General features: G+C 44.7%; 95 protein-coding genes, 5 pseudogenes, 1 riboswitch and 1 other annotated feature (1 of these 102 running past the window's edge). Of the genes and pseudogenes, 73 read left to right on the top strand and 27 right to left on the bottom strand.

The features are described from left to right. The 13 genes from PBN151_RS08015 to PBN151_RS31150 form a co-directional block, all read left to right on the top strand. Nucleotides 1-2,792 carry the 3' portion of a non-ribosomal peptide synthetase gene (locus PBN151_RS08015; protein WP_072728597.1) on the top strand. 4,558 nt of this gene lie to the left of the window's left edge, so the window shows 2,792 of its 7,350 coding nt (coding positions 4,559-7,350); its start codon lies beyond the left edge, outside the window; the stop codon is at nucleotides 2,790-2,792. Between the two features lie 26 nt (nucleotides 2,793-2,818). Next, a complete protein-coding gene (locus PBN151_RS08010; protein WP_072728596.1) occupies nucleotides 2,819-10,222 on the top strand; it encodes a non-ribosomal peptide synthetase in 7,404 nt (2,467 codons plus the stop codon). After that, nucleotides 10,203-11,063, top strand: coding sequence for a class I SAM-dependent methyltransferase (locus tag PBN151_RS08005; RefSeq protein WP_083545052.1), 861 nt, complete (start codon nucleotides 10,203-10,205; stop codon nucleotides 11,061-11,063). Before PBN151_RS08010 ends, PBN151_RS08005 begins: the two co-directional genes overlap by 20 nt. Nucleotides 11,064-11,080: 17 nt before the next feature. Beyond that, entirely contained in the window at nucleotides 11,081-14,227 is a 3,147-nt protein-coding gene (locus PBN151_RS08000; protein WP_227774514.1) for a cyclic peptide export ABC transporter, read from the top strand. Further along, entirely contained in the window at nucleotides 14,227-14,973 is a 747-nt protein-coding gene (locus tag PBN151_RS07995; protein WP_072728594.1) for a thioesterase II family protein, read from the top strand. The genes PBN151_RS08000 and PBN151_RS07995 overlap by 1 nt, the downstream gene beginning before the upstream one ends. Further along, nucleotides 14,961-19,439 carry a non-ribosomal peptide synthetase gene (locus PBN151_RS07990; protein ID WP_072728593.1) on the top strand — a complete coding sequence of 1,493 codons (4,479 nt, stop codon included), beginning with the start codon at nucleotides 14,961-14,963 and terminating at the stop codon, nucleotides 19,437-19,439. The genes PBN151_RS07995 and PBN151_RS07990 overlap by 13 nt, the downstream gene beginning before the upstream one ends. Before the next feature lie 23 nt (nucleotides 19,440-19,462). After that, nucleotides 19,463-21,949 (top strand): non-ribosomal peptide synthetase, encoded by a 2,487-nt coding sequence (locus PBN151_RS07985; RefSeq protein WP_072728592.1) that lies wholly within the window; start codon nucleotides 19,463-19,465, stop codon nucleotides 21,947-21,949. A 623-nt stretch (nucleotides 21,950-22,572) separates the two neighbouring features. Further along, nucleotides 22,573-23,082, top strand: a complete 510-nt coding sequence (locus PBN151_RS07980) for an HAD domain-containing protein (protein ID WP_072728591.1) — start codon at nucleotides 22,573-22,575, stop codon at nucleotides 23,080-23,082. Between the two features lie 163 nt (nucleotides 23,083-23,245). Further along, nucleotides 23,246-23,893: a DUF3885 domain-containing protein gene (locus PBN151_RS07975; protein WP_072728590.1), complete on the top strand. Its 648-nt coding sequence runs from the start codon at nucleotides 23,246-23,248 to the stop codon at nucleotides 23,891-23,893. 95 nt (nucleotides 23,894-23,988) lie between these two features. Next, on the top strand, nucleotides 23,989-24,501 hold the full coding sequence (locus tag PBN151_RS07970) for a hypothetical protein (RefSeq protein WP_072728589.1): 513 nt from the start codon (nucleotides 23,989-23,991) through the stop codon (nucleotides 24,499-24,501). Nucleotides 24,502-24,723: 222 nt separating this feature from the next. Beyond that, entirely contained in the window at nucleotides 24,724-25,596 is an 873-nt protein-coding gene (locus tag PBN151_RS07965) for a phosphotransferase family protein (RefSeq protein ID WP_072728588.1), read from the top strand. A 29-nt stretch (nucleotides 25,597-25,625) separates the two neighbouring features. Further along, nucleotides 25,626-26,132, top strand: a complete 507-nt coding sequence (locus PBN151_RS32500) for a DUF2569 domain-containing protein (RefSeq protein ID WP_072728587.1) — start codon at nucleotides 25,626-25,628, stop codon at nucleotides 26,130-26,132. 392 nt (nucleotides 26,133-26,524) lie between these two features. Next, nucleotides 26,525-26,734 carry a hypothetical protein gene (locus PBN151_RS31150; protein WP_175560659.1) on the top strand — a complete coding sequence of 70 codons (210 nt, stop codon included), beginning with the start codon at nucleotides 26,525-26,527 and terminating at the stop codon, nucleotides 26,732-26,734. Nucleotides 26,735-26,994: 260 nt separating this feature from the next. Here the strand turns inward: PBN151_RS31150 and PBN151_RS07955 are convergent, their stop codons facing one another. Beyond that, a complete protein-coding gene (locus tag PBN151_RS07955; RefSeq protein WP_028532087.1) occupies nucleotides 26,995-27,246 on the bottom strand; it encodes a hypothetical protein in 252 nt (83 codons plus the stop codon). 321 nt (nucleotides 27,247-27,567) lie between these two features. On the opposite strand from PBN151_RS07955, the gene poxB reads away from it, so the two are divergent. From poxB to PBN151_RS07925, 7 genes are all read left to right on the top strand, one after another. Then, complete coding sequence (poxB, locus tag PBN151_RS07950) at nucleotides 27,568-29,289, top strand: ubiquinone-dependent pyruvate dehydrogenase (protein WP_072728586.1); 1,722 nt, start codon at nucleotides 27,568-27,570, stop codon at nucleotides 29,287-29,289. A 590-nt stretch (nucleotides 29,290-29,879) separates the two neighbouring features. After that, on the top strand, nucleotides 29,880-31,070 hold the full coding sequence (locus PBN151_RS07945) for an amino acid deaminase/aldolase (RefSeq protein ID WP_072728585.1): 1,191 nt from the start codon (nucleotides 29,880-29,882) through the stop codon (nucleotides 31,068-31,070). Continuing rightward, the gene (locus PBN151_RS07940) at nucleotides 31,058-32,395 is read left to right on the top strand and encodes a D-arabinono-1,4-lactone oxidase (protein ID WP_072728584.1); all 1,338 of its coding nucleotides are present in this window, start codon (nucleotides 31,058-31,060) and stop codon (nucleotides 32,393-32,395) included. Before PBN151_RS07945 ends, PBN151_RS07940 begins: the two co-directional genes overlap by 13 nt. Nucleotides 32,396-32,465: 70 nt before the next feature. Next, a complete protein-coding gene (locus tag PBN151_RS31145; protein ID WP_175560658.1) occupies nucleotides 32,466-32,678 on the top strand; it encodes a hypothetical protein in 213 nt (70 codons plus the stop codon). A gap of 36 nt (nucleotides 32,679-32,714) precedes the next feature. Further along, nucleotides 32,715-33,230: a hypothetical protein gene (locus PBN151_RS07930; protein WP_072728582.1), complete on the top strand. Its 516-nt coding sequence runs from the start codon at nucleotides 32,715-32,717 to the stop codon at nucleotides 33,228-33,230. A 165-nt stretch (nucleotides 33,231-33,395) separates the two neighbouring features. Next, entirely contained in the window at nucleotides 33,396-33,533 is a 138-nt protein-coding gene (locus tag PBN151_RS31140) for a hypothetical protein (RefSeq protein ID WP_175560657.1), read from the top strand. Nucleotides 33,534-33,699: 166 nt separating this feature from the next. Further along, nucleotides 33,700-35,985 carry an ATP-dependent DNA helicase gene (locus tag PBN151_RS07925; protein ID WP_072728581.1) on the top strand — a complete coding sequence of 762 codons (2,286 nt, stop codon included), beginning with the start codon at nucleotides 33,700-33,702 and terminating at the stop codon, nucleotides 35,983-35,985. A gap of 123 nt (nucleotides 35,986-36,108) precedes the next feature. Here the strand turns inward: PBN151_RS07925 and PBN151_RS07920 are convergent, their stop codons facing one another. From PBN151_RS07920 to PBN151_RS07900, 5 genes are all read right to left on the bottom strand, one after another. Beyond that, the gene (locus tag PBN151_RS07920) at nucleotides 36,109-36,969 is read right to left on the bottom strand and encodes a MurR/RpiR family transcriptional regulator (RefSeq protein WP_065294031.1); all 861 of its coding nucleotides are present in this window, start codon (nucleotides 36,967-36,969) and stop codon (nucleotides 36,109-36,111) included. 67 nt (nucleotides 36,970-37,036) lie between these two features. Further along, nucleotides 37,037-37,747 (bottom strand): hypothetical protein, encoded by a 711-nt coding sequence (locus PBN151_RS07915; RefSeq protein WP_072728580.1) that lies wholly within the window; start codon nucleotides 37,745-37,747, stop codon nucleotides 37,037-37,039. A gap of 119 nt (nucleotides 37,748-37,866) precedes the next feature. After that, nucleotides 37,867-40,011, bottom strand: a complete 2,145-nt coding sequence (locus PBN151_RS07910) for a hydantoinase/oxoprolinase family protein (RefSeq protein WP_072728579.1) — start codon at nucleotides 40,009-40,011, stop codon at nucleotides 37,867-37,869. A gap of 107 nt (nucleotides 40,012-40,118) precedes the next feature. Continuing rightward, nucleotides 40,119-41,414 (bottom strand): citrate transporter, encoded by a 1,296-nt coding sequence (locus tag PBN151_RS07905; RefSeq protein WP_083545051.1) that lies wholly within the window; start codon nucleotides 41,412-41,414, stop codon nucleotides 40,119-40,121. 38 nt (nucleotides 41,415-41,452) lie between these two features. Beyond that, a complete protein-coding gene (locus PBN151_RS07900) occupies nucleotides 41,453-42,802 on the bottom strand; it encodes an FAD-dependent oxidoreductase (RefSeq protein WP_072728578.1) in 1,350 nt (449 codons plus the stop codon). A 475-nt stretch (nucleotides 42,803-43,277) separates the two neighbouring features. Between PBN151_RS07900 and PBN151_RS07895 the strand changes: the two genes are divergently transcribed. From PBN151_RS07895 to PBN151_RS07820, 16 genes are all read left to right on the top strand, one after another. Then, nucleotides 43,278-43,739, top strand: a complete 462-nt coding sequence (locus PBN151_RS07895) for an NUDIX hydrolase (protein WP_227774512.1) — start codon at nucleotides 43,278-43,280, stop codon at nucleotides 43,737-43,739. A gap of 139 nt (nucleotides 43,740-43,878) precedes the next feature. Then, on the top strand, nucleotides 43,879-44,547 hold the full coding sequence (locus PBN151_RS07890; protein WP_072728577.1) for an HAD family hydrolase: 669 nt from the start codon (nucleotides 43,879-43,881) through the stop codon (nucleotides 44,545-44,547). Between the two features lie 210 nt (nucleotides 44,548-44,757). Continuing rightward, complete coding sequence (locus PBN151_RS07885; RefSeq protein WP_227774510.1) at nucleotides 44,758-45,357, top strand: hypothetical protein; 600 nt, start codon at nucleotides 44,758-44,760, stop codon at nucleotides 45,355-45,357. 13 nt (nucleotides 45,358-45,370) lie between these two features. Beyond that, on the top strand, nucleotides 45,371-45,895 hold the full coding sequence (locus tag PBN151_RS07880) for a hypothetical protein (protein WP_072728575.1): 525 nt from the start codon (nucleotides 45,371-45,373) through the stop codon (nucleotides 45,893-45,895). Nucleotides 45,896-45,920: 25 nt separating this feature from the next. After that, a complete protein-coding gene (locus PBN151_RS07875; protein ID WP_072728945.1) occupies nucleotides 45,921-46,418 on the top strand; it encodes a hypothetical protein in 498 nt (165 codons plus the stop codon). A 342-nt stretch (nucleotides 46,419-46,760) separates the two neighbouring features. Beyond that, nucleotides 46,761-47,615, top strand: coding sequence for an ABC transporter ATP-binding protein (locus tag PBN151_RS07870; protein ID WP_028532073.1), 855 nt, complete (start codon nucleotides 46,761-46,763; stop codon nucleotides 47,613-47,615). Next, entirely contained in the window at nucleotides 47,608-48,264 is a 657-nt protein-coding gene (locus PBN151_RS07865) for an ABC-2 transporter permease (RefSeq protein WP_072728574.1), read from the top strand. The genes PBN151_RS07870 and PBN151_RS07865 overlap by 8 nt, the downstream gene beginning before the upstream one ends. Then, entirely contained in the window at nucleotides 48,261-48,626 is a 366-nt protein-coding gene (locus PBN151_RS07860) for a GntR family transcriptional regulator (RefSeq protein WP_072728573.1), read from the top strand. Before PBN151_RS07865 ends, PBN151_RS07860 begins: the two co-directional genes overlap by 4 nt. A 425-nt stretch (nucleotides 48,627-49,051) precedes the next feature. Beyond that, nucleotides 49,052-49,255, top strand: a complete 204-nt coding sequence (locus tag PBN151_RS07855; protein WP_021255818.1) for a zinc ribbon domain-containing protein — start codon at nucleotides 49,052-49,054, stop codon at nucleotides 49,253-49,255. Between the two features lie 229 nt (nucleotides 49,256-49,484). Beyond that, nucleotides 49,485-50,348, top strand: a complete 864-nt coding sequence (locus PBN151_RS07850; RefSeq protein WP_072728572.1) for an MBL fold metallo-hydrolase — start codon at nucleotides 49,485-49,487, stop codon at nucleotides 50,346-50,348. Between the two features lie 202 nt (nucleotides 50,349-50,550). Beyond that, a complete protein-coding gene (locus PBN151_RS07845) occupies nucleotides 50,551-51,057 on the top strand; it encodes a nucleoside deaminase (protein ID WP_072728571.1) in 507 nt (168 codons plus the stop codon). A 431-nt stretch (nucleotides 51,058-51,488) separates the two neighbouring features. Continuing rightward, nucleotides 51,489-53,384 carry a TerB N-terminal domain-containing protein gene (locus PBN151_RS07840; RefSeq protein ID WP_072728570.1) on the top strand — a complete coding sequence of 632 codons (1,896 nt, stop codon included), beginning with the start codon at nucleotides 51,489-51,491 and terminating at the stop codon, nucleotides 53,382-53,384. After that, nucleotides 53,381-54,697 carry an ATP-binding protein gene (locus PBN151_RS07835; protein WP_072728569.1) on the top strand — a complete coding sequence of 439 codons (1,317 nt, stop codon included), beginning with the start codon at nucleotides 53,381-53,383 and terminating at the stop codon, nucleotides 54,695-54,697. The genes PBN151_RS07840 and PBN151_RS07835 overlap by 4 nt, the downstream gene beginning before the upstream one ends. Before the next feature lie 12 nt (nucleotides 54,698-54,709). After that, a complete protein-coding gene (locus PBN151_RS07830; protein WP_072728568.1) occupies nucleotides 54,710-56,854 on the top strand; it encodes a DEAD/DEAH box helicase in 2,145 nt (714 codons plus the stop codon). Nucleotides 56,855-57,037: 183 nt separating this feature from the next. After that, nucleotides 57,038-57,670 (top strand): hypothetical protein, encoded by a 633-nt coding sequence (locus PBN151_RS07825; RefSeq protein WP_072728567.1) that lies wholly within the window; start codon nucleotides 57,038-57,040, stop codon nucleotides 57,668-57,670. Between the two features lie 258 nt (nucleotides 57,671-57,928). Continuing rightward, a complete protein-coding gene (locus PBN151_RS07820; RefSeq protein ID WP_072728566.1) occupies nucleotides 57,929-58,297 on the top strand; it encodes a hypothetical protein in 369 nt (122 codons plus the stop codon). Nucleotides 58,298-58,392: 95 nt separating this feature from the next. On the opposite strand, the gene PBN151_RS07815 is transcribed toward PBN151_RS07820, so the two are convergent. Continuing rightward, a complete protein-coding gene (locus tag PBN151_RS07815; protein ID WP_021260529.1) occupies nucleotides 58,393-58,680 on the bottom strand; it encodes a hypothetical protein in 288 nt (95 codons plus the stop codon). A gap of 170 nt (nucleotides 58,681-58,850) precedes the next feature. Here PBN151_RS07815 and PBN151_RS07810 point away from each other — a divergent pair, with 170 nt between their 5' ends. The 7 genes and pseudogenes from PBN151_RS07810 (at nucleotide 58,851) to PBN151_RS07780 (ending at nucleotide 63,615) form a co-directional block, all read left to right on the top strand. After that, nucleotides 58,851-59,072: a helix-turn-helix domain-containing protein gene (locus PBN151_RS07810; protein WP_021260528.1), complete on the top strand. Its 222-nt coding sequence runs from the start codon at nucleotides 58,851-58,853 to the stop codon at nucleotides 59,070-59,072. Between the two features lie 203 nt (nucleotides 59,073-59,275). Next, nucleotides 59,276-59,437, top strand: a complete 162-nt coding sequence (locus PBN151_RS31135) for a hypothetical protein (protein WP_175560656.1) — start codon at nucleotides 59,276-59,278, stop codon at nucleotides 59,435-59,437. Then, entirely contained in the window at nucleotides 59,434-59,955 is a 522-nt protein-coding gene (locus PBN151_RS07805) for a hypothetical protein (RefSeq protein WP_072728565.1), read from the top strand. The genes PBN151_RS31135 and PBN151_RS07805 overlap by 4 nt, the downstream gene beginning before the upstream one ends. Nucleotides 59,956-60,162: 207 nt before the next feature. Then, the gene (locus PBN151_RS07800) at nucleotides 60,163-60,579 is read left to right on the top strand and encodes a YrvL family regulatory protein (protein WP_072728564.1); all 417 of its coding nucleotides are present in this window, start codon (nucleotides 60,163-60,165) and stop codon (nucleotides 60,577-60,579) included. A 947-nt stretch (nucleotides 60,580-61,526) separates the two neighbouring features. Then, nucleotides 61,527-62,249 (top strand): ATP-binding cassette domain-containing protein, encoded by a 723-nt coding sequence (locus tag PBN151_RS07790; RefSeq protein WP_175560655.1) that lies wholly within the window; start codon nucleotides 61,527-61,529, stop codon nucleotides 62,247-62,249. Between the two features lie 159 nt (nucleotides 62,250-62,408). Further along, a pseudogene (locus tag PBN151_RS07785) lies at nucleotides 62,409-62,642 on the top strand (ATP-binding protein); the annotation flags it as partial. Nucleotides 62,643-62,802: 160 nt separating this feature from the next. Then, complete coding sequence (locus PBN151_RS07780; protein WP_072728562.1) at nucleotides 62,803-63,615, top strand: DUF4097 family beta strand repeat-containing protein; 813 nt, start codon at nucleotides 62,803-62,805, stop codon at nucleotides 63,613-63,615. A gap of 643 nt (nucleotides 63,616-64,258) precedes the next feature. On the opposite strand, the gene PBN151_RS07775 is transcribed toward PBN151_RS07780, so the two are convergent. Both PBN151_RS07775 and PBN151_RS07770 read right to left on the bottom strand, forming a co-directional pair. Next, nucleotides 64,259-64,603, bottom strand: a complete 345-nt coding sequence (locus tag PBN151_RS07775) for a transposase (RefSeq protein WP_227774507.1) — start codon at nucleotides 64,601-64,603, stop codon at nucleotides 64,259-64,261. Between the two features lie 297 nt (nucleotides 64,604-64,900). Beyond that, nucleotides 64,901-65,671: a nucleotidyltransferase domain-containing protein gene (locus tag PBN151_RS07770; protein ID WP_072728561.1), complete on the bottom strand. Its 771-nt coding sequence runs from the start codon at nucleotides 65,669-65,671 to the stop codon at nucleotides 64,901-64,903. Between the two features lie 41 nt (nucleotides 65,672-65,712). Beyond that, nucleotides 65,713-65,917: a binding site (T-box leader), on the bottom strand. Between the two features lie 731 nt (nucleotides 65,918-66,648). On the opposite strand from PBN151_RS07770, the gene PBN151_RS07765 reads away from it, so the two are divergent. After that, nucleotides 66,649-67,767 carry an RICIN domain-containing protein gene (locus tag PBN151_RS07765; RefSeq protein ID WP_072728560.1) on the top strand — a complete coding sequence of 373 codons (1,119 nt, stop codon included), beginning with the start codon at nucleotides 66,649-66,651 and terminating at the stop codon, nucleotides 67,765-67,767. A gap of 175 nt (nucleotides 67,768-67,942) precedes the next feature. Here PBN151_RS07765 and PBN151_RS31830 read toward each other — a convergent pair whose 3' ends face one another. Both PBN151_RS31830 and PBN151_RS32425 read right to left on the bottom strand, forming a co-directional pair. Then, a complete protein-coding gene (locus PBN151_RS31830; RefSeq protein WP_227774505.1) occupies nucleotides 67,943-68,854 on the bottom strand; it encodes an immunoglobulin-like domain-containing protein in 912 nt (303 codons plus the stop codon). A 12-nt stretch (nucleotides 68,855-68,866) separates the two neighbouring features. Next, the gene (locus tag PBN151_RS32425; protein WP_275936810.1) at nucleotides 68,867-71,815 is read right to left on the bottom strand and encodes a glycosyl hydrolase family 18 protein; all 2,949 of its coding nucleotides are present in this window, start codon (nucleotides 71,813-71,815) and stop codon (nucleotides 68,867-68,869) included. Nucleotides 71,816-71,927: 112 nt separating this feature from the next. Continuing rightward, nucleotides 71,928-72,012, bottom strand: a riboswitch (cyclic di-GMP riboswitch). Between the two features lie 577 nt (nucleotides 72,013-72,589). Here PBN151_RS32425 and PBN151_RS07755 point away from each other — a divergent pair. The 4 genes and pseudogenes from PBN151_RS07755 to PBN151_RS07740 form a co-directional block, all read left to right on the top strand. Further along, nucleotides 72,590-73,399: a TrmB family transcriptional regulator gene (locus PBN151_RS07755; protein ID WP_072728559.1), complete on the top strand. Its 810-nt coding sequence runs from the start codon at nucleotides 72,590-72,592 to the stop codon at nucleotides 73,397-73,399. A 79-nt stretch (nucleotides 73,400-73,478) separates the two neighbouring features. Then, nucleotides 73,479-74,207 (top strand): AzlC family ABC transporter permease, encoded by a 729-nt coding sequence (locus PBN151_RS07750; RefSeq protein ID WP_072728558.1) that lies wholly within the window; start codon nucleotides 73,479-73,481, stop codon nucleotides 74,205-74,207. Further along, nucleotides 74,198-74,524: an AzlD domain-containing protein gene (locus PBN151_RS07745; protein WP_021255845.1), complete on the top strand. Its 327-nt coding sequence runs from the start codon at nucleotides 74,198-74,200 to the stop codon at nucleotides 74,522-74,524. Before PBN151_RS07750 ends, PBN151_RS07745 begins: the two co-directional genes overlap by 10 nt. 104 nt (nucleotides 74,525-74,628) lie before the next feature. Further along, a pseudogene (locus PBN151_RS07740) lies at nucleotides 74,629-74,836 on the top strand (IS5/IS1182 family transposase); the annotation flags it as partial. A 197-nt stretch (nucleotides 74,837-75,033) separates the two neighbouring features. Here PBN151_RS07740 and PBN151_RS07735 read toward each other — a convergent pair. Further along, entirely contained in the window at nucleotides 75,034-75,699 is a 666-nt protein-coding gene (locus tag PBN151_RS07735) for a helix-turn-helix transcriptional regulator (RefSeq protein ID WP_072728557.1), read from the bottom strand. 594 nt (nucleotides 75,700-76,293) lie between these two features. On the opposite strand from PBN151_RS07735, the gene sdaAB reads away from it, so the two are divergent. The 10 genes and pseudogenes from sdaAB to PBN151_RS07690 all read left to right on the top strand — a co-directional run bounded on the left by sdaAB (nucleotide 76,294) and on the right by PBN151_RS07690 (nucleotide 85,718). After that, nucleotides 76,294-76,992 (top strand): L-serine ammonia-lyase, iron-sulfur-dependent subunit beta, encoded by a 699-nt coding sequence (sdaAB, locus tag PBN151_RS07730; RefSeq protein ID WP_021255847.1) that lies wholly within the window; start codon nucleotides 76,294-76,296, stop codon nucleotides 76,990-76,992. Between the two features lie 22 nt (nucleotides 76,993-77,014). Then, nucleotides 77,015-77,905 (top strand): L-serine ammonia-lyase, iron-sulfur-dependent, subunit alpha, encoded by an 891-nt coding sequence (gene sdaAA, locus PBN151_RS07725; RefSeq protein WP_072728556.1) that lies wholly within the window; start codon nucleotides 77,015-77,017, stop codon nucleotides 77,903-77,905. A 293-nt stretch (nucleotides 77,906-78,198) separates the two neighbouring features. After that, entirely contained in the window at nucleotides 78,199-79,521 is a 1,323-nt protein-coding gene (locus tag PBN151_RS07720) for an aromatic amino acid transport family protein (protein WP_072728555.1), read from the top strand. A 215-nt stretch (nucleotides 79,522-79,736) separates the two neighbouring features. Then, nucleotides 79,737-80,441: a helix-turn-helix transcriptional regulator gene (locus PBN151_RS07715; RefSeq protein ID WP_072728554.1), complete on the top strand. Its 705-nt coding sequence runs from the start codon at nucleotides 79,737-79,739 to the stop codon at nucleotides 80,439-80,441. Between the two features lie 264 nt (nucleotides 80,442-80,705). Beyond that, nucleotides 80,706-81,935 (top strand): aminopeptidase, encoded by a 1,230-nt coding sequence (locus PBN151_RS07710; RefSeq protein WP_072728553.1) that lies wholly within the window; start codon nucleotides 80,706-80,708, stop codon nucleotides 81,933-81,935. 423 nt (nucleotides 81,936-82,358) lie between these two features. Further along, nucleotides 82,359-82,934: a TetR/AcrR family transcriptional regulator gene (locus tag PBN151_RS07705; RefSeq protein ID WP_072728552.1), complete on the top strand. Its 576-nt coding sequence runs from the start codon at nucleotides 82,359-82,361 to the stop codon at nucleotides 82,932-82,934. A 38-nt stretch (nucleotides 82,935-82,972) separates the two neighbouring features. Beyond that, nucleotides 82,973-83,623 (top strand): GNAT family N-acetyltransferase, encoded by a 651-nt coding sequence (locus tag PBN151_RS07700; protein ID WP_072728551.1) that lies wholly within the window; start codon nucleotides 82,973-82,975, stop codon nucleotides 83,621-83,623. Then, complete coding sequence (locus tag PBN151_RS32495; RefSeq protein ID WP_072728550.1) at nucleotides 83,620-83,799, top strand: IS3 family transposase; 180 nt, start codon at nucleotides 83,620-83,622, stop codon at nucleotides 83,797-83,799. The genes PBN151_RS07700 and PBN151_RS32495 overlap by 4 nt, the downstream gene beginning before the upstream one ends. A 110-nt stretch (nucleotides 83,800-83,909) precedes the next feature. Then, nucleotides 83,910-84,076 (top strand): annotated as a pseudogene (locus PBN151_RS32635) (IS3 family transposase); the annotation flags it as partial. Between the two features lie 109 nt (nucleotides 84,077-84,185). Beyond that, the gene (locus tag PBN151_RS07690; RefSeq protein WP_083545047.1) at nucleotides 84,186-85,718 is read left to right on the top strand and encodes a vanadium-dependent haloperoxidase; all 1,533 of its coding nucleotides are present in this window, start codon (nucleotides 84,186-84,188) and stop codon (nucleotides 85,716-85,718) included. 264 nt (nucleotides 85,719-85,982) lie between these two features. Here PBN151_RS07690 and PBN151_RS30360 read toward each other — a convergent pair whose 3' ends face one another. The 4 genes from PBN151_RS30360 to PBN151_RS32490 form a co-directional block, all read right to left on the bottom strand. Next, on the bottom strand, nucleotides 85,983-86,126 hold the full coding sequence (locus PBN151_RS30360; protein WP_227774503.1) for an ATP-binding cassette domain-containing protein: 144 nt from the start codon (nucleotides 86,124-86,126) through the stop codon (nucleotides 85,983-85,985). A gap of 171 nt (nucleotides 86,127-86,297) precedes the next feature. Then, on the bottom strand, nucleotides 86,298-87,794 hold the full coding sequence (gene putP, locus PBN151_RS07685) for a sodium/proline symporter PutP (RefSeq protein ID WP_072728548.1): 1,497 nt from the start codon (nucleotides 87,792-87,794) through the stop codon (nucleotides 86,298-86,300). A 233-nt stretch (nucleotides 87,795-88,027) separates the two neighbouring features. After that, complete coding sequence (locus PBN151_RS07680) at nucleotides 88,028-88,744, bottom strand: CAP domain-containing protein (protein ID WP_072728547.1); 717 nt, start codon at nucleotides 88,742-88,744, stop codon at nucleotides 88,028-88,030. Nucleotides 88,745-88,818: 74 nt separating this feature from the next. After that, nucleotides 88,819-88,920 (bottom strand): MerR family DNA-binding transcriptional regulator, encoded by a 102-nt coding sequence (locus PBN151_RS32490; RefSeq protein WP_370510407.1) that lies wholly within the window; start codon nucleotides 88,918-88,920, stop codon nucleotides 88,819-88,821. A gap of 238 nt (nucleotides 88,921-89,158) precedes the next feature. Between PBN151_RS32490 and PBN151_RS07670 the strand changes: the two genes are divergently transcribed. Next, nucleotides 89,159-89,548, top strand: coding sequence for a spore coat protein (locus PBN151_RS07670; protein WP_072728546.1), 390 nt, complete (start codon nucleotides 89,159-89,161; stop codon nucleotides 89,546-89,548). 304 nt (nucleotides 89,549-89,852) lie between these two features. On the opposite strand, the gene trxA is transcribed toward PBN151_RS07670, so the two are convergent. Together trxA and PBN151_RS07660 are read right to left on the bottom strand one after the other, a co-directional pair. Further along, the gene (trxA, locus tag PBN151_RS07665; RefSeq protein WP_072728545.1) at nucleotides 89,853-90,170 is read right to left on the bottom strand and encodes a thioredoxin; all 318 of its coding nucleotides are present in this window, start codon (nucleotides 90,168-90,170) and stop codon (nucleotides 89,853-89,855) included. Between the two features lie 2 nt (nucleotides 90,171-90,172). Beyond that, complete coding sequence (locus PBN151_RS07660) at nucleotides 90,173-90,544, bottom strand: MerR family transcriptional regulator (protein WP_028532044.1); 372 nt, start codon at nucleotides 90,542-90,544, stop codon at nucleotides 90,173-90,175. Nucleotides 90,545-90,741: 197 nt separating this feature from the next. Between PBN151_RS07660 and PBN151_RS07655 the strand changes: the two genes are divergently transcribed. After that, on the top strand, nucleotides 90,742-91,824 hold the full coding sequence (locus tag PBN151_RS07655) for an ankyrin repeat domain-containing protein (protein WP_139295305.1): 1,083 nt from the start codon (nucleotides 90,742-90,744) through the stop codon (nucleotides 91,822-91,824). Between the two features lie 102 nt (nucleotides 91,825-91,926). After that, on the top strand, nucleotides 91,927-92,064 hold the full coding sequence (locus tag PBN151_RS31125; protein WP_175560654.1) for a hypothetical protein: 138 nt from the start codon (nucleotides 91,927-91,929) through the stop codon (nucleotides 92,062-92,064). Nucleotides 92,065-92,273: 209 nt separating this feature from the next. On the opposite strand, the gene gltS is transcribed toward PBN151_RS31125, so the two are convergent. Both gltS and hutG read right to left on the bottom strand, forming a co-directional pair. Continuing rightward, nucleotides 92,274-93,464 carry a sodium/glutamate symporter gene (gene gltS / locus PBN151_RS07650; RefSeq protein WP_072728543.1) on the bottom strand — a complete coding sequence of 397 codons (1,191 nt, stop codon included), beginning with the start codon at nucleotides 93,462-93,464 and terminating at the stop codon, nucleotides 92,274-92,276. Continuing rightward, nucleotides 93,448-94,437 (bottom strand): formimidoylglutamase, encoded by a 990-nt coding sequence (hutG, locus tag PBN151_RS07645; RefSeq protein WP_072728542.1) that lies wholly within the window; start codon nucleotides 94,435-94,437, stop codon nucleotides 93,448-93,450. Before hutG ends, gltS begins: the two co-directional genes overlap by 17 nt. Before the next feature lie 110 nt (nucleotides 94,438-94,547). Here hutG and PBN151_RS07640 point away from each other — a divergent pair, with 110 nt between their 5' ends. After that, on the top strand, nucleotides 94,548-95,504 hold the full coding sequence (locus PBN151_RS07640; protein WP_072728541.1) for a LysR family transcriptional regulator: 957 nt from the start codon (nucleotides 94,548-94,550) through the stop codon (nucleotides 95,502-95,504). A 130-nt stretch (nucleotides 95,505-95,634) separates the two neighbouring features. Further along, nucleotides 95,635-95,775, top strand: coding sequence for a hypothetical protein (locus PBN151_RS31810; protein ID WP_227774501.1), 141 nt, complete (start codon nucleotides 95,635-95,637; stop codon nucleotides 95,773-95,775). Nucleotides 95,776-96,446: 671 nt separating this feature from the next. Here PBN151_RS31810 and PBN151_RS31120 read toward each other — a convergent pair. The 3 genes from PBN151_RS31120 to PBN151_RS31115 all read right to left on the bottom strand — a co-directional run bounded on the left by PBN151_RS31120 (nucleotide 96,447) and on the right by PBN151_RS31115 (nucleotide 97,775). Further along, nucleotides 96,447-96,599 (bottom strand): hypothetical protein, encoded by a 153-nt coding sequence (locus PBN151_RS31120; RefSeq protein WP_227774499.1) that lies wholly within the window; start codon nucleotides 96,597-96,599, stop codon nucleotides 96,447-96,449. Nucleotides 96,600-96,684: 85 nt separating this feature from the next. Next, the gene (locus PBN151_RS07630; RefSeq protein WP_072728540.1) at nucleotides 96,685-97,626 is read right to left on the bottom strand and encodes a hypothetical protein; all 942 of its coding nucleotides are present in this window, start codon (nucleotides 97,624-97,626) and stop codon (nucleotides 96,685-96,687) included. Next, complete coding sequence (locus tag PBN151_RS31115; protein WP_175560651.1) at nucleotides 97,623-97,775, bottom strand: hypothetical protein; 153 nt, start codon at nucleotides 97,773-97,775, stop codon at nucleotides 97,623-97,625. Before PBN151_RS31115 ends, PBN151_RS07630 begins: the two co-directional genes overlap by 4 nt. Before the next feature lie 391 nt (nucleotides 97,776-98,166). On the opposite strand from PBN151_RS31115, the gene PBN151_RS07625 reads away from it, so the two are divergent. The 9 genes from PBN151_RS07625 to PBN151_RS31110 all read left to right on the top strand — a co-directional run bounded on the left by PBN151_RS07625 (nucleotide 98,167) and on the right by PBN151_RS31110 (nucleotide 112,301). Next, nucleotides 98,167-99,948 carry a vWA domain-containing protein gene (locus PBN151_RS07625; protein ID WP_072728539.1) on the top strand — a complete coding sequence of 594 codons (1,782 nt, stop codon included), beginning with the start codon at nucleotides 98,167-98,169 and terminating at the stop codon, nucleotides 99,946-99,948. Nucleotides 99,949-100,003: 55 nt separating this feature from the next. Beyond that, nucleotides 100,004-103,393 carry a tubulin-like doman-containing protein gene (locus tag PBN151_RS07620; protein WP_072728538.1) on the top strand — a complete coding sequence of 1,130 codons (3,390 nt, stop codon included), beginning with the start codon at nucleotides 100,004-100,006 and terminating at the stop codon, nucleotides 103,391-103,393. Nucleotide 103,394: 1 nt separating this feature from the next. Further along, complete coding sequence (locus PBN151_RS07615) at nucleotides 103,395-105,827, top strand: transcription initiation factor TFIID (protein WP_072728537.1); 2,433 nt, start codon at nucleotides 103,395-103,397, stop codon at nucleotides 105,825-105,827. An 18-nt stretch (nucleotides 105,828-105,845) separates the two neighbouring features. Then, the gene (locus tag PBN151_RS32265) at nucleotides 105,846-105,977 is read left to right on the top strand and encodes a hypothetical protein (protein WP_265332080.1); all 132 of its coding nucleotides are present in this window, start codon (nucleotides 105,846-105,848) and stop codon (nucleotides 105,975-105,977) included. Nucleotides 105,978-106,047: 70 nt separating this feature from the next. Beyond that, complete coding sequence (locus PBN151_RS07610; protein WP_072728536.1) at nucleotides 106,048-107,328, top strand: vWA domain-containing protein; 1,281 nt, start codon at nucleotides 106,048-106,050, stop codon at nucleotides 107,326-107,328. Between the two features lie 20 nt (nucleotides 107,329-107,348). Then, on the top strand, nucleotides 107,349-107,984 hold the full coding sequence (locus PBN151_RS07605) for a beta-mannanase (RefSeq protein WP_072728535.1): 636 nt from the start codon (nucleotides 107,349-107,351) through the stop codon (nucleotides 107,982-107,984). 13 nt (nucleotides 107,985-107,997) lie between these two features. Next, entirely contained in the window at nucleotides 107,998-109,260 is a 1,263-nt protein-coding gene (locus PBN151_RS07600; RefSeq protein WP_072728534.1) for a hypothetical protein, read from the top strand. Then, nucleotides 109,257-112,100 carry a GAP1-N2 domain-containing protein gene (locus PBN151_RS07595; protein WP_227774497.1) on the top strand — a complete coding sequence of 948 codons (2,844 nt, stop codon included), beginning with the start codon at nucleotides 109,257-109,259 and terminating at the stop codon, nucleotides 112,098-112,100. The genes PBN151_RS07600 and PBN151_RS07595 overlap by 4 nt, the downstream gene beginning before the upstream one ends. 42 nt (nucleotides 112,101-112,142) lie before the next feature. Continuing rightward, nucleotides 112,143-112,301: a hypothetical protein gene (locus PBN151_RS31110; RefSeq protein WP_175560650.1), complete on the top strand. Its 159-nt coding sequence runs from the start codon at nucleotides 112,143-112,145 to the stop codon at nucleotides 112,299-112,301. 66 nt (nucleotides 112,302-112,367) lie between these two features. On the opposite strand, the gene PBN151_RS07590 is transcribed toward PBN151_RS31110, so the two are convergent. Further along, the gene (locus PBN151_RS07590; protein ID WP_072728533.1) at nucleotides 112,368-113,237 is read right to left on the bottom strand and encodes a class I SAM-dependent methyltransferase; all 870 of its coding nucleotides are present in this window, start codon (nucleotides 113,235-113,237) and stop codon (nucleotides 112,368-112,370) included. A 104-nt stretch (nucleotides 113,238-113,341) separates the two neighbouring features. Between PBN151_RS07590 and PBN151_RS31105 the strand changes: the two genes are divergently transcribed. Then, the gene (locus tag PBN151_RS31105; protein WP_175560649.1) at nucleotides 113,342-113,500 is read left to right on the top strand and encodes a hypothetical protein; all 159 of its coding nucleotides are present in this window, start codon (nucleotides 113,342-113,344) and stop codon (nucleotides 113,498-113,500) included. 24 nt (nucleotides 113,501-113,524) lie between these two features. Here the strand turns inward: PBN151_RS31105 and PBN151_RS07585 are convergent, their stop codons facing one another. From PBN151_RS07585 to PBN151_RS07575, 3 genes and pseudogenes are all read right to left on the bottom strand, one after another. Continuing rightward, nucleotides 113,525-113,821, bottom strand: coding sequence for a thioredoxin family protein (locus tag PBN151_RS07585; protein WP_072728532.1), 297 nt, complete (start codon nucleotides 113,819-113,821; stop codon nucleotides 113,525-113,527). A 255-nt stretch (nucleotides 113,822-114,076) separates the two neighbouring features. Next, nucleotides 114,077-114,427, bottom strand: a pseudogene (locus PBN151_RS07580) (sodium/glutamate symporter); the annotation flags it as partial. Then, nucleotides 114,411-115,162, bottom strand: a pseudogene (locus PBN151_RS07575) (formimidoylglutamase). The pseudogenes PBN151_RS07575 and PBN151_RS07580, both read right to left, overlap by 17 nt. Between the last annotated feature and the right edge of the window lie 181 nt (nucleotides 115,163-115,343).

Below are 115,343 nucleotides of genomic sequence, written 5' to 3'. Positions count from 1 at the left end.
ATCCGGATCAAGTGCAGCAGATCCCGTATCTGTTCACCGTATCAGGTTCAACTCCTGCAATTGTACAACGAAAGATAGACGGACTGCGGCAGCATCTTATGCATAATCATCAAGCTGCCCTTGCGGATATAAGCTATACGTTGAACTGCCGGCGCAGTCAGGATAATTATCGGTTCGCTGTGGTCGCTCATACTCGAAAGGAACTCATCGAACGGCTGGAACAGGCTGCTGAAATTCACGCCCGCCATGGACAAACAGAGGCAAGGGTCAGTCTGTGGCTGCAAGATTATATTCCGGGTGCGGAGCGGCTTTACGATCAATTAGTCCTGACAGGCTGGATAAACCGTGAGCAACGAGCGCAATACGATGAGTATATTGCTGCTTCAAGTGATGACCCGCAGCTTCGGGCCAGAGCGATCTATGCTTCGTTTCTGTACGCTATCGTCAGTCTATTGCAGGCAACAGGACTGAACTATGAGCTGAGTGGAATCGGCATTGGAGCAGCGGTCTCTAATGTTATGCAGAATAAAGGAACACTGGCAAATGTTACAGACGCCGCGTTGCATACGAGCTTAGCACAACACAATACGAATATGAATGAACAGCAATGGTTTGCACATAGAGGCATCCTGCTGACTGCAGGCGCAATACCCATTCATCAGCTTCTTGACACAGCATCCCAATCCACCGAGGGTTCGTCCATCCCTCCCCAGCAATGGGAAGCAGATGTGTTCGGTTTCACACAGGGGGATCACCAGTTGCTGACGGTACTGTCACATCTGTACAAAGCAGGCTGGAACCTTGATTTGACACCAATTCAGACGGGCAATGTTGTTTCCCTGCCTGTCTATCCATTCGAACGCAAATCATACTGGTTCGATATGAACTCGACAAAGCGCAAAGCGATTGAAGTTCGTCATCAAGAACAACAGGAAACAGGTGCCGTAACCAGTAAACTGCTGCATCGGCTGTATTGGAAACCGACTCAGCTTCAGCGTGAGCGCAAGCATCTATTACAGGGCGTCTTGCTGATAGTTGGCGAACACTCTGACTGGCAGGAACAACTGGCGAATAAATTCCGCGGTGAGGGCATGGATGTCGTACAAATGTATTACGGCTCTCAATATCGTCAGTTAGAGCGGCAGGTCTATGAAGTGAATATAAATGAAGAAGATCAAATCGCCGACGTATTGAAGCAATTAAGAGACAGCGACCAAATTGTCAATACATGCATTCATATCTCATCCAGTCAACCGTTGCAGGATCGGATGGTTACCGACAGGAAGCAGTTGTCTGCGGTGGTTGACGGGATACTCGCACCTGCCTGGTATTTGACGAGGCAGCTTGCGCTGCATACGGCTGCCACACCGGCGCGGTTGTTCCATATTACTAGAAATGCGGACAAGGTTGCATCTGAAGACGCCATTGTTGACCCGCTGCAAAGTTTTATCGTATCTCTAAATCGCAGCGCCAATCATGAATATCCGTTACTGGAGTCGCGTTGCATTGACCTGGAAGCGTCGGAGTGGGCGAAGGATGTCTCATTACAGCATATTTATAACGAAGTATGCTGGCATGATGAAACGAAAGAAGTGGCCTACCGGAATGGCACTCGTTATGTTCGGTATTTGAACGAATCTGTCCCTTCCAAGACAAAGCGGGAGTTGTTTCGCAATGATGGTGTCTACTTGGTTACAGGCGGAACCGGAGGCATAGCGACAGAAATATGCCGTGCGATCGCAAGCAAATATCGTGCCACTTTCGTGCTGCTGGGACGTACCCGCGAAGAGAATATGAGCCAGCGTCAGCTTGCCGATATTCGTTCCCTGGCGGAGCTAGGCGCTGATGTACAGTATTTTGCGGTTAATATTGCAGAACGCAATGAGTTGGAGTCAACCGTTGAGCGAATCTCCACTCAATACGGCAACGTCGACGGGGTTATTCATGCGGCAGGTATACTAGGGAAGCGGGTTTCGCTGCAAGAGGCAAGTATGGAAGATTATCAGGATGTATATGAAGCTAAAGTCTATGGGACGGTACTTCTGGATATGCTGCTGCGTGAACATATGGTTGATTTTTTTATGACCTTCTCCTCTGTAGACGCTATATTGTCAGAGAAAAATCTGGGACCCTATACTAGTGCTAATCATTTTATGGATCAATATGCGTTGCAACAAAGACAGCTTGGCCGGCAGTTTATATCTATTCAGTGGGGAGGATGGCAATTTACCGGGATGGGAAGCAAGAACGAAGAGCTGCAGTCCTCCCATATTCATGAAATTGCCCGATTATCTCCACTTATTCTGGGTTATGACCGCAAGCAGGGGGTTGAGGCATTTTGGACGATTACCGGTGCGCGATCCAGTCATTTAATGGTGACGGGATTGGATGAGCAGGATTTGCAGGCGCTGGACAAGCAGGCGTATTTCAAACTGGAGCCCGATCTTAGGAAAAGGATGAATGCCTCATCTGCCAAACCATCCATAGCGGATATCAGCCTAGAGAGTATTGAGTCTACGGTTGCGCGTGTCTGGACCGAAATGTTGGAGATGGAGCAAGCTCCAGATGTGAACGAGAACTATTTCTCCATCGGTGGCGATTCGATTCTTGGAATTGATATTACTGTGCAGTTGTCGCAAATCTATCAGTTGCAGCTAGATGCGAACACGCTATTCCGCTATGATACGATTCGTTCATTAAGTAGATTTATCCATGAACAACTCCAAGATGCTAAGCCGGTATCCAAAATTCGGTCTTCCATTCCGAAAGCTGTTCCGATGAATCAGGAATAAGAAACTGCATGAAAGGAAGTTTTGCGATGAATATTTCTACTCAATCGACAACTAATCAATATGAATTATCACATACGCAAAAACGATTTTGGTTCCTGGACAAGCTTGATTTTTCCGATGATCCATCAGCTCGCGCAATGTCCCATGTGTCTACTGTATTTACACTGGTCGGCCCACTGGACGTGGGGCTGTTTAAACAGACAGTACAGGATCTGGCGAAACGGCATGCTGCCCTTCGTACCAGTTATCGGGATCAGGACGGCTCGCCGCTGCAGCTCGTTTTTCACGATATTCATATTCCGGTTGCGATCTATGATATTTCGGCTGATGATTCGCGTGAGCGGCTGGAGCATAGAATACAGGAGGAATTGAATACACCGTTCGATTTGCAGCAGGCCCCGTTGATTCGGTTCACCTTGTATAAGTTATCCGCGGACAAACATATCTGCATGATCGTCGCTCATCACAGCATCGTCGATGGGCTATCGATCGACATTATACTGTCCGAACTGATGGTGATTTACAAGGCGCATGTTACCCAGGTTCCGCCTGTACTACCAGAGCTTGATATTCAGTACAGCGACTATGCTCATTGGCATAACGGTATGCTGACGGGCGGTGAATTGGCGGACCAGCGTCAATTCTGGGCTGACTATTTGGCTGGGGAACTGCTCGATCTGAACTTCCCGCTGGACTATCAACGTCCAGCGGAACGAACCTATACCGGGGCGGCCGTACCGCTGGTTATTGGCGAGGAAATGTTTGTATCGCTCAAAAAAACATGTGAGCAGTTGGATGTGAGTCTATACATGTTTTTATTAGGAATTATGAATGTGTTGCTCGCCAAATATACACGGAATCAGGACATCATTGTCGGGACTTCTTTATCAGGCCGATTTCATCCCGATTTGAACGGAATGATCGGCAGCTTCATCAATACACTACCGGTGCGTAATCAGATAAACGGAGAAGAGTCTTTCAGCGTATTTGTCAAACGAATCAAAGAAAATGTGCTAAATATTCAGGAAAATCAGGCATATCCGTTCGATATGATCGTCCATGATCTGGGGGCAGATCGCAATAATAGCCATCATCCCGTATATGATGTTGTGTTTGAAATGCATACACTGCATGCAGACAGCAAAGCTGTGCGCGAAATATCGCCAGGATTGTTTTTGTCATTTGAACATTCGCTTCAACCTATCCGTTATTCCGTATTTGATTTTATATTTGAGCTTTATCAAAAGGAAGGGCAGATCGAAGGCTATATTCAATATGCCACCCACCTGTTTGAATCGTCTTCAATGGAACGGTTAAGCTGTAATTTTTTACAACTGGTCCAGCAGGCCATCCAGAATCCAACGATACTTGTTAGCGAAATGGATATGCTGTCGGAGACTGAGCGCACACAGGTGATGGAAGATTTCAATCAGGTGTCTGTTGATTTCCCGGTACATACGCCATTTCCTATACTGTTTGAACAGCAGGTTGTACGTACGCCGAATCATATTGCGGCCTCTTACGACGGAGAGCAATTATCGTATAGAGAATTAAATGAGCGTGCGAACCGTTTGGCGCATTTTTTACGCAGCCGCGGTATAAAGTCAGGGCAATTTGTTGCTGTTATGTGTGAGCGCAATCTTGACTGGCTGACCTCGCTGCTGGCAATTCTCAAGAGTGGTGCAGCCTATGTGCCGATTGATCCGAATGTGCCGGATGAACGCGCAACTTATATCTTACAGGACTGCGCTGCACAGCTTCTGATTACTCAGAATCAACTGCTGGAACGCGTGAGCAGACTGGATACGGTTGCAAGCCTTTCTGTGCTGTGTGTGGATATGCCGATAGGGGAAGGGCCATTATGGCCGCAGCAACATGAGCTGATCACCAGCGAGTGTCTGGCTGATTTCCCGGTAACTGACGGGGAGGACGATCCTTCAGCCGAACGGCTTGCTTATATGATCTACACTTCCGGTTCAACCGGTACGCCCAAAGGTGCACTCGTACGCCATAATGGCATGATCAATCATCTGTACGCCAAAATTTATAGCCTGCAACTGAGTGAACGCGATATTGTAGCACAAAATGCTTCGATCAGTTTCGATGTCTCTATCTGGCAAGCGCTTGTTGCGCTGCTGGTCGGCGGACAGACATCCATTGTTTCCTTTGAGGCGGGTCGGGATCAAACGTTATTGTTGCAGCATATAAAGAATCATCAGATTACAGTTATCGAGACCGTTCCTTCATTGCTGTTTGCTTTCTTGGATACGATGGAAAGTATGCCTGCTTCCGAACGTTCCTTGCCCTCCTTGCGCTGGATGATTGCCAACGGGGAAGAGCTGCCTGGCAAACTGGTCAAAAGCTGGTTTACCATGCTCCCGGATATACCGTTGATTAATGCCTATGGACCTACGGAATGTTCGGATGATGTAACCCAGTATATGATGCGCAGTGATGTTCAGGATGAATCTAACTTGACACATAAGCGCATTCCTGTAGGCAAACCACTTCCTAACATGCGTCTGTATGTGGTGGACCAATTTCATAAGCCAGTCCCGGTAGGGGTAAAGGGTGAAATATGGATTTCCGGAATTGGCGTTGGAGCCGGTTACTGGCATAATGACGAGCTGACCCGCAGCAAGTTCATTGCCAATCCGTTTGCCAACCACGAACATGAGCGCATTGTTTATCGGACAGGTGATTTGGGATGTTGGTTGCCGAATGGCAATCTGGAATTTTCCAGCCGGATCGATCATCAGGTCAAGGTACGCGGTTTCCGTATTGAGCTTGGTGAGGTAGAGGCGGTAATCAACCGTCATCCAGGGATAGACGAAGCGGCGGTGATTGCGAGAAAGCAAGGAAATGGCGATTCGATGCTGGTTACCTTTTATACAAGCAAGGAGCGTTTGGAGCCGGAACAATTGCGGACTTATTTGCAGGAGAAGCTGCCCTATTATATGGTTCCAGCGCAGTTAATCAGCATTGAGCAAATGCCGCTACTGACCAGCGAGAAAATTGACCGCAAAACATTGCAGTCATGGGCGAACGAGTATATCGCATCCGCACCATCCAAACCGGCAACATGGTCTACCCCGACAGAGCGGGAACTTTCCTTCTTATGGGCAGAGATCCTGGAATTAAAGCAAGTGGATGCACAGGATCATTTCTTTCATCTGGGGGGGCATTCCATCAGTGCAGTCAAACTGGTAAACCGGATTCGGAAGCAGTTTGGTATCAGTATGGCACTCCAGCAAATTTTCACGACCCCGGTATTGCATGAACTGGCGGCAGTCATTGATCAGGAAAAAGCGGCCAAAACAACTGGCCATTCTCCAACGAGAGAGGCTGCGGACAATAATCCGTTGCGCCGTTTTCCGCCTAAAAGCGCATACGCGCTTGCTCCTGTTCAACTGCCGGAGTGGTATTTGCATGAACTGGAGCCGGACAACCCGTTTTATAATGTAAGCTTTGATTTGATGTTTTATGGTGATATGAATCTTCCAGCTTTTGAGTGGGCATGGCAGCGACTGATTGAACGGCATTCCGTGCTTCGTACTCATTTTGCCAATCATGAAGGCGCAACGGTTCAAGTTGTGAAATCGGAGCAGGACTTCCGACTGGACAGCGTATATGAGAATCGAACACATATAGAGCCGGATGAAATTATGCAAGATGTCTACCGGATGGCGGAACAGCATAACAATCAAAGTTTTGATTTTGCCCAAGGGCCGCTGTTTTCGGTCAAGTTGATCGAATATGCGGACAAAGAGTTTCTGATGATGTTCGTAGCGCATCATATTATCTGGGATGAGACATCGTCCATGAATCTGATTGACGAATTCAGTGAACTGTATAATTCGCAATTAGAACATCGTACTGCGCAGTTGCCTGAGCTGGAAATTGAATATACGGATTATGCCGAATGGATGAACACTTCAATTCAATCTGGATACCTGGAAGCCAAACGGCAGTATTGGCTGGATAAATTCGCTGTTGTGCCGCCAGCACTAGACCTGCCGACTGATTATCCGCGCCCTTCGATAGTGACGTTCAACGGTGGCACTGTGCTGAAGACGATTCAACCGGACTTGCAAAAGCGGATCGCCACTTACTGTCAGCAGCATGGGATTACATTATATATGTTCCTATTGTCGGTATTGAATTTACAAATGCACCGTTTGAGCAATCAGGATCATTTCGCAGTCGGTTCTCCTATTGTGAACCGTGACGATGTGAAGCTAGAACGAATGCTAGGGCTGTTTGCCACGGCGATTCTGTTGGAATGCCGAATAGAACCGAATATGACGTTTGCTGAATTGGTTTCCCAGAGCAGGCAGACGGCAATCGAGGCCTATGATAATCATCTATATCCGAGTAACTTCGTCATTGAGCAAATCCAGACGGAAAATGATCTTTCGCGTTCTAAGCTGTTTTCGGTTATGTATGGCTTGCAAAACAATAAACAAAATTTACTGAAAAACCTGAAATTTGCTGGGCTCGACTACAATCCGCGAGTGTATGATTTCATGGAAACCAGTTCTCGTTTTGATCTGACCTTTGCTTTTGATGAACTGGGTCACGGGATTGAACTTAATTTGAACTATAATACGGATCTGTTTAAAAGAACGACGGCAGAGCGGATTGCCGAGCAGTTTATCTTGCTAACGCAACAGGTGATTGATTCGCCTGACGGTTCGCTTTATACCTATGAGTGGCTGGATAAACAGTCCGAAACGATTATCGCCAACCTACGTAATCGCAAGCCACACAGCTATGAAGCCCAATCCTGTGTGCATCAAGTGATTGAACGTCAGGTGGAATTGACACCGAACGAGATCGCCATCTTCGATCATAATCAGACAATGACGTATAAACAAATGAATGAAAAAGCGAATCAGTTGGCGCATTTGCTGCTGACTGCCGGTGTGCGGCGGGAGCAAAAAATCGGAGTTAGGTTTGAACGTTCGGCTGATTTGATTGTTTCGCTGCTTGCCGTTTGGAAAGCAGGCGCCGCTTATGTGCCTATCCATCCGGAACTCCCGGAAGCACGGCAATTGGAGATCATACAGGCCGCAGATATTTCTGTACTGATCACGGGAGCCGGTTCATGGTTGGCGCAATCTGTACACCCTGAACCCCCGGTGACCTTGCTTGATCTCAACAAGTTGGAGGCGCAGTTGCATGCACAGTCGACCATTAATCCGGGTGTAGAGGCGGACCGTTCCACACTGGCCTATGTATTATTTACCTCGGGTACAACCGGGAAGCCCAAAGGAATTGAGATCGAGCATCAGGGCATCGTGCATTTGTTTGCCGGGCTGGCGCAGCATTATTCGTTGCAGGTTAATGATACGGCGCTGTTCCACACCTCGTATTCATTTGATGCTTCGTTGCTGGAGATATTTTGGCCGCTCACCTGCGGAGCGCGAATTTTCATACCACATCCTGATGAAGCCAAAGATCCGGCTGCGCTAGGGAAGCTTGCGGAGGAGCAGGGAGTTGCATTCTTGCAGTTTGTACCGCTGATGCTGGAGGAATTCATCAACGCCCGCAGAAACGGGGTATTTACACAATGGCCTGAACTCCGGTTTGTGATTAGTGGCGGAGCGCCGCTTACACGCAAGCTGCGCGATTTGTTCCGGGAGGAATTCGATTGCGGATTGTACAACCATTATGGACCGACAGAAGTCACGGTAGATGCAACAACATTTGATTGCAGGCTGGAATTTGAAGGAGAGATTGTTCCGATTGGCTCGCCGCTGGGCAATGTAATGGTATATGTGCTTGATCGAATGATGAATATTGTGCCAGCAGGTGTGCCTGGTGAACTATACATCAGCTCACCAGGACTGGCACGCGGTTATTTACATGATCCTGAACGCACGGCAGACAGTTTTGTGAACGATCCGTTCTCTGATAAGCCTGACTCGAAGCTATACAAGACAGGCGACCTTGTCAAGTATACAGAAGAAGGCATCATTCGCTACATCGGCCGGCTGGACCAGCAGGTGAAGGTGAGAGGAAACCGGGTGGAGCTGGAGGAAGTTGAAGCGGTACTTATGCAGCACCGTGATATCGCGAGCGCAGCCGTTGTCCACCGCTATGACAAAGGAATGGATGGTTTGGTCGCCTATGTGGAAATTACAAACAAGTATCAGCCATTTAGCCATACACGACGTTTAAAATGGTTTAATTTGGCGCAAATGCCGCAGTTGGCCGCGGGAATGAATGCACTGCATCGGCAGTCATGGCCAGATTATTTTATCGGGGATAGTGTAATGCTGGAACACTGGCCTAAGCTGTTTGCCAACTTCACCGATTATCAATTTGCCTTGCTACAAGAAGATGGAGAGATTGCCGCTGTCGGCAATACCGTTCCAATGTATTGGGACGGCTCACCGGAGCATCTTCCGCAAGGCTGGGATGAGGGTCTGCTGAAAAGTGTGGAAACCGCCGGTTCGCATCCCTCTCCCAATACGCTACTGATATTGGCCGGGGTGGTAAATGAACAGCAACGGGGCAATGGACTAGCCGGGCTGCTGCTGGAAGCTTTCAAATATGTGGCTGACGCTCACCAGTTGGAGCATATTATCGTACCTGTTCGACCAACAGGCAAAACGAACTATCCCGAACAGTCATTTACAGAGTACTGTGCGTTGACCAGATCAGATGGCCTGCCGTTAGATCCTTGGCTGCGAACCCATATCCGGGCAGGCGGACAAGTTCTAAGCATTGCAGAACAATCACAGACGATCACAGGCAGTATTAGAGATTGGCAGCTATGGACCGGCATCGAGTTTCCAAAAAGCGGCAGCTATATCACGCCAATCACGTTACAGCCTGTCATGATTGACTTGGAACAGAAAAATGGAATCTATTATGATCCGAGTGTATGGGTGCAGCATTTTCCACATCCGGAATCCGGTGAGGAGAAGTTCCAGACGGGAATTTCCTTGACGAACCGGCAGGAGTTGTCCGCTTGGCTTCGGAGCAGACTCCCTGGTTATATGGTTCCGCAGGAGATTATTTTTGTGGCCAACATGCCGTTGACCTCTACCGGTAAAATAGACAAGGTACGCTTATCTGAAATTCAAAATACAGATGAACGCATCCGGGAAATCATACCGCCTCAAAATGAAGAAGAAGCACTTGTTCTGGCCATCTGGCAAGATGTTCTGCAACTGGATGAAATCAGCGTCAATGATAATTTCTTTGAATTGGGCGGTCATTCTCTCAAGGCGACCGCAGTTGTCGCTAGAATAGGCGCTGCTTGCGGTTATGTTCCAACTCTGCGCGAGTTGTTTGAAATGGCTACTGTCCGCAGTCTGGCACAATGGATTCTGCAGAAAAAGCAGACCATGCCCACCCTTGAGAATCCTTCATCTGTAAGCTTCAAAAAGGTGGAGCGGCGTGAACGAACCAAACGCTAAAAATTCAAATAATAAGGAGTTAGACACTGTGGAAATCAAGGATTATACCGAAGCCAACCGGCGCTCATGGAATCAGGTGGCTGCCCGCCATCATAAAGGAAAGGAGGAGCGAAAGAAGCTATTCCGCCAGAAAGGATATTCGGTGCTGGATGAGACGATAACCGCCAAGTTGAAGGCGTACGGTCTTGAAGGCAAGTCTGTTGCTCATCTCTGCTGCAATGACGGTACGGAAACGTTATCCCTTAAAAATCTGGGGGCGGCCTCCTGTATAGGATTTGATATTAGTGATCTAGCGATCGATGAAGCTCGTAAGCTGGCAATAGATGCTGGGATTGAATGTGAATTTATGCAGACCGATGTGTACGAAATCCCGGAACAGTATAGCGGAACATTTGATCTTATATATATTTCAGCCGGCTCATTGATTTGGTTTCCTGATTTATCGCTGTTTTTCCAGATGGTGCAGCGGCTTTTAAAAGACGGTGGGAATGTACTGATCTACGATATTCATCCGGTGCTGTTCATGTTAGATGAGAATGATAAGGAACATCCTCTGGAAATGAAGTTCTCGTATTTCATTGATGAACCGCGCGTATATAACGAGGGCTTGGATTATATCAACAAAGAGACCTATGAAGGCGCGCCATATTATGTATTCGATCCTACCCTGTCGCACATTATGAGCTGTACACTGAGCAATGGACTGATGATTCAGTCTTTTGACGAGTACGAACACGATATTTCAGCGCTGTATGATCATTTGAAAGATCAGGAAGTGAAGCTTCCGAAGTGCTACGTACTGAGCGCTCGTAAACAGAGAAATGCTCTACTAATGGATTAGAGGGGGCGGGATTAAGCTTGAATTCCCCGTATAAATGCTGGAGAGTACTGTGGATATGTATATTGGCGTGCTGGCTGGCGCTGTCTGCACCGGTCATGTCCTATGCGAATACAGCAGAGGACATGACGCCCCGCTATCTGGAGCAAATTGAATCATGGGTACAGGAGCAAATGGAACATGCGGAAATTCCGGGCATGTCTGTCACGATAGTCAGTGGAGATCAGATCATATTGCAGCGGGGTTACGGGTTCAAGGACGTGTCTGCCGGCACTGCCATCAGTCCGTCCACCCTGTTTGAAATTGGTTCAAACAGCAAGGCGTTTACTGGTCTGGCAGTGTTAAAACTGGCGAAGGAAAATCGCTTGCATCTGGATGATCCGGTGAGCAAGTATCTGCCCTGGTTTCAACCTGTGTATCATAATCAACCGGCCGTAATCACGATAGAGCAACTGCTGCATCATACGAGCGGCATACCGTTTGATACGATTGGCCATCTGCCGGAGGGTTATGGAGCGGGTGAATTGGAGAGGACGGTTCGCATATTGCAGAACCAGCCCTTGAATCGTGCGCCTGGCAAAACGTATGAGTATGCGACCATTAATTACGATGTGCTTGGATTAATCATTGAACAGGTTAGTGAGCAAAGCTATGCCGAGTATATGAAAGATAATATCTTTGAGCCGCTGGGGATGAAGCATACTTTTGCGGTGCAGGAACCGATAGCCTCCGCGGAATTGGCTTCCGGTTATAAAATGGCCTATACAAGGCCGCAATTATACAGCCCGCCGCCATTCGTGGGCAATGCCCCTGCCGGATATATAGTCAGCAATGCCGAGGATATGGCTCTGTGGCTTAAAATTCAGATGGGAATCGATCATTCAGGATCTTTTGAATATTCACTGATTGATCAATCTCATCTGCCGAATCGCACGGTTCCGCCTGAGAGCAACGGTGCATCCTATGCGGTAGGCTGGGATATCTTCCAAAGCGGAGAAGGTGAGATTTCGCATTCGGGTAACAACCCTACATTTTCTTCCTATGTGGGCATGCGTCCGGCAGAAGGCATTGGCGTTGTCATTATGGCTAATATAAACAGCGATTATACGCAAGGGATCGGACAAGGCATCCTGAGCCAGTTGCATGGTGAAGAGCCTCCGTTAATTCATTCCGATACCTACAAAAAAGCGGATTCTGTGGCGGTCGGCCTAATTATCGCCTTGTCTATTATTGGAGCTGCGGTACTTGTGTATCTGGTGCTGGTCTTCCGTGACATTGGCAACGGCAAACGCAAACCATCCTTTCAACGGGCCAAGCCCTACAGGTTGCTAGGATATCATCTAATTGCTGCCTGCCTGTTCGCATGGATGATATACAAGGCTCCTGATATTCTGATGTACAAACTGACCTGGCGATTTATTGAAATATGGCTACCATCGACGGTAATGACCGCCGTGTGGCTGCTACTGATTACTGGAGCCTTGTATATGGCTTACTCGCTGCTGACTCTGTTTTTTCCAAAAAACACGGAGAAGTCATTTCTGACGCCAATTGTTCTGGGTTTGGTCAGTGGTTTAGGGAATGCGTTTGTCATTTTTATTATCAATGAATCGTTCAACCGAACGGATAATCTGATGAATGGGCTCCTGTTTTATTTTGCGATGGCGATTGCGATGTATGTGTTCGGACAGCGAATCATCCGAGCTATGCTGGTTAAGCTGACCAATCAAATTATTTATGCCAAGCGGATGGAGTTGGTGGATAAGTTTTTGCAAACGAGCTTCTCCAAAATGGACAGCTTTGAACGAGGACGTGTAGAAGCGACGCTTAATAATGATACCGAAGCCATCAGTCGCTCCATGGGAATCCTGATATCGGGCGCGACCAATCTGATTACCTTGTTATGCTGTTTTCTATATCTTGGAATTATGAACATGTATGCCTTGCTGCTATCCATAGTGATCATTGCTGTGCTAGCTGTATTGTATATGTATGTAGGAAGCCGGGCGAACCATTTAATGGAGGAAACGCGTGATCTCCAGAATGTTTTTTTTAAGTTTATCAATGATCTGCTGAAAGGCTTCAAGGAGCTTTCGCTTCATTCTGACAAACGCCGGGAATTCAGAGAAGAGATGCAGATCAGTTGCGAAACGTACAAAGAGAAGCGCAATGTGTATCAACTGCGTTATTCGGACATTTTTGTGTTGGGAGAACTGCTGTTCATACTGGTGATCGGGTGTGTGGTATTTGTATTTCCAGAGCTTTTTAAGCAGATGGATACGTCGATGCTACGAAATTATGTGTTTGTGTTCTTGTATATGACCGGACCCGTCAATCAACTGCTGGACAGCGTTCCCCAGTATGCGCAGAGCAAGGTCAGTTGGGATCGCATTAAACAAATGATCCGGGAGGTGGAACAGAGAATTCAACCTCCATCTGCTGACGTTGCCGTCCAGACGGTTCCGATTCGATTGCAACTGGAAGATGTGACCTATAGTTATTCGGGCAATAACACATCGGGACCAACCGGGTTTGCGGTCGGACCCATCAACTGCCCATTTGACAGTGGCAGCATCACCTTTATTACTGGAGGTAACGGCAGTGGGAAGTCAACCTTGGCTAAGTTACTTACTGGATTGTACACACCAGATACAGGCAAGGTGACACTGAATGATGGCGTGATTTCCTCATGTGGGCTAGGTGAGTACTACTCGGCGATCTTCGGCGATTTCCATCTATTCGACCGTTTGTATGGCATCGACTGGCAGGCTAAAGAAGCAGAAATTCAACACTATCTCCGCTTGCTGGATTTGCAGGACAAGATCGTTATTCATAACGGCACATTCAGTACAACCAAACTGTCAACCGGACAGAAAAAAAGACTGGCCTTGCTGATTGCGTATTTGGAGGATCGTCCAATCTGTCTATTTGATGAATGGGCTGCGGATCAAGATCCGGAATACCGCCGTTTCTTTTATTATACCCTGCTGCCGGACATGAAGGATCGGGGCAAATGTATTATAGCAATTACGCATGATGATCATTATTTCCATCTAGCGGATCGTATTATCAAAATGGATGGGGGGCGCATTGTGGCTATGCAGCAGACCACACAAACGGTAGTTCCCTTAATCAAGCCAAGCATTCCGTTATTCGAGAAGGGGTGATGACCGTTAAAACCATATTATTTTGCCTCCCATATGCAGGAGCCTCGGCTACAATATACTGGCAGTGGAAAGGTCAGCTAAGTCCACATATCGAGCTCCGACCGGTTGAACTTGCCGGCAGAGGCGCTCGTTATGACGAGCCTTATGCGGCCAGCATTGCCGATATGTTAAAGGATGCGGTGACACAGATAGGACCACAAGTACAGGAAGTACCCTATGCCATTTACGGGCACAGCATGGGGGCAGTGATAGCGTATGAATTATATTATTTGCTGCTCCGGGAAGGGTATCCGCCGCCTGTCCATTTGTTGCTATCCGGTCGGCCTGCACCTTTGTCTGATCGGAAGCGTACATTTTCTTGGTCCAGTCTCAAGCAAAGGCTCCTGGCCCCATTGTCTTTTCCGGATGGCCGTATCCCAGCGGAGATTAAACGCCGTCCGGAGTTGGCCGCAAAGTTCAAAAAAGTATTAAATGCCGATGTCCGTGTACTGGAGACATATCGTCTTGATCCGGCACGGCCCTTGATAAATTGCCCGGTAACCGTATTCGCCGGGTTGAACGATAAGATCAACAGGGAAGAAATCCAGTTATGGAACCGGCACACCGTTCACAACTGCGAAATCGTATGGATTAAAGGGGATCACTTTTTTCTACACAGTCATATGGAGGAAGTGGTAAGCGTTATCAATCAGACCATCCCTGCCGCAATTCAAGATCAGGAGGGTTTCATTCAATGGAAACGATAGGTTGTTATGAAACATCATCAGCTCAAAGGAGATTGTTTGTCGTTCAGCAGTTCAATCCGCACAGTGTAGCCTATAACCTATCTTCTGTTTTCAAAATACTGGGGACACTGGATCTCCAAAAATTTGAGCAGGCAGTACAGCAGCTTATCCAGCGGCATGAATCTATGCGGACGATATTTGAGACAGATCTAGACAATAACGATATTTCGCAAACCGTACTGGCTACGGTTCCGTTTTCGCTGGAAACGCTTGAGGTGGAGGAAGAGCAGCTCGAGGAAGTATTGAAATCGCTGGCACAGCCATTTGCCCTGGATCAGGCTCCATTATTCAGGCTTAAGTTGATCCGCACTTCTCCTACAGTCTATTATTTATTTTTTGATATTCACCATATCATTGCGGATGGCATATCCATTCAAATTATGATAAAAGAGATCGGCTGTCTTTATAACGGCATTCCGCTTTCTCCGGTAGATGTGCAGTATGTGGATTATGTAATGTGGCAAAACGATTTGTTTTCCGGTGAGAAAATGAGCGCACAAGAGCAGTACTGGATGCAGCAGTTTGCAGACGAATTGCCGGTACTGGATTTGCAGACTGACTATGCCAGACCGTCATACAGCAGTGGTCGCGGTAACTATGTGCATTTTCAGTTAAATGCGGATGTTGTCCAATCGGCGCGGCAGATAGCTCAACAGGAAGGAGCAACACTGTATATGGTGTTGTTCAGTATTTATTCGCTGCTGCTGCATCGTTATACTTCCCAGACAGATATTGTAATTGGCACACCGATTGCAGGTCGCCGAAGCGCCGAATTGGAGTCGGTTATCGGTATGTTTGTGAATACGCTGGCACTTCGTACACGTCCTCAAGGGAACATGACTTTCCTGGAATTGTTGGCCCAAATCAAGCAAACTACGTTATCTGCTTACGATCATCAGGACTATCCGCTTGATATGCTGGTGGAGCGGCTGAATATTGCGCGTTCATCAAGCAGACATCCCATTTTTGATACTATGCTTGTTGTGCAAAATATGGACAAGTACGAACTGGAGATGAACGACCTTGTCTTCCAACGCTATGAATGGGAGAGTGACAGCTCCAAATTCGACCTGACGCTGGAATTGACAGAAGATAATGATGTGATTACCGGCAAGCTGGAATACAGCACCGATTTGTTCACACCGGATACAATGAACAGAATGGCTGCTCATTTTGTCAGATTGTCCAGACTGGTAACAACGATGCCAGGTATGGAACTGCATCAGTTTGATCTGTTGGATGAAGTGGAGAAACAGCTTATATTACATCAGTTCAACGACAATATCATCAATTATCCTCGTTTAACAATTGATCGGATTTTTGAAGAACAGACAGAGTTGCACGCGGAACGAACCGCGTTATTTCATGATGGAAGGATGTATACATATCGGGAACTAAATGATAAAGCCAATAGGCTTGCACACAGCTTGCGGAGCCGTGGCTTGGTGCAAGGAACGAATGTTGGCATAATGGCAGAGCGTTCTCTCGAGATGATCGTGGGTATGCTTGCTGTGATCAAAGCAGGAGCCGCTTATGTGCCTATCGAGCCGGATTATCCGACACAGCGAATATTAAATATGCTGGAGGATAGCAGTATGGAATGGCTGCTTGTACAGGGAGAACCCGAGCAGCCGCTTTCGGGAAGCTTGAAGATACTGGATTTGTTGGATGAATCATTGTACAGTACAAACACCGCCAATTTAGGATTGGTTAGGGAACCTGACCAGACGGCGATCATTATTTTCACCTCAGGGACGACCGGCAGACCTAAGGGGATTATGATCAAGCATCTTGGCATTTCGCGTTTGGTCAAACAAACCGATTATGTGGAATTAAGCGAGAACACCCGGCTGTTGCAAACCTGTGCTTTGGGATTTGATGTGTTTACGTTTGAGACATGGGCACCCCTTCTTAATGGAGGAAGTTTGTATTTAACCGATAAAAACACGTTCCTGGATACAGCGCGATTGAAGCCTTTTCTATTACATCACTCCATCAACATAATGACTCCAACTACTGCCCTGTTCAATCATTTGTTAAACGAAGACCCTGAAATCTTTAATAACCTGGAGACCATTATTGTGGGTGGCGAAGTGATGTCCCCCTCACATGTGCAGATTCTGTTGCAACATCATCCGCATGTCCGACTCAAAAACGGGTATGGACCAGCGGAAAGTACGACTTATACTACGACCTATGATGTGACCAATCAAGAGAAAAAAAGTATTCCAATCGGTAAACCGATAACCGGCACAACCTGTTATGTACTGGATGCATTTAATCAGCCCGTACCCATCGGAGTTGCCGGAGAGCTGTTTATAGGCGGAGACGGATTAACGGCCGGTTATGTGAATCGGCAGGACCTGACTGATGAAAAATTTCTTACGGTACCATGGCTTAACCAGGAGCGACTGTATCGTAGCGGCGATTTGGTCAAATGGCGTGCCGACGGTAATCTTATATACCTGGGGCGCAGAGATCACCAGATCAAAATTAGAGGCTACCGGATTGAGTTGGAGGAGATCAAACGGCAAATTTTAAGCTTGCCTCAAATTCAGGAAGCGGTTGTTATTCCTATCAAGCAGGAGGGTAAGGAGACGCAGATTTGCGCCTATTATACTGCAACTACATTTTTAAATGAATCGGACTTGCGAACACAGTTACAACAGTTGTTGCCCGAATTTATGGTTCCTCAACTGTATGTGCAGCTCAAGCAAATGCCCATGTCTGCCAACCATAAAATTAATACTAAAGAGCTGCCACCACCTGATAGGGTCACAACTGCTTCAGATTTAGATTTCATTTCGCATGAATGGCCGCTGGATGAGCTAGAGCGGATCATTTCTGATATCTGGAGTGAAATACTAGAATTGAAGATGATCAGCGTGACAGACAATTTCTTCCTGCTTGGTGGACATTCGCTCAAAGCGGTTCTGATCGTAGCAAGGCTTCGCAAAGAGCTGGGTGTCGATGTCGGCATGGATGAGATCTTTGCTCAGCCAACGATCCGTGGATTGGCCAATCAACTGCGTTTCCGGCAAAAAGAGGACCTGCCGGTACCGCAAATTGTGGAGCAGCGCGAATTCTACCCTGCTTCATATCAGCAGACCCGTCTTTATGTCCTAGAGAAAATGAGGCGGTTCGCGGATACGAGCAACAATATAACCGATGTGAATTGGATTACTGGAGCGCTCAACAAGAAACGTTTGAAAAAGACAATCCAGCAACTAATGGAACGGCATGAGTCACTTAGACTTTCACATCAGCGAGCAGGTGAACAGATCGTATTCAAAGTTCATGACCAAGTGGAAGTCCCGCTAGAATGGATAAGCGGGACGGAAGAACAACTTCCAGAACGGATAAGACAATTTGTCCGTCCTTTTGATTTAACACAGGCGCCTCTATTCCGTGTAGGTGTTGTGACGATATCTTCCGAGCGGCATGTGCTGATATTCGATATTCATCATAGCATTTCGGACGGTTTTTCACTTGGATTGCTGACGGAAGAGGTTATGGCTTTATTTCGGGGAGAATCGTTGCCGCCGTTGGAATTCCAGTATAAGGATTATGCGGTCTGGCAGCAGTCGTTCCGGCAGTCTGATGCTTGGCACAAGCAGGAGCGGTATTGGCTGGACATAATGAAGGGATCGCTGCCGGTTCTTCATCTGCCAACGGATTATCCAAGACCCGATGAACAGAACTATGAAGGTGCATTGTTTCGATTCCAGGTGTCCATCGAAATGACCTTCCAACTCAAACGGCTGGCGGACGACACCCATACGACACTGTACATGTTGTTACTGACCGTGTATTTCACACTCCTGCATCATTATTCAGGAGATGAAGATATTATGGTCGGCACTCCTGTTGCTGGGCGCAATCAGGTTGAATTCCAGCAGTTGCTGGGTATGTTCGTTAATACGATTGTGCTCCGCAGCCAACCGTCTGACAGCAAAACTGTCCGCGAACTGTTGAAGGAAGTGCGAACTCATACCATTGAAGCATTCAGTAATCAGGATTATCCTTTGGAATTGCTAATCGAGAAGCTGGACGTTCGACCTTTGGCCAACCGCAATCCGTTGTTCCAGACGATGTTTGCCTTGCAAAATATGGATATCCATCCACTGCAAGTGGATGGGCTGGTTATCACGCCGTATGCGTATGAACGAAAATCCAGTATAGCTGATATTCTCCTAATCGCTCAGGAGGATGGGGATGCACTGGGCTTCACGTTTGAGTATTCCACCCGTCTGTTCAGACAGGATACAGTAGAGCAAATGGCAAAAAATTACGTTGCTTTGCTGGAATCATTGCTGTCGGATGGTCTTGATCAAACACTAGCAAGTATGAATCGGTACAGCGACCAATGTAAAAATGCCGAAAATGGAGATATGTATTCATTGTTGACCGACACATTTTCATTTTAACGCCGCTCAGAGAGGGGAAGATTATGTTTATATCCGAAAAGGAAAGAACAAGTCAGCATCAATTTTGGCATAGCTATTATTCAGATGAACTTCCAGTTGCTACGGTAATACCTGACTATACGAATATGGATTTGGCAGAGCATATGACCATGGAAACTGTAGATTATACCGCAGAGGACGCTATATTTAAGCAATTGGGTCAATATTGCAAAGAGTCGGATTTTTTATGGTATTGCTTTTTGCTGGCAACGCTGAACGTTTGTCTGTATAAATACACTGGCGAAAGGGATCGACTGGTCGGCTCGCCGATGCAAGGGAACTCCGCGCAATCTGGCAGACTTCTGCCGATCCATCTTGCTATCGACCCGGCCTGCAGCTTTAAAGAATATGTGCTGAAGCTCAGGGAACAACTGGCTGTAGTCTATTCCCACCAGCAGTTGGCACCGAATCGGATGAAGCGGCTCCATGTGGTGGCTGCAATGGAAGGGCTTCACAGCGAGATAGAGGATGTTTCAGATCCGGCCTATATTCGCATACTGTTCAATCGTCAGAATGATCGGCTGCACATTAAGTTTGATTATTCACCCAAACGGTATAAAGAATCTACGATTCGCAACTTGTCCGTGCATTATAATGAACTGTTGCAAACAACCATTTTTAACATGGATAGGGCGATTTGTGAATTGTCCATTTGTTCGCTAACTGAACTGGAAAAGATTATGCACGATTTCAATCCGGTTATCCCCGACAGCAGACCGGCAACAACGCTTGCCAGACAGTTTGAGCAGCAGGTGTTCTTGCAGCCTGATCGAATTGCATTGGTCCATAACGGCAGGAAGTTGACTTATAATGAGCTGAATAAACAAGCAAACCGGCTTGCAAATATGCTGCGAACAGAGTGGAATATTCAGCATAATGAATTAGTGGCAGTGCGCATGGGCCAGGGCATCGAATATATCATATCTATCCTAGCAATATTGAAAGCAGGAAGCGCCTATCTGCCGATCGATATGGAATATCCGGATGAACGTATTCAGTTTATTCTGGAAGATAGCCAGGCTCGGTTGATGCTTGTACAGCATGTGGATGAAATTCCGCAAGGACACATGGTTTCAACGCTTCTCGTAGCAGAAAGCCTGAGCCGGGAACTTCCGATGGTCAATCTCGATGTGCCGACAAAAGCGGAAGATCTGGCATATTTGCTGTATACATCTGGCACTACAGGCCAACCAAAAGGTGTATTGATCGAACAGCAAAACGTTCTTAATCTGGTACAAGATCCTCATTATCTATCCATGGATTGCCAGACGGTAATGTTGCAGGCAACATCAATAGTATTTGATATGTCGACATTAGAAATATGGGGCACCCTGTTAAACGGCGGCACACTGGTTATTGTTGATAAAGCTACCCTGCTGGAGCCAAAACGGTTGAAAGAAACGATTCGAGAACAACAGGTTAATTCAATGATGATTACAACAGCGCTTTTTCACCATCTCGCGAGTCATCACTCTGATATTTTTTCCGGTATTGACCAACTGTTGACGGGGGGAGAAGTGTTATCGTCCGTTTTAACCAATCGTATATTAGAATCATACCCGGATTTACGGTTGGTCAACGGCTACGGACCTACGGAATGCACGGTAATAACAACATATTATGATATTCGCTCGGCTGAAAGCACCAGTATTTCCATCGGAAAGCCGATCTCGGGAACCAATGTGTCGATTTTAGGTGAGGATGATCAGATTCAACCTATTGGTGTACCCGGGGAATTATGTATTAGTGGTGTCGGCGTAGGCAGAGGTTATCTGAATCGGCCGGAACTGACGGCGGATCGCTTTGTGCGGATACCTGGCCGAACAGATCAAATCATGTACAGAACAGGAGATTTAGCCTATTGGCGTGAAGATGGAACTATCGAATTTATGGGACGCAAGGATCGGCAGTTAAAACTGCGGGGCTACCGGATCGAATTGGGTGAAATTGAGAATATATTATTAAAACATGATCAAGTACTTGAAGCAGTGGTCGTTCCTATTAAAAATACTTCTGACGAGTTGTCGCTGTGTGCTTATATTGTGCCTGAAATCTGTATTGATGAACTGGAGAGCCAACTGATACTGCATTTACGGAAATCGCTTCCGGACTATATGATTCCAGCTGATTGTATTATTATTGAGAGGATTCCGTTAAAACCTAACGGAAAAGTAGACACTGACCAGCTACCGGTTCCCGATAGGCAACAATTACGCGGGCAGCAAACTATAATCCTTCCACAAACCCCAGAGGAACAAAAAGTTGCAGCGATCTGGACCGAAATACTGGGCATACAGCAGATTAGCGTGCATCATAACTTTTTTGAATTGGGCGGTCATTCGTTAAAATTAATTATACTAGCTGAAGAGTTGCAGCATGCCGGCTATTCTATCAATACTATGGATTTGTATAAGTATCCGACAATAGCAAGCTTTTTGCAGTTTCAGCATAAAAGTGGTCAAGAAGGATAGAAGCTCAACCAGGAAGCGGTTAATTGGAATTATCTATACCATATGTTTGCTCAAAGCAATATTATACGATATCCAACGTGGTTTTTTACGATATATCTAGTTTACAGAGCTATTTTTGCCCTTAATCGATGTTCTGTACTTACTTCGTTTATAAGTATACGAACTTAACATGTGAAATGTTTCCGTAAAAAGGGGGCTTTCGCCCCCCTCTTAAATGTCAACTATCATCTAGAGCGAATAGGTGTATCAAAATTGATCATTGTCCCTTTCTAGTAATTGGCTTTTGAGTTCACACAAAACCATTTTACAGAACTCTATTCCTTTTCATCTTATCGGTTTTACTGATTTTTTTATTAATATGGTTAATGAGTTCGGCCATCCACCGGCCCTTTTTTATACGCGTGACTTGTCGAGGAAAAGTTAACTAGGCATATCGGCATATTCCCAATGACTGATTGGCTGAATCAGAACAGAATATACATTGAAAACATTGAAAGCAATTCATTGAGGGCAAGTCCTACCGATAACACAGTATGTACGCTATTGGCATTGCCCTTGGTTCACAAGTAGTAGTCAGAAATACGGATAATACATAGTAAATAATCTTATAGGAGATATCAAATATGAAAATCATTTTTCTTGATATCGATGGAGTCATTAATACCGATAGAGCAATTATGATACAACGGAATCATAATAGTGAAGAGTTTGTTTTTGACCAGAAAGCAATGAAGCACTTAAAAGAAATAGTTACTGAAACTAATGCATATTTTGTTATAAGTTCTACTTGGAGAGTTCATTATGGTACGAGTAATTTGCTTTGGAATAGTTTAATAAGGAACCTAAATCAATATGGTTTAGAAGAGAGGATTATTGGAATAACTCCAATTTTAGACCAAGATTTAAGGACTTCAAACCGTTGGAAAGAAATTCAGAATTGGCTGACAGAAAACCAGAATAAAGAGATAGAATCATTTGTGATTTTAGATGATGAGTGGGATATGGGTATTTATACAATGAATGAATTTGTCAAGTGTCAAGGATATATTGGAATAAATGAAGAAGTAAAGGAAAAAGCAATTAAGATATTAAATACATGTGATATAAAATCCAAAGAAGAGCCGTACATTTGATAAAACCGTATATACGCTACGGAGCCTTTGCCTGCAAGACAACTCTGCGAGGCTAAGTCCATCGACCCCGGTCGCGTGCGCTCTCTTAAGGCTCAGGCTTCGTGAATACAAAACGTTAATTGAAATGGCTGAAGTTCAAAAATATTAGACCGGAGAAAAAATTATGAACCTTAAGATGTACTTAGAAGAACATTTTCATAATTTATCTTTAAGTCCGCCTCTTTTTTATGGTTGGAATGTTTCAATAAGATTTGAACTAGGAGATCCCCCGATCTTTAGATTAAATAAAGAGCATTATATGGAACGAGTCTATTATCGGTCGCTTGAATTGTTCAAAGCTCTTCATGATAAGGAAGATGAAGTCTTATTAATTACGCACGCTTATTTTGCAGATAAACCTAAACACAAAGTGAGGAAGTTAAATTTATATAGAAGATATATCAAGAAGAAAGAATCGATTAGAGCCCTAAAACTTGAAATACTTCCTGAAATTGATTATGATCCAGACGAGACCCCAGACCCAAGGAACAACATGTATAGTTACTGGGCTAAATGTAGAGTAAAGGATTTAAGATATAGTCAGCTAATCAGAGCTATTTGTAATCATGATGTTGGAATTAAGCCTATGATCTATCACAGAGTGTATTTTATAAACTTAAACAAGAAAACAATATTTCATATATATGATGATAGAGGCTGTGATGTCATCGCATCAGCTAGAGAAGATTTAATGAGGATCTATACAAGATATAATGATTGGATCTTAGATTATGATCGGGAAAGAATTAACAGAGTGTTTTTGGGGGAGTGATGGTAGTCGGACACATCTGCACCGACTTAGCGCATCGCGCCTGACCACTTTGAAGGCCTTAAGTCGGCGGGATGTCGTGAACACATTCACGTTATATGAAATTGGAGCAGCAGGAAAAACTGAATAGAAGAGAGGTTGACTCAGTGGAAGAAAAAGAATCGAGCTTTGTTTCATACTCTCAGAGGCACAATAATATTGTTGAAAGTGGTTCAGAAGCGATTAAAAAGTACTTATTTGAATCTGTTAATGATGAGAAACGAAGTCTTTTACTTTGTTTGGATAGATATCTTGATCCATACTTTGGTTACAATCTGTCTTTTTTTGATGAGATAATCCTGCTTTTACAGGAACAACTGTACCAAGAACAAGACAAAGATATAATAGAGGATGTTTTTCAATTAATTACTGATTACTCAAAGGGACAGTTAGATTATCTTGCGGAACGTATTGATAAGCTTGATCCTCATTATTTGGCTGATGCACTCTATGCTATAGGTATTACGTACAACAAGAAATATCTTCCCTTACTCTTTAGTTATGAGAATCATGGGGATCCAAATGTGCGGAGGGTTGCTCAAGATGCATTAAAAGAGTTGTCAAGAATATGATTGTGGGTAACTACACGATGACTCCAACATCATATAACACCACTTTCACGCTATAATCCTGACGGCTCCTGATACCGGAAGTTAGGAACGAGGTAGTAATTGCCGGGACACATCTGAGAACCTAAACGCATCACGCTCTCGACGTCATGAAAACAAGAGTCGTTATAGGAAAGCAGCCAGAATTCAAGAATGCAAATCATTTATAATTGAAGGAGTTTAAATATGATCTCTACACTCATTCGACGTATTCAAGAAGTTTACCCAAATTTACATATTCAAGATGTTAAACAAAATGAGATCGGACAGAATAATGACGTATTTATTCTTAATCAATCTCTCGTCTTTAGGTTTCCTAAGTACAAGCAAGGATTAGAAAAATTAAAGCAAGAAACGGAGTTATTGGAATCTATCAGTAAAACTGTAGCGATGCCGATTCCCTATCCAGCCTATAAATCTTTTGATGAGATGGAGGTAGGTAAGGCTTTCATGGGCTATAAGCTTATTGAGGGTTCTCCTTTTTGGAAGGAAGAACTGAGTAATATCAAAAGTCAAAACCTTACGAATGCAATTGCCTCACAGCTTGTTACTTTTCTAATTGAACTTCACTCTATGGATATACCGAAAGCTTTTGTACCTCAAAAACAACATGAAAGTGTGCATAGAACTATAGAAAATCTATATGTAAGAATTAAAGAGAAACTCTTTCCTTTTATGCGAGTAGATGCACAAGAAAAAGTAGCAGAGAACTTTAATGGATTTTTGAATAATACATATAATCAGAATTTGGAGCAAACCTTTATCCATGGAGACTTTGGAGCAAGTAATATCTTATGGGATCCAAAAGAAAACAGGATTTCAGGAGTTATTGACTTCGGAGGTTCCGGACTTGGGGATCCAGCATATGATTTTGCGGGAATTCTCTCCAGTTATGGAGAAGAGTTTTTTGAAGTATGCACGAATTTATACCCATATGGAAAACAAATTTCAGAACGAGTTCATTTTTATAGAAGTACCTTTGCTTTGGAGGAAGCTCTACATGGGATAGATCATAATGACCAAGAAGCTTTTGAAAATGGAATTAAAGAATTTAGATAAAACAACTGAGATAAGAGGGAGTTTTCTCAATGGAGACAAATGTTCAAGAACAGAAATATGACCATCTGCCATTAGGTGTATCTGGGCTAGGGGGGTGGTTGATTCTCGTACAAATCGGTCTTTACTTAACCATGCTTCTATTAACGGTGCAACTATTCCAGCATTCATTACCTGCATTCAGATCCGATACATGGGAAGTACTAACGTCATCAACATCACAATATTACCATCCTTTATGGGGACCTGTACTTATTTTCGAGGCGATATATAATGTGCTATTTTTATTCTTCTGTATATTTATACTCATTAATTTTTATAGAAAGAAGTCAACATTACCTCGGCTAATGATAATTTTCTATAGTGTTAGTTTAATCATTGGGGTAATTGATTATCTATTAGTAATTCAAATTCCCTTAGCGAGTGAACTGGAAGATGGAAGCTCATTAAGGGATATAGTGAAATCTGTAATAACATGTGCAATTTGGATTCCCTATTTTATGAAATCAGAACGTGTACATAATACTTTTATTAAGTGAATCGATGAGCCTATATAACCGTCCTGAGGGAGCTGATTCCCGAGTTCTTAAGCGACTTCCAATTTCATCTTCTCATAAGGACGGATTCCTTTCCCAGCCGTGCTATTTCAGTTGTTGAGCTTCTTCGACCTCAGCTCTCGGAAAAATAGGAGCCATTTGGGTAATTAACTATACCTGGCCAGCTGCAGAGGAATATATTGTGGGTATCCTGTATCAAGGGCGTCTTGTTGGCTCACCGTCCCCGGATTACCTCGAAACATGCATAAAGATTGGAATGGCTTGTCAGGCGTTATGTGGCATCTGCCAGCTGCACTGTGGCATCAATCAAGCTGAGCGTGCATCGAGAGTACGGTGATCGGAAAGGAAGTTCGAATCAAAAGGAGGAACTCTAAATGAGAGCGACGGCCCCTGCTCCAGCTTGCAATAGCTGCACGTTAGCGATCAATGGAGCAATTCGGGATTTGAAAGCAGCGAAGCGATTTGTTGCGCATAGGAAATTTGAGCGTGCTGAAGATGCGTTGGCTAACAGCCTTCAAGACATCGCCCGAGCAATTCGAGCAATTAACCGCTTTGAGAAGCGAAAACGTGAAAAATTAAAATAGGATTATGGATGGATGGCCAGTTACTGATTGTATCGGCAGCTGGCTTTCTAGCTCAATAAGGTGTATGTTCTAAAAAGAAATGGCCATCCGGCAAAGGATGGCCATTAAACATGCCGTTACCGACAGCGTGGGAATCGTACCATAAGTGAAGCGAAATATTTGACCTTTACTGCTTAGGACATGGAAATACGCCCCAAGGGAGAGGGGCTCTACTGGGAGGATTATTTTTAATAAGGGTGAGATTATCAATACCTTCCTTTTTAATGGCGTTCTATACGATTAATATTACGAATTGCCTTGGCAATGTCTGGGAGGCTATTAGCTAGAGCAGTTTCAGCCCGTTCCAATCTCCCACGAGAAAGAAATCGCTTTGCTGCTCGTAGATCCTTTATCGCGCCATTAATTGCGGTCTGGGCATACTGTGAACAGTCTAAACAAAACGGTGGTCTGCGCTGCGAAATAATCGCACTAGCTTTGCGTGTTTTAGCGGTTTTACGGTTATTAGAATGCATGGTATAACCTCCTTTTTTCCAGCAATATATGCTAGTCTAACTTCACTTGCCAAGGTTCGTATCACAGTAAGTGAAAATAAACGCTTAAAATCATTGAGTTGCATATGCAGCTCTTTTTTCTATAGTACTAACGGGAGCATTCCTATATTAAGTGAATGTAATGACCGAAATTTGATTACATAATCTTATGATTGAAGCCCAACAAACCCGAGATGTGGATTGTCGGGCTTTCTTCTTGGTTCAGGCTTAAATCGTTGTGAAATCAAGAATAGGGTGCTCTCATTATGGCAATATAATAAAAACAGATAAGGAGAGATTCCCTTGAGAAGAACGATAGCGGATTCCATTGTGGAATCCCTTCTGAACTCCGGCGTGAAGCGAATTTACGGCATTATCGGCGATTCGCTCAATGCCTTGCTCGATGCAATCCGTCGTTCCGGAGAAATAGAATGGATCCATGTTCGCCATGAAGAGGTTGCAGCGTTCGCAGCGGGCGCGGATGCCGCCCTCAGCGGAGGAATCGCCGTATGTGCGGGTAGCAGCGGACCAGGTAATTTGCATCTCATTAACGGATTGTACGATTGCCATCGAAACAGGGTGCCAGTACTTGCGATTGCCGCTCATATTCCGAGCAGTGAAATCGGCAGCGGCTTCTTTCAAGAGACCCGTCCGGATATGTTGTTTCAGGAATGCAGCTTCTTTTGTGAAGTCGTAACCGGACCGAAGCAAATGCCCCGAGCGGTTACGATGGCGATGCAAACCGCGACGGCAAGGTCGGGAGTATCTGTCTTAGTTCTTCCAGGAGATGTAGCCGCTTTCGAATACGACGAAAGCCCCGTTCCAGAACGCGTCATCCATTCCACCCGGCCGATTGTCTGCCCTTCTACAGACGAATTGAAGACGCTTGCCGACTACTTAAACAAAGGCAAGAGGATCACCTTGCTGTGCGGTGCCGGCTGCGCGGGAGCTCATGCTTCGCTCATGAAGCTGTGCGAGAAGCTGCAGTCCCCGATGGTCATAGCGCTGCGAGGAAAAGAATATCTGGAATACGATAACCCGTATTCCGTCGGATTAACCGGCCTCATTGGTTATTCTTCCGGCTACCATGCCATAATGGAATGCGATGTCTTACTCATGCTGGGTACAGATTTTCCATACCGGCAATTTTATCCGCAGGAAGCGACCATCCTTCAGGTTGATTTGGATTCCTCCCGACTAGGCCGGCGAACGACACTCGCATACGGGGTGTGCGGAGACGTAAAGACGACGGTCGAAATGCTGTTACCCCTATTAGAAGAACCGCACTCCCCTGATCATCTGCAGCACTTTGCCGCAGATTATGCCAAAGTCCGCGAGGAGCTGGACAAACTTGCAGATCCCGGCCGAGCGCCTATTCATCCGCAATTCCTCATGAAGGTAATCAGCGATCTCGCAGATGAGGATGCCATTTTGACTTGCGATGTTGGGACGCCGACTGTGTGGGCAGCCCGATACTTGAGGATGAATGGAAAAAGAAGGCTTATTGGCTCATTTAACCACGGGACAATGGCGAACGCCATGCCGCAGGCAATTGGGGCGCAGGTTGCACAGCCGGGACGCCAGGTCGTATCACTGTCGGGGGACGGGGGACTCACCATGCTGCTCGGAGATCTATTGACCCTTCGTCAGCATAAGCTCCCGATCAAGATTGTTGTCTTTAATAATGGTGCGCTTGGATTCGTGGAATTGGAAATGAAAGCAGCCGGCTTTTTAGAATTCGGAACAGAACTCGACAATCCAAACTTTGCGGTGATGGCTCAAGCTATGGGAATCGAAGGAATCCGGGTTGAGGATCCCAACGACTTGGAAAGCGCTGTTCGTCGAGCGTTCGAACACAGCGGTCCGGTAGTGCTGGACGTCGTCGTCAATCGTCAGGAGCTGGCTATGCCGCCGAAGATCAACTTCGAGCAGGCACGCGGATTTACGATGTGGATGCTGAAAGCCGTTTTGAACGGGCAAGGCAACGAAATCATCGAACTCGCGAAAACCAATCTCCTTCGGTAATAAATAGGAGCTCTTTGAAGTGGTGACTGCACACACTGCCTTGGTGGTAAGGCTAAGTAATCATCATTGTTGATGAATATCAAAATGAAGATCGCCTTTGCAACTATTTAAACCACATTACTAACTATTGTCGGGTGAGAATAACGTATATGCTTAAAAGTCGCATAGTTGCGGCTTTTTTTTATTCTCACGATATATGTCAAAAACCAATGATAAGAACATATATTGTTTCACGTAAATGAAGACGGTTTTCAATTTCACATTATCGCTTGAGACAAAACTGAACTTACGGTAATAACTTCAGTGGCAGGGAACTATGCCTTAAAAAATGATGCAGACTGAGTAATGGGGTTAAGCAAAAGGATAGTATAATTCAACGCGTCTTTAATCCATAAAAAGCGAGCCTATCCCATTATGTGTTCAGTTTATATGATGTAGAAGAATGCAGACCCAGCCTAAGATACGAGCTATCTTAGGCTGGGTCTTTTCGTATAAGAAATGACCTCAAAATCTAGAAATAATAAATGCAAAGAACCTTAAATAATAATATAAGAAATCGTACATCTTCCAGACAAAGGAGGTCGAGTAGAGTGCGTGATTATCGTTACTATAAAGAAGTCTGCACGGGGCTTCCGATGCCCTTTGCCTTCGTTGATCTGGATCTGTTGCAGCAGAATATTCAGAGCGTTCTTCACCTTGCGAATGGAAAAAAAGTCCGCATTGCGAGCAAATCGATCCGCTCTGTTGATGTGCTTCGGCGCATTCTGCAGACAAACGCGCAGTTTCAAGGGATCATGTGCTTCACGGTGTCCGAAGCACTCTATCTCGCGCAGCAAGGATTCACAGACTTGCTGCTAGGATACCCTGCGGCGGACGCACGACTGCTGGAGTCCGTCGCCATGCATCAGCGTGAAGGGCGCAGCATCACGCTGATGGTCGACTGCGAGACGCATGTCGAGCAGGCGGAAGCGGCAGCCGCCAAATATGGTGTGAGGCTGCCGCTCTGTGTGGACATCGATATGTCGATCGATGTCCCGGGGCTGCACTTCGGCGTATGGCGCTCGCCAATACGCTCTACAGCTGCGGCGCTCAGCCTCATCGAGCGCATCGCGCAGTCGAAGCACGTCGTGCTCGACGGGCTCATGGGCTATGAAGCGCAGGTCGCAGGCTTAGGCGACCGCGTGCCTGGGCAGGCGCTGAAGAACGCGATCGTGCGGCTGCTCAAGCGCCGCTCAATCCGTGAAGCCGCTGCCAGGCGGGCCGAGCTGGTCGCAGCGATCGAGCGCATGGGCATTCCATCGCTGCGGTTCGTGAATGCAGGCGGCACTGGCAGCTTGCATACAAGCAGCGTGGAGCCGGCCGTCACCGAGGTTACAGCAGGTTCGGGGTTCTATTCGCCCGGTCTGTTCGACCACTATCGGGACTTCACCTTCCTTCCCGCCGCAGGGTATGCGATCGAGATCGTGCGTCAGCCGCGCGGCGATCTCTACACTTGCTTGGGCGGCGGATACACGGCTTCGGGTGCTGCAGGCAGCGACAAACTGCCGCGTCCATACCTGCCGCAAGGTACGGCACTTCTTACGATGGAAGGGGCAGGCGAAGTGCAGACACCGATCCGCTACAACGGGCTAGAAGAGCTGAAACTCGGCGATCCGATCTTCATGCGTCATAGCAAAGCAGGAGAGTTATGTGAGCGATTCGCACATCTCTACTACATTTCGAACGGCAGTATCGTTGGCAAGACAACGACATATCGGGGGGACGGACTATGCTTTCTGTAAATTTGAAGGAGCGCAATACGAAAGTATGGCGCAATTGGTCAGGACTCGTGCGCGGATTGCCAAGAAGCACTGTATATCCGGCCAGCATAGAAGAGGTGGTCGGGATTGTTAAAGAATGTGCCGCCGAAGGACGGAAGCTGCGTGTCGTCGGATCCGGACATTCATTTACCCGACTCGTCCAGACCGATGATGTATTGGTCTCCTTGGATCAATTGCAGGGTGTAATTGCTGTTGATTCGGAGCAGGGGATTGCCGAGGTGTGGGGTGGAACAAAATTGGATCGACTCGGGAAAGAATTGCATGCCTATGGGGTCGCGCAAGAGAATCTAGGCGATATTAATGCGCAATCCATTGCAGGAGCGATCAGTACAGGAACACATGGGACAGGGGAGCGGCTCGGGAGCCTCGCAACGCAAGCAGTAGGTTTGACGGTAGTGACAGCGGCAGGGGAAATCCTCGAATGCTCAGCCCAGCAGGATGAAGAACTTTTTCGGGCGATGCAGGTGTCACTTGGGATGTTCGGGATTATCGTTAAGGTGAAGCTTCGTGTTGTACCTTCGTACGCTCTCCGCTATACAAGCAGCAAAATGCCATTCTCCCAATGCCTTGAACAGCTTGATCTATTCAAAAAGGAAAACCGTCATTTCGAATTTTTTTGGTTTCCTTATACGGATATCGCTCAAGTAAAACTGACCAATAAGACGGATGAGATCCCCGGAACGCCAAGCCGCTGGAGTTACTGGAAAGTCATGCTGCTGGAGAATGCGCTATTCTGGTTATTGTCGGAGTGCTGTCGTTTCATTCCGCGCCTTTGCAAGCCAATAAGCCGATTATCAGCAACAAGCGTACCGGATGTGCAGGAAGTGGGGCATAGTCACCTTATTTTCGCGACGCCGCGGCTGGTTCGATTTAATGAAATGGAGTACAGTGTACCGGCAGACCGCATGCGAACTGTACTTGAGGAAATACGCGATGCAGTAGATCGGGATCAATTTGCTGTTCATTTTCCAATCGAATGCCGTTATGTTCAGGGAGACGATATATGGCTCAGTCCGGCGAATGGACGTGATTCTGGCTATATCGCTGTACATATGTACCGTGGGATGGAGTATGCCGACTATTTTGCCAAAGTAGAGGAGATCTGTAGACGGAATGGCGGGAGACCGCACTGGGGCAAGATGCACACGATGCGTGCAGAGCAGCTGCGTTCGATATATCCGAAGTGGGATGCATTTCTTCGCCTTCGTCAAGAGCTTGATCCTTCGGGCGTATTCTTGAACCCTTACTTGACAGAAATGCTGCAACAGAGCGAGCAGGGGTACTAGCTGACGGTAACGTAACGATTCCTTGATAATTCAAGCGTGAACTTGTAGTGGGATACCAATGATTTTTGAAATGACTACTCAATTTCGGGTATCTGACATGGAAGAAGGACAGAAGTGGTATGAACCGAATAAGTCGGGGACATCTGCTAACAAAGTATTCATGCATCAGTTCTACCGCCTCTTGGTTGTCAGATGTATTACCATGGTAGAGGCTCAGGCGATAAACGCCCCAGCCTTAGATAAGAGCAATCTAGTTGGGGCGTTTCTGAATACAAAAAGTTAGGCGAAAGTCCTGAAAGTATAATTGGAGGGGCTTTTTATGAAGGTATGGCGAAAGCATCCAGATCCAAACAATAAATACGGAGCCACATTTACATTAGGTGAAAGCGACACAGATTTGCCTGAAAATGCAATTATCTCAGTAACTCGTGGAGAGAAATTTGATTTTATCAGAATAATAATAAATGGTATTGTAAATGAATTTGTAAAGAAACAACTCACCAAGAATGAAAACCTAATATATGCGAAACTCTCAGGGCAATTGCAGGGGGGAATTGGTCAAACGGTTACAATTTGGAGAAATAGGGAGTCAATGAATAGATTTAGAGCTAAGGGAGCACATAAATTTGCGAAGAGGTTTTTTTCTTGGGTTTTCTATGGGGGCAAAGTAGAAGCATATTTTTTAACTTGGAGAATAAGAGAGATTCCAACTGAAATCGAAATCGAAAAAACAATAAAGGAATACGGTAGATACTTTGTAGGAGGAAAACTTGTTAGACAATCAAAACAACCAAACAGTACATTAGAAGTTGAAAGTGTAGGTAGAAATCGTTAAAGGTAACATCATATTCATGCATCGGGCTATGCCATAGACGTGCTGCTCGCATGAACAACGCATAGGGAGAAGCTGCTCATTACATAATACTACTTGAGGAAACATTAGTTTTCTCAAACCGCTCATATAATTACGGGTTCTCATGACATGAGGAGGTGTAATGTGATGAACAAGAAGAATGATGCGAAGCATAATTCCAAGCAAGTAAAAAAGAAATTAGGTGTTCCAAATCTTGATACGGAATTTGCGGCAGAAACAGGCGCTGGTGCAGATGCAAAAGCCTCTAAAAATCGAACTTCGTGATTAACGAGCTGACAGCGTCCTTGCGTTCATAATGAATGCAAGGACGCTGTTGTTTTTTGTGAAGAAAGGATTTGTTGAAAAAGGTTCATTAAAAGTAAGGAGAACTAACCGTTTTATGGTATACTATGGAACAAATGTTCTATAGCGAAAGTCAGCGGGTGAAGCGATGAAGGATCAAGTGAAAATCGCTGTGAGGCCTTTGGTTGAGTACGTGTACCGCAGCGGGGATTTGGATAGCGGTTTCAGGACGGGAACGGCCCTGACGGAGGGAACCAAAGCGCATCAGCAGGTGCAGCGAACTTACGGTGAGGCGGATCAGAAAGAAGTATATTTATCGGCAGAGATTCCTTGCGGAGATCTGATGTTTGTTATAGACGGGCGCTGCGATGGGTTGTTGGTAGAAGAAGACGGATCCGTCGTCATCGATGAGATTAAGTCGACATCTGGCGAGATCCCACAGACACTGGAGGATACCTATCCGGTTCATTGGGCTCAAGCTAAATGCTATGCCTATATGTACGCCAGAGAGCATGAACCTGCTCGAATGAAAATCCAATTGACCTACGTACAAGTCGCAACGGGCGAACAAAGACGTTTTCAGCAGGAAGCAATTTTTGCGGAATTGGAGTTATTTGTACGGGATGTGGTGGAGAATTACGCTCCTTATGCACGGATGCTTCGCGATCACCGGATTACACGGGACAGAAGTATCAGCGGGCTGGATTTCCCTTTCGCTTCTTATCGGGCTGGTCAGCGTAAATTGGCAGGTGCGGTCTATAAAGTGATCGATGAGGGAGTAAAACTATTTGCCAAAGCTCCTACAGGGATCGGAAAGACGATCTCGACTACGTTTCCCGCCATAAAGGCAATGGGAACGGGACAGCTTGAGCAGTTTTTCTATTTGACCGCCAAGACGACTACTCGTACTGCAGCGGAGGAGACGTTCGCCCTGATGCAGTCGCAAGGATTGCAGATGCATACCGTAACCATTACGGCCAAGGAGAAAATTTGTTTTCAGGATCAGGTGAGCTGCCGCAAGGAAGATTGTCCATTCGCGGATGGTTACTATGATCGAATTAATGGGGCGGTACTTGATATATTGACTAATGAGTTGCTTATCACCCGGCAAATCATTGAGCAATATGCACGTAAGCATCGAGTTTGTCCATTCGAATTTTCGCTTGATCTCGCTTATGCGGCGGATGCGGTGATCTGCGACTATAATTATATTTTCGACCCTAGAATTTCGTTGAAAAGAATGTTCGCCGAGCGGAAGAGCCGGACGGCGATTCTGATTGACGAGGCGCATAATCTGGTCGATCGGGCACGAGAGATGTATTCGGCCACATTGAATAAAGGGGATTTTCTCAGCTTGCAGCGGGAATATAAAGAGCTTAACGCTGAGGTGTACAAGGCGGCCAAGGCAGTGAACGCCTTCTTTATACAACTGCGCAAAGAATCGGACGCAAACGCACAAATTACGCAGGAAGTTCCTGTACAACTGGTTGAGCGGACCGCGGCATTTATCCTTGCAGCAGAAGAGGAGCTTGGCTCCCGTCAGGATACTGAGCAGTCGCAATCGTTGCTGCAGGCTTATTTTGCGACGCAGAATTTTGTGAGGATCAGCAAGCTGTACGACGAAAGATATGTAACCTATGCCGAGATTTCTTCGAGAGAAGTATCCATGAAGCTGTTCTGTCTCGATCCTTCTCATCTGCTACGGGAAATGGGCAAGGGTTTCCGCTCGCATATTTTCTTCTCGGCTACCCTTACGCCAATGTCCTATTTTCGGGACATGTTGGGGGCAAGTCCAGAGGAGGATTATACATTATCGCTGCCGTCTCCTTTCTTCCGCGAGCAGCTCGCGGTTCAGATCGAACCGTTGTCGACGCGTTATCACGATCGTGAGGGAACCAAGCTTGAGCTGGCGAGAGTACTGGGGCAGATGATTATCGAACGTCCTGGAAACTATTTATTCTTTTTTCCTTCCTATGCTTATATGAATCTCATCTATGAAGCTTTTGCTGCTGCTCATGCAGAAGATGCAGATTTGCGGTTGTTGCTGCAGCGTGGGGATATGACGGAGGAGGAGCGGGAGAGTTTCTTGTCAGCATTCGATGCTGGAAATGAAGGGATATTGATCGGTTTTGCGGTATTGGGCGGTGTTTTCTCCGAGGGGATCGATCTAGTGGGAGACCGCTTGACCGGAGTTGCCATCGTTGGTGTAGGACTGCCGCAGATCGGCCTGGAGCGTGATATCATCCGCGACTACTTCAACTCGCAGGGCAAGAACGGTTTTGACTATGCCTACGTATATCCGGGTATGAACAAGGTACTACAGGCCGGCGGTCGGCTGATCCGTACAGAGACGGATCAGGGACAATTACTGCTGATTGATGACCGTTATCTGCACCCGCATTATGCGGCATTGCTGCCGGATGAGTGGAAGTGAGCGGTAACGGGGGAACTTTCACATAAATATGGATTTGACCAAAAAGGTTTTTGCCCGCAAGTGTGGTCATGAAAAAAGCGCCCCTTCCGTGATGGAAAGAACGCTTTAGGAACTTTGTAATGTTCATAAATAATAGTTGGTCATCGCCTGATCGCTGGCCAGAACGGCCTCACTATCAAGCTTCTTCTTCAGGTAAGCCTTGTCTGATGAAATGAAGATGCTCATGATCAAATCGACGACGAACAGGAACGTGATGTGGTTGGACATCAGCGCGCTGTTATTGACCGATATCTTATCCGGCACGATGATGTTCAAGTCCGCATTCTCCGTAATGGGTGACGAATCGTAACAGGTGATCGCAACCGTCTTGACCTGGTGCACCTGTGCGATCGCAACCGTCTCCACGATTTCCTTCGTCGAGCCGGAGCGGGAGAATGCCACAACAGCGTCCTCTTTGCTGCATTGTGCGGCGGCGATTTTCATGGCGCGGCTGTCATTGATCGCTTCGGCCATGATGCCGATGATGGACAAGCGATTCTTCAAGGCGATAGCGGCCAGATAAGAATCGAACATGCCGATTATATATATGCGCCGTGCTCCCTTCAGAATGTCTACCACTTGACGGAGCTGTTCCTCGGTGACAAGCGCTGATGTATTGACAATCAGTTCATTATAATCGAGTGCAAGCGCATCGATTGGGTTGATTTCTCGTCTCTCTTTTTTCTTAGCCTGCATATCCCGATAGAAGGCGTCTTGGGCGAAGGCGATTTTGAAATCGTTGAAGCCCTTAAATCCGACCTTTTTACAGAAGCGGTTGATACTAGTCTCCGATACGCCGATTTCATTGGCAATGGCCGTAATCGTGTTGCGCGTAATAAAATCCGGATTGTGTATGACGAAATTGGCGATCTGATTCTCACCATATGTTAATTTTTGCGATTGTGATACGATTTTGGCGATGACGGCCGGAACCTGTGAAGACATGATACCTCCTCCTGATCTAACGCTGGGAATGACTACTCCGGTGCGTGTCTGGCAATAGCTTTTCCCATTATATCATACTGAGTGAGGTATTGAGAGTTTGCCTTATCCATAATTTGCAAGTTTTGATCTGTTCCATAAAATCTCCCTTCGCAAGCTGTTGCTCCCCGATTAAATAGGCATAGTCCAGCAAATTGGGGAGGAAGGGAAGTCCCAGCAGTTCTTTGCAGAAGGCATGCGCAGCAATCTCACAGCACTGCACTACGCTTGATTTCCTCGTATATGGCCCTAACTTAAAAACCTCGATCCGCTCAAGCTTTTCATTCGTGAAAATCTTCTCCCGATACTCCAGCCAGTGATAGAACTCATGAGCCAGATGAATATCGATTAAAAGGTCGAGATCCGCTGCGCTGCCACTGGATCTTTCGCCTAGGATCTCTTGGCATACCATCCGCATTCCTTTGAGCGAGGAGGCGTACAGAATAATTTCCGGTGTAGTCTTGGAGAAATCAATCTGTGCGCGGAAGGAGATGTTATGAAATGTGCCAGAAGTCTCCGTGATCTCATAACGAAGTCCTGCGTCCCTGTACATGTCGCGAATGCCGGAGCCTTTGTATGTCTCAGCCGCCAAGCGTCCGGCCTGAAGCGACTCATGAACGTAATATGGAATTTTATCTGACGGTATTTTATAAAACAATGGATCTTGACGCAGCTCCATACAGCCTAAGACTTCATCGGACAGACCGGACAGCGAGTACGGCGATAGGGTTTGAACTGGCATTCGAACGCCTCCTAGCTAGCAGTAGGTATCTCCTTATAGAGCAATAGGAGTGACTGTAAGCCTGTTTTTATCCCAAATAACGCTCTGCAGTTTCACTAGAAATACAAGGCGGTTTCCTGTTACTGATAAGCCACAAGCAGCATTTCATCCTCTGCTGCGAGCATCTCGGTTTCAATTTCAAGGATGGACAGCAGCTGCTCTTTGGTCTGCATGCCGGTTAAGTCCAGCATCTTCTCCTTATAAAAGACGAATACCTTCGGAATCGTGGCATTGGCATCGGAATAAATGGTGTTATCGTCCAGGAATGAGCTTAGCGCTTCCGGCGCGGATTTGCTCAGCTTCGTATAGTGCACATTGCTCTTCTTGAAGCGGACGACGCCTTCGCGGTCGAGAACGCTAACAGAGCTGGATTTCTTTTTGAACAAGCCAAAAAAAGATTTCTTCACGTTCTCGCTGACGAATAGGCTCCATCGCCCGCTCTGTGCGGCGAGTGTCGTTGATTCTAGCGGCTGGTCGATGGAGCTGGCAGCAACGGCCCTCATATCTTCCACCGACATTGCCTCTTGTGTCAGATCCTTGGAGCGCAGCTCGGTTGAGCCAGTCGCCATAGCGCGGAGAATATTCTTCTGGCTGTCGATCTCGATGCTGACTTCGACCGTCTCCTCGGAAGCGCCAGACTGTACAATACGCTCGATGATGTCGGCGCGGATGCGCTTGATATCCTCTTCGGTCGGATTGACGACCGTCCGCTCTAGCTGTTCTTTGACCATGGCTAGCGCTACTCCAATTGTGGATACATAAGGCGCATTGTTAGCAATTTGCGACTTCAAGCCTTCGCGCTCCGCCATTGCCGGGACGAGCACCGCACCGCTGCCACCGCCGCCAACCAGCGTGACGAAGCTGCGGTCGAGATCATAGTCCTCGATCATCTCGTTTACGGTCTTCATCGTCTTATCAATAGCGATATTCATAACCTGTCTAGCGGCTTCCTCTACGCTTAGTCCAACATGGTCGGCCAGCGCCTTCCAGGATTTCAGCGCCGCTTCCTTGTCTCCTCTGGCATAATCGCCCTCGGGAACATAATTCAGTATGTTGGCCGCTCCGGCTAGTGTATACGAGAATTTTTTGCCTCCGGCGCATTCGCAGATGACGTATTCGGCAGGGTCGCCCTCACGGGGGCTAATGAATTTCACCTTCGGATTGACGATGTTCTCTGTCGGGGTGAAGGCTTCGTATTCTTTACCGGCAATATGCGCGCTGCGCGGCCCGACATCTGTAATTCTTCCACCTGCCACCTTGATCATGCTGCCGCCCGCGATGCCGAGCGTGCGCACATCCAAGGATTGCAGGTAGGTGCGATGGCCGCCGACCTCGGCATTTTTGATCATTACCTTGCCGTTCTTGATCACGGAGATGTCGACACTGGTTCCGCCGACCTCGAAGAAGATACCGTCGGAAATCTTCTCGTACATCAACGCCCCGGCAACGCCTGCGGCAAGACCGGATAGCATCGTTAGAATAGGACGCTTGCGTACCTCATCAATGCTCATGACACCGCCATCGCAGCGCATAATCATAAGTTGGGACTGGATGTTGGCATCCTTGACGGACTTCTCGGTCATATTGGCGGTCTCCATCATTTTCGGAATGAGGGAGGCGTTAATGACGGCTGTTCGTGTTCGTGTCTTCAGCCCGTAGAGCTGGCTGATCTCATGTCCGCCCGTAGCGTATAGACCCTTGCGGTTGGCAAGCTCAACGACGCGCAGCTCATTGGTTGGATCATCCACGCTGTACGCTTCGGAGGCGACGATCACCTCGGCGCCCTGGGCCGCCAACTCGTCGATGGCACGGTTGATCTGCTCATCTGTCATGCTCTTGGAATCTAGATACGTATGAAACGTGTGCAGGAATTTGCCCGGAGCCAGCTCGATATCGCCCGGATTGGACTCGGAGCGGGCGCTGAGCCCGTCGATACCCGAGCCCATACCGATGATGCCGATACGCGCTACGTCTCCTTCGAGCAGGGCGTTGGTAGCCTGTGTTGTTCCGTGGGCGATGAAGGTAACGTCTTCGGGCTGAATTCCTCTGCTGTCCAGAATTCGCTTCAGTATTTGTACAATCCCTTTGGCCACACCGTCCGGGTCATGGTGGGTGGTTGGGATTTTCATTTTCTCAATGACTTCGAATGTGTCATTGTCAATCAGTGCCGCATCGGTAAACGTACCGCCGACGTCAATGCCGACCCTTACTTTCGTTCTCCCCATCATGTTCTCCTCCAATTGGCGGGTCAAGGACCTTCTGCTCGAGCCTCGAGGGTTCTTCGCAGGGCCCTTGTACCCGGTTTTATCTGTAAAGGTAATTATTTTGAAGCTTAAAACACCATAAACGATCCAATGATGACGGCGATCAAGACGGACACCATTGTCCATGGCAGTGTCTTCTTCAGAATCTCGTTAATGTCGCTCTTTGTGAAGTCAGCTACCCATACGTTATGCGAGTTCGTAGGGTCGGAGACGGATTGCACGTTGCTGACAGCGCGCAGGGCAAGCATTGCAGCTACCGGAGTCATGCCTGCGGATACGAACAGGGCGGCGATGCCGCTGCCAAGGCCCCATACGTTCAGCGGTCCGCGGTAGATGGCCAGCGGCGACAGAATCGTGAAGAACAGGATAAACATCAGTGGGGTATTCGGCAGCACGGACTCGATCAGCGGCGAGATGACCGCCGATACTTGCGGCGACATCACAGAGCTGAGTAGGATGCCGATACCGATCATGAGTCCCATTGCGCCAGCAACGTCTTGAATTCCTTCCACTAGGGCACTGGAGAGGATATGGACTGGACGCTTTGGCCATGTGAGCAGGATCGTGACGATCGCACCGGCAATAACGGCCGGAACGATATCGATCTTGAAGATAAAGACGAGCAATACCGGTACGAGCGGGCTAATCAGGGCAATCGCAGGCACCTTTTTGTCACCGCCGCCAGGTGTTGCAGCTGGCATTGTCCAAGCTTTGCGGCCTTTGCCATCTTTCCGGATATAGAACACGATCATAGCCAGGGCAATGAGGATCAATGGGGAAGCCACAACCAATGTGTAGTTGGCGATTTGGTCAACAGAAAGACCAAGCACATCGACATATACAGCCCAGTTGGACACGTTGAACAGGGATCCGACACCAACGGCAAGTAGAACAACGATGGAAGCGACGAATTGGGAAATTCCTGCCGTCAGCATAATCGGAATGACGATCGTGCCGACGAGTATGACCATGCCCAGTCCTCCTGCAGCCGAAAAAATAATGGATGCGGTAATGAAAAATAGAATAGCTATAAGTACAGGTTTATCTCCGGCCAACTCGGCCGCCTTGCGAATAATGGATTTGGTGATGCCGACTTTGTTCAGAATTTGGCCGAACCAGGCACCAAAGATGAGTCCAGCAATGGCGCCAGATAGTTTCATCGAGCCCCCGGCTAGAATCGTCTTGGCGATTGTTGCAGTCTCTGGATCACTTGATAACAGAGGTACGCCTGCGATAATGGCGAACAGAATTGCCATGCACGGAAGCGCCAGAATGGTTGGGAGCTTGCGCGTCATCATTAGTCCTACAAACACCAGAAATATGAGCAGAATACCGATTGCTTGGAACCACATTGTAGTTGTCATCTGAATTTCCCCTCTCCAAATGGGTGAAAGAAGTTGAACTAAATTTCCAGATATGCCCCTTGCTCTTTGAGGATTGTCTGCACTTTCTTGATGTCGATGTCTTGTACGTTCTTGCCCTCTAACGCCGCGAGTGCAGCGGCAATCCCGCCGCCATGACCGATGGCTCCGGTCGTCGGAGTGGTTCTCATCGCCGCTTGCGCTTCAAAAGTTGCCGAGATGCAGCGGCCGATGACGATCAGGTTATGTACGGAGGCGGTAATCATGCAGGAATAAGGAATGCTATATACGCCGCCCCATTCCAGTTTCTGATGCTTGGTGCCCTCGCCGTCCGGGCTATGGATGTCGATCGGATAACCTGAATGGGCGATTGTATCGTCGAACAGGCGCTGCTGCAAAATATCCTCGGCCGTCAGCGTATAGATGCCTTTGATTTGACGAGAGCCGCGTACACCGATGCTTGGTCCGGTGGACTCGACAACTGCATGCTCGAATCCCGGTATGTATTTGCGGACAAACAGCTCCAACTCACGACACTGCTTGCGGCCTTCCATTTCTGCCTGGCTGAGACTGTGCGCATCGGTTGCGTCATAGCCGATAATCCGCGTTGTATTGAGGATGACCTCGCCCGGGTTATTGGTCTCAAAGAACAAAATATTTTCACGAGGAATGGAGATTTCGCCCCGCTCCTTGGCTATTCTGAACAGGCTGTCAAAGCCACCAACTGACAGACGTGGGGACTTCTCAATAATGGAGGTATCCCCGTTATAAAGCGGGAAGTCTTCCGGATGACTGTGAATATATTCCTTGACCCTTGGGATATCGACGTTGTACATTTTCATTTTCAGGGTCATCGGCTGCGTTGCTCCGTCGGATTCGCGTCCTTTGGAGTATTCGACCCCGGCAAGGGCAGAGAGGTCGGCATCACCCGTTGCGTCGATGAAGACAGAGGCATGGATGTCGCTGAGCCCGGATTTATTGCAGACCTGTATGCCCGTGATGCGGCCATTTTCCATATAAACGCCTGCCAGCATCGTATGGTACAAAATATCGCCGCCTGCTTCCGTGACCATCAGCTCCAGCTCATGCTTCATCGCTTCGGCGTCAAACGGGGTAACAGAATAGGTAAATCCGACCGTGTCGAAAATATGTCCGGGGGATTTGCCCAACCGCTTCAGCCGCTCGATCAGATGCCCGGTGAAGCCCTGAATGACCTGCTTCTCGCCGGCATGGAAAGTCATCATCGGGCCGACGCCGTTAGCGGTCAGTGTGCCGCCAAGAAAACCATGAGACTCGACAATAAGCGTCTTCGCCCCGGTCTTGGATGCGGCGATGGCTGCCATAGCACCGGCGATGCCGCCGCCCATTACAACTACGTCATACTGATTCATATATGCTTCGCTCCTTTACTCGTAAGATTAGTTCTCTTGATGCCTATAGGCTAACAAATAAAAAATACTTTGTAAACGCTTTTAGAAAATTATTTTCGAAATATCCGAAAATAATGAAAATTGTTTACTGAATTATGATGATTGATGTAAGAGGAGGGTTGTGTGGAATTATCGTAAAAAAGAAGACTTCCGGATGTTCGGAAGCCTTGATAGGGAATCGACAATGAGATTGATGGATCTCCGTTCGTCAGCGTCACAGAAAAACATCTAAACTGGTGGAAGAAGCAAGGTAAAGGATTTCGGAGAAAGATTCCGATCCTCTTAAGTAAATACAAGTTTGACCAGTGAATCCGATTCGTGGTTACAAATTACGTGAATTTGTTGTAAAATTGAACCAATTTAATAAGGCTTAGTTATCTTACTAAGTAAGGAAGGAGAGAAGAAATTCTCTCTTTCTTTATTTAAATACAAATTGTTGGAAGGGACTGATTATATGTTCTTTGTAAACTCCAGAGCGATAATTGAAAGAGACTTTAATAATGAAAGACAAATTGTAATTCAGACAAGAAATAAACCCAACGAACCATTAAAGATTGAATTACCCGGAGGACGAATTGAACCATATGAATCATTAACACAGGCATTGAGAAGAGAAGTAAGGGAAGAGACCGGACTGGAAGTAACAGAAATTGAAGGAGAAGACACAAGAATTGATACGACCGGAATAGATCCAGAATTTGAAGTTGAATGTATGAAACCCTTTGGAGCATATCAAACAATAAGAGGGCCAATTGATTCAGTAGGGTATTATTTTAGATGTAAAGCGGAAGGAGAGATAGTAAAGAGCGGGGATGAAACGACAGATATTAAATGGATAACCATAAAGGAGCTATCAGAATTAATCAATAAGCAACCCATTACAATTTTCAAACGTTGATCGAGCTGGGATCATTTATTACTTAAAGCAACTTGAAAGAGCTTGAATGGGAGCACAAAGAAGGAACATGACATCAGCTAAAATCAGATGGCATCGTGGGAAATTTTTTTGTAGTGGATAAGAAAAGGAGTAGAAGTCAATGATTCAATCATTCATCTTTGATATGGATGGCACACTTTTTCAAACCGATAAGATTTTAGAAAGTTCACTTGAAGATACCTTTAATCATCTGAAGTCACTAAATAAATGGGAAAAAGAAACTCCTATTGATAAGTATCGTGAAATTATGGGTGCACCATTACCCAAAGTATGGGAAACTTTATTACCCAATCATTCCATAGAAGAAAGAGAACAAACGGATGCCCATTTTTTAGAGAGATTAATTGAGAATATAAGAAGTGGAAAAGGGGATTTATATCCTAATGTAAAAGAAGTTTTCAGCTTTTTAACAGAGAATAATTGTTCAATTTACATAGCAAGTAATGGTTTAATAGCGTATTTAGATGCAATTGTAAATTTTTATCATTTGGATAACTGGGTTACTGAAACATGTAGTATCCAGCAGATAGAATCATTGAAGAAATCAGATTTGGTGACGACCATTATAGATAAGTATGGTATTACTCATGGTGCAGTAGTAGGAGATCGAATATCGGATATAAATGCAGCTAAGGATAATGGGTTGGTTGCAATCGGATGTAATTTTGATTTTGCACAAGAAGATGAACTTGCTCAGGCTGATATCGTTATAGATGACTTAAATGAACTAAAATCAATTGTATTCCAGTTACAGAATAACGGATATTGATCGTGCAAGGTCAAATGTATGAATCTCGAAGAGGGCGATGACATCTTATAACACAGCATCTACGCTCCTTGGTTTGCATGAAGAATATTCGGGTGAGGATTCTTCAGATAACCCTGCAAGGCTAATGTCTGACGGCCCTTGCGAGTGCGTGCTTTAAGCTTCTTGGTTTGTAGATACAATAACGTTAGAAAATAGAAGTAAGGGGAATCAATGATGCCTTACACGAAAGCAGTAATAACTGGACCATATTATGATAAACCTGAATGGATTGCTAATGAAATTACTCGAGAAGAGTTTATCTGTTTATCTTCTGAATCGAATGAGCGGGATTTTGAATTATTTCTGATTCTTCTGTTTGGTTATAATCATATCAATGTAGAACAATCATTTCTTTTATCTTTTAATGAATTATTGGAGCAAGAAGGAGTTGTACTATCAGGTGGAATTGCTTTCTTTGAAGATGAGAACAAGTATATTTTACCGAGCTGTTGCTGTGGTTTAGAAGATTTCTCTGGTGTGATTGATACGATTATAAATAAACAAAGTCCGTGGATGGGGCATGATCCTGCCCCAGGTATTACATACATTAATGATCAAGTACACGTCTGGCCCGATGCTCCGGAAACAATTGATAGTCATGTTAACAAGTCCATACAATATTCATATAAAGAACTTATAGACAGTCTCGAAAAAACTCGAAACGAAATGCAGGGATTTATTGAAGGTCCATTATATGACTGGATTAATAAAAGAGATGAAGAGATTGCTAGTACTATAAAAGATCGGATGAAACAATGGATAATCAAATAAGAGGATGATGGTAGTGAATATTATTAAGTTCGATGAACAAACAAAGAAAAATATCCGAATCTCATTCGGATTACATTTATTTTTCTCATTTGGATTTTGGGTTTCGTTCCTTTACTTAAATGATCAATTTTTATCAAATACTTTATGGGTTGATATGATTGGATGGGTAAGTTATTTGGTTGTGGGAATATTCATTAAAGTATCAGAGCGCAATATACAAAACATTATCTCTGTCTCATTTATATCAATCATGGGTATCTTATTTTGGCTTTTACTATTTTTGATATACGTGAATGAAATCAATAATCAAAGTCCGAGTTTTTTTGGGCCGGTAATTATTTGGTTTATTTATCTACCTTATGTACATGGTTTTTATCTTATTTTGAATCAACAAGATGTATTACAAAACGATTATTTACTACCTTATATATTATTACTAAACAATATTTGTATCTCTGTTATCTTATATATAATAGTAAAAGTAAAGCAGCAATTAAAAAAGTTTAAAATGAGGAAACCTCGAAGTCCAATTGTCTAAGATCCATAGTATCAAAGGGGTAAAAATGAAAAAAACAAATCAAAAAATGCATGAGGCACTAAGTAGAATACAAGTTAATCGTTTTCATGAACATACAGAACTGATTGAGCTTATTTGGCCTACTTTTATTGAAGTAGAAGGTTGTGTCATAATTCAAAAAGATAGTGAGTCTGAAAGAAAATTAAATTTGGATTTCATACTTAGTCAATTCGGAGATAGAACAGGTTTTGAAGCTGCAGAGAGTCATGTTCATATGAGGGATGTATCTAAATTTTTTGAAGAAAATCCAATAGAGGGTTTAAGATTCGCAAAGAAAGTTGTCAGTATGTGGGCGGCGAAGTTGAAATTAGATTTTCCTAATTATCGTTTTCTAATCATCCTGACTTTTCATGGAGATGATAGTATAGTCCGGTTTCATAAGTTAAGGAATAATGAGCCCTTATGGGTTAACATTGAGAAACTAGAGAATTATAAAAATGAAGGAATACTAGTTGAGGTAGTGTCATCCAGGAAAATTTGTTGAATTATTTAGGAGCAAGTAATCCCTTAGTTAACCATACCTCTAAAAATAAAGTGATTTGATGTTTCACATTGAACTGAATCTACTAGAGTTAAGGAGTCTGCAATTAATATTGCAGGCTTTTTTGTATGTGGGTAGGAGCATCGGTGAGCGAGGTGATTGCTCTCGCCGTAGGTAGAGCGAGCAAAATAACAAAACTGTTATGACTTGGGAAGGGATTCTTAGGATAGTTGAAAAATTGCTTAATAAATTCCGGAAATTAGGCCATGAAGTAATTGACTTCTAGAAATTTCCTGTGTTATATTGTGCATACACGACATGCACAATTTGATGAGGAGGTCCCTTATGCTGGCATTAGACATTCGAAACGTAAACAAGAAGTTTCAAAATTTTCAGTTAAAAGATGTGTCGTTTCAATTGGAAAAGGGTTATATTATGGGATTTATCGGTGCCAATGGCGCAGGTAAAACAACCACAATAAAATCGATCCTGAATATGATTCAAATTGACAGCGGCGAGGTACACATTCTGGGTAGGGACATGGCCGAGCACGAACTGGGATTGAAGCAGGAGATCGGATTCGCATTCGGCGGCATCGATTTCTATACGCGAAGCAAAATGAAGAAGTTGACCGATGTGATTAAGAAATTCTATACGAATTGGGATGATGAAACCTATTACAAATATCTGAGAAGATTCAAATTGGATGAGAACAAGAAAATCGTCGAATTGTCAACGGGAATGAAAGTAAAGTACAGTTTGGCCCTTGCCTTATCTCATGGTGCGAAGCTCCTCATCCTCGATGAACCAACAAGTGGACTCGATCCGGTAGCAAGAGACGATCTTCTCGATATTTTTCAAGAGCTCGTAGTAGATGGCGAAATCAGCATACTATTTTCTACTCACATCACATCAGATTTAGAAAAATGCGCGGATTTCATTACCTTTATCGAAAATGGACAAATTATCAGCAGTTCTGAGAAAGATGAATTTGTTGCGTCTTACCGCCTGTTGAGTGGTGACGAAAGCCAGCTAAACCAAGTGAAGGAAAAGTTAATTTCCTACAAAATAAATTCATTCGGCTTCACAGGATTGATCCACTCCAAAGACTTCGATCCATCCTCCGATATTAAAGCAGCTACGCCGAGTCTTGAGGAAATCATGATTTATTTCGCGAAAAAGGAGGATGCGTATGTTTAACTTATTGATGAAAGATTTGAAGTTAGGCGTAAATCCGATGTTTTTTGTATTTCCTTTTGTGATGGGCGCCTTGATGCTCATTCCGGGTTGGCTGTATTTTCTTGTGGTTATGTATTTTTTCTGGGTATCGGCACCGAATTTGTTCGCCCAATTTAGAGGCGCGAACGATTTACTCTTTACCGCGATGATGCCTGTGACCAAGAAAGACATGGTGAAGGCAAGAATGTCCGTTTTTGTTATCTTGGAATTACTGCATCTTGTAATTGCCATGATCTACAGTTTGTTCACGGTTCACCTATACCCGAATGTGACGTATCACTTCTTCGCGCCGTACATGGGTTTCTGGGGACTAAACTTTGTTATGCTTGCGATCTATAACATTTTCTTGTTCCCTATGTTTTATAAGACGGCGTATAAATATGGTACGGCGCAGCTTATATCTATAACAGCTGCAATGGTTTTTGCCGGTGTTGCCCAATGGGTGGGAATCGAGAGTCCTTATTTGTATGACATTTTCAATGGGGCCGGTGCTGGCAATATGACGCTTCAAATTTCCATCTTGATTGCAGGAATCGTGATATTTATTGCATTCACTATGATCGCTTATCAGATTGCGGTTAGACGGTTCCTAAAAGTGGAGATCCAATGAACGTATCTATTTCGAACACATCTGAAAAGCCGATTTATCAGCAGCTTTTCGAACAAATCAGCGCTCAAATTTTGAAAGGCGAATTAGAAAGCGGCTATTGTTTACCACCAATTCGACAAGCAGCCCTTGAACTTCGTGTGAGTGTCATCACTGTAAAGAAAGCCTGGGAAGAACTCGAACGAAGTGGCTTGATAAATACAGTAACAGGTAAAGGGTGTTTCGTAGCCGAATTCACATCCGACGAAATGCAGCAAATACGCAACGAAATGGTTTTGAAGCAAATGGTTAACGACACTTCATACTACAAATCCTTTGGCCTCACTCTAGATGAAGTTATTGAGCTGTTGAAAAAGATTTATTAATAGCTGGCAGGTGTGGTTTATTACAAATTTCATAAAGGGGTTGTAGTGTCATGGGTACTATTTCTCAATAAACGAGGGCAAATGGGATCAGGCAAGATGAAACTTTGGATAGTTGGAACACTCATCGTGTTTGTTGCTCTGAAAGTCACGATCAATATTTCATTTCCATCGTATTTAGCTACGAGTGAGAATGGAACGGAAAGCTCTCATGACGGGAGCTTTTTTCATTGGTTTTTACAAAGTACCACGTTATATTCACGCATCAGGGCTTTCGCCTCCTTATTGTCAGATGTATAATCCGAGGAAGATACAGCACACAACTAACGACCCAGCCTAATTGAAAATAGATTCATTCTGTTTTTTCGCAACCTTATATGCTTTGGAAACGTACGAAGAAACATAACATGTTGGGGAGTGACAGATGTATGAGTGAAAAAGGATGCATCAAATGCGGAAGCAAAGACGCAAGGACGAAAGAAGTAGCAATGACTGGCACAGGGTTATCCAAAATGTTCGATATTCAGCACAATCAATTTATAGTCGTGTACTGTGCAAATTGCGGGTATTCCGAATTTTACAATAAAAAATCTTCGGCTGGCTCGAATGTTCTTGATTTCTTTTTCGGTTGATAAGGTAAGGCAACAATAATTTAATCACACATCTTGTTGAGCAGGCTACCGCAGCCTGCTTATTTTATTAAGCTTAAGTACTGTTTAGTTATAATTGTTTATTACCTTCTATATCATTTGAGAGATGCTATAATTGTAAAATATAACTAAATGGTGGGGGTGGTACCAATGAAAAATTGTGATGAAGAGACTCGTGAGAAACTAAAGTTCTTAAAAGAGGGGATATTGTATGTTAAATAAATTGAGTGATTCCATTTATTATTTATCTAACCAAAACGAGAAAGAAAGACCGACATTAGGGTTGGTTTGTGGAGACAAATATAGTCTAGTCATCGATGCAGGAAATTCTGTTCAGCATGCTAGGGATTTTTTAAATGAAATCGAGAAATTAAACGTACCTCCGGTTAAGTATTTGGTAATCACACATGCACATTGGGATCACTTTTTGGGGATGAATGAGTATAATGCAACGATTATTGTGAATAGCCTTACCAATCAATTATTGAATACGTGGCGAAGCTATTCTTTTGACGATCGCTCTCTACAAGAATATGTAGATGCTAATAAGATGACTTCGCAGTGTGTGGAGATTATCAAGAATGAAGTGCCAAATAGGGATGTGTTCAAGTTAAAATCTTCGGATATTGTTTTTGATGGGTCTCTCGTTCTGGACTTAGGAAATAAGATTTGTGTTATTGAGAGAATCAGAAGCACTCATACTGATGATTCAACAGTCGTTTATGTTCCCGATGAAAAAGCAATTTTCCTTGGAGATAGTATTTATAGTACAACCAAAAACTCTTTATTTCACTATAGAAAGTCTCATTTAGAGCCAATGATAGAAGATATTCAGAAATTCGACGCGAGTCATTTCATAGTTGGTCATGAATCGATTTGCGATATCGAAGAAATGGATTCGTTCTGGAAACAGCTAACAGCGGCCAGTAAAGCCACAAATTCAACTTCATTAGATTCATCCTTAGAGACTTTTGAAAAAGAAAATGGTAGGCAGCCTATTGGAGATGAACTATTCTTCATTAAAGCATTTGTAAACGATCAGATATTACATTCAGAGAGCGTTAATTTGAAGTGATTTTATGATGCCGCAGAGATCCTATAACAACAAAGTATTCACGCTGGGGGCTTTCGCCCCTTGGTTGCTAGATGTATAATAATGGATGGAGGTTAAACAACAGACGAGCCAGCCTAAGATAAGATCTATCTAAGGCTGGCTCGTGTCGTGAAATACGGGAACGAGATATGAAATGACCGAAGGATGAGAATGAGGTGATTCAGTGGAGGAAGATCGAAAGTATCTCCTTGTGGCTTTTGAGGAAGCTGAAAAATCTATGAAAGAAGGAACTTACCCAATTGGAGCAGTAATAGTAAATTCAATAGGTGAGATTGTTAGTAAGGGTAGAAACAAGGTTTTTTCTGAATGTGATACAACTTCACATGCCGAAGTTGATGCGATACGAAATGCATCACAATTAATGCTGGATATGGAGAACAAGAAATATAAGAAAAGAGAGTTGACGTTATATACAACGTGCGAGCCGTGTCCCATGTGTAGCGGCGCAATATTGCTATCCTTCTCAATAAAGAGAGTTGTTTGGGCAGCGAATGATATATCAATGGGAGCGATGAGAAAATTAAAGCAAGAACCATCATTTATCGATAGATTTTCAGATATATCTATTGAAGCCGCACCGATAAAAGAATTAGAAGATCGTCAGAGAAAGATGATGGCTGAGTTTTTCTCGTATCGAGGGAAGATAAGGACTGAATGGCATGATGGTTAATTTTAATGGAGTAGGTCACTTCATAATAACATCGCATTCATTCTTGTACTATTAACGTACATTAATCATAACAACAAGAGAAAGTAAAAACCCACCCGAAGATTGGAAGCCGAAGGCGGGTTTTAATCCTTTTATGACCTAGAAGGGATAATCCATCCAAGCCAATTATTGTATGAACCAAGTGTTAGCGCACTTGGTCTTTATTACATATATATTACCATTTCAGAAAAGATCAACTATAGAAAAATGGTGGATAAATTAATGTCGTTCACATATTTCATCTCGCCTTGACCAAAGTGTAGCAAACCTACTTTCGGTTTGGTCAAAATAGCAACAATTAATACGAAGCCTAACGAAACATACTTTGTTAATATCAGGCATAATGGTAAAATCTTATTATGGAAAATGACATAAGTACGGGAGAGATGATAATGGAGAAGGAGAAATCACTGAATTTGGGTTACTTTCTTGCACTATTTCTAGGAGGACTAGGAATCCACTTATTTTATGTGGGGAAAACGGTACGAGGGGTATTTTATCTCTTATTTTGCTGGACTTATATCCCAATTATCTTGGGATGGATGGATATGCTTTTCATGAAACGATGGATACAGGAGATAAATTTCAAAAATCGATATCAAGACGCTCCTTCAATTGATTACCTTAATAGAAAGGATAATAATTTGAAAGATCGAGATGAAGATTCAGGATATACAAAAAATAACTTAAAGTCTATTTATGTCAAAGGTCCTCTTTTCTATAATGAGGTAAGCAATATATTACCCAAATATAGTCACTTAAAGACTCCAACTCGAATTCAAGAAAGCTATAAGGAGATAAATCAGTACTTTAACAATAATACGCATGTATTCTATGCTACCGACTTTGTGATGGACTCTTATGCGCGTTCGAATACACCAGGAAGATATTGCAGATTTGAACCTTTATTCGTATATTGGACTACGTTTAATAGTATGAATCAAAAGCAGGAAAATTGGTACTTGTACTGGCGAAGTGAATTTCTTAGAGCAAATTTCTTAGAAACGGATTTAAGTTACATCATTCTTTTTACTTATGAACTCCTCAATTATTCGTTTAATCAAAATGCTGCTTTCAATGCAAGTATCTTAGTTAAACTGTTCAACGTTTATCGTGATACTGTTACAGGCGTTCAAAGATATCTTCCGCAATGGATAAGTGACTTCCTACTGGAGTTGGGCGAGGAAGAACTAGCCAAAGAATGGGGAGCTTATTCTAAGAATTATGATTATCAAAAAAGTAGACTTCACGAACAAATGATAGTACATAAAGACGAATTAGATAAAATATCATATTCGACATGGAAACCTTATGTCGTTGGTTATAGAGCAACGGAATTTTTCTATGCCAACAAAACCAAAATCTATAAGATGTTTAAAAGTAGTATCATGGTGTATGAAAAACTTCTAAGAGAGAACGGTAAGAGTATTTTTGATGAATGGTTTCAAGAAAAGAAAAGCGTTACACAACGGGAATTGTTTCGTTCTGCTGTAGTAGAGAGGCCGGTTACACAAATAACTGAAACTAAAGTGGTCATAACAGAAAAAGAAAAAATAGCCATAGACTTATCAGTATTGTTCCGTCTTTCAGAAAATGCTGTCCGAGATATTATGGGTGAGAAGCGGAAAATTAAAGTGGATGAATCATTACTTCCGGAAGGGATGAAAGAGAAACTGGATGAATTTATTGATTCTAAGAGTAAGGCGTCGTCGAAAAAAACAAGATTTGTTAAGGTTAGGGAAGGTTCGAATTCTGCTGGTGGTAGTTTGATACCGCAACAACCCAATAAAGACGATGAGTTCGATGCAATAAAAACGCCTGCATTTAGTTTAAATATGGATGAAGTAAACAAAGAAAGAGCGGCTAACGAAGAGTTTGCCAAGATTTATCGTGAAAATTACAAGGATGAAACAGAAGTAGTTGAAGAAAACAATGAGAACTCAGATGAACAAGAGAATGAAACCAATGGAGATGGAAATGACGCAGTTCATTTTCTTGATGAGATTTTTGCTTCAAGTAATGAAGACTATGTGTCCTTTATTGAAAACCTAGATGAAAAAGAAAAGGATATTATATCCATATTTGACGATTTGGAAAAGCCTATGAATGAGGTCAATCAGGCTGCCAAATCTCTGGGCGGTTCAGCAAATGTTATTATTTCTGAGATAAATGAGAAATCAATTGAACACTTGGGAGATATGTTAATCGAAGAAGATGGAGAAAATTACGTTATTGTTGATGAGTATAAACAGGTACTTAATGAATTGAAAGGAATGAAGACTGCGTGAATATTAAGAAAAGGGATTCGACTGTAATATTGAATACTTTATCTGGTGGCGTGGTTCCAAGCAGAGGTTTGGAACACATTATGGTTGGTCGAACCGAAGAGGCTACTCAAATACTTACTGATTTGAAGAATGTAAAAGCTGGTTCTTCAACAATTAAGTTTTTTATAGGCCCTTTTGGAAGTGGGAAGAGTTTTATTCAGGCTTTAACACAACAAATTGCATTTAAAGAGAAGTTTGTAGTAGCAAAAGCTGACTTTGCTCCAAATCGTCAATTGTATGGTTCTGATGGGAAGGCAGTTGGGGCCTACACAGAACTTATGAAGAACTTGTCCACGTCTACATCTCCGGAAGGAAACGCTTTGCCTGTTATCTTGGAGAAATGGCTGAATGATGTTCAAAATCTTGTAGTCGAAAAGAAGCAATATGGGTCAGTGGAATTTAATAACCCTGAGTTTGTAAAAGATGTTGAACAAGAAATAACCTCAATCGTATCGAAGATGGATGAATTGACTGGAGGATACGATATTTCTCGAGTCTTGAGTCTGTATTATAAAGGCTATGCGGAGGATAATACTGAGCTGCAAAGATGTGTGTTACGGTGGTTACGAGGCGAATACACGACAAAGACAGAGGCAAGACAAGATTTAGGTGTAAGAGAAATTATCAATGATGCGAATTACTATGATTACATTAAACTGATCTGCAAATTTGTAAGAGAAATTGGTTATTCTGGCTTGGTCATAAATTTAGATGAAGCAATCAATCTCTATAAAATTACTCATTCACTTACGAGAGAAAAGAACTATGAGACTATCCTAAAAATTTATAACGATGCACTACAAGGGAACCTAGTTGGTCTGTATGTTACTTTTGGTGGAACTCCTGAGTTTTTGACAGATGAAAGAAGAGGACTCTACAGTTACGGTGCCTTAAAGAGAAGATTACAGACGAATGCTTTTGAGACTATAGAGTATAGAGATTTAACTCAGCCGGTGATTAATCTTACTCCATTAACAATGGAGCAGATATTTGTGCTGTTGCAAAAACTGCGTGACATACATGCTGCGCATTATGGATATGTAGCAAATGTTAAGGATTCAGAGATAAATGATTTTATGAAGGCAGAATATTCTCGACCTGGGGCTGCTGAAAATCTGACGGTTGGTGACGTAATTCGTAAATTTATTCAAGCGCTGAGCATTCTGCATCAAAATCCTTCGTTTAATAGAAGTCAGATTTTTAGCAGTAGTAACGAGAACGATGAACCAACTTCAACAGAATCGATAATGAACCGCTTCCAAAGAACAAACTAGGAGGTCTGGCGAATGAGTACATTTGATATGTTATCGAATTCTATGAGGAAAAAGGTTTGGGATATGAAATGGGAAAGATTCACGGTCATTCAAGAAATGACTATCCCAGTGGTTATTCAAACAGATAAAGATATAGTAGTGTCTTCAGGGACTGCTTCGGGGAAAACTGAAGCAGTTTTCTTACCAGTGCTTAGTCTTGTGGAGAAGGAAGCAAGAGAAAAAGTGAAGGTTCTCTACATATCGCCTTTAAAAGCCCTGATAAACAACCAATTCGAACGAATAGAGAAGTTATGTGAATACAATCAAATTAAAATAAATCGTTGGCATGGTGATGTTGACCACGGTCAGAAAAAGAAATTTGTTAAAGATCCATCTGGAATATTACAAATCACTCCAGAGTCGATTGAAAGTTTATTTGTAAATAGAACAGAGTATATTCGGAGCATCTTTAAAGATATCGAATTTATTATTATTGATGAAATTCACTCTTTCATCGATAAAGACCGTGGTGTGCAGTTACGCTCTCTTATATCTCGCTTGGAAACCTATTGTGATAAAAGACCACGTATTATTGGGTTGTCAGCGACAATTGATAATTTCGAATTGGTTAAAGAATGGATCAATTATGAAAACCCTAACCAAGTTGAAGTGCTGCAAACGGATGAGGGAGATAAAGAACTCAATTACTACTTAATGCACTTTCCGTTGGATGAAGAAAACAAAAAGCCAGTTGAACTTTACGAAGACATTAGATCTTTAACGAGGAATTTAAAGTCGATTATTTTCTGTAACAGTCGCGGTGGTGTAGAGGAGACTACTGTGTTCCTTAATCGATTAGCGAAGCGGGAGGGTGTTGGAGAAACGTATTACCCGCATCACTCGTCAATTGATAAAAAAGAGCGTGAATATGTAGAAAAGACAATAGCAACTGCTACGGTACCTAAGAGTGTTATAGCGACGAGTTCGTTGGAATTAGGGATTGATATTGGAAAAATAGAGTTGGTCATTCAAATTGATAATACATTCACGGTCTCTTCGTTAAAGCAGCGTTTGGGTCGTTCTGGTCGAGAATCAGATAAGAGTCAAATACTGCAACTATATACAACCTCTATGGATAGTTTGATTCAATCATTAGCTGTAATGGAACTGGTGTTAGAAAAGTGGGTTGAACCGTCTACAGGGTATAGCGCTCCGTATGATATTATGTTCCATCAAATCCTTTCGTTATGTCATGGGTTCAATGGAATGACACTAGATGATTTGCTTGTTTCAATTAAGAACAATGGTTCTTTTCATCATATCAAGGCTGAGCGAATTGTGATGCTAATCGAACACATGCTTCAGTATGAGTATCTTGAATTGATACCGGGAGAAAATGTGTTTGTTGTTGGGCTAGCGGGAGAACGTCTGATGAGAGGGAAGGAATTCTATCCAGTCTTTATGACATCAGAAGAATATGAGGTTTTTGATGGTGCAAGAGTAATAGGGATGTTAGATAAAGGGTATCCAATTGCAGTCGATGACAATGTGATTTTGGCGGGTAAGTTATGGACAATAGTCGATATTGATGAGAATAGAAACAAAATACGCGTTATAAAAGCAGTAAGTGCGAAGCCTCCTCGTTATTTAGGTGGTTCAGGGGAGTTGCATCCAAGAGTAGCAGAAAAGATGATGGAGATCCTTTGTTCAGATAAAACGTTCAATTACATGAATGATGAGGGTACTTTGACGCTTGAGGACGCTAGAAAAAATTATCGGCTATCAAGAATAGGTAATCATCAGAGGTTTTTTTGGATTAAAAGAGATGAAGTGTTGTTTGAAAGCTATACCGGTACAAAAATAGCTAAAACTTTGACGTTGATGTTTCGTTCAATGGGTTTAGAGTCTCGAGTATGTGATAGCGTATGTAGAATTCAATTGAATGGTGTCGCGTTCAATCAACTAAAAAAAGTGTTAGAACAGTTAAAATACAAAGAATGGTTTGTAGATGAACTGCTTGAATATGTGAAAGAGAATGAGTGGTTTGCATCTAAATACTCTTCAATGCTGCCGGCTGATTTGCTAATAGAAATGCATATCGCACATGAGATGGATGTCAAAGGTGCGATTGATTTCCTGAAAAACAAGGAATTTGTTGTGATTAATATTGAAGAATAAATATGGAACGATTTTATCGATGTACGCAGAAATTTGGCAGGAACTACATTTTAATAGAACGAATAGGGGAAAGAGAAGCCATAATAACAGATGAAGATTTTTATGAGTTAAAGAAGTTTTCTAGTAATGAAAAAGTTGAGTTCGGTGATCTAAAATAAACGCAATGATGAAATGAGGGATAAGATGCCTGAATATTCTCAAGTTCAGACTTATATAAAGTGTGATCAAAGTAATATAAAAGAGATCATACTTGACTTTATAAGCACATTAAATGACTGCGGGATTAAAGATGCTGAAATGATTTCTGCTATTAGTGGACTAGAATGGGCGCTAGATGAGGACGGCTCTATGTATGTGAGTGGGGGAGAAGTAACAAAAGAAATTATAATCGCTGAACAACTTATACATATTCGTCCTTTTGTGATGGGATGGACATCAAAATCCTTCAAAGCGTTGCAGCAATCTTGGCTTGAAGTTAGCTTTCTTCTCTGGACAGAGGAGATTGTACAAAGTCAATTAGATTACGTATTAAGAGAAGAGCATAGATCAGTGATATGGAAGTTAATGAATTCATTCTCACAACATTTACCCAATCAATCTGGTGTGTATTTTACTAATGAAGCAACGGATGGCCGTCCTTGGGAAGCATTTGTACAGAACGACTTGGAAAATATATGGATGTTTGATGCTGCAATAATAAATAAAGACATTATGAAATATTATGAGGCTATCGACGAGTCAATATTTTTCTCGAATCTTCAGGACAATGAATTATTAATAGCTCGGAAAGAAACATGGATTAAAGAACCTTGGTGATTGTATCTCAAGGAGGCGCCTACCTCACATAACACCATACTCACATCGAGTATTCGGCTCTTGATCCGATAGGAGATCGATGCATTTCAGTAAGGTACATCAGAGTTCGAAGAAACTTTATCAGCCGGACACACCCACGCCACTTAACCGGATTGCGGCTGGTCACTTTGTGACCTGAAGGTGGCGAGGCGTCATGGATACGAGAGACGTTTATGAAATCAGCTAGGAATGAAAAGATTATATCTAGGAGCAAGTACTATGAAGCGAATCTATAAGCATATTGAAGAATATACAGATCAGGAAATAAAAGATATTTTAACTCATCAAGAAGTAGAAGAACTAATATATTTACCACTTTCAGTTGGAATGTATCATCACAATTGGAAGTTTGCTCAAGATATATGTCTTAAATTAGCGCAACATGATAATCCACATGTAAGAGCGAATTCTGTATTGGGGTTAGCACATATTGCAAGAACTAAAAAACAGTTGGATAAAAGACTAGTAAAACCAATCATTTTGAAAGAACTAAAAAATAATTTAGAGCATAAAGGTACAATATTAGATGCTATAAGTGATATAAATTTATTTATGAAATGGGAACTAGCAAGGAGGCATAATTATTAGAATTCGACATAAGGACTTCTCGATGCTAATTAGCTTATATGCCCGCCTCTCCTCATAAAAACGCTGTTCTATTAACCCACTTCGTTTAAAAGCTTTTAAAATCTAGAACTATGTAGTTCTTCAAAGAGATATATGGCATCTTTAAAACCATGTAGATAAATTTTACTTTCGAGTAATGTCTGTTTAGAGCTTTGGGCATTTTCATAGAGGAAAAAGGTATGTTGGAGGTTGTCAGGCAGGGCTTCTCGGATTGCTTTATAGTGTTGTATAGCTTCATTTGAAAATCGTAAAAAATCAGTATCTGTAATTGTAAGGTCGTTGTGCAATGATTTTAATCGAGTACGAACTAGTGGGTCAATATTTATCTCCAATGAATTTAGCAAGAATAAGACCTCCTTATATCATTTATGATTAAAAAGTAAAATTTGTTTTCTTGAATAAAAGTTTAACATATTGAATGAAAGAGTCAAGAGAACACAAATATAATTTTGATTAAATAAAGATTGTTCAATATAATTAAAGAAATATTTAACTACTTTGTGAGGAGTTCACGATGATCAGTTATAAACCATTACAAAAATTGCTGATAGATAGGGAAATAAAGAAGCAAGATTTATTGAAAATGACAGGGATTTCTTCTGCAACAATGGCAAAGTTAAATACTAATGAATATGTTTCATTAGAAGTAATCGATAAAATTTGCTCAGCACTAAATTGTCAACCTGGTGATTTGTTGGAGCATATTCCTGAACGAATGAAGGATGAAAGAACCTAAAAGAAAAAAGAAGTGTGGGAAATCAAAGAAGTACCCCGTCGTATAACAATGTATCTATGCTGCTACGGAGCTTTAGCCCCTTGGTTGTTAGATGCTAAAAAACAGAATATTAAAACAACACCGACCCGACCTAAGATAAGAGTTATCTAAAGGCCGGGTCGTGTCGTACATACGAGAACGTTAGGCGAAATAATTACTAAGAGGTGAAGACCCTGCAAAATGAAGATAAAGAACATATAAGAGAAAAATTATTGAAATCTGCCGAATACCGGATTGGGTCAAGCGTTGCAAAAGAAGTTCTTGCGGCAATGGATTTATCTACAATTCCCAAAGCCCAAATAAAATGTAAGGAGGAAACCTCTTGACTACCACGTTCACCAAAGTAGTTGGCATTGGTTTTATTGTTTTATCAGTATTAAGGCTAACACCAATAATTAATGCAACTGGGAAGTGGTTATTATATGTATCAATTGCAGCGTTCTTTTTAATACTATTGGACGTAATTGAATACATTTTAGAAGGAATAGAAGATAGGAGAGGCTTTAAGGTAAATTACTTAAAAATTCTACGCTCAACTTGTCTAGGCTGTGCAGTAATCGCAATAATAGTTCTGCCAAATTTAAGAATTGACATTCCTGTTAAGGCCGTTAATGCATGGAGTGATGCAATTTCATTAATTAGCTTAGGACTTGCAATAACGTTAATTGGTTTTAAAACAGAGAGGATTCGAAAGTCATTATCTAATAAAACTATGTTTACAAGAAATGAAGTAAGCGAATTTTTTAAATCAACTGAAGGACAGAATCTTATCGATGAACGCATAAGGAGACAAGCGCTTCAAGATATAAACATGATTGGAGAATTTAATGCAGAAACTAAGTAGTGTAACAGCAGGTAACACTAATTGACGCCTCGGATTACTGGGCCGGCTACAATTAGTTGGAGAGAGAGAGAAAAAAGTGCAAGTAGAATAAAAGCAATATGACAAGAAGCGGATCTGGAATTAAATAACCGGGTCGTCATTTTCGACTTCTCGGCCGTTTACAAATAAATGATGGTGAGTGTAAAAACGAAAAGGAATAAAGAATTTATGAAAAAGATAATTCCTATTGTAATTGTAGGTATACTCTTGCTTTTTATACTGTTCGGCGTGGCTGCCTTTTTCCTATTCTTCCATATTGGTATTTTCGAAGTATTAGGGATTCAATACGAATCGTGGACATCGGTATTTCTGTTTATCGGTCTATCGTTCGTTGCTGACGCGGTTACCAAAGTGTTTTTTATTTTTATGAAGACAAGGTATTTCCTCTCTACTGGTCAGCATTTTAAGCAGTATCATGACGCTATTTTCCGAATACTCCTCGATTTTATTGCCGTTCATCTGATTGATGAATGGATGACATCCGTTCATTTTTCTATTTTTTCTGAGATTGGTTTTGTTCTTATTATCTATCTGATCGATACTTCGCTATTTCGGAGAAAAGAACAGGATCGTAAATCATTATAATACCCCCACAACTTTGATACACTCCAAAACAATAAACCAGATATTGAAGACTTCTTACTGCACAATTACTCCTACTTTATAAACGAATGATTTTGCAATACAGGAACGAGGCGGACATGTGTTTTTAACATTAAAATGATTCCATTCGGATAACGGGGAGTGAACGTTACATTGTCAGTTGCTCGAGAGTATATTAGATTGTATGCAAAAATAACGTTGAATCAGAAAGTGAGTTTCTTGTGGTACTTGCTTTTACCCTTAATTCTCTTTTTCGTATATCATTACAATTGGATCATGACTAAGCCAGAAGCTTCTTTTTTTCAATATCAAGCCAGCATGTTCTTAGCCTATATTACATTTGTTATGTCTATTGAGGTTACCACAAGTTTGATCCGTATGAGAGAAGATGGCTTCTTGAAAATGTTCGCATTCGTTTCGGGCACGAAGTATCCTATGATTATAGGAAAAGTCTTAACGCAATTATCCTTCCTGATTCTTTCGATCCTCATCTTTTCTCTAGTGACCAGCTTATGCAGTCTACATAACCCTACAGAAATTATATTATTTATGATTAGTTCCGTCGTTGCGGGCTTAATCGGGGCAATTCCGATAATGTTCTTCTTTTTAATACTTATGATTTTCCCGATGAAGTAAGAATCACTAGTTACTGTATTGAATATGCTCCTACTTGTATTTTTGTTAATAACCGCTAATAATTTGTCGCAATCATTGTCGTGGGGAATCCTGCTGTTATATATTAATCCATTAGAACTGGTTAGAGCTTTGAATCTATTAATAGCAGAATTCATAACGGGTAGGGAATATATGAATTTTGGCTCGGCTCATATCGTATTCGGCCTGATTTTATATACGGCTATCGGACTTTTGGGGATGAGATATACAAGAATCGTATCCCCGACAAATCGAACATGAATTGGGGCAGGCATATGATTACAATTGAGAATTTAAATTATAGGCATAAGAATTGTAATAAGAGTAATTTGGAAAATTTAACTGTAGATTTTAAACCGGGTATAGTAAACGTCATTATAGGAAAAAACGGTTCCGGCAAGACGACGCTTTTTGATTTGATTACAAATGTTATCCCAAGACCCGGAGAAATCAAAGGTGTACCTAACCATTCTGAAATTATTTATCAGTTACAGGGGTTATCGTTTCCTTCGACTTTGAAAGGGAAGGATTTGTTTCGGTTTTTTTTGTACACGGATCACAATAATAGTATAGAAGTTTCGAATACTCCATATACCGATAAATACATGGAATCTTCAGAAATTGAGTTAATGGAAAAAGTATGGGACACCCAATTTGGTAAGTTATCTATAGGCGAGCGCCGATACTTAAGTATTTTGGCGGTTACGCTTATGCAAAGGAAGCTGTATGTATTCGACGAACCGACTTCCGGAGTTGATCCCGAAGCAAGATTGCAAATTTTAAAAAGAATAGAAAGGCTTACTCTTGGCACAAGTTCTACAGTCATTCTTTCTACTCACACTTTACATGAATTTCGAAATATACATTGTAAAATTCATTTATTGCATAAAGGGAGTATAAGATTTCAAGGAACGTATGAGCAATTTACCGAAAAAGGCGAAAACGGCGATCCAGACTCAGCATTTTATCAAAACCTCTTGCTACATCAAGCAGAGTAATGAAAAAAATCAATTCAACACATTTTAATACAAGAGAATTCAGATGGGCACGGTAGAGAAAATAATAAGCTCTATTGTGTCCTTTTACTATTGTTATTTGGTGAGGGGGAAAGGGTATGATCTATTTGCTCTTCGTTCTACTTGTGGAAATATGGGAACGGGAGAGGGATTTATGCGATGCATATCGATCATGTGTTTGAATGATGTATACGCTGGAAGATTCGCGGAAAAAGTTCTATCAAGGCAGCGGGCTGGGTCTTACCATTACGAAGTGGTTGGTGGAGAGTATGGGCGCGCAGCAAGCCTTATGAGTTAACGGTGCTTACCGTTCCATTAAAAAAAGTTTTTTTCATGAGCATCATCGCACATAGAGTCAGCTTAAGAATTTCGTAAGAGTAAAGTAAGAAAAAAGAAGAATACGACCTGTAAGATTAGTTATGAGAGAGCGAGAGGAAAAAAGAGTATGAAAAGAGTATGAGCATATAGTAAGAACGATTCCATTCGAATACTGGTTAATCAACACATCTAATGCAGAAGAAAGGAAGATAAACGTATGAGCAACAATATGAAGTTAACTATGATTCTCCTGGCCGCTGCCAGTATCGGACTCGCCGGATGTATGAAAGAATCCTCCGTCACTAGTACACCAAGTTTGTTCCAGCAAAACTCTTCTATATCGACAAACACAATTGTACATTCAGGAACATCGGACATGAGAAATGTCTCGAACGCAGTAAAAGGGGATATTTCTCAAATAGATGTAACTAACATTCATTCCCTAAAAATTCAGAGTAACGCTGCTATAGTTACAGTTATAGGCGACAAACAAATCAATCAAGCAGAATTGGAATTATCCAAGGGCAATTCACAAGGAATGGATACCAACGTGACTACGTCGATCCAAGATGGGACATTACAGATTATCCTTGAAAATAAACTAAAGATCATAAATACGGGGCCATTGCCATCTTTAACGATTCGTCTTCCGTATAAAGAATTGAAATCCCTTGAGATAGATAATAAAGTTGGCAACATATCCGTTGAGTCAGAATTGTTGCTCCAACACTTAAATGTGAGCAGCGATACTGGCGACGTTACTGTAACGGGTGTAATTGGTATGGAAAGCAGTAACATATCTACTGACGTTGGTCGCGTCGAATTCGCTCTACCTGATCAACCAGCACCTCTATATGTGAATCTATCAACAAAAATAGGAACTATCGATAATCAGGTTGCTCTTGAAAAAGAAACAAATACCACAAAGGTTGTATCCAAAGAACTCCATGGATATGTTGGTAAGGCTCAATCCGAAAGTGCAACGCTTAACATTTCCACACAGGTGGGTGAAATTACGTTCAAAAATTAAGTGTCATCATCGTGCCTGGCTTGCCATAATCATCGAGATTATAACCTTCCATAAGAGCAGAAACTAGATTCAAAGCTCTTATATAGCACTATGAGGGGATAATTAGCATTCCTTTGCACTTCTCTACCCAACTCAATGGATAGAGTCCTTGTGAATGAGCTTGGAAAAGCAACAGTTCGTGATGCAATAAGAACGATATCATTTGTTCCAAATTGAGAACCGACAAAGAAAATCTAACTGCAAGAATTACAAATATTTATTAAGAAAAGAGCGTGTCCAATAGGATACGCTCTTTTCTCATGTCCCCGCAGGAGCCCGTGATCCTGATCCTTCCGGATGCGGCCGTGCTGCCGATCGGTACGCCGATGACCAAACATGCCCTGCAGCATTCAGTCTAATGTAGTGTAGTGCTTAGAAAATGTAAATGAGCCCATCACCGTAATCTTGGAAGCTTCTTATTTCCAATTTTACATGGCAATGGGCTATTTATGTTCGGTCTAAGACAGTGTAAGATGCTGGCGTTTATAAGACATCGTCATCTGCTAACTCATCCGCTTGGCGTTCGTAATCTTCTTGGGATCTTTAATCTTACTTTATCACCGTCAAGGATTACTCCCATTTTGCTCGCGTGTTTGAAAGGATCTTACGGTTCATTGTTTTTAAGGCATGAGTATAAAACTTGGGCAATCTTACCGCATACATGCCCTATTGCTTTTCTCTTCGCCATTCCTAGATCAACTAAACGCTTATAGTAAACACGAAAACTATTTTCACTTATTTTTGGAGATATTAGTAGCAAAGTCATTAAGAATAGAACTCTGCGAGTATTTCTAACACCCTCGTATGTCTGCCTACTCTTAAAAACGGATGTGCCCGAAATTTTATTCTCCGCAGCTACACCAAGGTACTTTTTAAGCTCTAAATATGTTGAGAAACGTTCAATATCACCAATAGCGCCGATAAATTTACAGGCCATAGATTCACTCATGATAGGAAAGGACTACAGCTTTATTTTCAACCTGATAAATAGAATAGCCTCGATCTAATAGAACTCTAACAACTAAATATGAATAATGCCTACCCGTTGGTTCCAGTAATACAAAGAATAAAAGCCTATTTATTGAACTAACGTTCGCCGTTAGCTCAATAGTCTTATGTTTTACTTAGAGTCGCTGCTTATAGTTGTGAGGCTTGCCGAACACCTAATGCAGTGACGTCCCGACGGGCTTAGGGGGCTGGATGTGGTCACTCGCTTCTCAGAGTGACCCGAAGCGTCAATATGGTGTTAGTCGAAGGAAGTTCTGGAAGCAGCCATTGCATTTAACGCGTTCTCAAAATAGCTATATACTTCAACTGCAATTCCCAGAAACTCTTCAACAAGTACATTATTACTATCCAAGTAACAAGCATACAGATAATCAACTAAAGCGGAGTCAATCTCACAATAGTTTAATATGGCATTCTTCATCATAATAATGTCATCTTGCCATACACCTGTATCTTCTAAAACCAAAGAGTATAATGCACGAATTAATCTCTTAGAGTAACCTTTAATATATCTAGTTTTCATTGTGTTATCACTAGCATTAGAAAGTAAACTATGAATACGATCTACTTCTTTCTTGGTCTCTGTATTTAAGTCTAAAATGAACTCTGGAGAAATAATTATCGGTGGTACTTTTTCACCAACGTCATGACCATATATGCAAACACAAATTATCTTTACCCAAAAACCCCAATCATTTGGTTTACTTAATACATCGTCAATCGAGCAAATTGTCGTATCAATCTTAGTTAATACTGGATATTCTTCCAAAAGCCTGTCTTTAATATTTGACAATCTTTCGTAATCAATATCTTTGGGATTTACACATACAATAGTAAAGTCTGCATCTGACTTGAAAGGTTTAGCAGTTCCTTTTGGAATCGAGCCACACATATAAATGCTATGAATCTTACCTTTAAATTCGGTAAGTATATTATCTATATACTTATCAACAAAATCCTTATATTCACTTTGTATTACAATTCTATTTATAACTTTTTCTAATATCATACAGACTCCTCCCAAAATAAAAAACGTCCCAAAGCCAAATGCTCTGGGACGATATTAATCGCGGTACCACCCAGGTTGCTGTATTTTCACACAGCCACCTTAATTGACTATAACGGGTCAAACCGATGGGTATTAGCCATACTCTGGAACTGGCATTTTCAATCAGTACTCTAGGGTTTTCTCAGTCATGAAACCCTTTCCTGTGAAGAGTTTAATGATTTACTTTTGTTCCATCATTGATTTACGGATATTGGTTAAATATTACTCTTTCCCGTCACCTTAGTCAAGAACTTGCTCAAGATAACTGCCCGTTAGTTCAATAAAAAGAACGCTCCCGCGCCATCGCTTGGGCTACGTCCTCCTCATTATATTCCATTTCCAATCACCTATTAAAGAACTTACGCGGGTAGCATGTAATGCTTAAACAGGGGACTTATCTTAACTTAAGCACTAAGAAAATACTTTATTTTATGGTTAAGTCTCTTTGATAACGACTCGATGGTACAGTATAAAACTTACTTTTTAAAGGCTGACAGGAATATTAATGTCTTCGTTTGTATTGCCTTTATTTTCTGGACAAATTGACCTTGTAAGCTCATTCGATGAGCCTAATTATGCGGAAGTGTTAGAGGGCAGATCGATCCTAAAGTAACCCATAAAGTGAACGCAAAATCAGTAATAGACTTCATAAAAAGGAATAAACTGCATAATATTTCCTGGTAGGCCACGGCTCTGGGGGGATCATTATCGCTAAAGTAACGGAACAGCTATGGATTATAGGGGGCGGAAAGGAGGAGCGTTTCGATGAAGGTGGAAATTATCAGCGATATCGCATGTCCCTGGTGTTATATGGCCAAAACACGTTGCTGACGTGCGTTAAGCGAAATTCCCGGCTGTAATCGATGACATCCGGTACGCTTGGAACCAAGGATTTACAGCGATATGAGCTAGTTAGATCCAACAAGGAGGAATAGGATTTGATTCGAAAATTGTCAATGATCTTGATGATGCTGGTACTATTCGGTTCTGAAGTGATGGTGGTCTCTGCCGAGACTGCTTCCTACACAGACGGAACCTACACATTAGAAGTGAATAACGAGGATCCTTCTTTTGATTCGACAGTGAAACAACGAATGATTGATACCTTCTTTATCGTATATCCTCAAATGGTTGCACGTTTCAATGGTCAGGCAGCTCAGAAAGTATATTTTACAATTGATCCGACATACTCTGGTGTTGCGGAAGCAGGAGGGGGAAATGTTAGATTCAGCTCTAATTGGCTGCGAAAGAATCCGGAAGATATCGATACGGTGACCCATGAGTTAATGCATATCGTTCAAGCCTACCCTGGGGGGAGTCCCGGATGGATGACCGAAGGGATCGCGGACTATGCCCGTTACAAATATGGCGTAAATAATGGCTCGGCAGGATGGTCCCTGCCTAATTATAGCCCTAATCAAAAATATACGGATAGTTACCAAGTTACAGCTCGCTTTTTCGTATGGCTGGAAAATCGGATCCGTCCGTCGATTGTCAATGAGATGGACTTCAATCTTCGTAACCGAACTTATAGTGAACAATTATGGGTGAACGTAACTGGCCAGTCTGTCGATCAGTTATGGCAGCAATATTCCAAGGATCCAAACTTGACTAGCAACGATGTGCTTGTGGGAAGACCCTATAAATTAATTAATGTAAACAGTGGAAAAGCATTGGATGTTCAAGGATCAGGGGCAGCGAATGGCACAAATGTTCAGATTTATTCAGATAACGGATCAGCAGCTCAGCGTTGGACAATGTATCGAAACCAAGATGGCACCTATAAACTGATTAACGCGGTTAGTGCCAAAGCACTGGATGTGCAAAGTTCGGGGACAGCAGACGGTACAAACGTACAGATTTGGGATGACAACGGTTCAGGTGCACAGAAATGGAGTTTCATACGCAATACAGATGGCTCGTATAAACTAATTAATAGTAACAGCAATAAGGCTCTGGATGTATCCGCATCAGGCACGAACGACGGTACGAACGTGCAGATCTGGACGGATAACGGGACCGCTGCCCAAAAGTGGAAGTTGGTACTTTTAAATTAATATGGGTAGGAATTCATATGACCAGTTAGATCAAATTGATCTAGCTGTTTTTTTCATATTCTCGCGTAATCGGAAGGACTTTGGCCCTTGGCCCGAATAAGTAAGATTCGTCTGATTCTCAAAAGGGACTAACCCGTGAAGGGTCAGTCCCTGTAGTTACAACTGCGTCTTGCTATTATTCTACAAGCTTCCAGGATTCATCGCTGCCCGGAATGCTCTTCGTCCACCACTTGGCTTGATAGAGCTTGCCCTCATAGCGAACCAAATTGCCTTCTACGTACACATTGCCCGGCACGTAATCCACACTGCCGTCTTCATTTGGAATCACTTCTTTTTCCCATGCTTGGGAGGAATCCGGCGCTTGGCCTTGTACCCACCATTTTGCCGTGTATTTCTCTCCTTTGTAAATGACAGAATCACCTTCGTAGTAGATCTTGGTCGGATCATACGTATCCGCGAGCCCGTCGATAACGGTGATTTTTCGCTCTGCGGAGGCTTGCAGGCCTTGATTATCTTCTACGGTGTACACCAGCTCGTAGGTTCCCGGAGTAGAGGAATCAACCGTTCCTTCGATCACGATGCGATCGGACAGGTCGCCGTCCTCTTCATCTGTAGCGGTAACTCCTACTTTCGGATCGAATTGCTCGCCAACGAGAATCGTTTTATCCATTGCGCCATGAATGACTGGCTTGTGATTAATCTTTTCTGCCACAGTGATCGTACGTTCAACAACCGCTTGCAGCCCTTGGCTGTTCTCTACGGTGTACACCAGCTTATAGGCTCCTGGAGTAGAGGAGTCAACCGCTCCTTCGATCACGATGCGATCGGTCAGGTCGCCGTCCATTTTGTCCGCAGCGGTAACTCCTTCTCTCGGATCGAATTGTTCGCCAACGAAAATCGTTTTATCTGTTGCGCCATGAATCATGGGCTTTGTAGCACCCGGCGGGGTGCTTCCATTTCCGAATGCTTTGAAAATATCGGTGTATTGATATTGCGCCGTTACGCCATTGTTGTTTTCCAACATCGCATCCCGGTTCATCGACCAGAAGGAGGTCATCGCCAGCCCTTTCTCGATCGCATGATCCACAACCAACTGGGATCACTCTGTCGTAAAGATCGGATGAGCAGCGCCTTCAAAGCCGATGGATGGCGTCGTTCCAATGATGCCATAAGCGTCTTGATCCGTTAGATCCGTGTTGGCAAATTGCTTGAAGTACTGCTTGACTTGATTCTTCGTCGAATCAACGGCTCTCAATGAAGCGGAACCATAGTTCTCGCCAGGCAGGAGCGTTCCGCTGCCATAGCACATTGTCATGATGTTCACGACTTTGACATTCACACCGGCAGATAAGTAAGCTTCCAATACATCCAATTGAACAGAAGTCAGACCGCTTGGCAGTACAGGGAGTGTTAATACAATATCGACTCCCGTTGCATCCTGAAGCTTCTTAATCGCCTGCGCGTTGGCGACATTCAGGGCTTTGTTCTGAGCGCCGCCCTCAATGTCAAGGTCTAAGCGGGTCAGTCCATAGCCTTGAACAATTTCCATATACGTATTGAAGAGGGTATCGGTGTCTTGAGTCACTTCCCAGAACGATACGCCATTCAAACCGCCCAGCGAGATCGTGACATCGCCGCCCATTTCGCGAATTTCCCGAATAGACTGCTTAATCCCTTGGTATTGGGTGTTATCCGCATTCTTTTCATTCAGTACGGAATATCCTCCCCAGCCCCATTGCACTTTGCCATCCGCGATTTGCTGCGAACTGGATTGAATAAAGCCGAGATTGAAAAATTTCACGCCGGTATCCTCGGAAATTCTGGCGAGGTTAGGGGCACCGTTGTTGGAATAGCCCGGTTTGGTAACCCATGCAACCATATCAACGAATGGAGAATTGACTTGCTTCGGCCACTCGATTCCTTGGCCAACCCCAAAATCATGCCCCGGGGCCGTCGCTTCGATAACGGTAATGGTGCGTTTTTTCTCGACCGTCAATCCTTGCGAATCCGTAACGGAGTACACCAGCTCATACTTGCCGGCTGCATTCGTATTAACATCTCCCGTCACGGCAATACGGGAAGTCAGATCTCCGTCTTCTGCGTCCGTAGCCGTTACGCCAGCCAACTTATCAAAGTTGTCGCCGACTGTAAGCGTCAGGTCTGCTATGCCATGCAATACAGGAGGTTGATTCTTGCTTGGAGCTTCATCACCCAGAATGAGCTGTCTGTTCATCTCTGGGCTGTTATCCGACACCCGCTGAACCAGCTCCATGCTTGTAATCTTGGCATCTCCCTTCAGTTTGAATGTATAGGATCTGCCAGTTTCAATTGTTTTTGCATCATAGACCGATTTCAAATCGACGACCGTGTAACCGCTCTCATTAGTTACGGTTCCCGCTAAATAATCGCCGGAAGTCAACGGTCCATCGGCTTGGATGTAGAGCTTCGGCAGCTTAACCGTTTTTGCTCCTCTTTCCACCGCTTTCAACACTTGATTCGATTCGGTCATAGACTCGTTATTGAAGAGGGTAATTTCATATCCCTTATTGTTGCCCCAAGCCTCGGTATACGGTTTCACATCCGCCGTAACATCCAGCTTGGTATATTGGATTTCATGTGCTGTCAACGCCTGGCTTCCGAAGAGGCCTTCTTTCGTTGCCTTTGTTAATTTGTCGCGCTTGGCAGGATCCGCAGTAGGGACATCATTGGAAGCCATCCAAGCAATGACGCCGCCCAGACCGTTTTCAAGCACATATTTCGTTTTCTCTTGAATGGATCTTTCATTGTCATACGTGTAGAATACGCCAGTTGTCCCATCATACAGATAGGGAGCTTTGGCTGCATCATCCCAATATTCTTTGAGATTCGGGTAAGTGGCCTTCAGCTTGTCGAGGTTGCGATAAGACCAAATCCCTGTTCGGCGGCCGCCGTCCCCAACAGCGAGCGCTGCCTCGCCAACCGCGCCACGGGATGGAGTCTGATCCGCATCCTTGGCGGATAGTGCCGCTTCGCCGAATAGCCCCGGATGATTCGGATCGGATCCTTGCGACACTTTATCCCAGCCGCGAGTATAGTAGGCCGCCCCGATCACAATCTTGTTCGGCTCGGCACCTTGCTGAATCAAATAATTTACGCTTTCGTCGACGGACAGATTATTGCCCGTGAGCGGGTCGTTCGGGTTTGTATACAAGCCAGTATGGTGGCCGCTTACTTCATCCCATGCGCCGCGCATGTCATAAGTCATAATGTTGGCAAAGTCTACAATGTTGAACAGTCTCGGCACATCAATACCGATATCGATCTTACTCTTCGGCGCTGGAAGTGCAACAGACAGTTCATACGCTTTACCAAGCTCGGCTCCTTGCTTATTCAATGCGTTTTTGATATCTTGCAGCAGTAAAATATAATTGTTTTTATCCTCTGGTACAGCGTATTTCGTGCCTTCATCGTTCTTATTATCGACCAGATCAGGCTGTCGAACTTCAGCTGGGAACTCCCAATCGACATCCACGAAGTCCATGTTCGTGTACTTGATGAATTTCATGACATTTTGAATCAGATTCGCCCGTTTGGAAGCATCGGCTGCAACGACAGCGAAGTCGCCTGATTTCGACCATCCGCCGAGAGAGATGCCGATCTTCAGATTCGGGTTTTCTGCGCGCAATTGCTGCAGGGCGATAAGGATGCCTGCATTGGCCGCTTGCCATTGAACGCCATCCTGGCCGACAGGCGCTTCTACTGCTGCATCCTTATCCGTAAAGACAAGGTTGCCTTGGGCGTCAAAATCGAGAAACGCATAGTTCAGGTGGGTTAATTGATCGGCAGGAATATCCTTGGGATAAAAGTTCCCTTGTCCTCCCCAAATCGACCAATCGCCATAGTACATGACATTCCGGATTTCTTTTGTTGCATTTTTGACCACAGGTTCCTGTGCTGCGGAAACAGCCGACCCTGCATAAGTCGGCGCCAACGAAGACACGAACATCATGATGGTCATTACCGTCATTGCGAACAATCTTCGGGCGCTGCGCTTTCTACCAGTCTTCATCCGTTATTCACTTCCTATCAATAGATTTTATTAATAGGCAGCTAGGGTGGGGCATCTCGCCATGAATCATACCAATACAACGCATACGACTAATAGAGATGGGGTTCTATTAATCGGCAACTGGCTGGCATAGAATTTCTTCCTTAGCCCCTTTAGTTTTGCGTCACTAGATTTCCCTAGCTTTGCCTAGTAATATCTGTGCAAACATGCATACTCTTGCATAACGATACATGTTTACACCGTTAAATATACAGCAGTTTTGCGTTTATTTAATGGGTCATACGGATTATTTGTGAATATATGAACATAGTTCGATATTATTATTCACTAGAAATATATCTTGTTGAAATCCGGATGAATAAGAGGATGTATGTTAATTCCATATGGTTTGATACTGGACATCATCCTAGTAACTGCACCGATCCTTTGTTATGCTTTTTTACATATTCTACATGTCCGACAAGGTTTGGGCAGTAGGTCTTAGGGAGGAGGGGAGATATATTGTAGTGTGGATGAACGAGCCAGAGTTCGCACAATGATAACGGAATATAACTTTCCTTATCAGTCAAATTCATGCAACTATATAGTACTTGGGCTGGATTAAAAAGGACTGACCCTCCTTTTCTGGGCAATTATACCTCGCCCAAAAGTTGAAGAATCAGGAACAAAACAGTGGTCTGACGATCATTTTTCGATAACGGAACCAGGATTGCTTTGACAGGTAATCCATTTTATTTTATAGTAAGTAACACACTAACTACTAAAGGAGTTGCCATGGAAGAACTTTATAAAGAGCTTCAGAAGTGGGGCTTTTCACAATATGAATGTAAAGCGTACATAGGGCTTTTGAAAAACTCCCCTATAACCGGATATGAAATAAGCAAAAGGTCGGGTGTGCCTCGTTCAACGATTTATGAAGTATTGGCAAAATTAATGGATAAAGGTGCGGTGTACACAGTACCTTCTGACCCCGTAACCTATGCACCTTTACCAGCAAAAGAATTAATCCATCGATTGCGTAATGACTTTGACAATTCTATGGATTATCTTGAAAAGAATTTATCTGCGTTAGAAAGTGAACAAGAAGTAGATGTTATTCGACGCATCAGCAGTGATGAGCGCGTTGTGGCCGAAATGATTGACATCATCGATAAAGCTAACAAAGAAATATGGTTGTCGATCTGGGAACCACAAGTCGATTCGATAAAAGGTGCTGTAGATACGCGGATCAAGGATAATATCCACGTCTTTTCTATTCTCTTTGGAGCGCCTGAGATTCAGCTTGGAGCAACTACGCATCACAATTACATGGCTCCAGAAGTAGCTGAGGAACGTATGAACGGTCGCTTAACGATTGTTGCACGGGATAATGAGGAAGTATTAATTGCAAATTTCTCGCCAAATACACCTGCATGGGCGGTAAAAACGGAAGACCCGGCACTTGTGTTAATCGCGATGGAATACATCAGGCATGATATTATGTTCTCAGAATTAGTGAAAGAAGTGGGCCCAGAGAAAGCAGAAGCGCTTTGGAAAAACGCTCCTAACCTATTTCATGTTGTTACCGGGAAACGGTTCAAATAAATTGAACCGTATTTTCTTTCACTTTTTCGTAGTAGTTAGTAAGTTAGCTTCTAATACTTGAAAATAAAGAGGGAATGAAATGAGTCTGTCGAACGTCCAAATGAATTCGTCTCCGAGAGATGAAGATAGCTTTATCCAAGGAGTAAAAGATTGTGTCCCCACGCTGCTGGGTTATTTAAGTATCGGATTAGCTGCAGGTGTGATCCAAAAGACTGCGGGACTTAGCATCGCTGAGATCGCTCTGATGTCTATGATTCTCTATGCTGGCTCAGCTCAGTTTATTGCTGCGGGTATGATAGCAGCAAGTAGTTCGATTCCTGCCATTATTATTACGATTTTCTTTGTCAATCTTCGTCATATTTTACTTAGTGCCGCACTAGCACCTTATTTCCGGCATCTTACTCCACTTCGCAACATGCTAGTAGGTTCTCTACTCACCGATGAGACATTCGGTGTCGCGATTACCGAGGCGGCCAAGAGAAAGCGAATCAGTGAGAAATGGATGCATGGTCTCAACATAACCGCTTATGTAAATTGGCTTGCAGCTAATCTAGCAGGAGCATTTTTGGCGCAATGGATTTCGAATCCTGAGAAATTCGGACTAGCATTCGCCTTGCCAGCTATGTTTATTGGAATTCTCGTACTCTCTATGGTAGGGCGAAATAGAATCAAACTTGATATCGTTGTCGCCATTATTGCAGTGGTCATTGCTGTGGGAAGTTCTTTCTTTTTGTCCAGCAGTATGGGCGTTATTGTGGCTACAATTATTGCTTCAACAATAGGAATGGTGGTAGAAAAATGGAAGTAAGATGGGACATTTTTTTGATTATTCTAGGCTCAGCTTTTGTCACGTTCATTCCAAGGGTCGTTCCCCTTATGGTGCTTAGTCGTTTTGAATTACCAGAATGGGCAATGCGTTGGTTAAATTATGTTCCCATTTCTGTAATAGCTGCTCTGATAGGTCAAGAGATATTTATCCATGACGGAAAGCTTACATCTCTTACCAACAACATTGAATTTTTTGCAGCCATACCGACTTTTTTAATTGCGATAAAAACAAGAAGTTTATTGGGAACCGTACTGGGAGGTATTATTTCCATTATCATTTTACGCTTATTGTTTTGAAACTTGATACTAGAGTTTTATCGAGGATACATGGCTATGAGTATAAAATTTTATATGCGCGGTAAAAAGGGTCTAGTGGATGAAATACCTACTGCCAAAAACTACACATCGAGCAAATGGTATTCCAAAAGGGGGAATATTCCAAAACAAAGGCAAAAGAACGCTACAAAATTGAGGCGAAGAACAGTGAACTCAAACATAGACATGGGTATGGCGTAGCGTTATCCTCGGATCTTTTTGGCATGGAGTTACAAGGCATAATGGCAAATTTTCGCTCTTAACGTGAAGAGAATAGTAAAGCTACCGAAGTGAGAAGCCAGTGGTACAGGCTTGTGTATACAGTGAAAAAGACGACTATTATCCCATAAATAGAATAATAGTCGTCTTTTGTTTCGCTCTACGGCCTCGGATTGATCCAAGGTTTTTTGATTTACATTCATTTAGTTGAGAATTGTATACGCCTATCTATGTCTTGTATTGCTCGATTTATTGTTCTGATTCGATTGGGGCTACTTGTCGTTGCGAGATATCATTTGATGATAACGATAAACACTTGATTCCGACATTCCCATTATTTCAGCAACTTCATTTATTGTACCTTTAACTTCAAATACCCCGTATTCCTTTAATTTGAAAATAGCAAGTCTCTTTTGTTCAGGTGATAACTGAGCACCGGATTCTAATATATCTTTATCTATTACTGAATAAATGATATTACGAATATTATCGGTCAGTTTTTCAATAGGTTGTTCCCGGTCAGTTTCCTGTTCGATAAGTTCTATTTCTGAGCTTAGATTGGCCAATTTTAATATATCCTTTGCGACTTTCCTATAGACATCCGCATCAAAATTTATACATAAAAGACCTTGTAATTGACCTTCACGATCTTTTATAAATAAAGTTGATGAACGGAATTTTTTACCTCTGGGTCCTTCTCCAACATAATCTACAACATAATCCTTTTTTAAATATACCTTTTCGTTGATTAATTTTTTTGCATAGTCAGTTAAAGGGCCATTTAAAGATCTTCCACTTAAGTCTCCATTGACTATGTGACCGATTTGAGAACCCCCATTAGGATTTAAAACATGTAATACAAATTCATAATTAGATCCCAAAATTTCCCCGAAATAATTCATTATATTTTGATAATGTCGAAATAGTTCATTATCCATTTAAGTATTCCTCCTTATCAGTTATTCCTGAATTTTATTCACTATGAAATTGCTCGCGAATTCATATTCAATTCCAGGGTTGAGCAAAATCTCTTTCAATAAAAGATGCGCTTTACTTCTCGTACAAGGATGCATTCTTCTTTTTTCAGCTATAGACAACCCAACTTCGGGTCTTTTATCGACAAGGATTTCGTTTAATGAAGAAGCCAGCATTCAAAATAGACAACCCTATTATAACTTATAACAAGTTTTTTAGAATTTTAAAAGGGTGAAACATTAAATTTGCAATAAAAAATTCCGATAAAAATAATTTATTATCATTTGTTTGACTGCACGAATATCTATGTGGTACTCTATCTGTGTAGTAATAAAAAATAATTACTGTAATAAATTATTTTAAGTTATTATTTGAGAAAGATCAGAAAATGATCGTTGTTTTGATGGCATTGATTGCAACGAGTATGATTACAACGATAATTTATCCAAGTATTCCATAAGTACTAAGAAAGGGTTTGAGGATTCTTAGTGTTACTTTTGAAAACCCTTACATGGTGGGCGGGTGACTGGTATGGCAACTATGGGGAGGAAACTTATATGAACATGAAATTAGTACCTGTTAAAGAAAAAAGGGTTGTTAATTACAAAAGTTGTTTTGATGTGATTGGACCGGTTATGATCGGCCCCTCCAGTTCACATACTGCAGGTGCCTTAGCTATTGGAACAGTTGCCAATAAATTATTTCAAGGTCTTCCCAAAAAAGTTGTGGTAAGGTATTATGAATCATTTGCTGAAACCCATAAAGGACACGGAACTGATTTTGCAATTATTGCCGGTATATTAGGATTTGCTGCCGACGATAGTAGGGTGCCTGGTGCTATTGAAATAGCAGAATCTAAAGGAATTGACATTACCTTTTTAGAAGAAGCAGGTGATAGTCCTGCCGGTCATCCGAATACTGCAGATATTTATCTGGAGGATGGAAATCGAAATATTAGAACAATGGGAACTTCAGTCGGTGGCGGATTAATTGAAATTAAACATATAGAAATTGACGGGTTTAGCTTACATCTTCAAGGGCCATTGCCGGTTATTATAGCAATTTCAGAGAGAGATGACCTTGAATTTATATTACGCAGGATCTTTAAACAATATAATGTGGAAATTAACAATTTTAATAGTTTGGAGAAGTCAGGAAAATACTTATATCAATTTGATGTGGATTCTCAATTATCTAGTGATGTTCAGAAGGAATTGAGAAATTCTAGCAGTGCAGCTAATATCATTATTCTTTAATTAGATTAGGGGTGAAAAGTTTATGTACATGACTATAAAGGAAATTATCGATGCAGCTAATCAAAGACAAAAGCCAATTTATGAATTAGCAATTGAGCAGGAAATCGAGCAAACTAAAACTTCTTATGAAGAAGCTTGGAGAAAAATGGAAAGAAATTTAGTGACTATGGAGAATGCTGTAAAGAAAAGCGCTGAGGGCAATGGAGTATTTTCTCCGACCGGTTTATCCGGAGGGGATGCTGTTAAAATAAAACAATATCGTGAAAGTGGAAAAACCCTTTCTGGAGATTTGATGATGCTCGGGGTCCAAAACGCTATCGGAGTTAATGAAGTAAATGCGTCGATGGGAGTTATTTGTGCAACTCCAACTGCAGGTGCAAGTGGGACAATCCCGGGAGTGCTGTTTAGTATCCAAGATAGTTTACAATTAAGTCATGAAGACAAGGTTCATTTTCTATTCACTTCAGCTTTATTAGGAATGGTAGTAGCAAATAACGCTTGTATTTCCGGAGCCTTCGGAGGATGTCAAGCTGAAGTAGGTAGTGCCTCAGCAATGGCTGCAGCAGCAGCAGTAGAAGCTGCCGGAGGAACACCTCAGCAATCATCTGATGCTTTCTCAACTGCACTGCAAAATTTACTCGGTCTAGTTTGTGATCCGGTTGCAGGCTTGGTAGAAGTTCCTTGTGTAAAGAGAAATGCTATTGGAACGGCTAATGCCTTAGTAGCAGCGGACATTGCATTAGCAGGCGTAACCAACATCATCAATGCTGATGAAGTAATTGAAGCGATGTTCGTAGTAGGAAGACAGATGCCTCGCGAATTAAGAGAGACAGGTTTAGGTGGAATTGCAGCCACTCCCACAGGAATTGCTATTAAAAACAAAATTTTCGAAGATAAGGTTACTAGAAAATAAGATAATAATAATATATAATTATAGTAATAAAAGATTACAATATCCACACTGAAATGTAAGCGTTATAGCAAAAAAATGGGGTTTCAACTCATGATTTGTGAAAAAAATCACAGTTATTAAGGTTCATTCTCCAATTCTCTATCAAGGATGAGAGGAGTGTGTGTCGATATCTATTAATGCCATATAATGTAATAGTATGCATTAAATAGTTTTGTAAACGTAAACAATTTTAACAGTTTTAAAAGAGAGGAAATGATAAAGTAGTTAACCAGTATACAAGGAGGAATTATAATATGAATGGGAATACAGCGAAAAAACTTGAATTTACTGCTGAAGATACTACAGGGAAAAACGAAAAATATCCAGATCCCAAAAAGTGGCACAAGCAAGATACCACCTGGGCATTGAGCCTTTTTGGAACAGCAATTGGAGCAGGCGTACTCTTTCTACCTATTAATGCGGGAGCAGGTGGTTTATTATCGTTACTGTTAATTACAATACTTGCATTTCCTGTTATGTACTTCTCGCATAGGGCGCTTGCTAAAATGATATATGCTTCCAAATCTGCTGATGAGGGGATTACAGGTACGATAAGAGAGTATTTCGGTAATAAGGCAAGTATAATTTTTAACATCGTATTTTTCTTCTCGATTTATATTATCGTGCTGATGTATTCGGTTGCACTAACAAATACTGCAAGTAGTTTTATCGTGAATCAATTGCACATGAATGAGCCGCCAAGAGCCATTTTATCGCTTGTATTAGTACTCGGTCTTATAGCTATACTGAACTTCGGTCAAGATATTACTGTAAAGGTAATGAGTATGCTAGTATATCCTTTTATAGCTTCGCTGCTTTTTATCTCAATATCTTTAATTCCACAGTGGAATACGTCGATGCTTAGTTTTTCAAGTGTTTCTACTGCTCCAACAGGAGTAGGAGGATACTTCAATATGATATGGATGATACTGCCAATTATTGTATTCTCGTTTAATCATTCTCCTATGATATCGTCATTTGTTATGAAACAGAGACAAACTTATGGAATACTAGCTACAGACGCCAAATGTTCTCAAATACAAAAAGTGTGTTATATCATGACTTTCATTGTCGTTATGTTCTTTGTTTGGAGTAGTGTCTTGAGTTTGACTCCAGATGATCTTGTAATAGCAAAAGAACAGAATTTATCAGTACTTTCATACCTTGCCAATCGGCTTAATTCGCCTCTAATCACTATTGCAGCTCCTATTATTGCGTTTGTGGCCGTAACAAAGTCCTTTCTTGGCCATTATGTAGGAGTATACGAGGTAATGCGTGACATGATTATCTCGGCCGGTAAAGCACGTGGAAAAAACCTAAAAGAAAAAACAGTTAAGAGAGCGATCCTTGTTTTTGTAGTATTAACATGCTGGTATGCCGCTTATGCAAATCCAAGCATTCTTGGAATTATAGATACTCTCAGCGGACCGCTAGTTGCTGCTATCTTATGTCTCTTACCAATGTATGCGATCAATAAAGTTCCTGCGCTAGCTAAATACAAAGGAAAACTTAGCAATATTTTTGTCACTGTTGTGGGCGTTCTCACTGTTCTTGCAAGTTTGAAAGCATTATTCTAATTAAATATCTTTTGAGCTTTCTCAGGTGGCTTGTCATTGACACCTAAGAAAGCTCTCTTTTTATTGATTAGTCGACTCATTCGTGATTTCAATCATGAGATGAATCGGGGCTATGATTTATAGAATAATACTATAAATTGGTTAATTAAATGAACAAATGTTGAGTCAATCAGTTCTATTGGCAACTATACACATAGAAAGGAGGATTACCAATTATGAAGAATAAGAATTTTACGGAATATGATCGGGCGATATTGCAATCCTATGACTCCATCGTGGAAGGCTTGGCCGATTATTTGGGAGATGCCAGCGAGATTGTGCTGCATAGCTTGGAAGACTATCAAAATACCGTTATCAAAATCGCGAACGGGCATCATACGGGCAGTGAATTAGGAGCCCCGATTACGAATATGGCTTTGCAGATGTTGAGTGAGGCTAAGTACTCTAACGCAAATCAAGCGATCAGTTATTTTACCAAAAGCAAGAACAACCACTCAATGAAATCAAGCATGATAGCCATTCGTGGTGAAGCTGGCAAAATTATTGGTTTTATGTGCATTAACATAAACTTGGATGAATCGTTTTCTGGATTTCTTCAGACTTTTTTACCGCAAGCGGGTTTTGAAACAAAAGCACAGGAGGGAAATTTTTCATTATCGATTGAGGATATGATTCTTAAAATGATAGAGCTGACGATTGAAGCGGTGGATGCTTCTCCTGACATATCGTATGCAAATCGAAATAAGCACATTATCGGTCTTTTGTATGATCGGGGAGTGTTTAATATGAGAAATGCGGCTACAATCGTGGCAAATATGTTGAAAATTACGAAACATACCGTTTATTTGCATTTGCGTAATCATACTCCCAGAAACGAGAAGGAAACCTGTACAACCAGTAAACAAGGCTCATTTAATTGACCAAACTTTTTATAAAAAGGAATGTTCATTCAAAAAGAAAAGAATCCATTTTGATTAATCTCTTGTCAAAATGGATTCTTTTTTATTTACTCTATAACCTAGATTTACATATTTTTTACCACACTTTTGAAAAAATGAGGTTCAACGGCTTGATAATTTATTTAAAATGATTTATATTCATATCAATTGATATGTTTATCTATCAAAAATGAATACAAGCTAACGGATGGTAAAAAACAATTGGACAGAAGCGAGGTAAATAATATGACTTTTGAAGAAAAATTACAAGCATATGCAGAACTTTTGGTAAAAGTCGGTGTCAATATTCAACCAGGGCAATACTTATTAGTCAATACATCTGTGGATGCATTGGATTTCGCCCGTTTAGTTGTGAAAGAGGCTTATAAGGCTGGTGCAGGACGTGTTCATGTTAACTTATCAGATGATGAAATGGATCGTGCTTACTTTGAGCATGCCTCAGATGAAGAATTTAATCGTTTCCCAGAATGGATAGTCAAAATGAATGATGAGCTGATCGAACGTAAAGGAGCACTATTAATGATAGATGCTGCAGACCCTGATAAATTTACAGGTATTTCAGCCGATCGTCTAGCTACCTATCAAAAGGTATCAGGAGCTGCTCTGAGAAACAATCGCAACGCCGTAATGAAGGATTTAATAGCTTGGTTACTGGTAGCAGTTCCTTCACCAATGTGGGCATCGAAGGTGTTCCCGAACTTAGCAGCTGAAGATCAAGTACCAGCATTATGGGAGGCTATTTTTAAAGCTGTTCGTATCGGTGAAGGCAATGCTGTTGAAAAATGGCGTGAACATGTAACAAATTTAGAATCTCGTGCGGTTCTACTGAACAATAAAAAATATGCGAAGCTTCACTATACAGCGCCAGGTACTGATTTAACAATTGCATTAGCACCACAGCATAAATGGATTACTGGAGGTGGTAAAACGCCAGATGATACTATCTTTATGGCTAATATGCCGACAGAAGAGGTTTATACGTTACCGATGAAACAAGGTGTAAATGGCTATGTAAGCAGTACAAAACCATTAGTTTACCAAGGGAATATTATCGACGGCTTTAAACTGACATTTGAAGAAGGAAAAATTGTTAAAGCTGAAGCACAGATAGGACATGATTTATTACAGGAGCTTATGAATGTGGATGAAGGCTCTTGCTATTTAGGTGAGGTAGCACTTGTACCACATGAATCGCCAATTTCAGCATCAGGGATTTTATATTTTAATACATTGTTTGATGAAAATGCATCGAACCATTTAGCGATTGGTAATGCTTATCCAACTTGCTTAGAGGGTGGAAGAGATTTAGAAAACGATCAGCTTGAAGCGTTAGGTGCAAATATTTCAGTAACACATGAGGACTTTATGATTGGCAGCAGTGAGATGGACATCGACGGTATTCTACCAGATGGAACTGTAGAGCCAATTTTCCGTAAAGGTAGCTGGGCATTTTAAGTTTTTGATTTGAAGTAAGGAGTAGAGTAGATGAAACGATTACTAAGCATAATTGGTGCAACTATATAGGTGTCAAAACACATTTGAAGTTGAGGAGTTGGCTAGTCAAGGATATATTGTTCTAGGTATCGATCATACATATGATGCTGCAGCTACCGTCTAAGGCTGATGACCAAATAACCGGAAGTGAATTTTAAAGTAAACCGATAACCTTATGCAGAAATCAACTTCATTAAAAAAATATTCTGCAAAATGAAGTACAATCGGAGTTCAATAATAGTAGAAAAATTACTGTTACTTCGTCATGAAAAGATACATTCAACAGTTGGACACTTTATTTTAAATGATTTATGCTAATATCAAATGATATATTTATCTATCAAAAAAATGACGACTTTATACAGAAAAAGGGAGAGATTGACGATGAAGAAAGGCTTGTCAGCGTTGAAGGAAGCGAGATTTAATGCAATTCTTGATTCGGCTACTATATTGCTTGTTGAAAATCCTACTGCTTCGATGAATGAAATTGCGGAATATGCGGGAATTGGCATTGCTACACTTCATCGCTACGTCGAAAGCAGAGAGAAATTGATGCTGCTCTTGGGCCATCGGGCTATACAACTGGTAAGTGATACCGTAAACCAGATTCCACTGGATGAGGAAAGAAGCGAAAACTATATCCCGGAACTCATTGAAGCGTTAATCCCCTTAGGTGACAAAATCTATTTTCTAGGTCATGATGCATCTGTATTTAACAACAAAGAATTAGGTGAAGCCGAGGAGAAGCTGAGGGAACCCTTACGACGCGTTATTGAGTTGTTACAACAAAGAGGTTACTTTCAGCAAACGGTTAGTAGCGAATGGATTTTGAATACGCTTTATGCCCTGCTTTTCCATACATGGGAGCAGGTACATGAAGGTAATGTGCCTAAAAAATCGGCTGCAGAGCTTTTTTTAAATACGTTTTATCATGGTTTCAAAGCGAAGGGTGATAATTAACATCAATAATTATAGAAAGAAAAAAGGAGTGCTAGGAAATGAATCAAATCTCTATTGTAAAGGCTGATCATCGATCCATGGTCAGCGCTAAGCTAAATGTAATGGCATTGGAATACATGGCGTTTTCACTTGCAGGATCTGAGGAGAAGAACACGGTCGAAGGGACATTTCGTACGCTATGGCAGCAGGAGAACAATCGTTTTAGTCATCAATACGCTTACGAAGCTCAAATGGACGGGAAAACTTTAGGGATGATTACTTGCTATCCCATACCTGTTTTAAATCGTCTTGCATGGCCCACATTTAAACAGCTGCTTTCATTCCGAAAGCTGGGTCTTGTTGTTTATAATATTCTGAATATCAAAATGTTTTATTCCATGATCACCATGAAGGAGGGAGAAGATGACGAGTTTCACATCGGAACAATCGCCTTATTGCCCGAAAGCCGGGGACTAGGGATGGGTACCAGGCTGCTTGAGTTTGCCGAGGAACTGGCTTGCCTGCAAGGCTTTGCCAAATGCTCTCTGACGGTAAAGAAAGAGAATCATCTTGCCCTTAAATTGTATCAGAGGATAGGCTACCAGATTACAGGTGAAATCAATAAACCAAAGTTATCGTTGTACAGAATGGTCAAAAATGTAGAACCTTCAACCATTTATAAAAAAGTGATACCGGATAACCCCTTTTGATTAAAGCATATGGCACAAGAAAGCTTAAAGCAAAACTTCACGAACGTGGACTTATCGTATCCAGGAGACGAATTGGCTGTATCATGAAGGCACAAGGCCTTGTATCTCCTACACAGTTCCCCATTATAAACCTCATAAGACTGTATGAAATCAGTCCCAGCAAACAATTGAACTGAATCGCCAATTTTAGCAAGATGAAGCTAAACGCGTTGTAGTCAGCGACCTGACTTATGTTAGAGTCAAAAACAGATGGCACTACATCTGTATGTTTGTCGATCTCTTTAATCAAGAAATTAATGGATTCAGTGCGGGGCCTAACAAAGATGCTGCACTCGAAATGCGGGCATTTGCTTAGCACAAAGTGTTCTACGTCAGATCCAATTATTCCATACCGATCGTGGTAGTGAATTTAAGAATCAGTTGATCGATGAAACGTTGACTGTATTCCAAATAGGTTTCCTTTTATGGTCATGTCCTCTACATATATCCATACTAAATCGATATATTTGAATAGACTGTAAAGAACTATGTGCTTTGCACTGATCGCTCAAGGAGGAATCGTATGGATGACTCATGTGTACTCGGCCCTTTAGATCCAAAGGAAAGACGACATAAAGCGTATCAAATTCGAAAACAAGCAGCTAAAGAAGAAAAGTCGCGCAAAATCCTACCTCAGCCTTGCAATCACGATGAAAGAAAGTATCCGAACAAAATCGGAAATTTCTCGAAGGGACTGCCGCATAACGGTCTTGGAGAAGTTGATCAGCATGCCTACGGGGCATATCTCAAAGCATTGAAGAGCGGCAAGCCAAGTAAATTCGAGGAAATTCCACTCGGTGGAACGCTCAAGTTCGTTAATCCGCAAGGCGCTTACGTGTATGATCTTGCTGGTCCCGACGGACATTCCTTAACGATTCCAGCCCCGCCTTCGATAAACAGTGCAGCCGCTGCCAGCGATATGGTAGAACTATACTGGCAATCGTTGTTGCGGGATGTTTCGTTCAATAGCTATGACAGGGATCCATTAGCGGCTGCAGCAGCGGGGAGCCTTTCGAATCTGAAGGATTTTTACGGGCCCAAAATAAATGGACAAGTAACACCGCAAACTTTATTTCGCGGCGTTACGCAAGGAGATCTGGTAGGGCCGTATATCTCACAATTTTTATACAAAGATATACCATTTGGCGCCACTGCTATTATTCAAAAATACAAAGTACCTTTGGCAGGTCAACATTTCTTAACAGATTATCAATCATGGCTGAACATTCAAAACGGCGCTGCCCCGTCTGCTTCCATCATATATGATCCTGAACCTCGTTTTTTAAGAAACGGAAGAGATCTAAGTGAATGGGTGCATAAAGATTTTTCTTATCAAGGTGTGTTAATGGCCTGTTTATATTTGTTGAGCTTGGGATCTTCTGCACTTGATCCGGCCAATCCGTATTTCCATTCGCGCACCCAAACTGGATTTGTTACCTTTGGTTCTCCGTATATTTTGGATTTGGTCGCACGGGCCGCGAATTTCTCGATGGAGTCTGCCTGGTATCAGAAATTTCTTGTGCATCGGAGACTGCGGCCGGAAGAGTTTGGCGGTCTCGTTCAACAGAAATTAACGAACAATGCAAATTATCCGATTAATGAGCAGCTCGTGAATTCTCCTGCAGTTGATCTAACCTTCAATAAATACGGAACCTACTTGCTGCCACAGGCTTATCCGGAAGGCTGCCCGGCACATCCGTCCTATCCGGCAGGTCATGCCGTAATTGCCGGCGCAGGCGTCACGATGTTAAAGGCGTTCTTCAACGAAGATTTTGTTCTCCCGAACCCAGTTACAGTGAGCAAAGACGGTCTGTCCCTTGAGCCCTTTAACGGAGCGCCGCTCACAATAGGCGGTGAATTGAATAAGCTTGCCAATAACTTGGCTATCGCTCGGGCATTTGCTGGCATTCATTATCGCTCTGACTGTTTCGATGGCATGAATTTGGGCGAGGCTGCCGCCATTGGTTTGCTTCGCAACTACAGGCATACGTTTAACGAGCCATTCTGCGGGTTTAAGCTTACGAAATTCGACGGCACAACTATAATTGTAAAATGATTGCCCGAGTATAAAGAGCCTCTAACTATCCTTTCCTCGAGAAGTAGTACAAGGTGTTTATGAAAATATAGGTTGTTATAAAACAGTGACAGTATGGACGCGAAAATTAAGTCCTAGACTGTCACTGTTTATATCACTATTAATCCCATTTAAAGAGGCGAAGAGACATACTCATACATATTACTGTAAGTACAATCATTAAGCCCAAGTTGAGTTAACAAGCTCGTGTAATCCACAGCGGTTTTGTAAAGAGATGCAGTGACCTCACAAAGTGGTGCTTTTGCCTGCACCGTTTGCGCCCAGTAAGCCAAAACCTTCACCACGACAAATCGATAGATTTAGATGATCAACTGCTTTGACATTGGCGTAAGACTTGCTCAAGTTTTCTACCTTGATTGTTGTTTCCACGTGATCAGCTCCCTCCTTAATGCTCTCTTTGCATAAATAAAATAACACCAGAGCAAAGTCTGGTGTTAAAGTGTAGGGTTTGTTGTAAATTTCGTTTTCATTTCTCCAAGGCGAGTGAGCATCATTCGAGCGTTGTTCTCGGCGTATTGCAGGGATGTAAGCCCAAATTGATCATGCTTCTTCTACATTCGTGTGTAACCGTTTCAAGCTGGTATCAAACTCTTTCTCGATAGCTTCGTCCCGTTGATAGGTAAACAGACTTATGGCAATAATGACGATAAGGTTGACGATAAATCCGGGAATGATTTCGTATACATCTCTAGTAATTTGCAAGTCAATATTTTTCCAAATAATCACTGTTGTTGCGCCTGCTAACATTCCGACAATGGCACCCCAATTGGTCATTTTTCTCCAGTATAGGCTTAACAGGATAACGGGGCCAAAGGAAGCGCCAAAACCGGCCCAGGCGTAAGCGACAAGACTTAAAATGGTTTTGTTTTCACCGCCCAGCGCAAGCAGGCAGGCAATGACTGAAATCGTTAGAACAGACATTCGTCCAAAGAACACAAGTTCTTTATCAGAGGCATTTTTACGCAGAATCAGCTTATATAAATCTTCTGTCAATGCACTTGAGGTTACAATGAGCTGAGAAGAAACCGTGCTCATTATTGCAGCCAATACGGCAGCAAGGACAAGTCCAGCAATAAACGGATGGAATAAAATTTGTCCAAGTTGAATGAAGACAGCTTCTGGATTAGACAATGTATAATTTGTTTGTGCAAAAAAAGCAAGACCTACTAATGCTGTTAATGAAGCGCCAAGTAATGCGGCAACCATCCAGCCCATACCAATACGTCGCGCTGTTTTGGTCTCTTGTGCAGAGCGGATGGCCATAAAGCGGACGATAATATGCGGTTGGCCAACATAGCCAAGTCCCCAGGCAGCTGCAGAGATGATGCCGAGCACAGTAGTTCCGTTAAATAAATCTAGGAGGGACGGATCTATGGCTCTGATTGTATCAACGGTGTTAGCAAACCCACCCGTCTCGCTCATAGCTAATACCGGTACAAGGATAAGAGCAAGCAGCATGATAAGTCCTTGGACAAAGTCCGTCCAACTGACAGCAAGAAAGCCCCCAAACAATGTATAGGCAACAACCACTCCGGATACGAGGAGCAGCCCCGCTATGTAAGGAAGAGAGAAGGAGTTTTCAAAAAAGACGGCTCCTGCCACCATACCTGAGGAAATATAGAACGTAAAGAAAATGAGGATAACAATGGAGGAAACAATCCGCAGAAGTTTGGTGCTATCCTTAAATCGATTTTCCAAAAATGACGGAATGGTAATGGAGTTCCCGGAAACTTCCGTGTATGTGCGCAAACGTGGAGCAATAAACAGCCAGTTCAGATAGGCGCCAACCGATAAGCCAATGGCAATCCAGATATTTGACAGTCCTGTCAGGTAAATTCCTCCCGGAAGCCCCATTAACAGCCATCCGCTCATATCGGCAGCGCCAGCACTTAAAGCGGTTACAGCAGGCCCTAAGGAACGTCCCCCTAACATATAGTCCGTCAAGTTTGTCGTTTTTCGGAAAGCATACCACCCTATACTCAGCATAGTTGCCATATATATCACGATGGCAATAATTCTTGAAATATCTTCTAACACTGTTCCACCTCGTTTAAAAGATGATATTATTCAATATATTACCATTATTACGACATATTGACTTGAATTTTAAAAGTGAGTTGAACGCTACTAAGTGGGATGTTCGTACATCGTTATCTGGGAGCATCAGAGAACTTCAACTTGCCAATAGACGGAGAGGGGTCAGCCTGAAGTGCCAAAAACCCGCATAAATTGCGGGTTTTTGAACCGTTATTGTTGGGAGATGAAAGGCGTTATCCAGTAAACTCCTGAACCCATGTGTTGTTATAAAAAGCAATACCGATATGGGTATAACTATTATTCAGTATATTTGCTCTGTGGCCTGGGCTATTCATCCAATCCTTCATAACCTGGGTAGGGGTGGTTTGCCCTTTTGCGATGTTCTCTCCAGCGGTGTTGAATGTAATCCCGAATTCCTTCAACATATCGAAGGGGGATCCATGTGTGGGAGAATTATGATCAAAGTAATTGTTGTTGTACATGTCCTGTGCCTTGACCATAGCCACATTTGACAATTCTCCACTCCTACTTAAGGAACCTAATCCTGTTTTGGATCTTTCTTGATTTACTAGATCCAGAACCTGCTGCTCGAATTCGGATAAATGATTATCCATAGTACCTTCCTGTACTGATCCTGTTGAACCTGTTGGCTCCTTATTTTCAGGATTCCCTGTAGGTACCTGGTTTGCTGGATTTCCATCCGGTGTTCGAATCAGATCCAACAAATCCAATGGAATTCCATTTTGTGCTTCTTTTGTTGTCATGGAAGATCGCTCTTTCCATGACGTAGCTGTTGATGATGCCTGTGTGAGGACAGAGTTTGGCGCAGTAGTATGATCATGAGTTGAAGTTCGTGTTTGCTTAGGAGTCACTTGCTTTTGCATCATATTGTTATGGGACGAACAACCTGTCACCAATAATAATACTGCTAATACAAAAAACTTTGCCATTAGCCAACCTCCTAGATCCGTTAATTAATGAAGTTACCGGATTTAGGTTTTCCTGCAAGCCTTTTACTTATTCCTCAGTACGGTTTTGGAATAAGACCAAGTTCCTCATAAAGGCGCACAGTATTAGGATGGATTCCAAAGCTACGCGCGATTTCTGCTGTTCTGTACGTATTCATGAATCCTATCACCTCATCTCTGCACGATAATATCATCACTTAAAAGTCTGGTGTGCAGAAAGAATGTAATCACGATCACGGCCAGCACTAAATAGGTGGGGGAAGCTTTTACCTGGAAGGTAGTTTAAAACCTTGATTTTCTTCTGACTGGTACGTGCCGTTATCGAATCTATTAATATAGCATATTATGTAAAGCAACGTGAAATCTACAAATGTTGCGAAAAGGGGATGGATATAAATGGCTTCATTTGAAATTGGGGCGAGATGTCTTTTCAATTTTCGAAACGAACGCTTTTTCCTATTAGTTGAAGATGAAATTAAAGTTCCAGATAAAGGTGTGGAGATTGATCCGGTTAATATCTATGAAATTGACCAGCAAACTTTCAATTTTATCGGTGCTGAAGGAGATACGAACGAGTGTGTACCAGTTGCGACACTCCCAATTGTACCACCTGGATTTAAATTAGAACGAAAATGTATTTTTACAGTAGATAACGCATACTGGGTAATCTATGATTTAGAAGATGGAACTGACAACAATGTTATATTAATCATCGATGCAGCTTTATTTAACTCATTGAAAAATGCTGGTGTTCGTGAATGTGTTCCTCAAAATTTCATTAGTTAAATGGATCAGACCTCAAGTAGAATACTTTTTGAAAAAAATTACCCCTCGTAGTTTTTTACGGGGGGAATTTTTTATGTATAAGCCTTGATGTTGTAACGTTGAATATGCATCAGGAATATTACTTTGGGCACAGATATCACTGCGGTTACAGCAAAAACGAAACAGCCTTAGCCCGATGGAAGCACGAGCTAAGACTGTTAAAGCATTTTATTTTACTGTCTATTTTACGGGGATCAGCTCAGTCATGGATAAAAACAGGACAGAAATGCCCTTCTTTGTTCCATAAGAAATGGAGCTCCTGAAATTAAGCGTATCGCTCGATCAGCGCTTCATACACACTTTTTGGACGGAGTCCGACTAATTTCTCTACCGGCTCGCCGTTATGAAACATAATGACGGTCGGCATGGACATAACGCGGTATTCAGACGCGATGGCAGGGGAGTCGTCACAGTCTATCTTGACTACGTTTACCCGTTCCCCGTATTGATGATCCAACTCGTCAAGAATTGGAAGAAGCGCTTTACATGGCGGGCACCACGTTGCTCCGAATTCAACAAGTGTAACCCCTTGCTCGCGAATAAATTCGCGAAATGATTGTTCATTAACTTCGTATATACTCATCGTTATTCCTCCCGGTTCGTTGTTTGTCTTTCCTTCATAATGAAGCGGATGCGCTCTTGCAGATTGGACTTTATAGATTGAAGAAGATGAATTTGCTCGTCGATTTCCGCAAGCTTTTGCTCATATATCGGGAGCACTTCTTGGCAGAAGGCTTCTTCATTCTTGAGGACGCATTGCAGAAATCCAGCGATTTGCTCCGTTGTAAGTCCAAGGCTTAAATAAAACTGAATGGTGCGAACTTGTTCTTCCGCAAACGTTGAATATTCGCGGTAGCCATTCGTATGCCTAGCGGGAGTAAGCAATCCCTGCTGCTCATAATAACGCAGTGAGCGAAGGCTAACCCCAGTTCGGGCGGAAAGTTCACCGATTCTCATATTCAAATCCCCTTCACGAATGATTCTTCTTCATTATAAACCCTGACATTAGTGTTAAGGTCAACCACTACTTGATGTAATGTATCCAAAATAGTTGTTTTACCAAGCTAATGGCCATCGTAAATGCTAAGCCACGTATGATTAATAATGTTATTTCCAATAAAATGATCAAAAGTTATACTTAGTGTCTGTGTCTAATGAATAAGGAGATGAATGATAAAATGGAACAATCCGAACTAGTAGAGAAGCTCATAAAAGAAGGTGACGTAGAACGTATTCGATTGCTTTTACAAGATGGATTAAACCCAAATCAGTCCGTGAGCTGTTATGATTCTTACTTGGAATGTGCTTTTGATTATGAACAAATTGAAATTGCAAGATTATTCATTGATTTCGGCACGATACTCTCGAGTGATGTAATGGTCAATGCTGCTAGATGTGCAGATCGGAGTCTATTTGAATATTTACTTTCTAAGGGTGCGGATATAAATGCAATTAATCATGTTGGACACTCTGCACTTAGCAGAGCTCTTGCATTCAACAATGAAACAGGTGCTTACGCTTTAATTGACTTAGGAATCGATTTAAGAATTACAGGAGAGAGAACGCTCATCGATTGTGCTTATGACGGCAGAAATCATTTTATAGAACTTCTTGCAAGTAAAGGAGTGAATATTAACTGTTACGTAACGAATAGCAATCAATATTGGCTTGGCATTACGCCCTTAATTTCTGCTGTGCAAGGTGGTCATTTAGAGACTGTTACATATTTCATTCAAAACGGTGCTGACACAACAATGACTGATCAATTAGGGTGCCGTGCATACAACTATTCAAGAATTTACAAATACGCTGAGTTAGAACAATACCTCAAGTCACATGAGCCTTCCGAATATCATGACTATCAAAAACGAACGGAACAACTATTGAATAGTGGCTTGCCTAAAGAAGTTATTAAGGAATTAGGAACCGTAGAGAAGCGAATTGATTTTGAATCAGATAATTACAGCGAGTATCTTATTTTAGGTACCATTTTTGATGTTGTGCGTTTCGTGTATTATGACTATGAATTGTATAATCTCGTGTTAGAGGTAGATAATTATGACGCATTTGGCTTTTTCACATGGTGCCCAAGTTTGAACAAGTTTGTCAGTGTGGACATTGAACATGAGTGGGTATATATTTTGCATGATATGACTTGGGAAAGCTTCTTACGAAATCCGGGAATTTATATCGACCGTATTATTAATTTCGAGTATGATTCTGAAATCGAGACATAGGGAAGCGAGGAAGTCTACTTTTTAATTAGCGCTAATCCCAAGTTTTGGGGATATTTTAGGCCATGAGTGAAAGTGGCTTGTCTTAGGAGAGGAGATAAAAAAATGATTGAATTACGAAAAATAACCGGGGATAATATCGATGAAGTAATAGCACTTGAAGTTGGAGGAAACCAGAAAGACTTTATAGAAACGACTAACCTCAGAAGCTTTGCAGACGCGCATATGTTGATGAGAAAATAACAGAATCCATAGTAGAATAGGATCTCTCGGAAAGAAATGCAAGCTTTCAAGGTCTCGACCCATAATAAACTCAAATATTCAGAAGGAAAAATTTATTCCAAACCAACAGTAATGGCATTTGCGCAAATACAATAAAACCTCCAGTTCCACATCGTGGGCTGGAGGTCTTTTTGTTTTGAATGGTGATCCCTAAAAGGGCACCAAGTATCCTATTTAAATAAATTCAACGTCGTAATGATGATCGGCATGGCAAACACGTCGATAAGAAAGGCGCCTACAATGGGAACGATCAGGTACGCTTTGCGGGAAGGCCCGAAGCGTTCCGTTACCGCAGCCATATTGGCCATTGCATTGGGTGTGGCGCCGAGGCCATGTCCGGTGAACCCGGCGACCATCACGGCGGCATCATAGTCTTTGCCCAGCAACCTGAACAAAACAAATATCCCGAACAGAACGATAAAGAGGACTTGGATCAGCACGATGGCGAGAATCGGAAGGGCAAGATCCGCCACTTCCCATAACTTGATGCTCATAAGCGCCATGGACAGGAAGATACCAAGTGTAACATCGCTAACCAGATTGATGCTCTTCATGTCGATGGCATTCGGATTAAATCTGTCCACAATGTTGCGGACGATAACGGCCACGAACATGGCTCCGACATATCCAGGAAGGACAAAGCCTGTCGCTGACGTGAACAGTTCTCCCAAATACGTGCCAAGCGCCATACAGAATGTAATGAGCAGCACTTGGATGAAGAAGGAATTTGTCGTTATCGGTTGAACGTATGCTTCTACGCTCGCTGCTGCTTCTTCATTTGTTTCCGTCGGCTTCAGGTTGTATTTCGCTATCAAATATTTTACCGTAGGGCCTCCAACCAGACCGCCTGCGATTAGACCGAAGGTAGCTGACGCGATCCCAATTGACAATGCCGAATGGATTCCCAGATCTTCAATGGTTTGTCCAAATGCGCTTGCCGCTCCATGTCCGCCTTCCATAGACACGGCTCCTGCCATCATCCCAATAAGCGGATGAATGTCGAATAAGGAGGCGAGGGAAACCCCGATTACATTTTGCGCCAAAGCGAGGAATCCGCAGGCAAGCCAGTAAATGACGAGCAATTTGCCACCTAATTTGATGAGTTGAAAGCTTGCTCCCAATCCTACCGTGGTGAAGAACGTGAGCATGAATAGACTTTGGAGCGAAGTATCCAAGGTAATTTCCAATAGACCTGTCGCTTTCAGGATCGTTGCTAGGATAGCAAACAGCAGTCCACCAACAACGGGCGCTGGAATACAAAACTTTTGCAGTACTCCCGATTTTCTGACAAAAAAGGTTCCTAGTACAAGCAGGGCTACAGCCAAAAATATCGTACTCACTTGATTAAGCGCCAGCGTCATCAGTATTCCTCCCCATAAATGTCATGATAGCTTCATTCGTCAAGTATGCTCCCAATTTTATGGTTCTTCCGTTCTCGTCAACAGCCGGGTTCACCTCGCAAATATCAAACGAAAGCGTTTTCTTATGAGCGGCGACTGTGCGAATAAGGGTACGTACGACCATCGGTGTTAATCCGAAAGGAGAGGGAGCGCTGACTCCCGGCGCAAATGCCGCATTGAGAACGTCGGTACATAGGGTGAGCATGACATATTCTTGTTGTTCCATGAACGTGTGTAAGGATGAAATGATGGTATCGATCTGTTCTTCATGCATATCTTCTTCAAGAATGTAGCGGGCACCGAGTTCGTCCGCTTTGTCGAACAGTTCTTGTGTATTCCCGAAACGCTGGATGCCAAGCACCAAGTAGCTGCTGCTCTGATCCTGCTCTAGTATTTGGCGGAACATCGTTCCTGATGATGGCTGAGTGTCGTAGGGGCGTAGGTCGAAATGGGCGTCAATGTTGATAATTCCTAGCGGAGCATCTGGTCCGATATGCTGGCGAACACCTAAATAATGTCCATATAGCGTCTCATGTCCTCCGCCTAAAATAATGGGAGTAGCAGATTTGGCAAAGAGATCAGAGACGGCACAGCCCAATGCTGCCTGGGCATCTTCAAGCTTGTCATTGGAACAAGTCACATTTCCCGCATCGACAAGGCGATGATCTTCCGCTGTTCTCCAGGGGAGGCTTGCGAGAGCTTGCCTGATCGCATTCGGAGCCTTTGCCGCTCCTAATCTCCCTTGATTGCGCCGCACGCCTTCTTCGCATTCAAAGCCGATGATGGCGCAAGTGTTTGGAGAAAAGGTTTCCCATGGTGCATCCAGCTCCATCCGCTCCACAATTTGATGGTAGCGGAAGCTGCTTCTTCTCTCTGCATGATCCGTTCGGCCGACCCATACATCGGCTCCAATCGATTTTCGCAATGACCCCACCCTTTCTCGTATGCTGTTGTTTCATTATATGATGACATTCTTATAATTTTAAATATATAATATAAATATATTAATAGCTTTAAGCTATAAATAGGGAAAGGAAGATCGTTCTGGATATCAAACAACTCCATTATTTTGTGACGGTTGCCGATCAGTTAAGCTATTCCAGAGCCGCGCAAAAACTGCATATATCACAGCCCTCTTTAAGCAATGCTATTAAAAACTTGGAGCATGAGGTCGGATCGCCGTTGTTCGAACGAAGCACGAGAAAAATCGAACTGACGGACGCGGGCAGCGTGTTGTATGAGAAGTCGATTCGGCTGCTCTCCCAAATGAACATTTTGAAAAAAGAGATGGAGGAAGTAAAGCTGACCGGAAGAGGGGAGCTCGTGATTGGCATGATCGAGTCCGTAAGGCAATGGGTGCCCCAAGTGATCCGTGAATATCACAGTCGCTTTCCTTCGATGCATATTAAGCTGTTCGAGGTGCTGAGCAGAAAGGCGGTCGTCGATTCCTTGCGGAAATACCATACCCACCTCGTCATTACGAACCAGTGCATCCATGAAGGCGATATTGAATCGCTCCCTTTGTATAAGGAAAGGTTAGTCCTAGTGCTGCATCGGGAACACGCTTTAGCCCAGAAGGATTCCATTACATTCAAAGAGTTGGAGAAAGAACCCTTCATTATTAGCATGGAAGGTTTCCAGACGAGAGAAGATATTTTGAGAGCCTTTGCGTTCGAGCAATCATCTCCGAACATCAAATTCGAAATCGAACGGTTTGAGACTGCACTGACATTAGTAAGAGAAAACCTTGGGGTTGCTATTATTCCAGAAAATTATTTGGTTGAACCGAAGGATGAATCGATTGTCCGCAAAACGTTGGATTCACCTGCGTTGGAACGTACAGTCTATTTGATGGTTATGAAAAATCGGTATTTGGCCCCTGCAGTTCAGTGCTTCTTGGAAGAGATACAACGCAACTTTGCGCCGAGGCACAAAGCAACGGATGTGATATATCGTATGGGTAAGGGTGAAAAAGAGAAGTTAGAGAGTAGTAATCTTTAAGGTAAGGAGGTTCGTGCCATTTCTTTACTTTGTATCTGTTCGTGAAGTTCATAGATATCATCGTGGTATTTGCAAGCTTCGCAAAAATCATGAGAAAGCTCAATAATAAGATGAAAGAGGTATCAATGAGATGGAACAAATCAAAGCTATAAAAACCGAAATAGGTGAAATTCATGGAAGAGACGCGATCTTTCTGGATGATATTCAATTCAATTATCAAAAGAATGAAGTTAAAGATAAGTGGTTCATTATGTACAGAATCGGATTATGATGAGTTTATTGGATACGAGTTGCTATTCAAGAAAGTTTATTACTTTAATATGGTTGAGTTAGATGTGAGTTTTCAGATGTTTGATGATTCATACAATGAATGTTGTAGTTTTGCGGAAATATATAATACAAAAATACTTAGAGATATAAAAAATGCAAGAAATATGGAGTTAAAGCAATATGTAATATATACATATGACGACGATCGCATGTGAAGAATTCGAATTAAGATTAAAAAATTAAGAGCAGTAGGCGACGTTACACGAAAGGCTAAGAGAACAAATCGAAGCAATCAACTTAAATGGATAAGATCTAGGGTTGAATATTTATGTTCCAAAGCTCGAACCATCGTAACTAGGAGGTAGGCTCTCGGAGCGTAGATAAGATCGTTATATGAAATTTCAATAGTCAATCTTGTCGGTGTGACGCATCCTCCACTCCACGAGACGCTTGATTCTTCTTGGAGTCGTGGTAGAGCTTTTTCTCCCTTCTTGCCTTTCTTTGTTTTATTTTTACGCTTGCGTTGTTTCTTGGGTTTGAGATTTTTGTCCACAGTAGGCCCGAGTCGGTTGAAAAAAGAGTTTAGCAACGTTTCACACATATTTTTACCAATTGAAGATGTAGTAGAAATAAAGAATCCCCCTACAGAAGTAGGAGGATGACAAGCCCTCGCTATTCGACAGCTTCGACCGTGACGATCGGATTGGCCAGCAGATTCGTCTTGATCGATGCATCACCGCTGTCCTCCAGTTGCGCCTCGAAATAATCCTTGAACCGGCTGAAATGCTTCTGCATCCGGTCTGCGGCCCGCACGGAGGCCAGCATTTGAATCCCCTTGAATCCAATCATTACCACCGCGGCAGTGCATAACAATTCAGCGGGTTCAGGACGTCTCGGATCGTCATATACATTAGCCTCTCCCGGCCGAGTCCTGAAAGTCAGGATCCCATTCGTATTTCTCGCGCACAATCCGGTTCACCTCGTCGGCGATGCGATCCCATTTTTCATGCGGGTGCTGTCGAATCATCCGGTGCAGCCGGAGCAAGCGCACCTTCGGCAGTCGATGGGCGTAGCGTCGTACCAATCCGGGATAGGCGAGCACGTAACGCTTCATGCGTACGGCCGCGCCGGCCACGCCCGCCAGGATGTCCTGGCCGTTGTCCAGCCCGAGAATTTCCGGCTCATAATGGATGACAAACTGGAACGTCCGATCCTTGATCAGATCCCGCTTGATTTTGGCGATCTCGCCGATGTAATCGGCCAATAGCGGATCATATTGCTGTAGCAAGAGCGGTTCCAGTTCCAGCTCCATATCTTTGCGCAGTGCGAAGTAATGAAGCAGTGCCAACTGCTGCAGCCGAATCGTATCGTTGCGGATTAACGGCAGCAGCTGGCGCAGCAGTTCGTAGGTGAGCTGCTTGTCGTCATCCCAATGCGAGAAGGCGTGCTCCCAGTCGCGGTATAGATCCTGAGCCAGCTTCTCCTGCTCGCGCTGCAGCAGCTGGTCCAGCTCGCGGCTGGCTTCGGCGGACCTCGCCTTGCGCTGGACGAACCAGAGCAGGCCGATAAGCAGAATGGACGCTGCGGCGCAGAGCGCCATCTGACCGAATGTGTCGCTAAGCAGGATGCCGATGAGCCCAAGCAGCAGGGCGAAGAGCTGCTTCGTCTGCATTGATCGCCTCACCCGGGCGGCCGCGTACCGTTCGATCGGGCGCAGCGAGGTTTTGCCGCAGACAGGACAGACATCTTCCTCCAGCGCGGTGAAGGCCTGACACGAGCCGCATCGATGCACGAGATGATAGAGCTGCTTCGGCTTGCGGTACGGTCTGAAATAGACAGGTATTTTTTTCATGTCGGTCTCCCGCTCTCTCCGTTCACAATAGAGACAAGCCGGGCGTCAATATCCGCCGGCGAAGGCGTCGTCTTCCGCCGAACCCAATAGAGGACGGTCTGGCTGGCGACAAATAGAAACAAAATTGCGATACAACAGTATGCTAACATAGTGAGTTCCTTCCTTTTAACAGCAAACTAGAGTAATAGGATATGCTCCGCAAGCCCATAGTAAACCTATCAAGGCTGCGTGTCCTTGTATTCGTATACTGATTAGACAAATTTCGACAATTGTATCCTTCATTCGGATGACTTTGTCCCTATTGCATAGTGTCGAATAAGGTTGAACTTTATAGTTACTGATTATATCATAATGACAGATTGGTGATAGAATCGACAAATATATTGTCATTTCAGACGATATGGTGGCGGGGAAGTCGAGAAAATTCAGAAAATGTTCATCTAATCTTAATAACTATAAGGTATAACAAAATAGTGCCTTCTTCAGTGGCGCATGTGTGCCTGCCATTAACCTATCACTTTATGATAAAGGAGTACAATTATGCTTCGGAGAAAATTAGCTGCTTACATGATGTTATTCACTCTGGCATTCGGCTTGCTGCCCATGCTCGGGAAGGTGCCTGCAGCGCAGGCGGCCGAGGCGGCCTCGAAGATCGATGCCATGCTTGTTATCGATGTGAGTAATTCGATGGATACGAGCGATACAGACAAGATCGGCAACGAAGCGATGAAGATGTTCATCGATATGCTGTCTTCCGCAGGCGACAAAGTCGGCATCGTCGCTTATACCGATAAAATCGAACGCGAGAAAGCGCTGCTGGAAATTCAGTCCCAGGAGGACAAGGAGGATCTGAAGCAGTTCATCGATCAATTGAACCGCGGGGCCTATACCGATATCGCGGTTGGGGTGAAGGAAGGCGTCAAGGTGCTCGAGCAGGGAGCCGACCCGGCCCATGAGCCGATGATCGTGCTGCTGGCTGACGGCAACAACTATTTGAACAAGAACAGCGGCCGCACGCAGGCGAAGTCGGATCTGGAGCTGAGCGCGGCGGTAAAAGAAGCGAAGCAAAAGGGCATCCCGATCTATACGATCGGACTGAACGCCGACGGGCAGTTGAACAAGGAAGCGCTGGCCGAATTGTCGAAGCAGACGAACGGCAAATCGTTCGTCACATCGTCGGCGGACGACCTTCCGCAAATATTGAGCGAAATTTTTGCCAGCCATCAGAAGCTGAAAATCGTTCCGGTCCAGCCGATCACCGGGAACGGGAGCTATCAGGACGTGACGGTGAACGTGCCGAATGCGAACGTCATGGAGGCCAATATTTCGATCCTGTCCTCGAAGCCGGTTGAATTGAAGCTGTACGACCCGTCCGGCAAGGAGGTCGCGATTCCTTCCGATGACGTCCAGCTATCCCGTTCGAATAGCTATTCGCTCCTGAAGCTGATCCAACCGGTCCAGGGCGACTGGAAGCTGAAGGTCAAGGGGGCGGATAAGGACAAGATCGATATTAATCTCGTCTTCAACTATGATCTGGATCTGACGATGGACCCGATTTCGGCCAAAACGTATAAAAAAGGCGATAAAATCAAAATCGGCGCCTACTTGACCAGCAATGGCCGGAAGCTGCAAAATGATGCGCTGTACCAGAACATGAGCGCCGTGCTGAATGTCAAGGATCTCGATACCGGCGATACGGTCGATCTTCCCCTCGCTCAGGCGGGCAACCGCTTCGAAGGGGAATTCGAGGTGAAGGACAAGCATGATTACGAGATCATAGTAAGGGCGGAGGAGAAAAGCTTCTACCGGGAGACGGAGCCGGTCAAGGTGAGCGCCAAGCCCGCGGGCGCCGGATCGTCTGCTCAAGCAGGGGCAGGCGAAGGAGATGCGGCTAAGCCGTTCCCGACGTGGATCGTCTATGCGGCTATCGTCCTCATCGTCCTCGCTCTGACCGCCGGGTTCCTCCTCGCGGCATGGAAGAAGGCGAACCGCGGCTTCGTCGGCCAGATGGTCATCGAGATCCGCGATGAGAATACGGGAGAGAAGACCTATCCGCAATATAAGAAGTTGACCGCCTTCAAAGGCAAATTCACGATTCACCAGCTGCTGCAGTTGGCGCCTGAGTTCAAGGAGACCGAGAAGATGGTGTTTATGCCGGGCAAGAGCGACCGCATCCTGCTCAAGAACGGATCGGCCGGGACAGTTGAGAAATCGGGCCGCGCCGTCGATGCGAGCAGAGGGCTGGAGATGAAGAGCGGCGACCGGATTACAGTGCCGCTGCAACAGGTTGATAAAACGGTCTGGATTGAATATATCGTGTAGAACCGTTCCGCAAGCCCGTTTTTGAACTTGAAATGATAGGGAGGAACATCCATTTATGAAACCAATCGTCAGAGAACATATTCAGCAATTGGACGTATCGCTAGGCGGAGGCATCGTCAGCGACAAGATCCGCGTCGACACGATCGACAATCCGATCCTGATTATCGGCTTGGGAGGGACCGGCATCGACGCCCTGCTGCGCTTGAAGTATCAGATCAATCGCAGATTCAAGCTGCCAGAGGATCCGATCTCGAAGAAGAAGCGCGGGAAGCCGGACAATGTGGAGTTCCTGGCATTCGAGACGAATGAACAGGATCGCAACAAAACATACCGCGGCATCGGACTCGATCCGCTCAATGAATTCGTGCTGCTGTCGAACGCCGAGATAGGCGGGCTGCTGCAGAACCGCAGCATTCTGGAGCCATATATTACCGAGTGGCTCTCCCCTGAGCTGAGCATCACCGACGGAATGAACGGCGCCGCCGGCGTGCGCCAGGCGGGCCGCCTGCTTCTGTTCACCAAGATCAATCAGGTCGTGCAGGCGATTGACAAGAAGATTAAGACGCTGTCCGTCGGCACGAACAAGAAGCTGATGGTGTTTCTGCTGTCCGGCTTGTCCGGCGGGACCGGCAGCGGCTGCTTCTTGGACATCGCCTATATCGTGCGCGGCATTATCGAGCGGGATTATGGCTCGGCGGGCATCGATCGCGTCAATACGCTCGGCTATCTGTTCACTCCGGACGTGAACCTGTCGAACAAGAGCCTAAGCGAGCATACGCGCGAATATATCAAGAAGAACGGCTACGCTGCGCTCAAGGAGCTTGATTACTGGATGAACGTCGATAGCCGCGGCGAGCGCTTCCGGCAGAAGTACGGCAACATTTTGACGGTCAATTCTCCGCTGTCACCGTTCAACCTGTGCCATCTGATCTCGGCGACGAACACGGAAGGGAAGCTGCTGGAGAACGCGTATGACTACTGTATGAACGTGACGGCGGAGAACATCACGAACTTCATGGCGAGCGAGGAGAAGCAGTCCGGCGAGGAATTCGCGATTCACGATTACATCAGCAACATCCGCACGAATATCGCCCAGATGAACCGGGCGTATCCGGCGAATTACGAATACAACATCATCGGGGCTTCGTCGGCCGTCTTGCCGATTGAAGAGATGACGACCTATCTCGGGTACCGCCTGTTCCAGAAGATGGAGAAGATGTTCCAGAAGGCGCCGAGCCAGGAGGAGGTCGAGAAGTTCGCCCGCAAGCTAGGCGTCGATCTCGACACGATGGTGCAGACGTTCGAATCGCGCGTGCCGGAGCCGCTGCCAGGCTTCGAGAACAGCGAGCGCCTGAGCTATAACAATGTCATCAAAATGCAAGTCGTCAATATGGATACGGAGCTGGAGCAGACATTCCTAGCACGGGCGCGCGAGGAATACATCAAGGCGAAGAAGCAGCTTCCCGGCGAGATCGTCGGCAGCTTCACCGATCAGATCCGGCGGATGTTCCTCCATCCGGAGCAGGGGCCGTTCTATGTGTCTCGTCTTATCTACACGGAGAAGGGCTTCTGCTTGTTGAAAATGCTGCTCTCCTACATCGAGACGCTGCGCGAAAATCTGCATCATATTCCGCGCGACATCGAGGCGGCACAAGAGCAGGCGAGCGAGCGTCTCGGCGATGCGAAGAGCGCCTTTATTTCCAAGGACAAGAAGAAAAATATGTACATCGAAGCCAAAATTCAGGAATATTGGCTGCATGCCGATGTGGAGCGCACGGAGCAGATGATCGAATTCTACGAAGATCTGTATCAGTTGTTGAACCATGAGAACAACCGCATTTATAGCGTATTTACTGAAATATTGAACGCGCTCAACTCGATCTTCGAGAAGAACGGCGACATTCTGATCAACGGCGAGGAGCAAGCCGACCATAAGGGGAACCGGACCTATTACTGGAACATCGTCAGCGTACCGGACATCTCGAAAGTGATCAGCAACATTATGGATCAGAAGGAAGTCGACGACCTGATCCGCGACTTCTCGCTGGAACTGCTGAATCACTCGAACCAATGGGTCAAGGAGCAGGAGCTTGATATCGTCAGATCGATTTCGGATTTCCTTTCGGACAAGTTCGGCGATCTGATTACGCAATCCATGGAAGAGTTCCTTGTCATGAAGTTCGGCAACGACGAGTCGATCGATAAGTTCGTCGAGCGCCAGATCGCGAGCAAGCTGGATGACGAGGCGGTTCCGGTGTTCCATTTGAGCAACAGCTCGGGCAATCTGCATTTTCCGCGCTGGGGCTTCGTATCAGTGCCCGTCAAGGCGCCGAGCATTCTCAAAGGGATCCGCAACTACCAGAACAATGCGGTCGGCAAGTCGAACTTCACCGTCAAGGAGAGTGAGGTGAAGAACCGCATATTCTGGCTGAATACGCATAACGGGGTGCCGCTCTTCGTCTATACGCCGCTCAAAGTATACGAGGAGAGTTATGAGCGCACGATTCTCGACAAAGAAGGGATCGGCCGCCATCTCGTGCAGACAGACAAGGCGAACTGGACGTATCTTCCTTCCCCAATCCCGGAGCAATCATGGGGAGATACGTACCGGAACGAACGGGTGCAGAAATACAACGCCCGCGTCCGCACCGAGTTCGAGCGGGGCGCGCGGTTCAAGACCGTCATCGAGAAGGGGATGGACGACAATACGAGCAACCGCTATGCCGTCGTCTTCACGAAGCCGTTCAACCTCACGGACATGCTCACAAGCTACGATCTGCAGCTGCAGGCCGCGAAGCCGAATCTCGGGGAAGTGAAGCGCGCATACCTGGATCTGAAGCGGCTGCTCGAAGAGGGCTTGGAGCCGGTTGAGACCAAAGATATTTTCGGCAGCATCAGCGAGGAGCTGGCGAAGGAGAATCTGATCCGTTCGCCGGAGCTGATCGCGCGTCTGCGTGAGGAGCTGGCCAAGTACGAAGCGATCAAGGCGAAGGTGGTGGAGTTCGAGCAATTGCTCGGACAGCATCAGGACGAGGAGAAGCAGCAGGATCAATTCATCGAAGCGATGTACACCGGAACGATCTGCAAAAAAGGCGCGCTCTATGTATATGACCGCGACGAGGAAGAGGAAGCGTGGGAGCCGTTCGTCAATCTAATGAAGAGCCGGGATTATGTCGAGTACGAGGTATACGAGCACTTCCGCGGCCTGGATGAGAAGCATCGCGGCACGCTGCTGCGCAAATCGGCCCGCCGCGCCGCCGAGATGACGGCAACGGAGGATGTCGATCCGCTGCTGGCGAAGCTGGATGAGCTGTACACGGCGTTCCTAGAGGCGCGCGAGCGGCTGGAATACGAGAAAATCGAACTGGCGAACGGCGAGGATACGTACCAGTTCTACAAGCAGTTGACGACCAAGCTGAACGCCATTCGGAGAAAGTTGAAATAAGATGATGACGCAGACCAAAGTGGAAAGGTTCGCAACCGAATATGCGCGCGACGAGGATCGACTCACCGGCCGGGACGATAACCAGAGCAGCATTCATTATCCGACGGTGTTCCTCTTCATCGGGAACAAGGCGGGGGACGCGATTGAGCCGATGATCCAGATTAGCGAGCGGAAATGGGATAACAGTGCCGGCGTCATGTACGTGCACATTGCGTCCCGTGGTCTAGGGGTAGAAGTCTCCGGCGGGGAAGATTCCGCCGCCCGCAGCGCCGCTTCCGCACGGCATGGCGCAGAACCCGGCGGCAGAGTTGCCCGGCTCGTGCTTCCGCTCGGCGGAAGCGGGGATAGCGACAGCCGCAGGACGATACGCCGCGATGTGCACCGTATGTTCTACGCGGAGGAGGGCGGCCTGCTTGAGCTCAACCGCATCTTGCGGAAGGTGAGCAGCGATATCGCGGAGTACGGCCGCCTCTATGCTTCGTTCGATCGGATTCATCTGGCGGTCATTACGCGGGCCGATGATCCGCTCACTGTGCTGGTGCCGGAAATTACGCTGCTGGCGGAAGCTATTTTTCAGCAATCGTTCAAGTCGGTGCAGACGGATCTGTACGCGCTCATCAGCGAGCGGGAACAAGCCGAATCCTTCGGCTATGCCAGCTCGGCGGGAGTCGCGTTCCTGCGTGAGCTCGATTATATGCAGAGTCCGGACTACTCGTTCTCGGCCCCGCTGCATGTGACGGAAGACAGGATTGCGATCGAGGTGACGCATCCCGCTTCGCCGTTATTCGATCTCGTCTATGTGCTGACGGACAAAAATGAACGCGGCATGTCATCCTTCGACGAAGAAGACAATTACGAGATCATTTGCCATATGAACCTGTTGAAAAACCGGAAGCGGATCGACTCGGCTGGGGCGCATGGAATGGATAGCTACAACAACACCTCCCTGCGCAACAATCTGATGACCGAATCCGGCCGGATCGGGTTCGTCTCGGCGGGCTTCTCGAAGGTGAAGCGCCCGAATCATTCGATAGCGCTCGCTGTGCTGTACCATTTCTTCCGGGAGCTGACCGAGCGGATGAAGGGCGGGCCCGAGCGAACGGCCGCGGAGAAGCTTGCCTGGTTCGGACTGAACACGGAAGCGATAGAAGCCCAGGTCGATCAGACGGTCCCGGCCGCGGAGCGGCTCGGCGACATGAACGGCTTGATGACGCATGGCATCAGCTTCAGCCAGCTGAAGCGCATGACGCTGCGCGAAGCAGAGGAAGCGCTGTTCGGCAGCGGCTGCACCGCTTTTTTCCGGGAGAACTATGAACGGGCCGCCGAGAGCGCGATCCGGCAGCTTCCGGACGACGAGTTGCATGATGCGATCCGGCAGCGGTTGGCCGCCCAGACGGATACCTGCTTCTATCATGTGTACGCCTGGACGAACGAGGCCGAGGAAGCGGGCAGCGTCTGGCCGCTTCTGCACGGCCGCATCCGCGAGGCGGCAAGAGCGCTGGAAGCGGCGCGGGCGGAGCTGGAGCAGAAGTATAGCGAGAAGGTGGAGGCGCAATCGTTCCAACGGCTGCCGTTGATGGATAAGCACAATGTACGCAGCTTCATCCGCGCCTTCTTCGACACCGTGTACTGCCAGAAGCTGGAGGTGCTGCGGCTGGAGACGGAGCTGCGGCTGTATCGGAAATATGAAGCGGAGCTGGAACGGCTGCACGCGATCTGCAAGCAGTACGTGCAGCAGATGGAGTCGCTGGAACGGACGCTCCGGGAAGCGGCGCTCGCCAGCATCCGTCGGGCTGATGATTATATCGGCCAAAATATTATGGAGTATTATGAACGTGTGACGGCGGATGTCATGCGGGACATCGAGGCGAAGCGGGGGCCGGGGGCCTTCGGCGAAGAGCGGTATATGGGCAGCGTCACCCGCCTGCTGGAGCAGGGGATAGAAGCCTTGGCCGCGCGACTGTGCGAGGTATGCCGGGATCATATGTTGACCGCGGCTCCGTTCCGGCAGACGTTCGAGGAAGAACTGCTGCGGCGGGCGAACGTGACGATCGACTACAGCAACCAGGAGGTGCTGTCGCGGGACGAACTGTTCAAGAAGCTGAATCGGACGCTGGAGGAGTATGCTGGCATTCATATCCGCTTGCTCGATTATACGCATAAGCACCGCTACGAGGAGAAATATTTTTTCGGCGACGCGACGAGCGAATTTATGCGGTATGCGTTGAACGAGGAGGAGACGTCCCGTATCTACAAGCTCGGCTGCGTGCACGAGAAGCGAAGCAGCGGGGTAGAGAAGCTGAACATGATGGGCGGCTTCTGCGTCGAGGACCTGATGTATTACCGGAATGGCAAAATGTACTACGAGAGCTACGTGCAGAACGGGTACCGATTCCATGGTATCGATCCTGAACTGCTGCCGCCTATCCGTTAATCCGGGTATGCCAGGCGAGTGTCCGCCGGGCTTCCGTACGGACTGCTGCCGTTCTCGGGGGAAGCGGAACGCCAGCGCATTGATCCGAAGGGCAGAAGCTGCATCCGGGGCAGCGGACCTGGAATGGAGCGGGTCATGACGATTACCTGAGCGTATATGTAAATACCGGCCTTTATGAACACGTATTTTTTGTGAGATTATGTGAGAGGATGCTATATTTATGCAGCGAAAAGTGAATTGGCTCATGGTGCTGTTCAGCCTGATTGGAGGCACGGTCGGCTGGGCCGCCGGGGAGTGGCTGCTGTGTCGTCTGGTTGGCCACTGGCCGGATGTCGTGGTGAGCGGGCTCTACTTCGGGATCATCGCCCTATTCATCGGCCTGGCCTGTCTGACGGCCGAGATGATCTCGCCCCGGCTGAATGGCCAATCGTGGCGGCAGCGGTATGCGGGCACATCGTGGCTGGTGCTCGTGCCCGCGACGCTCGTCCTGCTGTTCATCGCGGGGCTGACGCTCGAAGCGGCCTACCAGATTGAAGCCGGCGGCGTGAAGTCGGTCGAAAATATCGTGCTTGTGATCGACAATTCGGGCAGCATGGAGCAGACGGATCCGAACCAGGATCGCTATAAAGCGGCCAAGCGAATGATCGAAGAGATGGATCGGGACAAGCGGGTAGCTGTGTTTGTATTTAACGACAGCGTGACCCTGCTTCAGCCTTTCGTGCAAGTGAAGGATCAGGCTGTCAAGGATGAGCTGTTCGCTAAGATGGATGGGCTCCAGCCGACGCAGGGCCGTACGGATATCGGCCTGTCTCTATCCGAAGCGATGAAACATATTAAGGACAATCCGGCTGATTCGGGCGGCACGATGGCCGTCCTGCTGTCGGACGGCTTCAGCGAAGTGAATACGAACGAAGTGCTCGCTGATTATAAGGCGAAGCATATTGCCGTTCACACGATCGGCCTCAGTCTGGTGGATGCGGAAGGCTCGGGCCTACTACGCCAGATCGCGGACGAGACCGGCGGCCAGTATTACGATGTGTCCAAAGCGGACGATCTGTCGTTCGTTTTCGAGCAGATCTACAGCAGCATCGGCGATCGGACGTTGGTGACAGAGCGTTCCGGGCCGCTTCGGGACAGCGGCTATTATAAGGCGCTGCATGTCATTGCCCTCGCGCTGATTGGCACTGCGCTTGGCTTGTCGCTCGGCCTCGTGTTCGACAACCGCTATCTCGCCAAGAGCTTCGCTATCGGCGGGGCTGTGGCGGGGCTACTTGCTGGTCTATTGCTGGAGGCCGGCTTGTCCGGACGACCGCTTGCGGACGGAGCCGTGCGCCTCGGCGCCGATCTAGTGCTGGCGGGCGTCATTGCGATGTTCACGCTGGCCGTGCCTGTGCAGGAGAGCCAGCGGCAGCAGGAAAGCCGCCCGCGAAGAGGAGCGGCAGGGAATGAAGGCAGCAGCCTGTCCGGACGGCAGCCCGATCAGAACAGCCGTGGATTCTAGTGTGGAGGGGGCTATGATAGATGTATTATTCGGAAGCGGGTTCGGAGACGCCGATCATCCGCAGACTGGCACATAGTATTGACGAAGATCGATGTACGCTGCGATGGCTGTGGCCCGATACGATTCAGGCCGTCTACGTGCACAAGGCGGCGGATCGCCTGGCGGCCGAGCGTCCGCCGGTCGCGGAGCTGAAGCTGTATACGAGAGACGAGTACAAAGCCAACAACGGGTACCATGACCGGATTGATGGGATCGGGCGGCTCGTCTATACCATCTACGCTTGTCTACTGCAGGAGGATGGACAGCAGCAGCTCGTCATCCAGCAGGATGGCGGGAACCGGATCGCACTGAGCACCGGCCGGGCGAGAATCTGTTATTCGATCCGCTATAAAGGCGGCTGGTTCAAAACATTCAAGACGGCGCAAATCCAGGTGGCGGCAGAGGTGCCGCTCCCTGCGGATGTGCTGTGCTATGTGAAGAAGCACGGCGGCTATCCCGCCAGTAAAGACGACGGCACGGTCTACCCGTTCGTCGAGCCGTTCGCCCCGGGCCGGAACATGCTGCCGGAGATTGAGATCGGGAAGGACGATTATATTCGGCTCTTCTTCACCGACGGCCGCCAATACGGCCAGCTGTACGAGCTGATACCGGAATGAGGAGGAGAAGACATTGGGGATTTTTGATTTTCTGAAGCGCAAGCCGCAGCCGGCGTCACGGCCGCTGTTCTATGATATCGTATGCCCGTACTGCTTCAGCAAGTTCTCGCCGGCGGAGGTCGTGTTCCGCGCGGCGCACCACCGCGAGGATGACGAGAATTATGCGCTGCAGGAGGATGAGAAGCTGAACAAATACCGGGACCGCTTCGGCCTGGACACGGTCTATGATATGGAGGCGGTCATCGAGCCGCGCGATGTTCCCGAGGAGCATCATCTGTATTCCGACCATGTGCTTATCGGGCTGAATGACCGCTATGGCGTCGTCACGCGCAGAAGGCTGTGCCCGCACTGCCATAATGAGCTGCCCGTAACGGCAGGGAAGGTGCCGAGCAATATCATTTCCATTATCGGAGCTTCCCAGGTCGGCAAATCGGTCTACATGACCTCGCTGATTCATACGCTCCAGCATGTGACGGCCGATCATTTCGATGCCGCCTGCATGCCGCTCAATGCGGAGATAAGCCGCAAGTTCCGCACGTTGTACGAGGAGCCTCTGTTCGAACGCGGCGATCTGCTCGCGTCGACGCAGAAGGAGAAGATGCAGGAGCCGTTCATCTTTCAATTCGTCTTCAAGGATGAGACGAAGCCGCCGCTCACACTGGTGTTTTTTGATGTCGCGGGGGAAGGGATGGTTGATCAGGATTATCTCGGCCTGCATGGCCAGCATATTAAAAATTCGACCGGCATTCTGTTCATGATCGATCCGCTGCAAATTCGGTCGATTCGTGAAAAAATCCGTATGCAATACGGCGGAGCCTCGGACGATTGGGTACCGCAATATGACGAGCCGCGCGATGTCGTGCTGACGCTGTTCGGCGACTTCATCGCTTACCAGGACAAGAATAAGACCGACATTCCGACGGCGGTCGTACTGACGAAGAGCGACATGCTGCATGCGTTGAAGGATGAGGATGGAGACTATATTAAGTCGAATAGCAATATTTTCCACAATATGGTTCATCGCAAATATCTCGATCTGACGGAATTCCATAATATCGATGGCGAGATCCGGCGCTTCATCGAGAAGGTGGACCGTCCATTCAAAGGAACGATGGATGTCTATTTCTCCAATACGGCCTACTTCGCCGTGTCGGCATTGGGCAGCAACCCGGTCAATCAGAAGCTGCAGGGGGTTGTCAGTCCAATCCGGGTAGATGAGCCGTTCATCTGGCTGTTGCATCAATTGGATTATATCGAGGGGAGAGAGCAGCATTGACATCGAACAGATCCTCTCGCATCCAGCAGCAAATGTACACGCGGGAGCGGCGCGGTATTTTCCGCTTCAACGAAGGCTTCGACACGATCGCGGTCTCCGGCGGGCTTGATACCGGATTCATCAAAAAAGTACTGCATCCGTTCTGTGTCTATGACGCACCGGCGGAGCTGGCCGCGCGCGGTGAGAAGGACGAAGCGCGCTATCCGCAAGCACTGCACCTGTTCCACGCTGAGATGGGGCAGCTCGTCCTAGGCCGCAGCATCTATCAGGCGGCGGATTTCACGGGCTTGCGCAGCGCCTTCTTCACCCATAACTATATTATGCCCGCCGATCAGGCGGCTGAAGCGGTGAAGGACTACCCCTCGCTGCTGAACGCGGACTTCGACGGCAGCTATGATATCGAGCAGGGCACAGAGCTGCCTGAGTTGGAGAGGATTCCTGCCGCGGCGGAAGCGCGCCGTCCGGCTTCGCCGGCCTCCCTGCTCGCCAGCCTCGGCATCGATGAGAAGATGTTCAAGAAGCTGTTGTTCGCCGTCATCTCGTCCGTTGTCACAAGGCGCAAAGTGTTCGTGGCGCTCGACGTCGCGGTGGAGGAATTGTCGGAGACTGCCTTGCAGCTGGTCGGCGTGCTGTACGGCAGTCTGCCGTATGCGTACCGCCGTGCGTTCGGCTTCCTGACGTTCTCGAAGGAGCCGCAGAGCCGGAAGGGCATTCATCTGACGTTCGTCGAGCAAGGGAGCTTGCGTCAGAATGATCGCAGCATCGACAAGGATTATACCTTCGATCTCGCGTCCAAGCGGGTGACGAATGTCGATATCGATCTGGGGAAGCAGCCCTACTTGAGCTTCGCCTGGAGCAATCTGGATCAGCCCGGGCGGGCGGAAGCCTTCTATGTCTTCCACGAGCAGATGCTGGAGGGTATGGACTCGCAGCGGCATACCGCGATCGCGAGCTGCCACGAGCTGGCTATCTTGTACCAGATCGAGGAAGGCAGTGATTCTATGTATATGCAGAATCGGGTTGGCGCGCTGCGTTCGATGCTCGATTACTTAGCACCGGAAGGGGCTGTTCAGTCGAAGCGGCGGCTGGCGGAGCTGTTCCGCGGAGGCTTCCAGCGCGAGTATGAGCTCGTCAAGCAGGGCGAGATGCCCGATCCGGCTATCGTGAAATGCTTCATGGAATTCGAAGCGCTTGCCGGGGCGGCGCTGGGCAGCGATCTGCTCGGGTACTTGATCCGGAGCTTATATGAAGCCAATCAGGCGAAGAGCCGTGAGCGAACGGAAGCCTATTATGCGCTCATCGAGGGCAGCGACAGCGTCAGCAAGCCTTTCTTCGACACGTTGCTGCGGGGCGGCAAGACGGTGGAGCTTTTCTTCCCGTATATGCGGCAGAAATTCCAGGAGATCGTCCGGGCCGAGGAACTTGTGAAGCTGGCTCACCATTGGTCCAGCCAGCATCCGGTGCTGCTGTGCAAGGCTGAGTTCACCGAGCTGGCTGCCGGGCAGCTCGCCGAGAAGCTGCGGCATGATGCGGAGCCGGTGTCCGCCGTGAACGCGGTGCTGGATACGGTAGACCGCCTGCTCGCGGAGAAGGGGCGGATTGCCGACGAAGATATGCTGCTCTTGATGGAGCAGTTGTCTTATGCGGCGAATGTGTTCCTGCTGAAGGAGCTGAATCTGGAGGAGACGCGCCAGGAAGCGTTCCTTCAGATCGGTTTCCTAGCGCACCCGGGCGAGGTGAGGGAATGGGTCGCCCGTTATTCGCCTCAGGTGCAATCCACGGCGAATGTCATGCTGGCTGCATACCGCTGGTTCCGCGACGCCGAGCCGGATGAATCGATCTTCGGCGGCTTATCGCCTGCCGAGCTGGATCGGTTGCAGCAACTTGGACGACGCTGGTTGCAGAAGGATCTGGAGCCGTCCCGCTTCCGGCGTCTAGTGCTGGCGTTCTACCGGGATGCCGACACAGGCTTGATCGAATACGGAGCGCTGCTCCATTATTTGCACCTGCATGCGCCGAACCGGGAGACCGTCTATCTGTTCATGAACTGGTCCGAGAAGCAGCGCTTGTTCTCGCGAGAAAGGAAGCTCGAGCCGGGATATGTCGCGGCGGTGGTCGCTTATTTCAAAAAATACGACCAAGACGCGTTCAAAAACCGGACGAACCGTAAGCTCTATTTCGAGCAGGCGGGCGCGCCGCTTCAGGCTGCATACGTCAAGGCCCGCAGTGAGTTATCGCCGCCCATCGTCAGATGGCTGCGGCGCAACCGGAAAGCGATGGTGTGGTTCGCGACCGCGATCCTGGTCATCGGCGGCATCGGCGGCGGATTGGCGGCTTCCGGCGTCTTCGACAGCGGCAAGCCCGCAGTGGCGGATATCACTGCGTCCAATCCTGCGCCGTCTCCGCAAGAGCGGGCAAATAAGATCGAACCGCAAGTCTACGCGAGGCAAGTCGAAGATTTCGTGGACGGCGAATGGAAGCCGACGACAGAGCTTATATTCGAGTTCGGAACGGAGGCGGAATGCTCCGCTTTTCAGGCGGGCACGATTACATTGAAGCTGGAGGATGGCACCGAGCAGACGTATAAGGATCGTCCTGTGCAGAATCTCTGTTCTTCGGGGGCCGCTTCTTCTTCCACAAGCGGCGGGCAGCAGGATCAGAATGGCGACGGGAGCGGACAACCAGCCGGAGGAGCAGATGGTAGCACTGGCGGGACTTCGGCCGAGCCGACCCAGCAGCGATCCTATCAAGCGATTGTTTCTTTGGGTAAAATGATAGATATCGGAAAAATAAGCGGAGTACTTGTGAATCAGAAAATTATTGAGTATATTGAGAAATAGAGGCTGACAGTCAGCCTCTATTTTTTTGTCATCCTGTACTGAATGACAGAGAAGACTGTGAGCCATGCGCTCGCTGCCGGTACGCTTGAACCGCGAACGCGAATGGATTCGATGGGAACGGTGCCATCGCTCGTGCTGACGATTGGATTGTGGGGAGTCCGCTATGTGGCGGCGGGTGCAGAGAAAGATAGATTCGAATAAACATTGAATGCTAGGTTACTAGGGGGATGTCGGATATACAATGTCTAGTTTGGAAAACGGCCTAAATCATTTTGTCGCGTTTGGCTTGACATCCGTCTTTTTACGTGCTACGACATACAATTCATGTCCGCGCATGTCTGCTTGGAGATGGGGAATAAGAGCCATCTTCTGTGGTATAGAAATTTCTTTGTATCGGTCCGATTTCTGTAGACTTAGATTGATATCCATATGAATTCGGTGCGGAGCTTGGCGAGAAAAGATAGTAATTGGTTCAAATGAAGCCTGTTCCAGCAATAAAGGTAAATTATAACTAGAGTAATGAAATAAATGATCGACTTCTGTATAGAGTAAAGATTCAACTCCGCAAATTTCATTGGTAAAGGAGTGATGGTTTGGAACGCTAAAAAATAGCAAACCATCCTCATAAAGTACAGAATGAACTTCTTGTAGAAAAGTAATTGGTTCCGGAACATGTTCGAGCACATGCCAAAAAGCAACGGCGTTAAAGGTTGGTTGTGTGGGGAAAAGCGATCGCTCCCACATGCTGTTATTCAATTTAATACCGTAATTTTCTTTAACATATTGGCAAGAAGTGGCGGATGGTTCTAAACCTGAAACATTCCATCCCGCAGCTTGTGCAGCGTATAAAAATTCACCGGTGCCAGAACCTATTTCAAGCAGATTTCCTTTGGTTGCGTGAAATTGTTGAATTAAAGTGATATTGAATAATGCAAATTCAACAAAAGTAGATTCTTTATACGGCTCTCTCATAGATAACCAAGCTTCATTATAAATTTCCGGAATAAATTTTTTAGTATTGATATTTGATAATCCTTCCTGAAATACCAACTCGCAATTAGAACATTGCAATAAGTTAAATTGGCTATAACGATGAAAGTATGTAATAAATTGTGATTTGCATATCGGACAATTCATGGATAGCCCTCCCCCTTCACATTATGGTATATGACTTCGTGGAGCATTGTGTTCTATCCTAAAAAAAGAAATCAGGAACAATCGCGGAACAAGGCTGGCATGACGTGTTGTTGACATTGGGTGGTCGTATGCCCGGCTGTGAAGACGACAGCAGGAAGGGAGCGACTGGAGCTTATCTTCATGAGGCTGCAAATCTTATTACGCTCGATTCCTTGGCAGACACACTGGATTGCAGTACCATAACCAGTTTCCCTGTTGGATAAGTGGCAGTCTACAACTATGAGCGGTTACCAAAAAAAATGAAGCAGCCTTAGCCCGATAAGTTTTTCTACCGGCTCACCGTTATGAAACATCATGACGGTTGGCATAGACATAACGCGGTATTCGGACGCGATGGCAGGGGAGTCGTCACAGTCTACCTGGAGTACGGTTACCTGTTCCCCATATTGATGATCCAACTCGTCGAGAATAGGCAGAAGCGCCTTACATGGCGGACACCATGATGCTCCGATTTCAACAAGTGTAACCCCTTGCACGCGAATAAATCCTTGAAATGATTGTTCATCAACTTCGTACATACTCATCGTTATTCCTCCCAGTTTGTTGTTTGTCTTTCGTCTAGAATGAAGCGGATGCGCTCTTGCAGGTTGGACTTTATAGATTCAAGAAAATGGATTTGCTCGTCGATTTCCGCAAGCTTTTGTTCATAAATCGGGAGTACTTCTTGACAGAAAATAACTATAGTCAAGCAACAAGAAGTGTCTTAACATCTGCAGAAATACAGCAAAACCTCCAGTTCCACATCGTGGGCTGGAGGTCTTTTTGTTTTGAATGGTGAACCCTAAAAGTGCACCAAGGATCCTATTTTGCGCCAAAGCGAGGAATCCGCAGGCAAGCCAGTAAATGACGAGCAGCTTGCCGCCTAATTTGATGAGTTGAAAGCTTGCCCCCAGTCCTACCGTGGTGAAGAACGTGAGCATGAATAGACTTTGGAGCGAAGTAAAGGTAATTTCCAATAGACCTGTCGTTTTCAGGATCGTTGCTAGGATAGCAAACAGCAGTCCTCCGACAACGGGCGCTGGAATACAAAACTTTTGCAGTACTCCCGATTTTCTGACAAAAAAGGTTCCTAGTACAAGCAAGGCTACAGCCAAAAATATCGTATTCACTTGATTAAGCGCCAGCGTCATCCGTATTCCTCCCCATAAATGTCATGATCGCTTCATTCGTCAAGTATGCTCCCAGTCTTATGGTCTCCCGTTCTCGTCAACATCTGGATTCACCTCGCAAATATCAAAAGAAAGCGTTTTCTTATGAGCGGCGACCGAGCGAATAAGGGCACGAACGACCATCGGTGTTAATCCAAAAGGAGAGGGAGCACTGACTCCCGGCGCAAATGCCGCATTGAGAACATCGGTACAAAGTGTGAGCATGACATAATCCTGCTGTTCGATGAACACTCGTAAGGTTGAAAGGATGCTATCCATCTGTCCTTCATACATATCTTCTTCTAGAATGTAGCGGGTAACGAACTCGTCCGCTTTGTCGAACAGTTCTTGTGTATTACCGAAACGCTGGATGCCAAGCACCAAGTAGCTGCTATTGCGATCGTGCTCTAGTATTTGACGGAACATCGTTCCTGATGATGGCTGAGTGTCGTAGGGGCGTAGGTCGAAATGGGCGTCAATGTTGATAATTCCAAGTGAAGCATCTGGCCCGATATGCTGCCGGACACCTAAATAATGTCCATATAGCGTCTCATGTCCTCCGCCTTCTTCGCATTCAAATCCGATGATGGCGCAAGTGTTTGGAGAAAAGGTTTTTTTTGGTGCATCCAGTTCCATCCGTTCCACAATTTGATGGTAGCGGAAGCTGCTTCTTCTCTCTGCATGATCCGTGCGGCCGATCCATACATCGGCTCCAATAAATCGAAGAAATCAACTTAAATCGATAAGATCTAGGGTTGTCTGTTTGCTCCGAAGCTAGATCCACCATCGGTCGCGTGGGGCTCCCTTAAGGTTCTCTCGGGATTGTACATTAGAAATTTCAACAGCCAGGGGGGTGTCCCAAAAGTCTAAAAAGATTTGGGACGCCCCCTTGTTTTCA

The organism is Paenibacillus sp. NAIST15-1 (assembly GCF_001894745.1).
In the GTDB taxonomy this organism is placed as follows: Bacteria; Bacillota; Bacilli; order Paenibacillales; family Paenibacillaceae; genus Paenibacillus_B; species Paenibacillus_B suaedae.
Note: the sequence above shows the minus strand (reverse complement) of the source record. Positions and strands in the feature narration are given on the sequence as shown.

Bases quoted from the DNA above. Each gene is read 5' to 3' on its own strand.
- PBN151_RS07755 (WP_072728559.1), top strand. From the start codon at position 72,590: ATGGAAGAACTTTATAAAGAGCTTCAGAAGTGGGGCTTTTCACAATAT.
- PBN151_RS07620 (WP_072728538.1), top strand. From the start codon at position 100,004: ATGAAACCAATCGTCAGAGAACATATTCAGCAATTGGACGTATCGCTA.
- PBN151_RS07870 (WP_028532073.1), top strand. From the start codon at position 46,761: ATGCTGGCATTAGACATTCGAAACGTAAACAAGAAGTTTCAAAATTTT.
- PBN151_RS07980 (WP_072728591.1), top strand. From the start codon at position 22,573: ATGAAAATCATTTTTCTTGATATCGATGGAGTCATTAATACCGATAGA.
- PBN151_RS31145 (WP_175560658.1), top strand. From the start codon at position 32,466: ATGACTACTCAATTTCGGGTATCTGACATGGAAGAAGGACAGAAGTGG.
- PBN151_RS31125 (WP_175560654.1), top strand. From the start codon at position 91,927: ATGATTGAATTACGAAAAATAACCGGGGATAATATCGATGAAGTAATA.
- PBN151_RS07590 (WP_072728533.1), bottom strand. From the start codon at position 113,237: ATGAATTGTCCGATATGCAAATCACAATTTATTACATACTTTCATCGT.
- PBN151_RS07800 (WP_072728564.1), top strand. From the start codon at position 60,163: ATGAAAAAGATAATTCCTATTGTAATTGTAGGTATACTCTTGCTTTTT.
- PBN151_RS07925 (WP_072728581.1), top strand. From the start codon at position 33,700: ATGAAGGATCAAGTGAAAATCGCTGTGAGGCCTTTGGTTGAGTACGTG.
- PBN151_RS07790 (WP_175560655.1), top strand. From the start codon at position 61,527: ATGATTACAATTGAGAATTTAAATTATAGGCATAAGAATTGTAATAAG.
- PBN151_RS07720 (WP_072728555.1), top strand. From the start codon at position 78,199: ATGAATGGGAATACAGCGAAAAAACTTGAATTTACTGCTGAAGATACT.
- PBN151_RS07975 (WP_072728590.1), top strand. From the start codon at position 23,246: ATGAACCTTAAGATGTACTTAGAAGAACATTTTCATAATTTATCTTTA.
- PBN151_RS07875 (WP_072728945.1), top strand. From the start codon at position 45,921: ATGAAAAAAACAAATCAAAAAATGCATGAGGCACTAAGTAGAATACAA.
- PBN151_RS07700 (WP_072728551.1), top strand. From the start codon at position 82,973: ATGAATCAAATCTCTATTGTAAAGGCTGATCATCGATCCATGGTCAGC.
- PBN151_RS07840 (WP_072728570.1), top strand. From the start codon at position 51,489: ATGGAGAAGGAGAAATCACTGAATTTGGGTTACTTTCTTGCACTATTT.
- PBN151_RS31810 (WP_227774501.1), top strand. From the start codon at position 95,635: ATGGAACAAATCAAAGCTATAAAAACCGAAATAGGTGAAATTCATGGA.
- PBN151_RS32500 (WP_072728587.1), top strand. From the start codon at position 25,626: ATGGAGACAAATGTTCAAGAACAGAAATATGACCATCTGCCATTAGGT.
- PBN151_RS07860 (WP_072728573.1), top strand. From the start codon at position 48,261: ATGAACGTATCTATTTCGAACACATCTGAAAAGCCGATTTATCAGCAG.
- PBN151_RS07985 (WP_072728592.1), top strand. From the start codon at position 19,463: ATGTTTATATCCGAAAAGGAAAGAACAAGTCAGCATCAATTTTGGCAT.
- PBN151_RS07625 (WP_072728539.1), top strand. From the start codon at position 98,167: ATGCTTCGGAGAAAATTAGCTGCTTACATGATGTTATTCACTCTGGCA.
- sdaAB (WP_021255847.1), top strand. From the start codon at position 76,294: ATGAACATGAAATTAGTACCTGTTAAAGAAAAAAGGGTTGTTAATTAC.
- PBN151_RS07955 (WP_028532087.1), bottom strand. From the start codon at position 27,246: ATGCATTCTAATAACCGTAAAACCGCTAAAACACGCAAAGCTAGTGCG.
- PBN151_RS31115 (WP_175560651.1), bottom strand. From the start codon at position 97,775: ATGTTAGCATACTGTTGTATCGCAATTTTGTTTCTATTTGTCGCCAGC.
- PBN151_RS07770 (WP_072728561.1), bottom strand. From the start codon at position 65,671: ATGATATTAGAAAAAGTTATAAATAGAATTGTAATACAAAGTGAATAT.
- PBN151_RS07930 (WP_072728582.1), top strand. From the start codon at position 32,715: ATGAAGGTATGGCGAAAGCATCCAGATCCAAACAATAAATACGGAGCC.
- trxA (WP_072728545.1), bottom strand. From the start codon at position 90,170: ATGAGTATATACGAAGTTAATGAACAATCATTTCGCGAATTTATTCGC.
- PBN151_RS07970 (WP_072728589.1), top strand. From the start codon at position 23,989: ATGAAATTGGAGCAGCAGGAAAAACTGAATAGAAGAGAGGTTGACTCA.
- PBN151_RS07810 (WP_021260528.1), top strand. From the start codon at position 58,851: ATGATCAGTTATAAACCATTACAAAAATTGCTGATAGATAGGGAAATA.
- sdaAA (WP_072728556.1), top strand. From the start codon at position 77,015: ATGTACATGACTATAAAGGAAATTATCGATGCAGCTAATCAAAGACAA.
- PBN151_RS31110 (WP_175560650.1), top strand. From the start codon at position 112,143: ATGACAGAGAAGACTGTGAGCCATGCGCTCGCTGCCGGTACGCTTGAA.
- PBN151_RS07670 (WP_072728546.1), top strand. From the start codon at position 89,159: ATGGCTTCATTTGAAATTGGGGCGAGATGTCTTTTCAATTTTCGAAAC.
- PBN151_RS07735 (WP_072728557.1), bottom strand. From the start codon at position 75,699: ATGGATAATGAACTATTTCGACATTATCAAAATATAATGAATTATTTC.
- PBN151_RS07830 (WP_072728568.1), top strand. From the start codon at position 54,710: ATGAGTACATTTGATATGTTATCGAATTCTATGAGGAAAAAGGTTTGG.
- PBN151_RS07965 (WP_072728588.1), top strand. From the start codon at position 24,724: ATGATCTCTACACTCATTCGACGTATTCAAGAAGTTTACCCAAATTTA.
- PBN151_RS07680 (WP_072728547.1), bottom strand. From the start codon at position 88,744: ATGGCAAAGTTTTTTGTATTAGCAGTATTATTATTGGTGACAGGTTGT.
- PBN151_RS07855 (WP_021255818.1), top strand. From the start codon at position 49,052: ATGAGTGAAAAAGGATGCATCAAATGCGGAAGCAAAGACGCAAGGACG.
- PBN151_RS07710 (WP_072728553.1), top strand. From the start codon at position 80,706: ATGACTTTTGAAGAAAAATTACAAGCATATGCAGAACTTTTGGTAAAA.
- PBN151_RS07610 (WP_072728536.1), top strand. From the start codon at position 106,048: ATGCAGCGAAAAGTGAATTGGCTCATGGTGCTGTTCAGCCTGATTGGA.
- PBN151_RS07780 (WP_072728562.1), top strand. From the start codon at position 62,803: ATGAGCAACAATATGAAGTTAACTATGATTCTCCTGGCCGCTGCCAGT.
- PBN151_RS32425 (WP_275936810.1), bottom strand. From the start codon at position 71,815: ATGAAGACTGGTAGAAAGCGCAGCGCCCGAAGATTGTTCGCAATGACG.
- PBN151_RS07690 (WP_083545047.1), top strand. From the start codon at position 84,186: ATGGATGACTCATGTGTACTCGGCCCTTTAGATCCAAAGGAAAGACGA.
- PBN151_RS07995 (WP_072728594.1), top strand. From the start codon at position 14,227: ATGACCGTTAAAACCATATTATTTTGCCTCCCATATGCAGGAGCCTCG.
- PBN151_RS07630 (WP_072728540.1), bottom strand. From the start codon at position 97,626: ATGAAAAAAATACCTGTCTATTTCAGACCGTACCGCAAGCCGAAGCAG.
- PBN151_RS07890 (WP_072728577.1), top strand. From the start codon at position 43,879: ATGATTCAATCATTCATCTTTGATATGGATGGCACACTTTTTCAAACC.
- PBN151_RS07750 (WP_072728558.1), top strand. From the start codon at position 73,479: ATGAGTCTGTCGAACGTCCAAATGAATTCGTCTCCGAGAGATGAAGAT.
- PBN151_RS07660 (WP_028532044.1), bottom strand. From the start codon at position 90,544: ATGAGAATCGGTGAACTTTCCGCCCGAACTGGGGTTAGCCTTCGCTCA.
- PBN151_RS07820 (WP_072728566.1), top strand. From the start codon at position 57,929: ATGAAGCGAATCTATAAGCATATTGAAGAATATACAGATCAGGAAATA.
- PBN151_RS07715 (WP_072728554.1), top strand. From the start codon at position 79,737: ATGAAGAATAAGAATTTTACGGAATATGATCGGGCGATATTGCAATCC.
- PBN151_RS07825 (WP_072728567.1), top strand. From the start codon at position 57,038: ATGCCTGAATATTCTCAAGTTCAGACTTATATAAAGTGTGATCAAAGT.
- PBN151_RS07705 (WP_072728552.1), top strand. From the start codon at position 82,359: ATGAAGAAAGGCTTGTCAGCGTTGAAGGAAGCGAGATTTAATGCAATT.
- PBN151_RS08010 (WP_072728596.1), top strand. From the start codon at position 2,819: ATGAATATTTCTACTCAATCGACAACTAATCAATATGAATTATCACAT.
- PBN151_RS07940 (WP_072728584.1), top strand. From the start codon at position 31,058: ATGCTTTCTGTAAATTTGAAGGAGCGCAATACGAAAGTATGGCGCAAT.
- PBN151_RS07585 (WP_072728532.1), bottom strand. From the start codon at position 113,821: ATGAGTATGTACGAAGTTGATGAACAATCATTTCAAGGATTTATTCGC.
- PBN151_RS07615 (WP_072728537.1), top strand. From the start codon at position 103,395: ATGATGACGCAGACCAAAGTGGAAAGGTTCGCAACCGAATATGCGCGC.
- PBN151_RS07655 (WP_139295305.1), top strand. From the start codon at position 90,742: ATGAATAAGGAGATGAATGATAAAATGGAACAATCCGAACTAGTAGAG.
- gltS (WP_072728543.1), bottom strand. From the start codon at position 93,464: ATGACGCTGGCGCTTAATCAAGTGAGTACGATATTTTTGGCTGTAGCC.
- PBN151_RS31140 (WP_175560657.1), top strand. From the start codon at position 33,396: ATGAACAAGAAGAATGATGCGAAGCATAATTCCAAGCAAGTAAAAAAG.
- PBN151_RS07910 (WP_072728579.1), bottom strand. From the start codon at position 40,011: ATGGGGAGAACGAAAGTAAGGGTCGGCATTGACGTCGGCGGTACGTTT.
- PBN151_RS07990 (WP_072728593.1), top strand. From the start codon at position 14,961: ATGGAAACGATAGGTTGTTATGAAACATCATCAGCTCAAAGGAGATTG.
- PBN151_RS07865 (WP_072728574.1), top strand. From the start codon at position 47,608: ATGTTTAACTTATTGATGAAAGATTTGAAGTTAGGCGTAAATCCGATG.
- PBN151_RS07745 (WP_021255845.1), top strand. From the start codon at position 74,198: ATGGAAGTAAGATGGGACATTTTTTTGATTATTCTAGGCTCAGCTTTT.
- PBN151_RS07900 (WP_072728578.1), bottom strand. From the start codon at position 42,802: ATGAATCAGTATGACGTAGTTGTAATGGGCGGCGGCATCGCCGGTGCT.
- PBN151_RS07915 (WP_072728580.1), bottom strand. From the start codon at position 37,747: ATGCCAGTTCAAACCCTATCGCCGTACTCGCTGTCCGGTCTGTCCGAT.
- PBN151_RS07920 (WP_065294031.1), bottom strand. From the start codon at position 36,969: ATGTCTTCACAGGTTCCGGCCGTCATCGCCAAAATCGTATCACAATCG.
- PBN151_RS07885 (WP_227774510.1), top strand. From the start codon at position 44,758: ATGATGCCTTACACGAAAGCAGTAATAACTGGACCATATTATGATAAA.
- PBN151_RS07775 (WP_227774507.1), bottom strand. From the start codon at position 64,603: ATGAGTGAATCTATGGCCTGTAAATTTATCGGCGCTATTGGTGATATT.
- PBN151_RS07905 (WP_083545051.1), bottom strand. From the start codon at position 41,414: ATGACAACTACAATGTGGTTCCAAGCAATCGGTATTCTGCTCATATTT.
- PBN151_RS07605 (WP_072728535.1), top strand. From the start codon at position 107,349: ATGTATTATTCGGAAGCGGGTTCGGAGACGCCGATCATCCGCAGACTG.
- PBN151_RS07850 (WP_072728572.1), top strand. From the start codon at position 49,485: ATGTTAAATAAATTGAGTGATTCCATTTATTATTTATCTAACCAAAAC.
- PBN151_RS31120 (WP_227774499.1), bottom strand. From the start codon at position 96,599: ATGCTGGCCTCCGTGCGGGCCGCAGACCGGATGCAGAAGCATTTCAGC.
- PBN151_RS32490 (WP_370510407.1), bottom strand. From the start codon at position 88,920: ATGAATACGTACAGAACAGCAGAAATCGCGCGTAGCTTTGGAATCCAT.
- PBN151_RS31150 (WP_175560659.1), top strand. From the start codon at position 26,525: ATGAGAGCGACGGCCCCTGCTCCAGCTTGCAATAGCTGCACGTTAGCG.